General features: G+C 36.0%; 108 protein-coding genes and 16 pseudogenes. 71 read left to right on the top strand and 53 right to left on the bottom strand.

From position 1 onward, the window contains the following. From DMC01_RS00990 to DMC01_RS00985, 3 genes are all read left to right on the top strand, one after another. Positions 1-247, top strand: a 247-nt coding sequence (locus tag DMC01_RS00990) for an aldo/keto reductase (RefSeq protein WP_185908568.1), incomplete at its 5' end; no start/stop codon positions are given. 230 nt (positions 248-477) lie between these two features. Next, positions 478-645, top strand: a complete 168-nt coding sequence (locus DMC01_RS13025; RefSeq protein WP_185908564.1) for a hypothetical protein — start codon at positions 478-480, stop codon at positions 643-645. A 37-nt stretch (positions 646-682) separates the two neighbouring features. Continuing rightward, complete coding sequence (locus DMC01_RS00985; RefSeq protein ID WP_142692443.1) at positions 683-1147, top strand: cupin domain-containing protein; 465 nt, start codon at positions 683-685, stop codon at positions 1145-1147. Between the two features lie 132 nt (positions 1148-1279). Here DMC01_RS00985 and DMC01_RS15690 read toward each other — a convergent pair whose 3' ends face one another. Further along, positions 1280-1402, bottom strand: coding sequence for a hypothetical protein (locus DMC01_RS15690; RefSeq protein WP_282432212.1), 123 nt, complete (start codon positions 1400-1402; stop codon positions 1280-1282). Positions 1403-1931: 529 nt separating this feature from the next. Between DMC01_RS15690 and DMC01_RS00980 the strand changes: the two genes are divergently transcribed. Next, on the top strand, positions 1932-3137 hold the full coding sequence (locus DMC01_RS00980) for an NAD(P)/FAD-dependent oxidoreductase (RefSeq protein ID WP_246058926.1): 1206 nt from the start codon (positions 1932-1934) through the stop codon (positions 3135-3137). Further along, positions 3104-4426, top strand: a complete 1323-nt coding sequence (locus DMC01_RS00975) for an MFS transporter (RefSeq protein WP_142692438.1) — start codon at positions 3104-3106, stop codon at positions 4424-4426. The genes DMC01_RS00980 and DMC01_RS00975 overlap by 34 nt, the downstream gene beginning before the upstream one ends. A 311-nt stretch (positions 4427-4737) precedes the next feature. On the opposite strand, the gene hemJ is transcribed toward DMC01_RS00975, so the two are convergent. After that, complete coding sequence (gene hemJ, locus DMC01_RS00970; protein WP_142692437.1) at positions 4738-5184, bottom strand: protoporphyrinogen oxidase HemJ; 447 nt, start codon at positions 5182-5184, stop codon at positions 4738-4740. Between the two features lie 1867 nt (positions 5185-7051). After that, complete coding sequence (locus tag DMC01_RS00965; protein ID WP_142692436.1) at positions 7052-8134, bottom strand: CinA family protein; 1083 nt, start codon at positions 8132-8134, stop codon at positions 7052-7054. 91 nt (positions 8135-8225) lie between these two features. On the opposite strand from DMC01_RS00965, the gene ileS reads away from it, so the two are divergent. From ileS to DMC01_RS16335, 18 genes and pseudogenes are all read left to right on the top strand, one after another. Next, positions 8226-10985 carry an isoleucine--tRNA ligase gene (gene ileS / locus DMC01_RS00960; protein ID WP_142692435.1) on the top strand — a complete coding sequence of 920 codons (2760 nt, stop codon included), beginning with the start codon at positions 8226-8228 and terminating at the stop codon, positions 10983-10985. A gap of 235 nt (positions 10986-11220) precedes the next feature. Then, positions 11221-11466: a hypothetical protein gene (locus DMC01_RS00955; RefSeq protein ID WP_142692434.1), complete on the top strand. Its 246-nt coding sequence runs from the start codon at positions 11221-11223 to the stop codon at positions 11464-11466. A gap of 93 nt (positions 11467-11559) precedes the next feature. Beyond that, the gene (locus DMC01_RS00950; RefSeq protein WP_142692433.1) at positions 11560-11748 is read left to right on the top strand and encodes a hypothetical protein; all 189 of its coding nucleotides are present in this window, start codon (positions 11560-11562) and stop codon (positions 11746-11748) included. After that, positions 11741-12589 carry an HNH endonuclease gene (locus DMC01_RS00945; RefSeq protein ID WP_142692432.1) on the top strand — a complete coding sequence of 283 codons (849 nt, stop codon included), beginning with the start codon at positions 11741-11743 and terminating at the stop codon, positions 12587-12589. The genes DMC01_RS00950 and DMC01_RS00945 overlap by 8 nt, the downstream gene beginning before the upstream one ends. 97 nt (positions 12590-12686) lie before the next feature. Next, the gene (locus DMC01_RS00940; protein ID WP_142692431.1) at positions 12687-13433 is read left to right on the top strand and encodes a protein NO VEIN domain-containing protein; all 747 of its coding nucleotides are present in this window, start codon (positions 12687-12689) and stop codon (positions 13431-13433) included. Beyond that, complete coding sequence (locus tag DMC01_RS00935) at positions 13430-13747, top strand: hypothetical protein (RefSeq protein ID WP_142692430.1); 318 nt, start codon at positions 13430-13432, stop codon at positions 13745-13747. Before DMC01_RS00940 ends, DMC01_RS00935 begins: the two co-directional genes overlap by 4 nt. After that, positions 13647-13904, top strand: a complete 258-nt coding sequence (locus DMC01_RS00930) for a PDDEXK family nuclease (protein ID WP_142692429.1) — start codon at positions 13647-13649, stop codon at positions 13902-13904. Before DMC01_RS00935 ends, DMC01_RS00930 begins: the two co-directional genes overlap by 101 nt. 78 nt (positions 13905-13982) lie before the next feature. Next, positions 13983-14252, top strand: a complete 270-nt coding sequence (locus tag DMC01_RS00925) for a hypothetical protein (RefSeq protein ID WP_142692428.1) — start codon at positions 13983-13985, stop codon at positions 14250-14252. Next, positions 14249-14524: a type II toxin-antitoxin system YafQ family toxin gene (locus DMC01_RS00920; protein ID WP_142692427.1), complete on the top strand. Its 276-nt coding sequence runs from the start codon at positions 14249-14251 to the stop codon at positions 14522-14524. Before DMC01_RS00925 ends, DMC01_RS00920 begins: the two co-directional genes overlap by 4 nt. Before the next feature lie 78 nt (positions 14525-14602). Continuing rightward, positions 14603-14833: a hypothetical protein gene (locus DMC01_RS00915; protein ID WP_142692426.1), complete on the top strand. Its 231-nt coding sequence runs from the start codon at positions 14603-14605 to the stop codon at positions 14831-14833. Then, positions 14823-15083, top strand: a complete 261-nt coding sequence (locus DMC01_RS00910; protein ID WP_142692425.1) for a type II toxin-antitoxin system RelE family toxin — start codon at positions 14823-14825, stop codon at positions 15081-15083. Before DMC01_RS00915 ends, DMC01_RS00910 begins: the two co-directional genes overlap by 11 nt. A gap of 11 nt (positions 15084-15094) precedes the next feature. Further along, on the top strand, positions 15095-16750 hold the full coding sequence (gatA, locus tag DMC01_RS00905) for an Asp-tRNA(Asn)/Glu-tRNA(Gln) amidotransferase subunit GatA (RefSeq protein ID WP_246058921.1): 1656 nt from the start codon (positions 15095-15097) through the stop codon (positions 16748-16750). After that, positions 16747-18201, top strand: a complete 1455-nt coding sequence (guaB, locus tag DMC01_RS00900; protein ID WP_142692424.1) for an IMP dehydrogenase — start codon at positions 16747-16749, stop codon at positions 18199-18201. Before gatA ends, guaB begins: the two co-directional genes overlap by 4 nt. Positions 18202-18518: 317 nt before the next feature. Further along, positions 18519-18689: pseudogene (gene xseB, locus DMC01_RS14635) on the top strand (exodeoxyribonuclease VII small subunit); the annotation flags it as partial. Then, positions 18682-19470: a carbon-nitrogen hydrolase family protein gene (locus DMC01_RS00890; protein ID WP_142692422.1), complete on the top strand. Its 789-nt coding sequence runs from the start codon at positions 18682-18684 to the stop codon at positions 19468-19470. The pseudogene xseB and the gene DMC01_RS00890, both read left to right, overlap by 8 nt. A 275-nt stretch (positions 19471-19745) precedes the next feature. Continuing rightward, positions 19746-19949 (top strand): hypothetical protein, encoded by a 204-nt coding sequence (locus DMC01_RS00885; RefSeq protein ID WP_142692421.1) that lies wholly within the window; start codon positions 19746-19748, stop codon positions 19947-19949. Between the two features lie 131 nt (positions 19950-20080). Beyond that, entirely contained in the window at positions 20081-21376 is a 1296-nt protein-coding gene (gene murC, locus DMC01_RS00880; RefSeq protein WP_142692420.1) for a UDP-N-acetylmuramate--L-alanine ligase, read from the top strand. Positions 21377-21479: 103 nt separating this feature from the next. Next, positions 21480-22001, top strand: a pseudogene (locus DMC01_RS16335) (hypothetical protein); the annotation flags it as partial. Between the two features lie 363 nt (positions 22002-22364). On the opposite strand, the gene dapA reads toward DMC01_RS16335, so the two are convergent. Next, a complete protein-coding gene (gene dapA, locus DMC01_RS00875) occupies positions 22365-23261 on the bottom strand; it encodes a 4-hydroxy-tetrahydrodipicolinate synthase (RefSeq protein ID WP_142692419.1) in 897 nt (298 codons plus the stop codon). Beyond that, positions 23258-24505 carry a M16 family metallopeptidase gene (locus tag DMC01_RS00870; RefSeq protein ID WP_142692418.1) on the bottom strand — a complete coding sequence of 416 codons (1248 nt, stop codon included), beginning with the start codon at positions 24503-24505 and terminating at the stop codon, positions 23258-23260. Before DMC01_RS00870 ends, dapA begins: the two co-directional genes overlap by 4 nt. A 163-nt stretch (positions 24506-24668) precedes the next feature. On the opposite strand from DMC01_RS00870, the gene DMC01_RS00865 reads away from it, so the two are divergent. Both DMC01_RS00865 and DMC01_RS00860 read left to right on the top strand, forming a co-directional pair. After that, positions 24669-24872 carry a cation transporter gene (locus DMC01_RS00865; RefSeq protein WP_142692417.1) on the top strand — a complete coding sequence of 68 codons (204 nt, stop codon included), beginning with the start codon at positions 24669-24671 and terminating at the stop codon, positions 24870-24872. Beyond that, positions 24872-27076 (top strand): heavy metal translocating P-type ATPase, encoded by a 2205-nt coding sequence (locus DMC01_RS00860; RefSeq protein ID WP_142692416.1) that lies wholly within the window; start codon positions 24872-24874, stop codon positions 27074-27076. Before DMC01_RS00865 ends, DMC01_RS00860 begins: the two co-directional genes overlap by 1 nt. Before the next feature lie 454 nt (positions 27077-27530). On the opposite strand, the gene DMC01_RS00855 is transcribed toward DMC01_RS00860, so the two are convergent. Continuing rightward, on the bottom strand, positions 27531-28469 hold the full coding sequence (locus tag DMC01_RS00855; RefSeq protein ID WP_142692415.1) for an NAD(P)-binding domain-containing protein: 939 nt from the start codon (positions 28467-28469) through the stop codon (positions 27531-27533). A gap of 65 nt (positions 28470-28534) precedes the next feature. On the opposite strand from DMC01_RS00855, the gene DMC01_RS00850 reads away from it, so the two are divergent. The 5 genes from DMC01_RS00850 (at position 28535) to DMC01_RS13010 (ending at position 31743) form a co-directional block, all read left to right on the top strand. Next, positions 28535-29767 (top strand): glutamate-5-semialdehyde dehydrogenase, encoded by a 1233-nt coding sequence (locus DMC01_RS00850; protein ID WP_142692414.1) that lies wholly within the window; start codon positions 28535-28537, stop codon positions 29765-29767. A gap of 180 nt (positions 29768-29947) precedes the next feature. Then, a complete protein-coding gene (locus tag DMC01_RS00845) occupies positions 29948-30232 on the top strand; it encodes a hypothetical protein (protein ID WP_142692413.1) in 285 nt (94 codons plus the stop codon). Next, on the top strand, positions 30177-31214 hold the full coding sequence (locus tag DMC01_RS00840; RefSeq protein ID WP_185908563.1) for an alginate O-acetyltransferase AlgX-related protein: 1038 nt from the start codon (positions 30177-30179) through the stop codon (positions 31212-31214). The genes DMC01_RS00845 and DMC01_RS00840 overlap by 56 nt, the downstream gene beginning before the upstream one ends. Positions 31215-31323: 109 nt before the next feature. Next, on the top strand, positions 31324-31524 hold the full coding sequence (locus tag DMC01_RS00835) for a hypothetical protein (protein ID WP_142692411.1): 201 nt from the start codon (positions 31324-31326) through the stop codon (positions 31522-31524). 42 nt (positions 31525-31566) lie between these two features. Next, positions 31567-31743 carry a hypothetical protein gene (locus tag DMC01_RS13010; RefSeq protein WP_185908561.1) on the top strand — a complete coding sequence of 59 codons (177 nt, stop codon included), beginning with the start codon at positions 31567-31569 and terminating at the stop codon, positions 31741-31743. Between the two features lie 261 nt (positions 31744-32004). On the opposite strand, the gene DMC01_RS00830 is transcribed toward DMC01_RS13010, so the two are convergent. Then, entirely contained in the window at positions 32005-32799 is a 795-nt protein-coding gene (locus tag DMC01_RS00830; protein WP_142692410.1) for a 3'-5' exonuclease, read from the bottom strand. Continuing rightward, positions 32796-33443, bottom strand: a complete 648-nt coding sequence (rpe, locus tag DMC01_RS00825; RefSeq protein WP_142692409.1) for a ribulose-phosphate 3-epimerase — start codon at positions 33441-33443, stop codon at positions 32796-32798. The genes DMC01_RS00830 and rpe overlap by 4 nt, the downstream gene beginning before the upstream one ends. Before the next feature lie 30 nt (positions 33444-33473). Between rpe and DMC01_RS15685 the strand changes: the two genes are divergently transcribed. Continuing rightward, the gene (locus DMC01_RS15685) at positions 33474-33602 is read left to right on the top strand and encodes a hypothetical protein (protein WP_282432211.1); all 129 of its coding nucleotides are present in this window, start codon (positions 33474-33476) and stop codon (positions 33600-33602) included. Between the two features lie 22 nt (positions 33603-33624). On the opposite strand, the gene DMC01_RS15680 is transcribed toward DMC01_RS15685, so the two are convergent. From DMC01_RS15680 to DMC01_RS13005, 3 genes are read right to left on the bottom strand one after another with little or no spacing between them, the layout of a single operon-like run. Beyond that, a complete protein-coding gene (locus DMC01_RS15680; RefSeq protein WP_282432210.1) occupies positions 33625-33750 on the bottom strand; it encodes a hypothetical protein in 126 nt (41 codons plus the stop codon). A 1-nt stretch (position 33751) separates the two neighbouring features. Further along, positions 33752-33880 carry a hypothetical protein gene (locus DMC01_RS15675; protein WP_282432209.1) on the bottom strand — a complete coding sequence of 43 codons (129 nt, stop codon included), beginning with the start codon at positions 33878-33880 and terminating at the stop codon, positions 33752-33754. Positions 33881-33891: 11 nt separating this feature from the next. After that, on the bottom strand, positions 33892-34032 hold the full coding sequence (locus tag DMC01_RS13005; protein ID WP_185908559.1) for a hypothetical protein: 141 nt from the start codon (positions 34030-34032) through the stop codon (positions 33892-33894). A gap of 177 nt (positions 34033-34209) precedes the next feature. Here DMC01_RS13005 and rpmB point away from each other — a divergent pair, with 177 nt between their 5' ends. The 6 genes and pseudogenes from rpmB to DMC01_RS15665 all read left to right on the top strand — a co-directional run bounded on the left by rpmB (position 34210) and on the right by DMC01_RS15665 (position 36456). Next, entirely contained in the window at positions 34210-34404 is a 195-nt protein-coding gene (gene rpmB, locus DMC01_RS00820) for a 50S ribosomal protein L28 (protein ID WP_142692408.1), read from the top strand. A 100-nt stretch (positions 34405-34504) separates the two neighbouring features. After that, the gene (locus DMC01_RS00815) at positions 34505-34732 is read left to right on the top strand and encodes an HP1242/YdcH family protein (protein ID WP_142692407.1); all 228 of its coding nucleotides are present in this window, start codon (positions 34505-34507) and stop codon (positions 34730-34732) included. Positions 34733-35157: 425 nt separating this feature from the next. Then, positions 35158-35385, top strand: a pseudogene (locus DMC01_RS16330) (methyl-accepting chemotaxis protein); the annotation flags it as partial. Next, a complete protein-coding gene (locus tag DMC01_RS16325) occupies positions 35383-35904 on the top strand; it encodes a CZB domain-containing protein (protein ID WP_427846084.1) in 522 nt (173 codons plus the stop codon). The pseudogene DMC01_RS16330 and the gene DMC01_RS16325, both read left to right, overlap by 3 nt. A 67-nt stretch (positions 35905-35971) precedes the next feature. Further along, positions 35972-36106 carry a hypothetical protein gene (locus DMC01_RS15670; protein ID WP_282432208.1) on the top strand — a complete coding sequence of 45 codons (135 nt, stop codon included), beginning with the start codon at positions 35972-35974 and terminating at the stop codon, positions 36104-36106. A 218-nt stretch (positions 36107-36324) separates the two neighbouring features. Further along, positions 36325-36456, top strand: a complete 132-nt coding sequence (locus DMC01_RS15665) for a hypothetical protein (protein ID WP_282432207.1) — start codon at positions 36325-36327, stop codon at positions 36454-36456. Positions 36457-37591: 1135 nt separating this feature from the next. Here the strand turns inward: DMC01_RS15665 and DMC01_RS15660 are convergent. Both DMC01_RS15660 and DMC01_RS00805 read right to left on the bottom strand, forming a co-directional pair. Further along, positions 37592-37726 carry a hypothetical protein gene (locus DMC01_RS15660; protein WP_282432206.1) on the bottom strand — a complete coding sequence of 45 codons (135 nt, stop codon included), beginning with the start codon at positions 37724-37726 and terminating at the stop codon, positions 37592-37594. A gap of 536 nt (positions 37727-38262) precedes the next feature. After that, positions 38263-38868, bottom strand: coding sequence for an NUDIX domain-containing protein (locus DMC01_RS00805; RefSeq protein ID WP_142692405.1), 606 nt, complete (start codon positions 38866-38868; stop codon positions 38263-38265). A gap of 277 nt (positions 38869-39145) precedes the next feature. Between DMC01_RS00805 and DMC01_RS00800 the strand changes: the two genes are divergently transcribed. After that, on the top strand, positions 39146-39985 hold the full coding sequence (locus tag DMC01_RS00800; RefSeq protein WP_142692404.1) for a methyltransferase domain-containing protein: 840 nt from the start codon (positions 39146-39148) through the stop codon (positions 39983-39985). Between the two features lie 11 nt (positions 39986-39996). Further along, on the top strand, positions 39997-40569 hold the full coding sequence (locus tag DMC01_RS00795; RefSeq protein ID WP_142692403.1) for a cysteine hydrolase family protein: 573 nt from the start codon (positions 39997-39999) through the stop codon (positions 40567-40569). 110 nt (positions 40570-40679) lie between these two features. Here DMC01_RS00795 and DMC01_RS00790 read toward each other — a convergent pair. From DMC01_RS00790 to DMC01_RS16315, 3 genes and pseudogenes are all read right to left on the bottom strand, one after another. After that, positions 40680-41110 (bottom strand): annotated as a pseudogene (locus tag DMC01_RS00790) (IS1595 family transposase); the annotation flags it as partial. 339 nt (positions 41111-41449) lie between these two features. Next, on the bottom strand, positions 41450-41605 hold the full coding sequence (locus DMC01_RS16320; RefSeq protein ID WP_185908557.1) for a hypothetical protein: 156 nt from the start codon (positions 41603-41605) through the stop codon (positions 41450-41452). A 165-nt stretch (positions 41606-41770) separates the two neighbouring features. Further along, positions 41771-41854, bottom strand: a pseudogene (locus DMC01_RS16315) (IS1595 family transposase); the annotation flags it as partial. A gap of 25 nt (positions 41855-41879) precedes the next feature. Between DMC01_RS16315 and DMC01_RS15655 the strand changes: the two are divergent. Together DMC01_RS15655 and DMC01_RS12995 are read left to right on the top strand one after the other, a co-directional pair. Beyond that, a complete protein-coding gene (locus DMC01_RS15655) occupies positions 41880-42005 on the top strand; it encodes a hypothetical protein (protein WP_282432205.1) in 126 nt (41 codons plus the stop codon). 1577 nt (positions 42006-43582) lie between these two features. Further along, the gene (locus tag DMC01_RS12995) at positions 43583-43732 is read left to right on the top strand and encodes a hypothetical protein (protein WP_185908555.1); all 150 of its coding nucleotides are present in this window, start codon (positions 43583-43585) and stop codon (positions 43730-43732) included. A gap of 28 nt (positions 43733-43760) precedes the next feature. Here DMC01_RS12995 and DMC01_RS14625 read toward each other — a convergent pair. The 4 genes and pseudogenes from DMC01_RS14625 to metK all read right to left on the bottom strand — a co-directional run. Further along, positions 43761-44280 (bottom strand): annotated as a pseudogene (locus DMC01_RS14625) (hypothetical protein); the annotation flags it as partial. A 1204-nt stretch (positions 44281-45484) separates the two neighbouring features. After that, entirely contained in the window at positions 45485-46390 is a 906-nt protein-coding gene (gene argF, locus DMC01_RS00780; RefSeq protein WP_142692402.1) for an ornithine carbamoyltransferase, read from the bottom strand. Positions 46391-46766: 376 nt separating this feature from the next. Beyond that, positions 46767-47486 carry an NYN domain-containing protein gene (locus tag DMC01_RS00775; RefSeq protein ID WP_142692401.1) on the bottom strand — a complete coding sequence of 240 codons (720 nt, stop codon included), beginning with the start codon at positions 47484-47486 and terminating at the stop codon, positions 46767-46769. A 185-nt stretch (positions 47487-47671) separates the two neighbouring features. Continuing rightward, complete coding sequence (gene metK / locus DMC01_RS00770; protein WP_142692400.1) at positions 47672-48865, bottom strand: methionine adenosyltransferase; 1194 nt, start codon at positions 48863-48865, stop codon at positions 47672-47674. A gap of 104 nt (positions 48866-48969) precedes the next feature. Here metK and DMC01_RS00765 point away from each other — a divergent pair, with 104 nt between their 5' ends. Further along, entirely contained in the window at positions 48970-49677 is a 708-nt protein-coding gene (locus DMC01_RS00765) for a hypothetical protein (protein WP_142692399.1), read from the top strand. 118 nt (positions 49678-49795) lie between these two features. Here the strand turns inward: DMC01_RS00765 and DMC01_RS00760 are convergent, their stop codons facing one another. Further along, positions 49796-50080, bottom strand: a complete 285-nt coding sequence (locus tag DMC01_RS00760) for a hypothetical protein (RefSeq protein ID WP_142692398.1) — start codon at positions 50078-50080, stop codon at positions 49796-49798. Next, positions 50071-50448, bottom strand: a complete 378-nt coding sequence (locus tag DMC01_RS00755; protein ID WP_142692397.1) for a hypothetical protein — start codon at positions 50446-50448, stop codon at positions 50071-50073. The genes DMC01_RS00760 and DMC01_RS00755 overlap by 10 nt, the downstream gene beginning before the upstream one ends. 127 nt (positions 50449-50575) lie before the next feature. Here DMC01_RS00755 and DMC01_RS00750 point away from each other — a divergent pair, with 127 nt between their 5' ends. After that, positions 50576-51730 carry a MalY/PatB family protein gene (locus DMC01_RS00750; protein WP_142692396.1) on the top strand — a complete coding sequence of 385 codons (1155 nt, stop codon included), beginning with the start codon at positions 50576-50578 and terminating at the stop codon, positions 51728-51730. Between the two features lie 288 nt (positions 51731-52018). Beyond that, a pseudogene (locus DMC01_RS00745) lies at positions 52019-52440 on the top strand (hypothetical protein). 33 nt (positions 52441-52473) lie between these two features. Here the strand turns inward: DMC01_RS00745 and pstB are convergent. The 4 genes from pstB to DMC01_RS00725 form a co-directional block, all read right to left on the bottom strand. Further along, positions 52474-53214: a phosphate ABC transporter ATP-binding protein PstB gene (gene pstB / locus DMC01_RS00740; RefSeq protein ID WP_142692395.1), complete on the bottom strand. Its 741-nt coding sequence runs from the start codon at positions 53212-53214 to the stop codon at positions 52474-52476. After that, positions 53208-54350, bottom strand: coding sequence for a phosphate ABC transporter permease PstA (pstA, locus tag DMC01_RS00735; RefSeq protein WP_142692394.1), 1143 nt, complete (start codon positions 54348-54350; stop codon positions 53208-53210). The genes pstB and pstA overlap by 7 nt, the downstream gene beginning before the upstream one ends. Beyond that, on the bottom strand, positions 54347-55267 hold the full coding sequence (gene pstC, locus DMC01_RS00730) for a phosphate ABC transporter permease subunit PstC (protein ID WP_142692393.1): 921 nt from the start codon (positions 55265-55267) through the stop codon (positions 54347-54349). Before pstC ends, pstA begins: the two co-directional genes overlap by 4 nt. 371 nt (positions 55268-55638) lie before the next feature. Further along, positions 55639-56199, bottom strand: a complete 561-nt coding sequence (locus DMC01_RS00725) for a queuosine precursor transporter (protein ID WP_142692392.1) — start codon at positions 56197-56199, stop codon at positions 55639-55641. A gap of 351 nt (positions 56200-56550) precedes the next feature. Between DMC01_RS00725 and DMC01_RS00720 the strand changes: the two genes are divergently transcribed. From DMC01_RS00720 to DMC01_RS00700, 5 genes and pseudogenes are all read left to right on the top strand, one after another. Next, positions 56551-56949: an Rrf2 family transcriptional regulator gene (locus tag DMC01_RS00720; RefSeq protein WP_142692391.1), complete on the top strand. Its 399-nt coding sequence runs from the start codon at positions 56551-56553 to the stop codon at positions 56947-56949. Next, positions 56950-59115, top strand: a complete 2166-nt coding sequence (gene flhA / locus DMC01_RS00715) for a flagellar biosynthesis protein FlhA (RefSeq protein WP_142692390.1) — start codon at positions 56950-56952, stop codon at positions 59113-59115. It abuts the gene before it with no gap. Positions 59116-59653: 538 nt separating this feature from the next. After that, entirely contained in the window at positions 59654-60676 is a 1023-nt protein-coding gene (locus DMC01_RS00710) for a DHH family phosphoesterase (protein ID WP_142692389.1), read from the top strand. A gap of 1144 nt (positions 60677-61820) precedes the next feature. Next, a pseudogene (locus DMC01_RS16310) lies at positions 61821-62533 on the top strand (IS1595 family transposase). A gap of 219 nt (positions 62534-62752) precedes the next feature. Next, positions 62753-63516 (top strand): annotated as a pseudogene (locus tag DMC01_RS00700) (IS1595 family transposase). Positions 63517-63593: 77 nt separating this feature from the next. Here the strand turns inward: DMC01_RS00700 and DMC01_RS00695 are convergent. The 18 genes and pseudogenes from DMC01_RS00695 to DMC01_RS00610 form a co-directional block, all read right to left on the bottom strand. Continuing rightward, complete coding sequence (locus tag DMC01_RS00695) at positions 63594-65126, bottom strand: hypothetical protein (RefSeq protein ID WP_142692388.1); 1533 nt, start codon at positions 65124-65126, stop codon at positions 63594-63596. After that, positions 65120-65386 (bottom strand): ATP-binding protein, encoded by a 267-nt coding sequence (locus tag DMC01_RS00690; RefSeq protein WP_142692387.1) that lies wholly within the window; start codon positions 65384-65386, stop codon positions 65120-65122. Before DMC01_RS00690 ends, DMC01_RS00695 begins: the two co-directional genes overlap by 7 nt. Before the next feature lie 192 nt (positions 65387-65578). Then, positions 65579-66154 carry a DUF6037 family protein gene (locus DMC01_RS00685; RefSeq protein ID WP_246058918.1) on the bottom strand — a complete coding sequence of 192 codons (576 nt, stop codon included), beginning with the start codon at positions 66152-66154 and terminating at the stop codon, positions 65579-65581. Positions 66155-66211: 57 nt separating this feature from the next. Then, complete coding sequence (locus DMC01_RS00680) at positions 66212-66850, bottom strand: RloB family protein (RefSeq protein WP_142692386.1); 639 nt, start codon at positions 66848-66850, stop codon at positions 66212-66214. Between the two features lie 8 nt (positions 66851-66858). Further along, entirely contained in the window at positions 66859-68091 is a 1233-nt protein-coding gene (locus tag DMC01_RS00675; RefSeq protein ID WP_142692385.1) for an AAA family ATPase, read from the bottom strand. A 313-nt stretch (positions 68092-68404) separates the two neighbouring features. Beyond that, the gene (locus DMC01_RS00670) at positions 68405-69235 is read right to left on the bottom strand and encodes an FkbM family methyltransferase (RefSeq protein WP_185908549.1); all 831 of its coding nucleotides are present in this window, start codon (positions 69233-69235) and stop codon (positions 68405-68407) included. A gap of 103 nt (positions 69236-69338) precedes the next feature. Beyond that, positions 69339-70117, bottom strand: a pseudogene (locus tag DMC01_RS00665) (transposase). After that, positions 70062-70601, bottom strand: coding sequence for a hypothetical protein (locus DMC01_RS00660; RefSeq protein WP_142692383.1), 540 nt, complete (start codon positions 70599-70601; stop codon positions 70062-70064). The pseudogene DMC01_RS00665 and the gene DMC01_RS00660 overlap by 56 nt, the downstream one beginning before the upstream one ends. An 11-nt stretch (positions 70602-70612) precedes the next feature. Continuing rightward, positions 70613-70957, bottom strand: coding sequence for a hypothetical protein (locus tag DMC01_RS00655; RefSeq protein ID WP_142692382.1), 345 nt, complete (start codon positions 70955-70957; stop codon positions 70613-70615). A 56-nt stretch (positions 70958-71013) separates the two neighbouring features. Beyond that, positions 71014-71814 carry an AAA family ATPase gene (locus DMC01_RS00650; RefSeq protein ID WP_142692381.1) on the bottom strand — a complete coding sequence of 267 codons (801 nt, stop codon included), beginning with the start codon at positions 71812-71814 and terminating at the stop codon, positions 71014-71016. A gap of 55 nt (positions 71815-71869) precedes the next feature. Next, positions 71870-72174: pseudogene (locus DMC01_RS00645) on the bottom strand (hydrogenase formation protein HypD); the annotation flags it as partial. 190 nt (positions 72175-72364) lie between these two features. Next, complete coding sequence (locus DMC01_RS00640) at positions 72365-74557, bottom strand: endonuclease MutS2 (protein WP_142692380.1); 2193 nt, start codon at positions 74555-74557, stop codon at positions 72365-72367. A 115-nt stretch (positions 74558-74672) separates the two neighbouring features. Further along, positions 74673-75029, bottom strand: coding sequence for a hypothetical protein (locus DMC01_RS00635; RefSeq protein ID WP_142692379.1), 357 nt, complete (start codon positions 75027-75029; stop codon positions 74673-74675). A gap of 268 nt (positions 75030-75297) precedes the next feature. Continuing rightward, complete coding sequence (locus DMC01_RS00630; RefSeq protein ID WP_142692378.1) at positions 75298-75963, bottom strand: hypothetical protein; 666 nt, start codon at positions 75961-75963, stop codon at positions 75298-75300. Beyond that, positions 75947-76728: pseudogene (locus DMC01_RS00625) on the bottom strand (IS1595 family transposase). Before DMC01_RS00625 ends, DMC01_RS00630 begins: the two are co-directional and overlap by 17 nt. Positions 76729-77028: 300 nt before the next feature. After that, complete coding sequence (locus DMC01_RS00620) at positions 77029-77778, bottom strand: tRNA 2-thiocytidine biosynthesis TtcA family protein (RefSeq protein ID WP_142692377.1); 750 nt, start codon at positions 77776-77778, stop codon at positions 77029-77031. Further along, the gene (locus DMC01_RS00615; RefSeq protein ID WP_142692376.1) at positions 77775-78458 is read right to left on the bottom strand and encodes a 5'-methylthioadenosine/adenosylhomocysteine nucleosidase; all 684 of its coding nucleotides are present in this window, start codon (positions 78456-78458) and stop codon (positions 77775-77777) included. Before DMC01_RS00615 ends, DMC01_RS00620 begins: the two co-directional genes overlap by 4 nt. Before the next feature lie 256 nt (positions 78459-78714). Next, a complete protein-coding gene (locus tag DMC01_RS00610) occupies positions 78715-79695 on the bottom strand; it encodes a restriction endonuclease (RefSeq protein ID WP_142692375.1) in 981 nt (326 codons plus the stop codon). Positions 79696-79904: 209 nt separating this feature from the next. On the opposite strand from DMC01_RS00610, the gene DMC01_RS00605 reads away from it, so the two are divergent. Beyond that, a complete protein-coding gene (locus DMC01_RS00605; protein ID WP_142692374.1) occupies positions 79905-80258 on the top strand; it encodes a hypothetical protein in 354 nt (117 codons plus the stop codon). On the opposite strand, the gene fabD is transcribed toward DMC01_RS00605, so the two are convergent. Together fabD and argB are read right to left on the bottom strand one after the other, a co-directional pair. Next, complete coding sequence (gene fabD / locus DMC01_RS00600; RefSeq protein ID WP_142692373.1) at positions 80201-81124, bottom strand: ACP S-malonyltransferase; 924 nt, start codon at positions 81122-81124, stop codon at positions 80201-80203. The two genes, DMC01_RS00605 and fabD, sit on opposite strands and share 58 nt — an antisense overlap. A gap of 315 nt (positions 81125-81439) precedes the next feature. After that, a complete protein-coding gene (gene argB, locus DMC01_RS00595; RefSeq protein ID WP_142692372.1) occupies positions 81440-82279 on the bottom strand; it encodes an acetylglutamate kinase in 840 nt (279 codons plus the stop codon). 227 nt (positions 82280-82506) lie between these two features. On the opposite strand from argB, the gene DMC01_RS00590 reads away from it, so the two are divergent. Further along, positions 82507-83241, top strand: coding sequence for a TerC family protein (locus DMC01_RS00590; RefSeq protein WP_142692371.1), 735 nt, complete (start codon positions 82507-82509; stop codon positions 83239-83241). Positions 83242-83528: 287 nt separating this feature from the next. Here DMC01_RS00590 and DMC01_RS15650 read toward each other — a convergent pair whose 3' ends face one another. From DMC01_RS15650 to ccoG, 6 genes and pseudogenes are all read right to left on the bottom strand, one after another. Beyond that, the gene (locus tag DMC01_RS15650; RefSeq protein WP_282432204.1) at positions 83529-83660 is read right to left on the bottom strand and encodes a hypothetical protein; all 132 of its coding nucleotides are present in this window, start codon (positions 83658-83660) and stop codon (positions 83529-83531) included. A 382-nt stretch (positions 83661-84042) separates the two neighbouring features. Continuing rightward, a pseudogene (locus DMC01_RS16305) lies at positions 84043-84246 on the bottom strand (hypothetical protein); the annotation flags it as partial. Positions 84247-84468: 222 nt separating this feature from the next. Continuing rightward, the gene (locus DMC01_RS00585) at positions 84469-85002 is read right to left on the bottom strand and encodes a MotE family protein (RefSeq protein WP_142692370.1); all 534 of its coding nucleotides are present in this window, start codon (positions 85000-85002) and stop codon (positions 84469-84471) included. Next, on the bottom strand, positions 84989-85423 hold the full coding sequence (locus DMC01_RS00580) for a flagellar FliJ family protein (protein ID WP_142692369.1): 435 nt from the start codon (positions 85421-85423) through the stop codon (positions 84989-84991). The genes DMC01_RS00585 and DMC01_RS00580 overlap by 14 nt, the downstream gene beginning before the upstream one ends. Continuing rightward, on the bottom strand, positions 85420-86670 hold the full coding sequence (locus tag DMC01_RS00575; protein WP_142692368.1) for an adenylosuccinate synthase: 1251 nt from the start codon (positions 86668-86670) through the stop codon (positions 85420-85422). Before DMC01_RS00575 ends, DMC01_RS00580 begins: the two co-directional genes overlap by 4 nt. Before the next feature lie 829 nt (positions 86671-87499). Further along, a complete protein-coding gene (gene ccoG / locus DMC01_RS00570) occupies positions 87500-88876 on the bottom strand; it encodes a cytochrome c oxidase accessory protein CcoG (protein WP_142692367.1) in 1377 nt (458 codons plus the stop codon). 509 nt (positions 88877-89385) lie between these two features. Here ccoG and rpsU point away from each other — a divergent pair. The 12 genes and pseudogenes from rpsU to DMC01_RS16290 form a co-directional block, all read left to right on the top strand. Beyond that, on the top strand, positions 89386-89598 hold the full coding sequence (gene rpsU, locus DMC01_RS00565; protein WP_142692440.1) for a 30S ribosomal protein S21: 213 nt from the start codon (positions 89386-89388) through the stop codon (positions 89596-89598). 112 nt (positions 89599-89710) lie between these two features. Continuing rightward, positions 89711-90301 (top strand): UPF0323 family lipoprotein, encoded by a 591-nt coding sequence (locus DMC01_RS00560; RefSeq protein ID WP_142692366.1) that lies wholly within the window; start codon positions 89711-89713, stop codon positions 90299-90301. A 269-nt stretch (positions 90302-90570) separates the two neighbouring features. Beyond that, complete coding sequence (locus DMC01_RS00555) at positions 90571-90822, top strand: hypothetical protein (RefSeq protein WP_142692365.1); 252 nt, start codon at positions 90571-90573, stop codon at positions 90820-90822. Between the two features lie 77 nt (positions 90823-90899). Further along, a complete protein-coding gene (locus DMC01_RS00550; RefSeq protein WP_142692364.1) occupies positions 90900-91145 on the top strand; it encodes a hypothetical protein in 246 nt (81 codons plus the stop codon). 30 nt (positions 91146-91175) lie between these two features. Then, positions 91176-91890 (top strand): annotated as a pseudogene (locus DMC01_RS00545) (hypothetical protein); the annotation flags it as partial. Positions 91891-92356: 466 nt separating this feature from the next. After that, positions 92357-92971 (top strand): TetR/AcrR family transcriptional regulator, encoded by a 615-nt coding sequence (locus DMC01_RS00540; RefSeq protein WP_142692363.1) that lies wholly within the window; start codon positions 92357-92359, stop codon positions 92969-92971. 89 nt (positions 92972-93060) lie between these two features. Next, positions 93061-94167: an efflux RND transporter periplasmic adaptor subunit gene (locus DMC01_RS00535; protein WP_142692362.1), complete on the top strand. Its 1107-nt coding sequence runs from the start codon at positions 93061-93063 to the stop codon at positions 94165-94167. 13 nt (positions 94168-94180) lie between these two features. Beyond that, positions 94181-97267 (top strand): annotated as a pseudogene (locus tag DMC01_RS00530) (efflux RND transporter permease subunit); the annotation flags it as partial. Between the two features lie 127 nt (positions 97268-97394). Beyond that, a complete protein-coding gene (locus DMC01_RS00525; protein WP_142692360.1) occupies positions 97395-98879 on the top strand; it encodes a TolC family protein in 1485 nt (494 codons plus the stop codon). Positions 98880-99030: 151 nt separating this feature from the next. Then, positions 99031-99177 (top strand): hypothetical protein, encoded by a 147-nt coding sequence (locus tag DMC01_RS16300; protein ID WP_427846083.1) that lies wholly within the window; start codon positions 99031-99033, stop codon positions 99175-99177. Positions 99178-99180: 3 nt separating this feature from the next. Then, complete coding sequence (locus tag DMC01_RS16295; protein WP_427846082.1) at positions 99181-99345, top strand: hypothetical protein; 165 nt, start codon at positions 99181-99183, stop codon at positions 99343-99345. A gap of 62 nt (positions 99346-99407) precedes the next feature. Next, positions 99408-99636 (top strand): annotated as a pseudogene (locus DMC01_RS16290) (IS1595 family transposase); the annotation flags it as partial. 1736 nt (positions 99637-101372) lie between these two features. Here the strand turns inward: DMC01_RS16290 and DMC01_RS00515 are convergent. Further along, entirely contained in the window at positions 101373-102995 is a 1623-nt protein-coding gene (locus DMC01_RS00515; RefSeq protein ID WP_142692359.1) for an AAA family ATPase, read from the bottom strand. Positions 102996-103508: 513 nt separating this feature from the next. Here DMC01_RS00515 and DMC01_RS00510 point away from each other — a divergent pair. The 8 genes from DMC01_RS00510 to DMC01_RS00475 form a co-directional block, all read left to right on the top strand. Further along, a complete protein-coding gene (locus DMC01_RS00510; protein WP_142692358.1) occupies positions 103509-104285 on the top strand; it encodes a MetQ/NlpA family ABC transporter substrate-binding protein in 777 nt (258 codons plus the stop codon). Between the two features lie 41 nt (positions 104286-104326). Further along, positions 104327-105097 (top strand): MetQ/NlpA family ABC transporter substrate-binding protein, encoded by a 771-nt coding sequence (locus tag DMC01_RS00505; protein WP_142692357.1) that lies wholly within the window; start codon positions 104327-104329, stop codon positions 105095-105097. 10 nt (positions 105098-105107) lie between these two features. Next, complete coding sequence (locus DMC01_RS00500) at positions 105108-105881, top strand: MetQ/NlpA family ABC transporter substrate-binding protein (protein WP_142692356.1); 774 nt, start codon at positions 105108-105110, stop codon at positions 105879-105881. A gap of 11 nt (positions 105882-105892) precedes the next feature. Beyond that, the gene (gene flgA, locus DMC01_RS00495; protein WP_246058917.1) at positions 105893-106561 is read left to right on the top strand and encodes a flagellar basal body P-ring formation chaperone FlgA; all 669 of its coding nucleotides are present in this window, start codon (positions 105893-105895) and stop codon (positions 106559-106561) included. Further along, entirely contained in the window at positions 106558-107322 is a 765-nt protein-coding gene (locus DMC01_RS00490; RefSeq protein WP_142692355.1) for a UbiX family flavin prenyltransferase, read from the top strand. The genes flgA and DMC01_RS00490 overlap by 4 nt, the downstream gene beginning before the upstream one ends. Positions 107323-107486: 164 nt before the next feature. Next, positions 107487-107816: a hypothetical protein gene (locus DMC01_RS00485; RefSeq protein WP_142692354.1), complete on the top strand. Its 330-nt coding sequence runs from the start codon at positions 107487-107489 to the stop codon at positions 107814-107816. Then, positions 107813-108634, top strand: coding sequence for a hypothetical protein (locus tag DMC01_RS00480; RefSeq protein ID WP_142692353.1), 822 nt, complete (start codon positions 107813-107815; stop codon positions 108632-108634). Before DMC01_RS00485 ends, DMC01_RS00480 begins: the two co-directional genes overlap by 4 nt. After that, on the top strand, positions 108631-109493 hold an 863-nt coding region (locus DMC01_RS00475; RefSeq protein WP_142692352.1), incomplete at its 3' end, for a hypothetical protein. The genes DMC01_RS00480 and DMC01_RS00475, both read left to right, overlap by 4 nt.

Raw genomic sequence — 109493 nt, 5'->3', positions numbered from 1 at the left:
GCTTTTAAAAGACGAAAGACTTATGAAAATCGCCGCAAACTACGGCGTTTCAGTGCCTCAGCTTTGCATTCGCTACTGCTTAGAACTTGGAGTTTGCCCCCTGCCAAAAAGTGCAAATCCTGCCCACATAGCAAGTAACGCTCAGCTTGATTTTAGCATAAGTGAGGCGGATATGGGGGTGCTGAAAGGGCTGGCGTTTAGGGATTACGGCGAACATTCATATTTTCCTGTTTTTAGTGGAAAATAGGGGTTTAGAAATTGTAACGGCGTTGTCTCTTGGCGGCTTTTTGCCGATTTCGTTAAAATCTCGCTACGGCAGGCTATATTGCCTAGCCTTGCTCGATTTTAACTTCAAAACGACAAAAATCCACTCAAGATACAACGCCTTGTCAAATGGTGTTCAAAAAATTGCAAAATTCCGTGAATTTTACGCAAATTTGCCAAAAAATTCACGCACAAGGTGTGTTTTGAACGAGAGTGTATGAGGCGAAGTATTGCGAGGCGATTTTTGGCTTACGCACGAGCGAACGAGTGCGGATAGAACAATGTAGTTCATCCGCACGAAGTTTGCGAAGTGTCTCCCCGCAAAAGCGTCCGCAAGACAAGCCGAAAAAAGAAAGGAGCAGAAATGACTGCAAAATTTAAAATCATCGCTTTAATGGCGATTGTAGGAGGTTTAAGTATGGCAAATGCAGCTGACACAGCAAATTTAGCCAAGAGCGAGAATTCGCAAGAGTTAGTGAAATTTGGCTCGCTAACTAGCTCAAAGGGCGATAGCAAGATTTTCACAGGCGAGGTCAAAGTTACTCGAATGTTTGGTAGCACAGACTTTCGTCCCTTTGGAGGCGCACTTGTGGAGTTTAGTGCGGGGGCGAGAAGTGCTTGGCACACGCATCCTGCAGGGCAAACGCTCATCGTAACGGAAGGCGTCATCATCACAGCTACCGAAGAAGGCGTGGTGCAGCTAGCATCCAAGGGCGATACCATCCTTTGTCCGCCGAATTTAAGGCATTTTCACGGTGCAACAGACAAACAAAGTGGCTCGCACATAGCACTTACAGGCGTTAAGGACGGCAAAAATGTTGTGTGGCTTGAAAAGGTAAGCGATAAAGAGTATAAAGAAGTGCTGAAAAAGGCTTTTAAATAAGGACTTTTTGTTTAACGGCTTGTCCTCTTGGCTTTTTGTCCGTTTTGTAACGGCGAATTCTTGCGGACGCTTTTAAGGGAGTTTGTGAAAATCTCACGGCGGCAGGTTTCATTACCTAGCCTTGTTCGATTTTCACTGCACAACCCTTAAAATCGTCTCGCAATACTTCGCCTTGTCAAATTCATAGCAAAAACAAACTTCATCCATTCGCCTTATCAACTCTTGTTCGGCTTGTAATTTAACATTTCTTGCCATTCAAAACACACTTCGTCCGTTTGCCTTGTCCGCTCTCGTTCAAATCCTTGTAATTTTGCGTTTTTGCCATTCAAAATAGACTTTGTCTGTTCGCCTTATCAACTCTTGTTCGGCTTGTAATTTAACATTTCTTGCCATTCAAAACAAACTTCGTCCGTTCGCCTTGTTCGCTATTTGCTTAAATTCTTGCAATTTTGCGTTTTTCCATATTCATAGCTTTAAAATTCACGCTCTGCGTGAATTTATCCATAATCTGTACTCCGTAATCCGTGATCTGAATATACCTTGCGTGAATTTATCCGTATTCCTTAATCTGCACTGTTACACTTTGTTATAAGGCTAATAAATTCACAAGGCTTTTTGTTTTTTTTTTTTAATTTCTCGCACCGTGCTATAATAGGCACAAAAACAAAGGAGCAAAGATGAGCAAGATTAAGCATCTTCCAAATGTGGATGAAAAATAGCTTGGTTTGAGCTTTGTAGGGATAAAAATCAGATCCTAGGTAAGAGGCTTGAATCTGATTTGGAGGTGGATTTTGTCATAGTTGGAGCTGGTATTGCTGGGGTGAGTGCGGCTTATTTTTTAGCCCATAAATACAAAAATGCCAAGATAGCCCTCATAGAAGCTCTTAAAATAGGACAAGGAACAAGTAGTAGAAATGCTGGTTTTATCATAGATCTTCCGCATAATCTTGATGGAAACGAGCCAAATGTTGAGTATGATAGGAAAATTTATGAGCTAAATTGCTATGCAATTGATTATCTAAGTAAGCTTGTAGATAAGCATAATATTGACTGTTCTTGGCAAAAGGCTGGAAAATATATGTGTGCTCACGAAGACTCAAACATAGCAGGGCTTGATGCCTTTGAAGCCCATCTAAGACCTTGTGGCTTTGCCTTTGAAAGACTTGTAGGAGATGAGCTAGAAAGAAGGCTTGGGACTAGTTATTACAAGGAGGCTATTTTCACCCCTGATAATATCTTAATGAATCCCAGTGCTTTGATTCGTGGGCTTGTTAAAAACTTGCCTGAAAATGTTATGGTTTTTGAAAAAAGCCCTGTGCTTGAATTTAAGAAAAAGCTTTTAAAAACAGCAAATGCTAGTATAAAATATGAAACTTGCATTTTAACGCTTGATCCTTTCTTAGAAGTTTTTGGCCTAGCTAAAAACAAGCTTGCTCCCATTTTTACCTATGCCTCAATGACAGAGGAGTTAAGCAACGATGAATTTACAAGGCATTTTTCAAACATAAGGCCTTATGGCTTAACCTCAGCTCATCCAGCAGGAACAACTGTGCGTTTTACACCTGATCGAAGGATCTTTGTTAGAAATTTACTTGATTTTCGTCCAAATTTAACTTGTTCTGATCATGATCTAAAAAGGGCTTACAATAGCACAAGGGCTTCCTTTGAGGCTAGATTTCCAAAGCTTAAACATAAGAAATTTGATTATACCTGGGGAGGCGTTTTGTGTATGAGCTTAAATCATCAAAGCTTGTTTGGTGAGGTGGCAGAAAATGTATATGCTATTAGTGCTAGTAATGGAGTAGGAATGGCAAAGGGCGTTTATCTTGCAAGGTATTTAGTAGATCTCATAGCAAAGGAAAGCTCATCCACTCTTGATTTTATCCTAAAAACCGCAAAGCCAAGCTATATCCCACCTGATCCTCTAAGAAGCATAGGTGCGAATTTAAGGCTTTGGTGGGAGCAAAAACGAGCAGCAGGGGATCTGTGATGAGGGCTGTGAATTTTGAGGATCTGCCTCTTAATAAAACTCATTTGAGAATAGGCTTTTCTGGCATTGGAGGGCAGTTTTGTGATGGCTTTATACTAGGCATCATAGGCATTACTATGATATTGGCTCAAAGATCCTTAGATCTTGATTCTTGGTGGTTGGGAGCCATTGGGGCTGCTTCCTTGCTTGGGCTATTTTTTGGTTCTTTGATCTTTGGGTTTATAGCTGATAAGATAGGTAGAAAGCCTATTTTTGTGTGTACCATGCCTCTTTTTGCTTTGATCTCAGTGGCACAGTTTTTTGTAGGCTCAGCCTTTGAGCTTTTTATCTTGCGTTTGATCTTAGGGCTTGTTTTGGGTGCTGATTATGTAGTAGGCATATCCTTGGTAAATGAGCTTACACCTAAGAAATACCGAGGAAGGCTTCTTTCAGCCATGATGATAGGTTGGGTTGGAGGGTATGCCCTTGCTTATGTGGTGGGATATGGGATGCAAAATCTTGGAGATGAGGCTTGGAGGTATATCTTGTTAAGCTCAGCCTTGCCTAGTTTTGTCGTGGCCTTGTTTAGGTTTAACTGTCCTTCAAGTCCTTATTTTTTAATCAAACAAGGCAAGATACAAGAGGCAAAAGAGGTCTTAGAGAGGTATTTTGGTGCTAATGTCATCTTGCCTGAAAAAGAAGAAGAACAAAAAAGTAGTAGGTATTTTGATCTTTTTAGCTCAAAATGGCTTAAAAACACCCTTGTTGGCATAGTTTTTTATGGGGCACAAGTTATCCCATACTTTGCCATAAGCACCTTTATACCCATTATCTTAAAGGTTTTAAATGTTGAGGATCCTTATCTTGGTGGCATAGTTTATAATATTTTTTTATTTATAGGCTCTGTGCTTGGCTTTTATATTATCACTAAGATTTCAAGGAGGCTTTTTTTGGTGGGAAGCTTTTATGCCTTGGCTCTTATTATGATCATCTTAGCTAGCTTTACAGGCACGCTTCCTTCTTTTGCAGTTATCATTTTAATTTCCTTGTTTTCTTGCATACTAGCAGGGGCTGGGGTGCTTGAGTTTGCTTATACGCCTGAGCTTTTTCCAACGGCTTTAAGGGCTTCTGGGGTTGGGCTTGTGATAGCCTGTTCTAGGATAAGTGGTGCCTTGGGGACCTTTTTCTTGCCTGTGATAACTGAGAGTTTTTCTATAGAATTAGCACTTTGGGTTGTCTTTGCAACCGTGCTTTTTGCAGGAATTTTTTGTCAGATCTTTGCACCTGAGACACAAAGGGGATCAAATTAAGGGTTTTTTGATTTTAAATTTTCCTTACAATTAAAATATGTAAGGTTCTTTTGTTGTTGCGGGTAAGATTAAGAAACTTAAAGGCTTTGTTATTTTGAGCTTGATGAAGTACGATAAAAGCACCTTGTTTTTTGGCTAGTTAAAAAATTTAAAACAAGCTTAAATTTAAGAACTAGCCTGAATTTAAGGTCATTTAACTGTATTTAAAAGCTATTTAAAAAGCTATTTAAAAACTTTTAAAAAGCTCTTAAAGGCTAGCTACTTTGAAGAAAATTCAAGCTTGAAAAGCTTTTATGAGTTTAAATTCAATTTTAAAGCACCCCAGCAAGGGCGAAATTTATGATTATGGCTATGAATAGTAGGGTTGGGATCTCATTATAAAGCCTAAAAAATCTCCCACTTCTTTTGCAACTATCATTTTGAAGCTGTTTTAAATATCTGCTTGTATCAAAATGATAGATCAGTAAAAGCACAGCAAGGCTAAGTTTAACATGAAAATAAGGCTGGGCTAAAAGATCTTTGTTTGCTACTAGCATACAAAGCCCTGTGATTAGGCTTAAAGCCATAGCTGGTGTTTGTATGCCTTTGTAAAGCTTTCTTTCTTGTATTTTTATGATTGAGGTGAAGGCTGGGTTGTCTTTGTTTTCGCTGTGATAAACAAAGAGCCTTGGTAGGTAAAAAAGCCCAGCCATCCAGGTTACAAAGCCTATGTAGTGCACAGCCTTAAACCATATGTAATATTCATTTATAAAACTCATCCTCTCTCCTTTGAGGGTGAATTTTAAGGCATTTTGGCTAATGAAGGCTTATATTTTGTTTAGGTTGTGTTTCTTTTAAGCTAGCTTTTGTACTTAAAAAATGCCTTAATCATTACAACATATCAAGCTTTGTCATTAAATGTTGAGAGTAGCTTAAAAGCCGGCAATAAAGCCTTTTATGAGGGCTTAAAAAAAATTCACATAGGTTTAAAAATTTTAGCCAATGCGTGAATTTTTGATTAAATTCAAGCAAGGCAAAAATCCTAAAACTAGCAAAGATAAGCGATTTTTAACAAGGGGGATTTTTGACTATCAAGCGAGGTGTCCACTGAATTTTAGCATTCTTTTTTGGATTATTCGCCTTTTTAAAGGGCTTAAAATGAGGGCTTGAATTTTTTTAATTTTTTTAATTTTTTTAATTTTTTTAATTTTTTTAATTTTTTTAAAAATTACAATTAAAATTCACTGTGAATTTTTAAGGGTATAAAAAAGGGTTCAGGTATGAAAAATCGCTTTTTGGATATGGTAAAACCACTCAGCAATGGCAAGAATTTTGGGTAAAAAATTCGGTGCTTTTGGCATTTATGATGATAAATTCAAGGCTTCAACCACAAACGAAATTTCATTCTAAAATACTGATAGCAAGTCCTTTTCAAGCAAAAATTAATTTAGCAAAGCCCTTTTAAATACTGATGAATTCAGAAATGCCTTATCGAAGACGACAAGGGCGTGAATTTAGAGCCTTTGTTTAAGGCATTTATAGAGTTTTAAATCACACTTTATGTCATAGGCACACAAAGGGTAATTACACTAGCAAAATCCTACAACATAGCCTTTCACAAATGAGAAGCCCTATAAAACGATGTTTTTGCCATAGATGCACTTCACAAAATGCGAAAAATTCATAAAATTCAGCCTTAAAATCCCTGAATTTGGCTGAAAATTCAGCCTTAAATTCAAAAAATTCAAGCTTTAACAAGGCACATTTAGCTTACAAAGAAATAAAATTATAAAATTCGCTGAATTTATCAAAGTGTGGCGAAAATTTAAAAGAAAATTCACAAAATTCAGCCTTAAATTCAAAAAATTCACGCTCAAATTCACAAAATTATGACGAAGCGACTTTTATAAGATTCGCGAGAATTTAGAGCAGTTGTCATCATAGATCTAGTGTGGAGAAAAAATTAAGCTTTAATTTAACTTAAACTACATAAAATAGCTTTAAGTTAGGATTTACAAGGTGAAAAACAAGTATGTTGTTGAATTTTAAAGGCTAAGTTTGCAATAGCTTATTAAATATTTGCCTTGATACAAAGCCATTAAAATTGCAAAAAACTGTCATATTTTACAAATTTTTTATCTAAGATTTTTAAACAACTTAGAATTTTAATTACAAAAGAATGCAAAAAATCAGCACATCGAAGTTTCATTAGAAACTGAGTGATGAAAGTTTTTAAGGGCTATTTTTACAAGGCCGGGCTCGTAACTGTGTAGTAGAAGGAGCAAAGGCTCATTATAGGGTAAAATATGCTAAATTCAAGTTTGCAACGGTATGAAAGCATATCAACGGAAACTGTGAATTTTTTGCTTCGTGCTCTTGCAACTGCACAGTAGAAGAGCTTTTATCAAACATAGCTTAGCTAAATTTAAGGGAATCAAAGAAATTTTATGCTTAATTTAAAAGAGATAAAAATAAATACAAGGTCAAAATTCAAGCTCAAGCCTTACATAAATTCTTGCTAAAAATGAGAATAAATTAATCATTTAGGTTGTCTTGAGTCTTATATAAGATCTTGCCAAAAATGATAGGACAAAATTAGCTTCAATTAAAATTAGCCAAGAATTTATAAAAAAGCTATGAAAGATCTCAAAAAAAGATCTCAGGCTTTAATTTTATCATCAACATAAAGCTAGCCAAAACCGTTTGATAACGAACGAAATTTCTATCTCCCTTAAAATGCAAACTCTCTTGCAAGAATGATCCATCCCTATACATAGCCCCTATAAAAACAGTTCCTGCCTTCACTCCTCTATCATCGCTATCTCCTGCTACTCCACTAATGGCAAGGGCAAAATCGCAATCGCTTGTCTTAAAGGTGCCTTTTAGCATAAAATAAACGCATTTATCGCTGTATTCATTTTGTAAAACAAGCTCGCTAACGCCTAGCCACTCGTTTTTTAAGCGGTTTGAGTAGCTTATAAGCGAGCCCTCAAAGATGGCTGAAATGCCGTTAAATCGGGCAAGTTCGCTAGCACAAAGCCCAGCCGTGCAGCTTTCAGCAAAGGAGATTTTAAGCTTTTTTTCAATGAGCTTTGAGGCTATGAACTCAATGGGATCAGCCCCCCAAATGATCTTTTGATTAAAAAGCGTTTTTGTGGCTTGCAAAAAGCTTTCAAGATTGCTAAATTTAGCCCCCACGGCCTTGATTAAAACAAGATTTTCCAAAAGAGAAAGGCTTAAAAGCTCTATTTCGTAGGATTTTGCCAGACTATCAAGCAGTATAAGCACACTTTCTTCATCCATATCCCTTAGACAAAAAAAGTCAAAATTATGCTTCACCTCGCAAAGCAAGGGAGGCAGTTTTTCATTGATAGAGCTTTTAAGGACATTGATCTGACAAGAACCAATTTGCATCAAAAAGCTATTTTCAACCCATTTTATAGCCTTGCTAGGCACCAAAAGCTCATTTTTAAGCACCAAGGAATCCTCGCCCAAGGTAGCTACTATCTTTGCATTTGTTCCATAAAGCTCGCTGCTTGTAAAGATGGTGATAAAATCATACTCATTACTCCAAGCTTCAAGCAAAAAGGGCAGTTCTTTGGTGCTTTTATCAAAGCAAAGGCATTCATTTAGCTCCTTAAATACAGCCTTATACTGCCTAATTATGTAGTCTTTGTAGTTTTTGTTAAGTTTTAGTTTAGCCCCTATTATCAAAAGCAAATGTCTCATTTTTTCTCTTTTTTCTATGAATTATAGCCAAAATAAAGTCAAATTTAAACACAAATTAAGTAAAATTACCAAAACAAATCAAGGCAGATCAATGAACTACAAAGACACCCTACTACTTCCAAATACAAGCTTTGAGATGAGAGCAGATTTGGCAAACAAAGAAAACAAGCGGTTTGAAAAATGGTTTAAGCAAGATTATGCTTATAAAAAGATGAAGGCAAAAAATGCAAAGGCAAATTCAAGCTTTGTGCTGCACGACGGACCCCCCTACGCAAACGGACACATTCACATAGGACACGCACTAAATAAAATCTTAAAAGAAAGCATAGTAAAAACGCATTATTTTAAGGGTGAAAGAATTTCATACACGCCCGGCTGGGACTGCCACGGACTGCCTATCGAGCAACAAGTTGAGATGAAATTAAAGGACAAAAAAAATGCTAGCAAAAAAGAAATTCGCTCCCTTTGCCGCAAGCACGCACAAGAATTCATAGACATACAAAAGGCTGAATTTAAGGGGCTTGGGATTTTAGGGGATTGGGATAAGCCCTATATTACAATGAGCTATGCCTTTGAGGCAAGCATTTTCCGTACCCTGTGCGAGGTAGCAAAAAGAGGGCTTTTAATCGAAAGAAGCAAGCCTGTGTTTTGGAGCTGGGCAGCAAAATCAGCCCTTGCAGAGGCTGAGGTAGAGTATGAGGACAAAGAGGATTACTCGCTCTTTGTGGGCTTTGAGCTTGATAGCGATGCCTTAAAAAAGCTTGGCGTAAAGAAAGCAAGGGCTGTCATTTGGACTACCACGCCTTGGACCCTGCCTGCAAATCAAGCCATAGCCTTAAATCCAAATGAAAATTATGTTTTAAGCGAGGAGGGGCTAATCTTCGCAAAGCCTCTTTTTGAAAGTATGGTGCAAAAGGGCTTGTCAAAGGGCAAGGTGCAAAAAGAGTTTAAGGCAACAGAGCTAGAAAGGCTTCACGCCATAAATCCCTTGAATTCAAGGAAGTCCTTGTTTATTATGGGCGAATATGTGCTTATGGACGGAGGCAGTGGGCTAGTGCATACAGCTCCTGGACACGGCGAGGATGATTATTATGCCTGCCTTGCTTATGATATAGAGACTCTGATGCCTGTTGATGACGGGGGGTGCTTTGATGAGACTTTACGTGAAAAAAAGCTAATGCCACAAGATGTCCTTGATGAGTTCATAGGGCTTCACGTCTTTAAGGCAAATGATAAAATCATCGAGCTTTTAGGGGATAGCGTCTTGCAAAAATCTCGTTTCATTCACTCTTATCCGCATTGCTGGAGGACGCACAAGCCCGTTATTTACAGAGCCACAAAGCAGTGGTTCATAGCTATGGATGAGCCAAAATTAAACGGCAAGACTTTAAGGCAACTTGCAAGCGAGGAGCTAAAAAAAGTGCATTTTCACCCTCAAAGTGGCATAAACCGCATAGGCTCTATGATAGAAAAGCGTCCTGATTGGTGCATTTCAAGGCAAAGAGACTGGGGCACGCCCTTGGCATTTTTTAGGGATAAAAAGACAAAAGAGGTGATTTTAGATGATGAGATTTTAGAAAATGTGGCTCAAATCTTTGAAACAAAGGGTGCTGATGCTTGGTGGGAGCTTGAAATAAAAGATTTATTGCCCGTAAATTCAAGTTTTAAGGCAGAGAATTTAGAAAAGATTGAGGACATTTTGGATGTGTGGTTTGATAGCGGCAGCACTTGGAATGGGGTCTTAAAATCCAAACATTTTGAGGGAAATGACTTTCCTGCAAGTATGTATTTAGAAGGCTCAGATCAGCACAGAGGCTGGTTTCAAAGCTCGCTTTTGCTTTCTTGCATAATCAACGAAAAAGCCCCCTACAAGCACATATTAACGCACGGCTTTACCATCGATGATAAGGGGCAAAAGATGAGTAAAAGCAAGGGCAATGTCATCGACCCGCAAAAGGTCGCAAAGACTTATGGGGTAGAGGTTTTAAGGCTATGGATAATGCTAAGTGATTATTCAGCTGATTTAAAAATCTCAGAAAACATACTAAAACAAGTAGCCGAGCAATACCGAAAAATTCGCAACACCCTCCGCTTTTTACTCGCAAACACAAATGATTTAGAATTTTTAGAAACAAGGCATTTGACACTCATTGACAAGTGGATTTTAAATAGGGCAAGTAGCGTTTTTAAGGCTGTAAAAGCTGCCTTTGATGAGTATGAGTATTCCAAGGGCTACAATGCCTTGATGAATTTTTTAATAGTTGATTTAAGCGGAATTTACCTTGACATTTGCAAGGATAGGCTTTACTGCGATGAGAGGGCTTCAAAACGCAGGGTTTCAGCTCAAAGTGCAATGGCTCTCATAGCAAAGCAGCTTTTAATGCTACTTGCACCGACTTTGACCTACTCTGTGGATGAGGCTTTGGAGCATTCAAATGCCATCATTAAGGGCAAGGCAGAGGATGTTTTTGACTTGATTTGGCAAGATGGCTTTGAGTATGAATTTAAGGGCATAAATGATGAGTTATTGTTAGCTGCAAGGGAGAAGTTTTTAGAACAAATTGACATTTTAAAGAAAGATAAAATCATAAAATCAACCCTTGAACTTTGCTTACAAACAAGTGCCAACGAGCTTTTAAGCGAGGATTTAGAGGACATTGAGGACTTTTTTATGGTTAGTGAGATAAAAAGCCTTGAAAATACTGAGGCTTTGGCTTCTTTTAATGTGGGAAATGCTGAATTTAAAATACTAAAAGCCATTCATCATAAATGCCCAAGGTGCTGGAAATTTCAAGCAAAAAACGAGGAAGCCCTTTGTGCTAGATGTGCGAGGGTTATGAAAAATGCGTGAAAATTTTGTGAATTTAAAAAAATTACACAAATTCGGAGATAAAAGCTGTGAATTTTTTAACAATTTTAGGCTATTTTTAAAAACAATAGTGATTTTACCACACAAGCTTGTCATTTTGAGCTTTCGTAAGAAAGCGAAAAATCTCTTTTGTAAAACAGTTTGCTTCGTTCATAAAGAGAAATTTCGATACTTGTTTATAAAAGAGATAAAAATTAAACAAGGCTATGAATTTAAAGTGAAAAATCGCACTTTTTGGCTAAAAAATTCAAAGAATTTGCGTGAGCTTTTTGTAGCTTTTTTGACTGTGAATTTATTTAAATTTTTGCTGAATTTTTGTGAAAAAATTCAAGGATTTTGTGAATTTAAAATGAGAAATTCACAAAATTCAAGGCTTTTTTGCTTTGAATTTTTTAAACAATTTAAACAAGGCTATGAATTTAAAAGAAAAATTCACGCTTTTACAAGGATAAAAAATGTTTAGCGAGCCACTGCCTTTAAGCGTAATCTTTGCCACACTAGCCATCATAGGCATAGTTTTTTTAGTGCTTTTGGGCTTTATCAAGGGGGTTAAGAAGTGAAAAAATTCAAGGTTCGCATTTTTTATAGCTCATTTTGTAGCTATGAAGTTGAGGCTGAAAATGAGGATGAGGCGGTTTTAAAGGCTCGTAATTTAGAAATTGATCAAAATGAAATAATGTTACAATTAGAGCCTTTCAAAGAGGCTGACGAGGCAGAAATTTTAGAAAGTGCTAAAGATGATTAAAGAAAATGTAAAAATTATCCCAAGCGATATGCCACTTAATTATACAACCATTAAGCTCACTAAAAGTAGGATTGACAAGGGCTTACTTGCTATTCCTGTAAGTTTGCTTCATCTTTTTCCTAACAAAAAGTGTAAAATTTTTATCACTATGCAAAATAACGCAAGCAAAGAGGTGAATTTTACGCCCTATGAAAGTAGTAGTAGAGAGTGTAGGATAGGCGGTTTGTCTGAATTTTATAAACATTTTAACATTCAAAGCGATGACGAGCTTGTTTTGATTAAAATTGATGATAAAAAATTTAAACTTTTAAGCGAAAAATTCTTTAAAGAAAGGATTTTACAAGACTTAAAAGGATTAGAAAATTCACAAAGTGAGATAGATTTTAACAAAAATTTAAGCAAGGTAAAAAGCCTTGCTGAAATTTCAAAAGACGAGCTTATTAAAAATGAATTTGTCCGCTTATCTAAAACTCAAATACAAACAAGACGCAAGGCTAAAATTAGCACAAAGTCCAAAAACGAAACCGTGCCTACTTCTATGAGGCTCATGCTTTTGAGCTTATACAAGGGCAAATGTCAAGTGAGTAATTTTAGCTTTTTGATGAAAAACAATAAGCCTTATTTTGAACTTCATCACATTGATGCGAAATTAGGCAATCACTTCAAAAATTTACTCGTAGTAAGTGCGAACACTCACGCTCAATTTACCTACGCTCATCTTTGGCAAAAATTTGACGAAAATGGTTGGCTTAGAGAAGTAGCCTTTAATAAAGAAAAATTTAAGGTATTTCAAATCATTGATAGTTTAAACGAAAACAATGTCAAGGAATTACATTTATGAAAGATAAAGGCACAATTTATGTTGATAGCAAAAAGGGCTTATAAAATGAACGCAAAAGAAGCATTGAATTTAAGCAAAAACAACAAAAGGAAGTTGAATGCCTAAAATTCACATTAAAAACCGAGATAAGCTCATACTTTGCGGACTTTTTCTAGCCAAATTTGATACTTTGGGCTTGAAAACGCTTGGTTTTAGCGGTTTTATCGAGGCTTTTAATGTGCTAGGCTACGCCCTTGAAGCAAAGGCTATGAATATCAAAAACTACCGAGATGAGTTTGACCCGTATTTTGACAATGCAAGAAAGGGTTGGCAAGGAAGGGCTATGAGGGGGTATTGCAAGGCTGTTTTTGACGAATTTAAGGATTTAAATTTAAATGATTTTGCGGATTTAATTTCTAGTTTTTTTGTTAAAAACTACGCCTTGCAAAAGCAGATTTTAGCACTTGTTGAGGATGAGATAAAAGATGAAAAAGACAGGGGCTTTTTGCAAAGAATTTCCACAGGCAAGGCGGCGGAGGGCTATTTTAAAGAGAATTTCAAAAGACATTTTGTGAATTTTAAGCTAACAGACACAAGAGAACTTGGCTGTGGCTTTGATTTTAAACTTGAAAATGAAATAGAGTTTTTTTGCGTGGAGGTTAAGGGTTTAAGCGAAAACAAAGGCTCATTTTTACTCAGCGAAAAAGAACACAAAATAGCTACAAAATTACAAAAACAATACTGCCTTTTTGTAGTTAAAAATTTAAAAGAAAAGCCAAATGAAGTATTATTTTTTAATCCCATTAAAACTTTGAATTTAAAACTTTTGGAGCAAAAAAGTTTTTTGTATCAGGGGCAAGTATGAGTTACGGTGTAATGCTTTGGTGCAATTATGATGGTGTTTTTAAAATGCTTGAGATGAATTTGTGTAAAAATTATAATGAGGCTTTGGAGATAAAGAGAAAAAAACTAGCCACTTATCTTGTGGGATATGGCGTGAGCTGGGATTATATAAGCGAAAAGCAGCACGAAAAAGAGCTTTTGGCTTTGAGCTTAATTGAGCTTGAAAATATGGCCAATGAGGCTTACGCTAATAAAGAGCTTGATTATGGAGTGGAAATTGTGGATTTTAAACCTAAAAAACAATGGCTTAAAATGGGAAATTGTGGCTATGAATGAGGCGATAAATTTTTATGGAGGCGAAATCAGCCTTACAAAGCAAGGAAATTTAAGGCTTGGCAAGATTACCATTCAGCGAAAAGGCGGAGACGGCGGGCGAGAGAATGCGAAAATGTTGCAATTTAAACTTAATCCTTTGGAAATTTTTGCAAAATAAATGAAAGGTTAAAATAAGCTTAAAAGAAGCATTAAAATTAAACCAAAATAAGCTTTATAAAACAGCAAAGGGGATAAGATGATCTTAGAAGTAGAAATAAGCAAACAAAACATAAAGCAAATTATAAACGCCATCAAGCTCTTAAAAGGCGTTAAAAGCGTGAGCGAGCTTAGTTTAAAAGGCGAGCAAGTTATTAAGACAAAGATAAAAAAGCGTAAAAATGAACCAATTAAAGAGGGTATAAAGCCTAAAAAATGGCTACTTGAAGCAAGGGATATGGAGAAAAATCCACATAAATACAAATCTTACAGTGATATGGATGAGTTGTTTAGAGATCTTTTAAAATGAAATATCAAATAAAATACTCCAAAGAATTCAAAAAAGGACTTAAAAAATTGCAAAATGATCAAAAAAGCATTGACTTGGCAAAAAGTATCATTAAAAGATTGGCAAATGATGAAAGTTTAGAGCCAAAATACAAGGATCATAAACTAACAGGTGATTATTTAGGATTTAGAGAATGCCATCTAAGACCAAATTTGTTGCTAATCTACAAAAAACAAGAGCAAATTTTACTTTTAACTTGCATTGCACTAGGCTCACATAGTGAATTATTTTAAGAAAGGATTAAAATAAGCTTAAAAGAAGCATTAAAATTAAGCCAAAAACGAACTTTATAAAACAGCAAGGGGGATAAGATGATCTTAGAAGTAGAAATAAGTAAACAAAACACAAAGCAAATTATAAATGCTATTAAGCTTTTAAAAGGTGTTAAAAATGTGAGCAAGCAAGGCTTTGATAAAAAGCGAGTGTTTAGGGAAGTTAAGGAAAGCAAGGCTGACCGTGAAGCGTGGATAAGGGCTAGAAGAGACCTAGAAAGAGGCGAAACCGTAAGCCACGAGGAGCTTAAAAAAAAGTATGACTTATAAAATAATATATAGCAAGGATTTTGAAAAATTCTTAGATAAGCACAGAGATTTGAGGGCTAGAATTTTAAGCTCTTTTGAGCAAATTGCTAAAAATCCATATCAAAACGACCTTGATATAAGCAAGCTCAAGGGCGAGGCGAGTAAATACCGTTTAAGACTTGGTAAATACCGCTTTTTGTATGAGATTATCGAGACTCAAATCCTTATTTACGCATACAAGGCGGACTCTCGTGGAGCTGTATATAAATGAAAGGAAGAAAAATGACTTTAAAAGAAGCATTAAAATTAAGCCAAAACGAGCTTAAAGAACTTAAAAAAGAGCTAAATGAAAGAGCCAAAGCACAAAGGCATTTAGGTGCTTTTGTGGAGCAGTTTTTAAACAAGCCTTTGAGCGATTTAGATTTTGAAAGTGAGGCAAATTCAAGCCAAAATTCACAAAGTTGTCATTTGGAGCCTAGCGAAGAATCCATAAATGGCAAAGAAACTGTAAATTTAAGCGTGGATTCTTCGCTTTCTATGAAGACTCAAAATGACAAGGACAGCCAAAATTCAACAAATTCACACGCAGAGGCTAAAAATTCACAAAGCTCACAAAAGAGCCAAAATTCAAGTCAAAATGACAAATTCGGCGAAAATTCAGCACATTTAAAGGCAAATTCAAGCAACAAATGCGAAAATTCACACCACATAGGAATCCCCATCGCCATCAAGGATAATATCAGTGTCAAGGGCTGGGAGCTAACTTGTGCTAGTAAGATTTTGCAAGGCTATGTCGCCCCTTATGATGCTACTGCCATTGTGAATTTAAAAAAGGCTGGTTTTGCTCCCTTTGGACGGTGTAATATGGATGAATTTGCTATGGGAAGCACCACAGCAAGTTCTTTTTATGGCAAAACGCTTAATCCACTTGATAATTCAAAGGTCCCCGGAGGCTCAAGCGGAGGCTCTGCGGTAGCAGTTGCCGCAAAGCTAGCCCTTGCCGCACTTGGCACAGACACGGGAGGCTCTGTCCGCCAGCCTGCTGCTTTTTGTGGCTGTGTGGGCTTTAAGCCAAGTTACGGTCGCATTAGCCGTTATGGGGTAGCGGCTTATTCATCAAGCTTAGATCAAATCGGCGTTTTAACGCAAAATGTCGAAGACGCAGCCATTCTTTATGATGCCATCTCAGCTTATGATGAAAAGGACAGCACGAGTGCAAATATAATTTACGAAAAAACCGCCCCCAAGCTCAATGAAAACCGCAAATTAACCATAGCCGTGATTAAAAACTATGTAGAACAGTGTAGCGATGAGGTGAGAAACGCACTTTTAAAAAGCATTGAAATCTTAGAAAACGCAGGACATAAAATCATTTACAAGAGCTTGCAAGATAGCAAATTTGACATTGCAGCTTATTACATAATCGCAACCGCTGAGGCAAGTGCGAATTTAAGCCGTTATGATGGGGTGCGTTATGGCAGAAGGAGTGAAAATTCAGCTAACTTAAAAGATTTATATGTGAATTCAAGAAGCGAGGGCTTTGGGGATGAGGTAAAAAGACGCATAATGCTAGGCTGCTTTGTTTTAAGTAGTGGGTATTATGATGCTTACTACATTAAAGCCACGAAAGCTAGGGCTTTGATTAAGCAAAAGTATAATGAAATTTTAAGCGAGTGTGATTTAATCTTTATGCCAGTAACCCCGACAACTGCCTTTGACTTTGATGCCTTTAAAAGCCCTATGCAGATGTATTTAGAGGATGTTTTTACAATTTCGGTGAATTTAGCAGGACTTGGAGGCATAAGTGTGCCTGTGGCTAAAACGCAAAATGGCTTAAATGTCTCAGCTCAGCTAGTTTGCAAGGCTTATGATGAGCAAAGCTTGCTTGATGGGGCTTTGAGCCTAGAAAAGATTATTAAAGATGGGAGGGCAAGATGAGGATAGTTAAAAGGGCTTTGACCTTTGAGGATGTGTTGTTGTTACCTGCTTATTCGGAGGTGCTACCAAAGCAGGTGGATATTTGCACCAAGCTTACAAAAAGCATTAGCCTTAATATGCCCTTAATCTCAGCGGCTATGGACACGGTTACAGAACATAGAGCTGCCATAATGATGGCAAGGCTTGGTGGCATAGGCATCATACACAAAAATATGGACGCTGCTTTTCAAGCAAAGGAAGTAAAAAGGGTGAAAAAAAGCGAAAGCGGTGTCATCATAGACCCCATCTTTGTGGGTGCTAAAGCAAGGGTGCGTGAGGCATTAGAGCTTATGGATGAGTATCATATCTCAGGTGTTCCTGTGGTTGATAATGATAAAAAACTCATAGGCATACTTACAAATCGCGATTTGCGTTTTGAGAGTAATTTAGAAAATTTGGTAGAAAATGTGATGACAAAGCCTCCGCTAATCACCGCACACAAGGGCTGCACTTTAGATGATGCTGAAAAGATTTTTTTTAAAAATAAAATTGAAAAATTGCCTATTATCAGCGAGGATGGGCATTTAGAGGGGCTTATCACCATAAAGGACTTAAAAAAACGCAAGGAATTTCCAAATGCTAGCAAGGATGATTACGGCAGACTTCGAGTGGGTGCTGCCATAGGCGTAGGGCAGCTTGAAAGAGCAAGAGCTTTAATAGAAGCAGATGTTGATGTTTTAGTGCTTGACAGTGCCCACGGGCATTCAAAAAATGTCATTGACACCATAAAAGAGCTTAAAAAAGCATTTCCAAACACAGAACTAATCGCAGGAAATGTCGCCACAAAAGAAGCTACCGTAGCACTTTGCAAGGCAGGAGCAGATGCTATCAAGGTAGGAATGGGACCAGGTAGCATTTGCACTACTCGCATTATCTCGGGTATGGGCGTGCCGCAAATCTCAGCCATTGACGACTGTGCTGAGGCTGCGCGTGAATTTAAGGTGCCTGTTATAGCCGATGGGGGTATAAAATACTCAGGAGACATAGCCAAAGCCATAGCAGCAGGGGCAAATACCGTAATGATAGGCTCTCTTTTAGCAGGCACAGATGAGAGCCCTGGGCAGCTTTTTAGCGTGCAAGGTAGGCAGTATAAGAGTTACAGGGGTATGGGAAGCTTGGCTGCTATGCAAAGGGGAAGCTCGGATAGATATTTTCAAGAAGGCACAGCTGGCGAAAAGCTCGTGCCTGAGGGCATAGAAGGGAGGGTGCCTTATGTGGGAAGCCTTGCAAGTGTGGTACATCAACTACTTGGCGGACTTCGCTCGGCTATGGGCTATGTGGGCGCAAGAGACATAGCGCATTTTCAAGAAAAGGCTGAATTTGTTGAGATTACAAGTGCTGGTCTCAAAGAAAGCCATGTCCACGATGTAACCATAACCCAAGAAGCACCAAATTATAAGGTTAATCAATGAAAGATAAGACAGATAGCTTGAATTTCGAGGATTTAAACGAGGATTCTCAAGATTTAAATGGGAATTCACAAGAATTTGACGAAAATTCACAAGACGCAAATTCACAAGATGAGAATTCACAAAATTTAAATGAAAAAGCCCTGAATTTAAAGCAAAACTCAAAGAATTCAAACCCACAAAACACAAATTCACAAAGTAACAGCGAGGCAAGTTTAGATGCAAATTCGCATTTGCAAAATGAGAGCGAGGCAGGTTTAAATTCACAAGAATTTAATCAAAAGGCTAAAAATTCAGCTAAAAGTGGGGAAAGCTCACAAAGTTTCGAGCTAAATTTAAAAAGAGCAAATGAAGCCTTGCAAAGGCTAAATGACAAGGATTTAAGCCTTGATGAGAGCGTTAAAATTTACAAAGCAGGGCTTAAATTTATCCAAAACGCTAGAAACGAGCTTGAAAAAGCCAAGCTAGAAATAGAGCAAATCGATGAGTAAGATAGCAGCCCTACAGCTTCCAACCCTGCCATTAAGCGATGCGAGGCTTGATTATTACCTAAAAGCGTGTAAGGATAGCGGTGCTAGCCTTGTTGTGCTTGGAGAATATGTCATAAATAGCTTTTTTACCGAGCTTTGTGCTATGTCAAAACAGCTTATCAAAGAACAAAGCGAGAGTAAAAAGGCTAGTTTGACCGCACTTGCTAAAAAGTATGAGCTTACTATAATTGCTCCCTATGTAAGCGTGGAAAAATCAGGCTTTAAAAAGCTTTGTTTGAAAATTAGCCCCACTGAGATTAAAGCCTACGAACAACAAATTCTAATGCCCTATGCCCACTGGAATGAGGCTGCTTTTTTTGCAAATAAAGCCACAAAACTTAGGCTTTTTAGCTTTGCTTACGAGGGCTTAAAATGTGCTGTGCTTTTTGGCTTTGAGGCTCATTTTGACGCACTTTGGCAGCTTGTTTTGCAAAAAAAACTTGACATAATTTTAATGCCTTGTGCGAACACCTTTTTTTCCCAGCAAAGATGGCGTGAGCTTTTAAAAACCCGTGCTTTTTTAAGCTCAACTGCGATTTTGCGTGTAAATCGTATCGGCTTTGCAAAAAGCGAGGATGAGGCTTGGGAGTTTTATGGAGATAGCTTTTTTGTGGATGCCTTTGGGCAAATTAAAGAGGCTTTGAGCGAAAAAGAGGAAATGCTAATTATTGATGTGCCAAGGGCAAATGAAGCAAAGAAAACTTGGGGATTTGAGAGGATTATCAAAAACTTTGATTTATAGATTTAATTTTTGTGCGGATTGTGAATTTGGCTTGAATTTTGAGTTTTTATTGAATTGAATTTGCTTGAATTTTTATTTTGAATTTGGGAGTGTTGAGTGAAATTTAGTTTGGTTTGTGGGATTTTTAAATTCGGCTTGGTTCGTCTTTCGGTTATAAAATAATTTTTGCGAACTTGACAGACCGCTACCTTTAGTCTAGTCTGCGTTCGCAAAAATCATTTTCTAACTCGAAATACTGCACCTTGAATTTAATTTAACGGAAAATTCACACAAGTGTGAATTTTCGCTTTTATTTTAGCGTTTTTAAAATGGAATTTTTAAATTATTTACTAAAATTCACGCAAAGCGTGAATTTTTATCAAAGCCCCCTCCCTTGCGGAGGGGGTTTGGGGGTGGGTAAAATTAGGCTTTGCCTAAATTTTAACTTTTATTTAAATGTTTTTGTGAATTTTACGGCATTTCGTCATTGCGAGCCTTGACAAAGTGGGGGCGTGGCAATCCATAATTTAGGCTTTGCCTGAATTTTAACTTTAAACATTTGCTTAAAAAAATATGTAATTTTTATAAATTTTTTCGCCATAAAATTTAACTTTTCAAAAAAGGACAAAACTTGAAAAAAATTCACTTCATCGGCATAGGCGGCATAGGCATTTCAGCCCTTGCTCGCTTTTTAAAGGAAAAAGGTTACGACATTAGCGGTAGCGATTTAAGGGAAAGCAAGATTACAAAAGAGCTTGAAAATGAGGGCATAGTGGTGCAAATTCCTCATTTGGCAAAAAATGTCAAGGGCAAGGACCTAGTCATTTACTCCGCCGCCATAAAGGCTCAAAATGTCGAGTTTAAAGAGGCAAAAAGGCTTAAAATTCAAACCCTCTCACGCAAGGAAGCCCTGCCCTTAATCTTGCAAGATAAGCAAGTTTTTGCCGTAGCTGGTGCTCACGGAAAAAGCACCACTTCAAGCATTTTGGCAAGCCTTATGAATGAGGCAAGCGTGATTATAGGGGCGATTTTAAAGGAATTTGGCTCAAATATGATTTACAAGGAAAGCGACAAGCTCATCTTTGAAGCAGACGAGTCTGATAGCTCTTTTTTAAACGCAAACCCTCATCTAGCCATAGTTACAAACGCTGAGGCTGAGCATTTAGACTTTTATAAAAACGATATAAATAAACTTCACAAGGCTTATGAGAGCTTTTTAAGGCAGGCAAAAATTCGCATCATAAACGGAGAGGATGAGTTTTTAAAAGCCCTAAATATCAACGCTACAAGGCTTTTTCCAAGCAAGGACATAAAAAATTACGCTGTTAGTGTCAAGGACTACAAGCCCTATGTGAGCTTTGAGCTTAAAAACTATGGAAAATTCAGTGTTTTGGGGATGGGTTATCACCTAGCTATTGACGCATCTTTGGCTATTTTGGCTGCTTTAGAATTTAAGGGCGTTGATGAGCTTCGTGTGCGGCTTGAAAACTATCGAGGCATTAAAAAGCGTTTTGACATTTTGTTAGCGGATAAAAAGCACGCCATCATCGATGATTACGGACATCATCCAACAGAGATTGAAGCTACTTTAAGTGCGGCAAAGGACTATGCAAGGCTAGCAGGTTATACAAAAATCACAGCTATCTTTGAGCCTCACCGCTACACAAGGCTTGTAGCGAATTTAGAGCATTTCAAGGCTGCTTTTAAGGGGGTTGATAGCCTTGTAATCTTGCCCGTGTATGCAGCAGGCGAGGAAAAAATAGAAATAGACTTAGCAAAACACTTTAAAAAGGCTATCTTTGTGAAAAATATCAAACGAATAGGCGAGGTTTTGGTAGATGATGAGGGCAGGGTTTATGATGAGGGCTTAATCATAGGCTTTGGAGCAGGGGAGATTAGTGAGAAGCTAAGGGGAGTTGAGGGCTGAGATTTGCCTGTGAAGTTGAGTAAATTTTGGGCATTTGAGGATATTTTAATGAAACCGTTGGTAATTTTTACTACAATATTAAATCAAAATTCAAGGTAGATAAATGGACTACAAAAAGGCATTTTACGAGAAGTTAGAAAGCCTTTGTTTTGGGTGTTAAAATCAAGGATTTTCATCAATGCCGCAAAAAGCGGTTTAACAATCTTTTAGGCATTAAAAGCGAGTATTTTGGCGAGGTAAAAAAGAGGTTTGAAGCAAAAATCCAAGAGCTTTTTGACGAAGTTACAATGCAAAGCACAAGCTCTTATAAAAACGAGCTTTCAGCTATAATGCAAAGTGCAAATATTGATAAAAACATACCCTTAAATTCAACGCAAAGCACCGACAAAGACACATTTTCAAGCCTTGTCAAAAACATAAACGCCGAGAAAAACGAGCTTTACAACAAGCTCACACCTTTTTGACAGCAAACGACACAGGCACGCCCTTTTTTACCGACACGCCTATGTATAAAAATATCTACGCCAAGATTTATAGCAACTCAAAAGACACCGCCCTTTTTTACAAAACCCAAAATCTCTACTATGTAAAAAGCGACACACTTTATCAAAGCCTTATTTTGCAAGGTTTTTAAACGAAAATTAACGCTTTTTAATGCAAAAATTCATATACAATGCCAAAGCGAAAATTCACGCTTTTTTAGGCTAAATTCACAAATTCACCTAAAAACGCAAAGAAAATTCACGACAAAAGCCTGAATTTTCCGTGAATTTAAATTTAAGGCACAGGATTTTCGATGAAAAAGTGCTTATGCAAGGCGAAGGCTAGACTAACAGCGAATGCGGTCTGCCGAAGTTTGTTAAAAGCGATTTATAGCCCAAAGCCGAGTCAAGCCTTGTGAATTTGTGGATTGCCACGATTTGACTTCGTCAAATCTCGCAATGACGGCGTGGTGGACGTTGCCTTTAACAACAAACTTCAAAAAATTCTAAAACCCTACCACCTCATACTGCTTCAACACTTCCTCAATCTTTTTCATCGATTCTTTGCTTGGTGCAACGAGTGGCAAGCGGTATTCAAGGCTTTGAAGCAGCCCACTCATAAACATAGCAGCCTTGATGGGTATGGGGTTGCTTTCGCAAAAAAGCACCTTGTTTATGTTGTAAAGCTCGTCATTTATGGCTTTTGCCTCTTTATAATGCTCATTTAAGGCTAAATGAACGAGCTTTGCTATCATATCAGGCAGTAAATTCGCACTCACAGAGATGACGCCCTTGCCTCCGTTTGATAAAATGGGGTAGTTTATCGCATCATCGCCACTAATTACAGCCATTCTCGCTTCGTGTGCTAGTAAATCCACGCATTTATCGATGCTTCCGCTAGCTTCCTTTACTCCGTAAATGTTCTTGCAGTCCTTGAAAAGCCTTATGGCTGTGTCAGTGGCTATGTCGCAAGCTGTGCGTCCTGGGACATTGTATAAGAGCAAGGGTATATCGATACTTGCCGCTATTTCCTTGTAGTGCTGATACAAGCCCTCTTGGCTTGGCTTGTTGTAGTAGGGAGCTACTACCAAAACCCCGTTTGCTCCGCATTTTTGAGCAAACTTCGCAAGCTCTACAGCCTCGTGAGTGGCGTTAGAACCAGCCCCTGCTAGCACCTTGACATCTGTGCCTTTGCAAGTTGCAACGGCTATTTCTATACAGCGGCGGTGTTCCTCGTGAGTAAGCGTAGCACTCTCGCCTGTCGTTCCCACAGGGCTTACAGCGTCTATGCCCTGCTTGATTTGCCTTTTAATGAGCCTTTCGTAGCTTTGCTCGTCAAGTTTGCCACTCTTAAAGGGCGTAACTAGGGCTGTCATAGCACCTATGATGACGGTTTGATTCATTTTTTATCCTTTCTTAAGATAATGGTTGTTGAGTTTTTCGGCGTAAAATAGCACTTCGCACAAGCTTGAAGGTGCGATATTTCAAGGGCTTCAACCTTTTCTTCATACTCTAAAAGCGGGCTTAAATCCCCCTTTGCTATGTAGTCTCCATATATGCTAGAAACGCTACTTGCGGTGTTTAAAGAAAAGATAAAGTCGCTTTTAACGCGGTTTTTAATCTTTTGCAAGTCTTTGGTGCTGATTTTTCCAGCCTTTATACGCTCTAAAATCCTTAAAAGTTCTTTTTCAACGCTCTCAGCCTTAACTCCAACATTACAAACACAAATAAAAATAAACAAATTCTCATCAATGCTCTCATTACAAAAGGCGTAAAATTCATTGATAAGCCCTAATTTATCCACAAGAATTTCTTGCAAAAGGCTACTTTTCCCACTTCCTAAAAGCTCGCTCAATGCACTTAAAGCAGGTATGTCCTTGTGTTTAAAGCTTGGAATTTTATAAGCAAGTGCGAAAAGCTCGGTGTCTGTTTGCTTGTGTAACTCTACCCTTTTGGCACCGTCTTGTTTTGGCTCTTTTTCGTGAAGTTTTGGAATCTTTTTGCCATTTTTAATGCCCTCAAAATGCCTTCTAGCCCCCTCAAATACCTCACTTGGACTTATGTCCCCACTTACCATCAAAAAGGCATTTTTAGGCTGATAAAAAGTTGAGTGAAATTCACGCAAATCCTCTATCTTCCAGCTTTCAATGTCCTTGAAAAAGCCTATGGGTGTCCAGTGGTAGGGATGGTATAAAAAGGCATTGTTAAAAAGCCTAAAATACAAGTATCCAAGCGGATTATTGTCCGTTCGCCACCTTCTTTCTTCAAGCACCACATTTCGCTCAGGCTGAAATTCCTCATCCTTCAAACTTAAATTTTGCATCATCTCAGCAAAAAGCCACAAAGCCTTATCCAAACTCTCTTTGGAGCATTTTATGAAATAATGCGTGTAATCAAAGCCCGTGCTAGCATTATCCACGCCCCCAAAGCCCTTGACTATCTCATCAAATTCACCAGCCTTTAAATTCTTCGTGCTTTTGAAATTTAAATGCTCCAACATATGAGCTAGCCCGCTTTTGCCCATTTTTTCATTACGCGAACCAACCTTATAAAAAATATCAACGCTAATCACCCCGCTTTTTAAATTCACAGGACAAGCATAAACCTCAAATTTGTTTTTAAGAACCTCTTTTTCGTAGCTTATCATTTTTTATCCTTTTTATTTTAATTTTACCTTTTTTGTTTGAATTTTTTAAAAATAATTGAGGCTTTTGTGTGAATTTTTAGCAAAATATTACAAAAATTTGCAAACAAAATAAAAATTTTAGCTAAAATTAAAGATATATTTTATCTAAATTTAAGGACACAAAATGCGAAAATTTCAAGTGCAAAATGTCAAATGCGAAAACTGTGCGAATTTAATCAAAAACTCGCTCAAAGAGGACTTTGGTGAAATTCAGGTGGATTTAAGCGTTGAGCCTAGGGTGATTAGCCTTGACATAAATGAGGCTAAAATTAGTGAGCTTAAAGAAAGCCTAAAAGATTTAAATTTCGCCATCATAAAAGAGCTTTAATGCAAGAGCTTCGCCTTAAAATAGGCAAGATGAGCTGCGTAAATTGCTCAAATGCCGTTGAAAAGATAGCTAGAAAGATACAAGGCGTGCAAAATGCTAGCGTTTCTTATGTGAATTCTAGCGGGGTCTTTCTCGTTGATGATTTAAGCTTAAAAGGCGAGTTAGAAAAGAAAATCAAGGCTTTGGGCTATGAAATTTTACAAGATAATGAAAACATAGCTGAATTTAAGCAAAAAGAACTACTCAAACTTCGCTACAACCTCATTTTAAGCATAATCATAAGTGCTGTGGCTATGGCTTTGATGAGCTTTGCTCATAATTCCTCTCTTTTACAGCTTATTTTAGGCTGTGTGGGTGTATTTTACTGCGGACGAGACTTTTATTTAAGGGCTTTTGCTGGGCTTTTGCATAAAAGCCTTGATATGAATACCCTTGTTTCTTTGGGTAGCTTTTGTGCCATTTTTTACTCTTTTTTGGCTTTTTTTGGGGTCTTTGAGGGGCATTTGTATTTTGCCGAGGCAAGTATGATTATATCCTTCGTGCTTTTGGGTAAGTTCTTAGAAGAAGGTGCGAAATTTAAGGCAAAAAGCTATGAAAACTCGCTTTTAAGCCTTGACATTAAAATGTCTCGTGTCAAGGATGAAAGCGGAGAATTTAAAGAACTTCCCTCATCCTTTGTAAAGGCTGGTGATATAGTGCTTGTAAGAGATGGAGAAAGTCTGAGTGTCGATGGGGTGGTCGTTGAGGGTAGGGCTGAGGTGGATTTAAGCTTTTTAAATGGGGAATTTGTCCCTGTTATTAGGCAAAAAGATGATGAGATGGAAGCAGGAGCTGTGATTATCAGCGGAATGCTTGTTATAAAAGCCACTAAAAACGCTATGGATAGCAAGTTAGAAGTAATCAAAGATATGATTTTCAAGGCTAGTAATGCCAAAATGCCTATTGCAAGGCTAGTGGATAAAATTTCTGCTTATTTTGTGGGGGGTATCTTGCTTTTTGCACTCGGCGTCTTTGTGTTTTGGGTGCTAAATCAGGGGCTAAATTCAGCCTTTTTGCACGCTAGTGCGGTTTTGCTTATCTCTTGTCCTTGTGCCTTGGGGCTTGCTACGCCCATAGCCCTTGTGCTAGCCATATCAAATGCCACAAAACATTTCGTGCTTATTAAAAATCCCGCCTCTTTGGAGCTTTTGCGTAGGGGGGATTTTTTCATCTTCGATAAAACAGGCACTTTGAGCAATGAGGATTTAACCGTCTTTTCGCACAATCTCAAAGAAAGCGATTTTGAGCTTTTATGCGAGCTTGAAGCCTTAAATTCTCACCCCATAGCAAGGGCTTTAAGTGCTAAAAAGGCTATGAATTCAGCCTTAGAGGGCGAGCTAGAAAGCATAGCAGCGAGGGGACTTTGCTTTAAGAGCAAAGAGGGCGTGTATTTGGCAGGAAATGAGGCACTTTTAAGGGAAAATGATATAGTTGTAAGTAAAGAACACAAGGATTTCATCTTTAAAAATTCAGAGCAAGCACCTGTGGTGGTGTATTTTGCCAAGGATAAAGAGTGTCTAGGCGTTGTGTGCTTGGCAAATGAGCTTCGCAAAGAGGCTAAAAAGCTCGTTGATTTCTTGCATTCAAGGGGCAAAAAGACGGTTATTTTAAGTGGGGATAATGAAAAAAGCGTTAGCTTGGTAGCAAAGGCACTCAATATAGCTGAATTTAAGGCAAATTTAAGCCCACAAGATAAGCTAAACTTGCTTAAAGAGTATCAAAAAAAGGGCGTTTGCGTCTTTGTAGGTGATGGCATAAATGACGCAGCGGCTTTAAGCCTTGCAAATGTGAGCTTTGCTATGAACGCAGGCAGCACCCTAGCAAAGGGAGCTGGGGACTTTGTGCTAATGAAAGATGATTTAAATGCCATTTCTTATGCCTTTAAGCTCTCTCAAAAAAGCTTTGCCATCATCAAGCAAAATCTTTTGTGGGCTTTTTTTTATAATCTTTGCTGCATACCTGTGGCAGCTGGTTTGCCAAGCCTTTTGGCTAGTTGGGATGCCTTTACTAGCCTTTTATCAAGCCTTGTTGGCACACAAAGTGCTAGTGCGTGGGCGCTAGCTTTGTCAAATTTCGTCCTAACCCCACACCTAGCAGCCCTTGCAATGTGCTTTTCATCCATAGCCGTGGTGTTAAATTCATTAAGGCTTCGTAGAAAATTATAAACGCATTCTTTTAAAGGCTAGAATTTGATGAGTTTAGGCTAGATTTAATTTAGATTAAATTTAAGCGGCTTAGCTTTTATCATTTTTGACAAGATTTTATATAAATTTTGTTTTTTTGCTTTATTTAAAATTTGTTTCTTTTGAGTGAGTTACACATCTTGTTGCTTATTTTAACTTTGTTTGTGCTTTGCGTAAATTCTTTGCAGTTGTAAATAAAGCGAGACATAAAATAACTTTTAACAGTTTTTACTTCCCCATTTAATTTAGAATTTTTTCATATGTTTTAGCAAGAGTTTAAATTCAAGCTCTTTGACAAAGCTTAAATTTATGAATGTAGCCTAACTGTTTGTTTTAATTTTAAGGTGTATTTAAATGCACCCTTGTTTAAAAGAGCTTAAATTTAAGCTTTAAAAGAGTTTTAAATCACACAAGGGGCAATTTAAAAAAGCTAAATTTAACTTAGAGATCTTATTATCTTAACCCCATCGTTTAAGCCTACTATTATGCTTGCTCCGTTTTTTGTGGCTATGTCTCCTGCTACGAAGATGCCCTTGACATTGCTTTGCTTGTTCTCATCAAAGCTAGGAATGCCTTGTTCATCGACAGTTATGCCACATTTTTGCAAGAAATCCACAGGGGTTGAGCCTCCTATGGCATAGATAATTCTATCGTAAATATCTTGCGTGCCATCGTTAAAAAGCACCTTTGCCTTGCCACCCTCATCCAAAACCTCGTTTATATCTACTCCAAGTTTGAGTGCCACCTTGCCTGACTTTCCAGCCTCCTCAATGTCCTTTAAATTCGTGTCATTTAGCCTAGTAAAGCTAGCTTTTCTATAACAAAGCGTGATTTTGCAAGTGCTTGATAAATCCACCGCATACTCAGCGGCTGAATTTCCACCACCTACAACGAGGATCTTCTCATTTGCTTGCACGGAGTTGGCGTTGTAGTTTATGATTTTGTTTAAAGAGCTTGGTAATTTGTAGCTTGGCTTGTTTGGTTTGCCCATTCTGCCGATGGCTACGATGATATTTTTGCACTCAAAGCTTGCTTTAGCGGTGCTTACTATGAAGCTCTCGCCTTGTTTTTTGACACTTTCCACCTCGCAGCTAAGCTCAGGCGTGATACCGTGGGTATTTAGAGCCTCTTGCAAGGTTTGCAGGGTGCTTTCTTTCGTGCCATCCTCAAAGGGGATATGTCCTAGATTGTTGCTGTCGTGTCCCTTGTAAGCCTTATCAACCCTCTTGCCGTCCTTGTAAAACACCCTCAGGGTTTGGCAAATTTCAGCCCCCTTTTCAAGTAGCACGACCTCTTTACCAGCTATCTTGCCCTCCACAGCAGCACCTATGCCAGCAGGTCCAGCACCTACAACAAGCAAATCAACTTTTTTCATATTTAGCCTTTTTTTGAATTTTTTGTGTATAATTTAATAAAAAATTCGTTAATCAAGGATTAAGAATGAGGCAAAGTTTAGAAAAACTTAAAAAAAATACTAAAAAATTACTAAATTTAAGCCCCAAAGACAAAGAAGAAATTATCTTGCGTTTAGCAGAAGCCTTATTTAAGGACAAAGAGGCTATTTTAAAGGCTAATGAAAGGGATTTAGCAAGTTTTACAAAGAGCGAGGCTTTAAAAGATAGGCTCTTGCTAAATGAAAAGAGGCTTAATGCCCTTTGTGCTAGTTTAAGACAAATCGCTCTTTTGGAGGATCCTGTTGGTAGGGTTTTGGAGGGCTGGATAAATTATGCAGGACTTAAAATTGAAAAGGTTGCCGTGCCCTTGGGCGTGGTGTGCGTGATTTATGAAGCACGACCTGCAATTAGTGCTGAGCTTATAGCCTTGCTTTTGAAAAGCTCAAATGGGGGCATTTTAAAGGGAGGTAGTGAGGCTAAAAACACGAATTTTGCTATATTTGACTGCGTTAAGGCTATCTTAAAAGACTATGATTTAGATACTTGCTTTTTGATGATGAGCGAAAGAGCCGAGCTAGACGAGCTTTTAAAGATGAATGATTTAATAGACATCCTTGTGCCAAGGGGTAGCTCTGCTATGATAGCGGAGATTGAAAGCAAGAGTAAAATCCCGCTAATCAAGCACGACAAGGGTCTGTGTCATATCTTTGTAGATGAGAGTGTGAATTTAAGACAAGCTGTGGCTATCATCATAAACGCAAAATGCCAAAGAGTAAGCGTTTGCAATGCTTTAGAGAGTTTGCTAGTGCATAAAAACATAGCAAAAGAGCTTTTTTCCTTGCTTAAAGATGAGTTTGAAAAAAACAAGCTTGAACTTTACGCAGATGAGGAAAGTTCTAAGCTTTTAAAGGACACTAAACTCACACTTCACAAGGCTACGAGCGAGGATTACTCCACAGAATGGCTTGATTATAAGCTCTCCATCAAGCAAGTTTCAAGCATCAGCGAGGCTATAGAGCATATAAATGCCTATGGCTCGGCTCATTCAGATGCCATACTATCAAATGATGCCGCAAATATCGCCCTTTTTCAAAGGCAGGTAAATTCAGCTTGCGTGTTTGTCAATGCCTCAACTCGCTTTTGCGATGGAGGTGAGTTTGGCTTTGGGGCTGAGGTTGGCATTTCTACAAGTAAGCTTCACGCCCGCGGTCCTATGGGACTTAGAGAACTTTGCACCTATAAATATCTTATCAGCGGCGAGGGACAGATTAGGGGCTAAAAGGGCTAAATTTTTTCTTAAATTCAGCAAAATGTGTCAAGTTTTGCTAAATTTTTTTAAATTCAGCCTTTGCCTTGAATTTTTGTTTTAAATTCAGCCAATTTGCTGAATTTTTTGCGAATTTGCCTTTGAATTTGGCATTTTTAAATTTAGAAAGATTTATAAATTAAGGAAAAAGTAATGAAAGCAAAGGCAGAAATAATAGAACAAATTCGTCAAAAGCAGATCGAACAAATTAAGGCTGAGGTAAGAGAATTTGGAGATTTTAAAACCCAGTATGAAAGGCTACAAAAGTTTAGAAATGAGCTTAGAAAATTCTATAAATACAGCTTTTTTGATAAACTTTTTATCCCAAAGCTAAGTAGAATTTCAACAGGAGATTTGCTAGATCATCACAGTGTAGCTTATTTTGCCCCTTTTGATTTTAAAAGAGCTTCTTGGAATTTGGGGGGGGGGGGGGGGTGATTCACCCTTAAATCAGACCTCGCCTTTAAATAAAACTTCAACTTCAAATAAAATCTCATTTTTAAATAAAATTCTATCCTTAAACAAAGCTACAAAAATTCAACTTCGCTATCCTTATGAGCATATTAAAATTTTAAGCGACAAGCTCGCTGAAAGCGGATGCCGACTTATCTATGTGTCCTTGCCCTTAAAGGGTATGATCTATCCTGAATACGCTGTGGATGAGAGATTTTTTATCAAGGACGCTCCAACAGCACCGCAGTTTCGCAAAATGACCTTGAAGCTTTTAGAATCAAAGGTTGAAGTGCTTGATTTTTATCCCATTTTTATGCAAAATAAAGACAAAAATCTTTTTCGCTTTGGACACAATATATCCACAAGTGGCTGCGAGTTAGTGGCTAAAACCGTAGCTAATTACATTAAAGATACTAGTATTTTTGAGGGTAAAACTAGGGCAAATTTTACACAAAAATTAAGTTATACAAATAATAACGGTGAGACAAGAATGTGCCTAAGAAGCAAGATTTACAAGGACGATAAGCCCTATATAAGTCATAATTTAGCTGGTGTAAATAGGGTGCAAGAGCTTATCAAAGCCTATGAGCTTTTGCCATATAAAATCGCAGACACAAACAACGACATAGGCATTTTTGGAGACTGTAATCTGCAAGGTTTTCACTACAAGGCAACGGGCATAGCCTCTAATCTTGCGTATTATTTGGGGCAAGAGATTGATTATTTGGGTAGAAAACTTATCTTTGAAAATGCTGAGGATAAATTCGACCAAGAAGCTTATGCTGAGTGCAAAAAGCACAAAATAGTCATTTGCATAAGCTTTTTGACGGGTTCTTTTGTGCGAAGTTCTACGGTTGAGAGTAAAAAAGAAATATATAAAAGATGCAAACAAATAGTATTTGGGAATTGGACAAGCACTAAGATAACTGAGATCTTTTACAATGGCTGGAGCGATCTAAGGCTTTGAATTTTTTGTGCCTTGTGAAAAATTTGCATTCTCTCTCAACTAAAAGCTTGTTTTACAATAAGATTTTGACTCAATGAAACTTAAATCAAGGGGTTTTTAGTTAGAGCCTATGAAAAACAAAGTGTCGTTTGCAAACTGTCTTAAAAGAAATTTAGGAAAATTTTGTGTTATTTTTTACTTCTTGCTACGCACTCGTTCTTTTCAAGAAAGAATGCTAAAATGCAACGAATGCGTTTACACACAAATGCTAAAACAGTGCTTGGCAAAAGAGTTTCTAGTTATTGTAAAGGACTTTGCAGGGCTTGAATGAAGGTAAAATTTATAGAAAAGTTTTAAAGCTTATGAAGGCTTGGTGAATTTTTTGTTTTATCTCACTCGCAACAGTGTAGTAGAAGGAACAAAGGCACATTATAGGGTAAAACACGCCAAATTCGAGTTTGCAAACAGACGAAGCCATATAAACGAAATAGAGAACTTTTTTGCTTCGTCTTACTCGTTTTGCAACTGCGTAGTAGAAGGGGCTATGTGAATTTTAAATTTGCTAAATTTTGTAGAATTAAAAAAGAAAATTTAATCCTTCATTTAAAAGAAACGAAATTAAGACGAAAAATTCAGGACAAAATTTTTATCAAAATTTATTAAAATTGATAAGCCAAAATCCTATTTAAAGTATCTTGATCCTAAAATTTTATACCCTAAATAAGTCTTGCTAACTCATCAAGTATAATTATAAAGCCTTGAATTTTTTAGCATTTTAGAAAATTTGCAAAGATTTGCTCTTATATAATTTTCATTCACCTTCTTTCAAAACACCCTCACCTTTCTTTTTGCGTTCTTTTAAAGAGCTTTTACTGAAATTTAGCAAATCCTGCGTATTTTTTATGTAAAAGGGTAGCTTTGAGAAGCAGTGCAGCATTATCTGTGCGGCTGCTCTTGCGTCTGCTAGGGCTCTGTGGTGCGTGCTTTGTATGCCTAAAAGCTCTTTGAGTGTAGAAAGGGAGTATCTCGCACTTGGCAAGAGGCGGCGTGCAAGGTTTATGGTGCAAAGACGTTGATTTAAAAGCACTCCAAAGCCACATTTATTAAGAGATGCCGAGATAAAGCCATAGTCAAAGCCCACATTATGAGCTACAAAGATACTATCTTTTAAAAAAAGTCTAAATTCATTAAGCACCGAGGGCAGGTGTGGCGCATTTTCAAGCATAGCCGTGCTAATTCCTGTTAGCTCGCTGATGTTGTCAGGCACCTCACTTGCACGAACAAGACTTTCAAATTTGGCAATTTCCTTGCCATTTTGTATGCGAACTGCCCCTATTTCAATGATTTGCCCGTTTTTAATGCTGCCCGTGCTTTCTATATCCACGACACAAAAGCTCTCATCTTTGATCTTCGTGCTTTTACTTTTTAGACATATCTCATTTTTTGAATTCAAGCAAACATTAAGCCCCAAAAGCCTGACATTATCTAAATCAAAGTCTATAAGCTCAAATTCCTCAATCTTGCTAAATTCTTGCTCAAAACACTCATAGGGCATACTTTGCTTTGCTAACTCGCTTATTAGGCTATCGATTTGTTGCTGGCTCAAAGCTCAAACTTTAAAGATGAAATCGCTGATTTGTAGTCCTTTGAGCCAAAGATATAGCTGCCAGCTACGAGTATATCAGCCCCTGCTTCGTTTAAAGAGCTAGCATTTAAGCCATTTATGCCCCCATCGACCTCTATGAATACCTTTGCGTTTTTTTTGTCTATTAGCTGCCTTAACTCTTTAACCTTGTCTATTACTAGGGGCAAGAAGCTTTGCCCTGAAAAGCCCGGATTTACGCTCATTAAAAGCACCAAATCCACAAATTCAAGTAAATGAACAAGGCTTGAAATGGGCGTGTGAGGGTTTAAAACTATGCCAGCATTTATACCCTCTTTTCGCAAAAACTCGCAAAGCCTTATGGGATGGGCTTCGCCTTCTATATGAAAGCTTAAAAATTTAGGCTTTAAGGGCAAAAAGAGCCTTGCGATTTTGCTAGGCTCATTTACCATTAAATGCACATCCAAGGGGAGTTTGCTTATATTTTTAAGGTCCTTAATCACACAGGGTCCAAAGGTTAAATTGGGCACAAAATGCCCATCCATCACATCTATGTGAAGTAAATCCGCTCCAGCCTCGCTGATGGCGGTGATTTCTTGTTCTAAATTTAAGAAGTTGGCGGATAATAAGCTAGGGGCAACATACATTTTTTGTTCCTTTCTTTTGACGGCTTGTCTTTGAGCGAATTTCGCGGAAGTTCGCTAAAATCTCACGGCGGCAGGTTGCATCGCCTAGCCTTGTTCGATTTTAGCTTCACAACCCACGAACTTCATCTCAAATACTTCGCCTTGTCATCTTTTGTTTAAATTCTTGCAAATTCGCATTTTTTCATAGCAAAAACGCACTTCGTCCATTAAGCCCCCTCCCTTGCGGAGGGGGTTTGGGGGTGGGTTGTTTTAAAGCAACGCCCACCACATTGTCATTGCGAGAATTTGCGTAGCAAATTCGTGGCAATCTATAAAAAATTCAGGCTTTCGCTTGAATTTAAACGGACTTCGTCCATTAAGCCCTCTCCCTTGCGGAGTGGGTTTTGCTTCAGCTTGCACCTTGCAACCCGTTGGGTGGGGTGGTATTTATAAAGCAACGCCCACGCCGTCATTGCGAGATTTTACGAAGTAAAATCGTGATGTCTGTTTGCAGTTGCGAGTGAGACATTAAGAAAAAATCCATAAATTCAGACTTTGCTTGAATTTTCACGCCGTCATTGCGAGAATTTGCGTAGCAAATTCGTGGCAATCTATAAAAAATTCAGGCTTTACTTGAATTTAAAGCACACTTTGTCGAAATTTAAATTCACAAAGCCACTTCAAAAATCAAATTTTAAGCAAAAATTCATAAAAATTTCATAAAAGCTTTAAAATTTTAATTTATTTTGCTAAAATGCTTTTTTATTTTAAATTCAAAGGAAACAGTATGTCAAGAATTTGTCAAATCACAGGCAAGGCACCACTAGTAGGCAACAATGTCAGCCACGCAAACAACAAAAGAAAAAAACGTTTCTTACCAAATCTTCGCACAGTTCGCATCACTCTTGAAGATGGCACAAGCAAAAAGATAAGAATAGCAGCCTCCACTTTAAGAACGATGAGAAAAAATAATTCTCGCTAGTTTTTTGTAGCTATACAAAAATAATATTTTTTAAATTTTTGTTAATTTTTGGCATTTTTTAGCTATAATTTGTATCAATTTTAATTTTTAAGGACTGAGTATGTGGCACGAATATAGGGATTTGATGACAGAGCTTAAGGGCAAGGATGGACGCTTTGATAGCTTGTTTGAAAAGCATAATGAGCTTGATGATAAGATAAAGGATGCAGAAGAGGGTAGGCTTTATTTGGATGATCTTGAAATAACAAGGCTAAAAAAGGAAAAATTACACATTAAAGAGGAGCTTGGTGCATACTTGGCTGGATATAAAAAAGAGAAAAAAGGATAGGGCTTATGTTTGGTTTTAATAAAAACACTTCAAATGGGGCAGCAAATACAAACCAAGAAATACAAAGCCTTAGACTTCAAGTTTCCCAGCTTAAGGCAGAAAATGCCAAGCTTAAAGAACAAGCCGATGGCTTAAATCAATGCGAGGTGCAAAAAGGCTTACAAACTCAACTACTTACAACACTTTTAAACGGCGTTTTAGAAAACATAGCCATAGTTCAAGGCGATATGAATGAGAATGTAAATCAAGCAAGAACCATATCTGATTTTTCAAATTCTGCTATTGAATCTATGAACGGTCTTAGCGAGATTACAAACTCCATTAATTCATCACTTAGCGACATCATAGAATCAGCCAATAAATCAAGAGACACAGCTACAAATTTACACAAAAGCGTTGAGGATATATCAAATGTTATCGATCTAATCAAGGCAGTTTCAGATCAAATCAATCTTTTGGCATTAAACGCTGCCATTGAGGCTGCAAGGGCGGGTGAGCATGGACGAGGCTTTGCTGTGGTGGCTGATGAGGTTAGAAAGCTTGCTGAAAAAACTCAAAAGGCTACCTCTGAGGTAGAGATGAATATAAATTTACTCAAACAAAATGCAAACGAAATGACCTCTCAAAGCGAGCAAGTTGAGAAGGTTTCTATGAGTTCTAGTGAGCATATTGGCGAGTTTTTGGATCATTTTAACAAGATGAAAGAACAAGCCCACGCTAGCAATCTAAACTCCTCAGCCATAGTATCTGAAACCTTTGTTTCATTAGTAAAGCTTGATCATGTCGCCTTTAAACTAAATGGCTACAAAGAGATCTTTGCTAGATCTGGCAAACAACTAAGCGATCATTTTAGTTGCCGTCTTGGAAAATGGGTAGCTGGGGATGGAAAGAGGATCTTTGGTGGCAACCTAGCCTTTTCTCAGATAAATGATCCACATCAAAAGGTGCATGAAAATATGAACGAGGCTGTGGCTATAGCTGCTACAGCAGAAAGTGAAGCAAATAACAAAACCATACTTGATAAATGTAAGGCTACAGAGGAAGCTTCTTCTAAGCTTTTTGGTGTATTTAAGGATATGATAGCCATAGCTAGAAAGGAAAGTGGCTTAGATGAGAGCTTGGCAGCCCTTAAAAAAGAAGAAAAGCAAGAGCCCAAAGAAACTAAATCATAAGGCTGACTTAATTGCACTTAGAACAAAGGGTTTTGAATTTAAAGCCTATTAAAAAATAAAGCTTTCTTTGCAAATTTCGCTAAATATAAGTGAGGTTTTGAAGTATTGTTTGCGTTGTTATACTGGCAACTTTGCAAGAAGGCTTGATTTAGAGGCAAAAAGACGCTGGGCTTTGTCAAATTTAAGAGCAGAGTTTGTGTGAAATTTTCAAAAAAATTTACATTTTAATCGCCAAAGAGTGTGGAAAAGTCTTTGAGTGCTGATATTGAAAGTTGATGAGGGCTACTTTTTGTTTCCCTTGCGTTAGCAACTGTAAGCAGAAGTGATTTATAGAGTGTGCAGAATGCATGGGTGTGAGACTTACAAGAAAACATTTGTATTTTTGCTTCGTGCTACGCTCTAGCCCCTTTACGAGAAGCGATGTTAAAGCAAAATCGCACGATTTTATATGTAGGTTGTCAAACATTGCTTGGACAAAGAATTACTGCCTATTATAAGGGACTTTTAGAGCTTAACGAATGCGATATCTACGGCGACAGCTCGAAAGTTTAGATGGTTTGGTAGATTTTTACTTCGTATTATGTGTCTTGCAACTTTGCAAGAAGGAACAAAAGCTCATTATATGGTTAAACACAACAAAAACGATTTTGCAAAAGGGCGAAACTATATCAATGAAATTATGATTTTTTGTGTTCTTGCAAATTCAAAGCAAAAGTTTGCGAAAGTTTGTTTAACTAAATTTAAGATATAAAAATTTTGTCTTTCGCTCAAAGCAAATTAATACGAAAATGTTTAGGAACAAAGTTTCATCAAAATTTATTAAAGTTGATAAGAGAAAATCTTGATAAGTTTAGGCTCAATCTAACCTAAGCTCTAATAAAATAACTTTAAGTTATGATTTACAAGGTGACAAACAAGTATATTAATGGTTTAAGAATTTTCAGAGGCTCAATTTTAAAGGTATCTTAAGTATTTCTGCCTCGATATTAAAGCCATAAAAATTGCAAAAGTTTGTCATATTTCACATAATTTTTTATCTAAGATGTTTAAGTAACTTAGAAACTTAACTCTTAAAGAATGCAAAAAATATTTCAAAAATTCATAGAAGTTGATGAGAGTTATTTTTATAACGCTAGGCTCGTAACTGCGTAGTAGAAGGTGCAAAAAGAGTTCGTGACAAAATAGGAAGCTGACAAGAAAACACTTGTTTTTTACTTCGTGTTCTTGTCCCTTTGCAAGAAGGAATGCTAAAATAGCGTGGCGATTGATACTTTTAGCTAAAATGACCTAGGATTCTTCCTAAGCTATTTTAACAAAATTTTATACAAATTTTCACTCTTAGCTCTAAATTCAGTTTATTTCAAATGCGTAAAAAGAAAAATTCCCTTTAATGCCGTGAAACTGACTTAATCTAGCCTTTGTAAGGTCCCTAGAAATTCACAATTTCGTTTATGTGATTTCGTCCCTTTGCAAACTAGTTTTTAGAGTGTTTTACAAGGTCTTGTGCCTTTGCATACAAATCCACCAAGCCACCATAAGCCTTCCAGTTGTCGCTGTAAATTGTGGCATTTTTTACATCTGCAAAGTCCCTTATGATAGCTAGTAGCTCTTTGGCATAGCAAGTGTTTTAATGTATAAACGCTAGCCTAGCGTTTTAGCAAGCCTTTTGCTTACAGTTACAAGAGGCTTAACGAAGTAAAAACACAGGTGTTTTCTTGCCAACCCAACGCCAATTGCACACTCTGCGAACCACTTCTACTACGCAGTTGCGAGTGTAAGGAAGCAAAAAATAATTCTTATCAACTTCCATTTCACCGCTCATTTTCTAAATAAACTTCGTTTTGCTGATTTTTCACACTCTTTGGTGATTAAAATGCGAATTTGCTTGAAAATTTTACATAAGCTTTGATGACGAATCTGACAAAGATCGGTAATTTTTTCGCTTCTAAATCGAGGCTTCTTGCAAAGTGAGGGGACTGAAAGGCGAAGCAAAAATATACTTCAAAATTCCTTAAATTTCTTTTCAGAAATTCGGAAGCGAATTATATACTTGTTTTTCATTTTGCTATCCATACTTTAAAATGATATTGTATCAAATTAAAATATCTTGAGCCAAAAATGCTATCCTTCACTTAAAGCACATTAAAACTTAAATTTTAGGACAAAATTCTCATTAAAATTGATAAGTGAACATTATATTAACATATCTTGAGGCTTAAATTCAATTGAAACGCATATTTTAATGTTTTATGTAGTTCTCATTATGTAAATTTAGAATTTAAGCTTTAAAATTTTAAATCATTTAGCCTAAATCTTAAACTAAGCTTATGAAATTTAAATGCCCCAAGCTACAAGAAGCTAATCAAGAGTTTTAAAGCCGTATTTTTCAGCCTTATTTTTCATAAACCAAATGTATGCAAACTCAAAATTCACAGCGTGAATCACCCTCTTGCAAAAGCTTTCAAAGTCAGCCACTTTTACAAAAACAGTTTCAATCTCCTCATCATCTATCCCACCTCCTTCTCCTTTTTTATCATCCTCTGTGATTTCTGCGTAAAAAAGGCTTTGCTTGCTTGTGCCTGAGCCAAAGCCGCTGTAAAATTCACCGATTTTTTCTATGAAATGAGGCATATAGCCAAGCTCTTCAAGGCATTCTTCCTTGGCTATATCTTCTAAGCTTAAATCCTTATCCACAAGCCCAGAGCAAAGCTCGACAGAATATCCCAGCTCATTTTGTGGCAAAGATATATGATTTCTTATTTGATAATCCCACAAGGGCACTCTAAACTGCTTTACAAAGACAAAGCTTTGTTTTTCCTTATGATAGAGTAAAACGCTGACACTGTCTAGACTTTGTATGAAGTCCCACCAATGCTTCTTGCCATCCTTGATAAAACTAAATCTTTTTACCCTTATATAGCCTGAGCCTTTAAATTCTTCTTCTTTAAGTGTGGTGGTGTCCATTTTATCTCCTTTTGTGTTGATTATAACAAAAAAATGTAAAAACTTTTTTTAAAGGATCTTTGAGGCCCTTTAAATTCACAAGATTATTAAAGCTTAAATTTTCTTTTTATCAAAAATAGCTTTTAAGTTTAGCGGACACAGTAAAAGGTTGCGAAGTTTTAAATTTAAATAGTTACAAAGTTGTTACAAAAATAACTGTGTTTTAAATTTTTAGGCTTTTTAAGTGTCATTTTAGTAAATTCTAAGTTATAATTAAGCAAAAAATTTAGGATCCTTAATGAAAAAAAACTTCGCTTGGAATGCTAGCTTATATGAGAGATTTTTAAATGAAAGAAACCTAGCCCTTAAGGACCTCATCTTTCGCATACAGTGTGCTTTAAGGGAGTTTAACAAAGATCCAAGTAAACTTAGTAGGATCTTAGATCTTGGTTGTGGTCCTGCAAATGCTGTGCCTTTTTTAAGAGAGCTTTTTAAAGAAGCTAAGATCATAGGCATTGATAGCTCAGCTGATATGATAAAAAAGGCTAGTAGCACAGCTTACAAAGACTGTGAGTTTATCCTACACGATGTAAATGAGGGGCTTGAAAGCCTTGGTAGCTTTGATCTTATCTTTGCAAATGCTTCTATTCACTGGATAAGGGATCAAAAAAGGCTTTTTGATGATCTTTTTAGGGTGCTCAATATAAACAAAAGCAGTAAAAATAAACAAGAGGCTAATAAATTCATAGCCGTTCAAATTCCACTTGATCATAAGTCCATCTTTCACAACGAGCTTCAAGCCTTGGCAAAAGATCCTAAGTGGAAGGGCTTTTTTCCAAGTGCGAGGGCTTTTAGCTCACTTTCAATGAAAGAGTATTATGAGCTTTTATCAAGCAAGGCACTTAAACTTTGGTTTTGGGAGGTTGAATATGTGCATATCTTAGATGATACTCAAACTGTTATTGAGTGGTATAGGGGTTCAGGGCTTCGTCCTTATTTAGAAAGATTAGGCGAGGAAAAGGGCAAGGACTTTGAAAAAGATTTACTTGCTAGGCTAGATTTAAAGATTTTAAAATCACAAGATAAGAAGGTGCTTATGCAGATGCCTAGGCTATTTTTCGTGGCAGCTTTTAATTAAAAGGAGACAAAATGCCAATTTTTAACAGTAAAAAAACAGCAATTTTAGTAGTAGATATGCTAAATGACTTTGTAACAGGAGTTTTGGGTTGTGATGGTGCTAAGAGCATAATTCAAACCAACGCCACCCTTTTAAATGAGGCAAGAAAGCACAAGATCCCTGTGATCTTTTGTAACGATGCACATTATGAGGGCATAGATCTTGAATTAAAGCTTTGGGGAAATCACGCCATCAAAGGCACAAAGGGTGCAGAGGTTATCCCAGAATTAGAGGCAAAGGCTGTGCAAGATGGGGGGCTTGATTATATAGTTGATAAAAGAAGATACAGTGGCTTTTTTGCAACCGATCTTGATTTGTTGTTGCGTGAGCTAGGGGTTGAATCTGTTATCCTAACAGGGCTTCACACTCATATGTGCGTTAGACATACCTCAGCGGATGCTTATTTTAGAGGCTATGAGGTGATAATAGCAGAAGATGCCACAAGTGCCTTTACACCTGCTGATCACGAAAGTGGGATAGCTTATTTAAAGCTTTGTTATGGGGCAAAAATTCACAAGGTAGCTGAGCTAGTTAGCGATATGTAGCTTAAATCAGATCTTTGCTACAAGCTAAATTCCTTAAAAATGCCAGCTTGTAGCAAGATCTTATTAATTAAACATTACAAATCTTGTTCAATCTTTCAAATTCAAATGTCTCAATTTAACTTAAGCGGATTATTCCTTATCATTGTTGGCAAGATTTTATATAAACCTTGTCCTTGAATTTTCGTATTGTATCTAAATTTTGTTTCCTTTACATGAAGGACAAAATTTTCTTTTTTAATACTTTTAATTTTACTTAATCTATACTAATCCCTTCTTTTTACAGTTGCGAATACAACGAATCAAAAAAATTCACAATTTCGTTTATATGATTTCTGCCTAATGCAAACTCGTTTTTGCTATGTTTGACTCGGTAATGTTTTTTAGCACCAAAATCTACTAATCCATCATAAGTAGCCAAGCAATCACTAAAGAATTATGCTTCATTTATATTGATAAAATGCTGTATGATAGGCAAAAGCTTATTTGTAAAACAATTTTTTACGATTTGCGTATAAACTTGCCCATTTTGTTTTAATATACCTTCTCGCGAAGTTGTGAGTGTAAGGAAGCAAAAAAATACTTCAAAATCTCTTTAAATTTATCTTTTGCAATTCTTAAACGATTAATATACTTGTTTTTCACCTTGTAAATCATAACTTGAAGTTATTTCATGTGAGTTTAAGTTAAAGAGAACCTTATAAAACCAGCACTCTTTTAAAATTGGCGATTGATACTTTTAGCTAAAATGACCTAGAATTTTTCCTAAACCATTTCAACAAAATTTTATACAAATTTTCGTTTTTAACCTTGACATTGTATCTAAATTCAGTTTCCTTCAAATGAAGGTAGAAAAATTCCTTTGCCGTGAAACTGAGTTAATCTAGCCTTCGCAAGGTCCCCAGAAATTCTCTATGCCGTTAATGTGGCTTCGTCCGTTTGTGAACTCATTTTTGGAGTGCTTTACCCTATAATGCGCCTTTGCTCCTTCTACTACGCAGTTGCAAGACGAAACGAAGCAAAAAATCCACCAAACCATCATAGGATTTTAATTCATCGTTGTAAATTTCACCTTCTTTAAGCTCTGAAAAGTCCTTTATAACCGGCAATAATTCTTTTGCAGAGCAATGTTTGAGCGTATAAACTCGTGCGATTGCATTTTAGCATTCCTTCTCGCAAAGGGACAAGAGGCTTAACGAAGTAAAAACACAGGTGTCTTTTTACCAGCCCCACGCCCACGCTTTCCACGCACACCACCGAAGTAGCTCTCATCAACCTCGATTTCACCGCTCATTTTCTAAAGAAATTTCGTTTTGCTGATTTTTTCGCACTCTTTAAGGGTTAAAAGCTTGTTGCACTATCCTATTCACGCAAGGGCGAGAAACCTTGCACAAAACAGCGATTTTGCTTACGCAAATATCAGCACAAAAACACTCTAAAATTGATTAAATTTTCGCTTTTAAATGTAGGACAAAAATATATACTAAGATCGATTTTATCAAGCTTTGGGCTGTAATTATATTAGCTAAAAGTATCAATCGCCTTAAAATATATACCCTTAAGTATATCACATTAAAAATTTATTAAAACAGTTTTGCAAGACAGTTTTTAATAAAATAAGCCTTGATTGTTTTGGACTTAGTTAAGCAGATCTTACATTAAAGAGGAATTGTAAGTATACAAATTAGCATTTTCTAAGACAAACTTAAAAATTCAATTCTTACCCCATAAAATCAAAGCTTGGCTTTAAATTTAAAAAAATCTTGTTTGTTTTGTGTATAAATGAGAGACTGTGTAGTTTTTGTTAAAAATCAAAGTGAGGGATTTTTTGCCAAAAGATTGAATTTGTTCTTAGTGTGTAGTTTTTCAAAATCAAACTAAGCAAAAAATTTGACAAATTGCAAAGCCTTTTTTATAAATTCAAAAGCTTTATTTTATCTTGTTTTGACAAAGTTTTGACAAAGGCATTAAAACCATCAAATATGTTTTACTTGTCTTGTGGTGGGTCTTGTACGTAGGTGCAAGGCAAGAGTGGGGTAAATGTATCCTAAGCGAGTGGGGGTGCGTGTTTAAAAGATTTGGAGTATGCGTTTAAATGCGTCAAATAGTCTTTAAAAGATTTAAATATGTTTAAATATGTTTAAATATGTTTAAATATATTTAAATAGCCTTTAAAAGATATAAAAGCGCTTAAAAACGGCTTTGTGTAGGGCTTTTAGCCTTCAAAGCTTAGTCCTATAATTACAGCTCTTAGCTCATCCTTTTTTGCCAACAAGTGCGATAAACTCGTATTTTTCATTGTCGCAGATTAGCTTTAAATGCCCTTGTTTGTGTAGCTATTTTACATATAGTTCTTCATCAAGCCTTGTTAGCACTATTTACCCCACCCCCCTTTAAATTTAGTGCTAGTTTGTGCCAAAAGCCTAGCACTTGGGAGCAGATCCTGTGTCATAAAATCAGCACACCTCCCTTAAAAATGCCAAGTTAGCTTGAGAGTTTGGGATTTTAAAAGCGAACGCTTAACACTATAAAAAGCTCACACCTTCCTCGTTAAACGCACATTTCTAGAACTTGTAAAGTTCTCATCATAAACGGATATGTTGATAAATGGGGACTTGGGGATTGATGATGCTTTTTACTATTTACGACAATTTAAGCATTTTTTCAAAAAAAGATCTCAAATAAAAGGCTTTAAAATTCACAAGTTGAATTTTTTTAGTGCTCAATTAAACTTAAACCAAAGGGTTTTTAAGTTATGAGGACACCTATGAAAAACAAATACATAGTCCGTTTCCGAATTTCGCAGATATAATTTATGGAAATTTTGAAGTATTTTTACTTCGCCAGTCCCCTCGCTTTGCAAGAAGCTTTGATTTAGAGGCGAAAAAACGCTCTATTTTGTCAAACTTTAGGGCAAAGTTGTGTGTAAAGGAAATTCGCATTTTGATGGCCAAAGAATGCGAAAAAATCAGCAAAACGAAGTTTCTTTAGAAAATGAGCGGTTAAATCGAAGAGGGTGAGAGTTATTTTTTGCTTCGTTTCGTCTTGCAACTGCGAACAGAAGGTGCAAAAAGAGTTTGTGGAAAAATGGGGCGTGGGGCTGGAAAATGTCCGTGTCTTTACTTCGTGCTACGCGTCTTGCAACTGCAAACAAAAGGTTTGCTAAAACGCTAGCTGGCGATTGATACTTTTAGCTAAAATTTTAGAGGATTTTTCCTAAGCCATTTTAACACAATTTTATACAAATTTTCGTTTTTAACCTTGATATTGTGTCTAAATTCAATTTCTTTCAAATGCGTGAAAAGACAAATTCTCTTGCCATGAAACTGACTTAATCTAGCCTTTGTAAGGTCCCTAGAAATTCTCTATGCCGTTAATGTGATTTCGTCCATTTGCAAACTCATTTTTAGAGTGTTTGACCCTGTAATGTGCCTTTACTCCTTCTACTACGCAGTTGCAAGACGAAACAAAGCAAAAAATCCACCAAGACACCGTAGGCTTTGAAGCTTATCGCTGTAAATTTCACTTTATTCAAGCTCTGAAAAGTCCTTTATGATAGGCAGTAGCTCTTTCGCAGAGCAAGTGCTTGAGCGTATAAACGCTAGACTAGCGTTTTAGCATACATTCTCGCAGAGGGACGAGTGCGTAGCACGAAGTAAAAACACAGACGTTTTTAGCTCCACGCCCACGCTTACCACGCACTCTTTTTGCTCCTTCTGCTACGCAGTTGCAAGACGAAACGAAGCAAAAAATAACTCTCACCCTCTTCGATTTAACCGCTCATTTTCTAAAGAAACTTCGTTTTGCTGATTTTTTCGCACTCTTTAAGGGTCAAAAGCTTGTTACACTATCCTATTCACGCAAGGGCGAGAAACCTTGCACAAAACAGCGATTTTGCTTACGCAAAGATCAGCACAAAAGCACTCTAAAATTGATTAAATTTCCGCTTTCAAATATAGGGCAAAAATATATACTAAGATCGATTTTACCAAGCTTTTAGCTGTAATTATATCAGCTAAAAGTATCAATCGCCCGCTAGCTTAGCGTTTATATACTCAAACACTGCTTGGCTAAAGAGCTATTGTCTATTATAAAGGACTTTGCAAAGATTGAAGAAAGTGAGATTTATAGAAAAGCTTCAAAGCCTATGATGGATTAGTGAATTTTTTACTTCTCTTGTCCCTTTGCAAGAAGGAGCAAGGGCATGTTATAGGGTAAAGCATAGTAAAAAAGAATTTGCAAAGGGATGAAATCACATCAATGAAATTGTGAATTTCTGAGGCTTTGGAAAGGCTAGATTAGGGGGTTTCACGGCAAGAGAATTTTTCTTTTTACGCATTTGAAAGAAACTGAATTTAAATCTAATGTCAAAGTTGAGAATTAAAATTTGTATAAAATTTTGTTAAAATGGCTTAGGAAAAATCCTAGGTAATTTTAGCTAAAAGTATCAATCGCCTAAATTTCAACAAAATTTGATGATAATTTCGTCATAAATTTTTCGCCTCAATTTTGTTTCTTTTAAATTTAGCTAAACGAAACTTCGCAACGCTCCTTTTGTTTGCAGTTATGAATATTAGAGAAGCAAGAAAAGCTCACAATCGCATTGATATGATTTCGCCCCTTTTGCAACTTTGAATTTGGCGCATTTGTGCCTTTATACCTTTTTGCAGAGTTTTGAGTATAATGCGGAATTTGGTTTTTTATAAGAAAAATCCTTAATGCCTCTTAAAAGAATGCTAGATAATTTAAAGCAAGAAATAAAAAATCATTCACAATTTTCTTTACCTTTGGTGAAATTCGCAAACGAAACTTTGTTTTTCATAGCTTCAACCGTAAAGTAACAACCCTTTGACAAGTTAAATTAAGCCTTAAATTTGCTCAAAAAACCTTCAAGTTATAGTTTAAAATTCAACAAAACTTATGAGCTTCTGTGCTCATCTAAAAAACAAAGCACAGCCTTTACCACATAAAGCCTATTTACAGCTTCGGTGAAGATCTCCTCGCTATGTGCCTCAAAGATCTCCTCGCTTACCTCAAAGCCTCTGTAAGCTGGTAAGCAGTGCAAGAAGATAGCCCCTGAATTTGCTAAGTTCATAGCCTTTTTGTCTATGATAAACTCAGAAAAGTCCTTGATCCTTTTTTCCTTTTCATCCTCTTGTCCCATAGAGATCCAAGTATCTGTTATGATCACATCTGCGTTTTTTATAGCCTTGTTTTTATCATTGTGTAGTTCTATTTTAGCATCTGAGCTTTTTGCCATATTTGTAGCAAAGTCTAAGATCTCAGGATTTATCTTGTAATTTTCAGGCACAGCTACGCTAAGATCAAGCCCTAAGATAGCAGAGGCTATGAGCCAAGAATTGCACATATTATTTGCATCTCCTACAAAGGCTATCTTGCCTGTTTTGTTATACTCTTGTATGGTGAGTAGATCCCCAAGAACTTGGGTTGGATGATATAGATCGCTTAGCCCGTTTATCACAGAGCATTTGGAGTAGCTTGCAAATTCCTCTAAGCTCTTGTGTGAATTTACACGAAGCATCACAAAATCCACCATAGCCCCTATCACCCTTGCTGTGTCCTTCACAGGCTCTCCTCTGCTTAATTGCAAGTCATTATGACTTAAAAACAAGGCCTTGCCTCCAAGCTGAGTCATAGCAAGTTCAAAGGCCATTCTAGTGCGGGTTGAATTTTTTTCAAAGATCATAGCCAAGCTTTTGTCTATTAGCATTTTGCGTGGATTTTTTTTAATATCAGCAGCAAATTTTAAAAGATCTAAGATCTCATCCTTGCTAAAATCTCTTAGACTTAAAAAATGTCTCATCTTTCATCCTTTGAATTTTTTGAAACAAAAATTATACAGTTATTTTGAAAAAAATAAAAGTATATTTATGTAAATTCACAGCATAATGATTTTGGTTTAGCTTATGAAACAGTGAGGTGAAATTTGTTAAAAAGATGAAAAACTAGTTCTTGCTAGTTTAAATTCACAAAAGTTCGTGTTTTGATGGCTGAAATAATGCCTAAATTTAAAGACTTAAAATTCACATAAATTTGAGTTTTGATGGTTTCAAAAAAAGGCTAAGTTTACATTTAAAGACTTAAAATTCACACAAGCTTGAATTTTTACAGTTTAAAAATAGACCAAGCTTACATTTAAAAGCTTAAAATTCACGCATTTAAGAAAATTCAAGGCTTTTTTAAAATACATCAAAGCCTTTAAATTTAACAAGCCTTACTGCTAGGGTTGAGCCTACTAAGTTATACTCAAAGCTATCTTTAAATCTATCAAAAAGCTTTTTGTAGCTTTGTGCTTTAAAATCTTTGAGGCTTAAATTCCTTGTTTGTTTGAGATAAACTCCTATTTGAGCTACCTTGCAAAAGCCTTCACTGTCGCATTTTGCATCCAGTTCTTTAAGAACTTCTTTTAGGATTTTTTCAATCTCTTGATCATTTATTGAATGTTGTTTTAAGGGATTTGATCTGTTTTGTTTGTTTGAGCTTATAATTTGAGGAAGGGGGATGAAAAGATCACAACAGTTTTTTAAGCTCTCATTTGCCTTATCCTCTGCAAAGATTATGGCTTCTCGTCCGTTTGCTTTGATTTCTTGTGCTAACACTGAAAAATCACTGTCGCTTGAAACAAGCACTATGCCGTCCACAATGCCCCTTGCAAGTTCTTTCATTACGCTTATGGCTATTGCAAGATCGGCACTGTTTTTGCCACTTTTGCTAAAAACTTGCATGGGCTTAATGCCTTGCTTTTGCACTAGATCTTCACTCCAATCACTTGGCCTTGCCCAGTTTTTAAATGCCCTTGCGATAATTACTTTTTTGTTCTTGTTTGATAGTTCTTTAAAGACATACTCCACATATTTTGCAGAGACATTTTCGCAGTCAAAAAACACCGCTACTTTCATTTTCTTTCCTTATTCTAGGCTTTTTTAAGCTTAGATAAATTAAAGCCATAGTTTCACAAAATTTTAAAACCAAAATTCAAGGCTTTAAATACTTGAATTTTAAAACCCAAATTCAAGGCTTAAAAGCCTTGAATTTAGATAACCTTTAACTAGCTCTAAAAACTAGCCTTTAACTAGCTTTAAAGCTATAAAGCCTTAAATTCACTCACAGCATCAAGCCTTTCCCAAGGATAGTCCTTTTGTCCTACTTGTCCTCTGGCAGCTACATTTGCGTAAAGAAAGGTGTCCTTGCTAGGCTTGTCAAGGGCGAATTTGTTTTTTATCCAGTTTGGAGTAAGCGGATAGGTTTTCATCACAAATTCGCTAAGCTTGTCATCATCTACACTCGTGTTCGTCCCCATACAATCCACGCTCACAGAGGTAGGCTGTGCCACGCCTATGGCATAGCTTAGCTGCACCACGCATTTTTTGGCTAGCCCTGCGGCGACTATGTTTTTAGCAAGCCATCTTGTAGCGTAAAGTCCGCTTCTATCAACCTTTGTGTAGTCCTTTGAGCTTTGAGCGCCGCCACCTATTGGCGAATAGCCTCCAAAGCTATCTACTATGAGTTTCCTGCCTGTTAGCCCGCTATCGTGCAAGGAGCTGTGATTGACATATTTTCCTGTGGGGTTGATTAAGATCCTTGTTTTTTCAGGCTTAAAGAGCTTTTTTGGCAAATCAGCTTCTAAAATAAGCTGCATTACAAGCTTTCTAACCTCGTCTATGTGAAGACTTTCAACGCTTGGAGCGGACACCACTATGGTGTGAATGGCTTGAGGCTGGCAGTTTTCAAAATTGCTCTTCGTGCCATAATCCACAGTAACTTGGGTCTTTATATCAACGCCAAGCTTGTCAGGGTGCTTTAAGGCGTAATCATACACCTTATCGCAAAGCCTTCTTGCATAGCTAATGGCTGCTGGCATATACTCGTCTGCCTCGCAGCTTGCAAAGCCAAACATTATGCCCTGATCTCCTGCTCCTATTTCGCCACTTTGCTGATCAACGCCTTGATTTATGTCAGGGCTTTGCTCGTTTAAAAACACAAGCACCTCTATTTCACCGGGGTGCAAGCACTGAGACCTTGTGAAAAAGCCCTTGCCATCGTAGCCTATCTTGGCTAATGCCCCTTTGACAAGGCTTTCATAATCAGCCTTGCTAAGCCTGTGTTTTGACTTGACCTCTCCGCCGATGACAACCTTGTTGCCAGCGACAAAGACTTCACTCGCCACCCTTGAGTCTTTGTCATTACTCAAGAGTATATCCACTATAGTATCAGCGATTATGTCCGCACACTTGTCAGGGTGTCCGGGGCTTACAACTTCGGAAGTGAATAGATACATTTTTTTCCTTTCGGGTAAATTTTTGTCATAAAGACGGAAAATTCTAACATAAAAGGTTAATTTTTTTGCACTATAATTCTTAAAAATTTTTTAAGGATCAAGCGATGAGAGCCTTTTTAATAGACAGCGAAAATGTGAATTTTGACAATTTTATAAGATCTCAAAAATTTAAAAAAAAGGATAATTTTTTTATAGTTGGCAATGCTACCTTGAAATTTTCCTTAATGGCACTTGAATTTTTACACAAAAGAAGGGTTAAATTTTATAATTTTAATGAGGTGAGTAAGGACTATGCGGATAAGATCATACTTACGCTTTTGGGCTTTTTACTCGCTCAAAAAAAGCTTGAAAAGTGTTTTATAGTAAGTAATGATAATATCTTTAACAAGCTAGGCTTTACAGAAGAATTTTTTGGCAAAAAAATAAGAATCATAAAGATAAACAACGAACAAGCCCCAAGGCTTGATGTAAAGCCTGATTATCACATACAGCTTTTTGAAAAGAACGCTGAATTCATAAGGGATTTGCGCGCACAAAGCAAGAATTTAGGCGAATTTCACCGCGCCTTGCAAAAGCATTTTAAGATACACGGAACGCTGATTTACAAGTATCTCAAAGAGACACACAAGGACGAGTTTTTTAAAACTAGGCGCGAGCCAGCACAACTTACCACGCAGCACCCAAAACTGCTGACACATAAAAGCTCGGGCGTGAATTTGGGCGAAAACGCGGATAAAAACGGCAACGCTGACGAGCAGGAAAATTCAAATTTCACAGGCTTTTTCACGCGCTTTTTCAAAAAGGGCGAGTGAAAATTTAAAAATTTAAATTTGGCTTGAATTTGAGCGTAAAATTTCGCCACACGCAAAATCATCAGTATAAATTTAGCGCAAAATTTGCGAAATGAAAATCAATTTATCCCTTTAAAATTCAAGCCTTGCTTAAAACTTTTGTTGAACGCGACAAGCCTAAAATCACAAGCCACATTGCCACACCACAAGCGATTATGATGAAACCTAGCTTCGTATCATCAAGGCTTAAATCAAAAAAGCCCTCGCCCGAAAAAGCCGCAAACACGCAATCCACGAGCCACATCAGGCTTGCCCCCCAAAATACAAGGGCAAGCGTGCCTATTTTATAGGCGTTTGCTCTGTCTTTTTTATACCAAAGCACCGAGCAAAGAGCCGCTGCGATACAGGTAAGAATTAGGCACATTGTAAATTCGCCTTTTGCGCAAAAGCTTTGTCCGCAAAATGACAAGCGATGAGCCACACAAGTGGGATTAGAACGCAAATTCCACCGCCTATGGTAGCTATTTCCATAAGCATTTCGCTCGTGTTGCCGTCTTTTACGGCTGTGAGAAAGGGAAATTCAGCGATAATCTCGCCGTGGTAGATATGCTCGATAGCCAGCAAAAACACGCCACCCCAAAGCATAGTAATGAGCCACGAAAGCTTGGTAGAAAGGGGGATTTTCGCACTTTTATTTAAGCTAGCGCCTAAATTTTGCTCTTTTTGAGCGACTTTGTGTTTGATAAAGCTTACTACTGCGACTTCTGCAATCGCTGCTGTGAAACACGCCATTGTTTATCCTTTAAAGTAAATTTGGGGTAAATTTTAACACAGCAAGCTTAAAAAGACTTAAAATTTGTAACAAAAAGCGAACGAAATTTGCTATAATGCGTTTTTTATTTTTTTGCAAAGGGCTAAAATGGCGTTTGATTTTGATTTGTTGATAGACAGAAAAGGCACAAATTCAGTAAAATGGGACTTGGATAAAAATACTTTGGCTATGTGGGTGGCGGATATGGACTTTGAGCTAGCACCTTGCATAAAAGAAGCCTTGCAAAAGAGGCTTTCACACGGTATCTTTGGCTATAATATCATACCGCAGAGCTTTTATGAGAGCATTGTTTCTTGGTGGGGCGATTTTCACGGACTTAAAATAGATAAAGAAAGCATACTGTTTAGTAATGGCGTTGTCCCAGCCCTTGCTGCTATGATTAGGCTTTTTAGCAAAAAAGGAGATAAAATTCTCGTTCAAAGCCCTGTTTATCATATGTTTTTTCATATTATTAAGGATAATGACAGAGTAGTTGTAGAAAATAAACTAGCTTACAATGATGGGGTTTATACTGTGGATTTTAAGGACTTAGAGCAAAAACTAGCCACGCAAAGTCCAGCACTAATGATACTTTGCAATCCTAATAACCCCACAGGCAAACTCTTTGACAAGGGTGAGCTTACAAAGATAAGCAAGCTTTGCAAAAAGCACGGTGCAAAAATAATCAGCGATGAAATTCACTGCGACATTGTCGAGTCGCCCTTTTCATATACCAGCTTTTATGAGATAGATAGCAATGCGATCATCACGCTTTCAGCCACAAAGGCCTTTAATCTAGCAGGACTTTGCGGATCCTTTAATATCATCAAAAGCCCATCTTTAAGACATAGGGTGCAAAAAGAATTTCGCAAAAGTGGTATAACAATGCCAAATACCATGATCTTAGAGGCTACAAGTGCTGCCTTTTCGCCAAAAGGCAGAGCCTGGCTTAATGCTATGAATGCTTATGTAGCTGAAAATAAGGCTTACGCGTATAAATTCATAGAACAAAACACACCGTGTAGGGTGGTAAGAAGCAAGGCACTTTATATGATATGGATAGAATGCTTTTGCAAGGATAGTGGGGTGTTGGCTAAATTTTTGCGTGAAAAATATGGGCTTTTTTTATCAAGTGGGGCTGATTTTAGGGGAAATGGCAAGGGCTTTTTGCGTTTGAATTTGGCTTGTCCTAGATCTATTTTAAAACAGGGCTTGGAGAAATTCGAACAAGGCATCAAAGCCTTTAATAAGCTTGGCTTTTAAAGCTTTTTTTGAAAAAGTGTTGAATTTAAGCCTTTGTAAGCTAAGTGCCTTTGAAAAAAAATAGAAGTTAAGAGCTTCTAAAATTCAAGGCAAAGAGAGTTTTTTTATAAAAAAACTTCGTTCTTAAAAAAAGCTATACCTCATCCAAAAACTTATTTTCTAAAAAGATACACTTCACAAAAGAAACCTTGTGAGCTAAAAATCTTATTTTTAGCTATTTTGACAAAACAAATAAATTTAGGCTCAATTAAACTTAAATCAAATTGAAAGGTTTTTAAGTTAACGCCTATGAAAAACAAATACATAATCCGTTCCCAAATTGTCTCAAAAGAAATTTAAGGAATTTTGAAGTATTTCTGCCTTGATTTAGAGGCGAAAAAAACGCTCTACTTTGTCAAATCTCACAACAAAGTTTGTGCAAAATTTTCAAAGAAATTCGCATTTTAACCCTTAAAGAGTGTGAGAAGCTTTCTAAAATGAGTGGCGAGATAGAAGTTGATGAGAGTTATTTTTTACTTCGTTATGTCTTGCAACTGCAAACAGAAGTGGCTTTGCGAAGTGTCGTTTGGCGAAATTTAAGGGCTAAAAAAGAAAATTTTGTCCTTCATTTAAAAGAAACAAAATTTGTATATAATACGAAAAATTTAGGACAAAATCTTTATCAAAATTTATTGAAATTGATAAGAGAAAATCCAGTTAAGTTTAATTGAGCCTAAATTTAACAAAAAAAGAGCTTTAAACTCTCAGCCAAAGGCTCCGCTTAGATAAGCCCTTGTCTTGTCTTTTTTGGGATTTTCAAAGAATTCAGGGCTTTTGCCAAATTCTACAAGCTCACCCAAATGAAAAAAGGCAGCATAATCAGCCACCCTTCTTCCTTGCTGTAAATTATGAGTAACCATGATCATAGTAAGATTATGGCTTAATTCCTTGACAAGTTCCTCTATAACCCCACTTGAAATGGGATCAAGTGCAGAGGTAGGCTCGTCTAAGAGCAGTAAATCAGGGTTTATAGCCAAGGCTCTTGCTATGCAAAGCCTTTGTTGCTGCCCTCCTGAAAGGGCAAGGGCATTTTGATGCAACTTGTCCTTTACCTCCTCAAAAAGCCCCACCTTTTTAAGACAAGTTTCTACAAGCTGAGTTTCCTCGTCTTTTCCTGAGACAAGACCGTGAATTTTTGGAGCATAGGTTATGTTTTCAAATATGCTTTTTACAAAGACATTGGGTTGTTGAAATACCATTCCAACACTCTTTCTAAGTGCTACCACATCGGCATTTCGCACATCCTTGTCATTTACCTCAACAAGTCCTTCGATCTTAGCGATCTTATCATTCATCCTGTTAAAGCAACGCAAGAAGGTGGATTTGCCACAACCAGAAGCTCCAATTAGAGCTGTTATTTTGTTCTTTGCGACATGCATATTGATGTCAAAAAGAGCCTGTTTTTTTCCGTAGAATAAATTTAAATTTACTACCTTTGCTACCATTTTGTCTTTCCTTGAAAGTATTTTCTTAATATTATAGCTGTGAAGTTAAGCACCATAACCAAGCCCAAAAGCACCAAGATCCCAGCTGCTGCTCTTTCTAAAAAGGCTCGCTCTGGCATAGAAGCCCAGTTATAAATGAGAGCTGGAAGCACAGTTGTAGGCTCTGCAAGATTACTGGCAATATCAGGTATAAAGGCTATCATGCCAATTAGCATCAAGGGTGCTGTTTCGCCTATTGCCTGAGCTAGTGCTAAGATTGATCCTGTTAGTATCATAGGAGCAGCCAAGGGCAACACTATGCCACTTACCATCTGCCATTTGGTAAGTCCTAGGGCGTAGGCTGCGTTTTTCATATTCACATCCACGCTTTTTAGGGCTGCCTTTGTGGCTACTATGATGATAGGAAGGCTCATTATAGCAAGGGTTAGCCCTCCTACAAGAGCTGATGAACGAGGCATACCAAAGAAGTTGATAAACAAGGCAAGTCCTAGTAAGCCAAAGATGATGCTAGGAATTCCTGCAAGATTGTTTATACATATTTCTATGGTGTCTGTGATGATATTTTGCTTTGCAAATTCCTCTAAATAAATAGCAGCTGCTACCCCCACAGGCACAGCAACCCCCATACAAACAAGCATACAAAGCACAGTTCCTACAACAGAAGCAAAAACACCCGAGCTTTCAGGTGAGCTTTTTGAATCAGTTCCTAAGAAAAAATTCACATTAAAATGGGCATCAAACTCACCCTTGTGGGTTAAATGATCCACAAGTTCTTTCTCGCTATCTGTGAGCTTATTGAATTTAGACTTAAAATACTGATCAGCCTCAGCATTTGCTAGCATCCAACGAGGCTCATTTAAATTCTCAACCCCACCCTCTAAGCGAAGGGTTCTTTTTTCTGTGCGAGAGAGTAGATTTAAAACAGATTGATTGCTGTCTTTACTGATTAGGACATAGCTTTGTTCTAAGGCAGGAAAGCCCAAATACCCAACACTGCCTAAGAAGATACATAAAAAGAACAAATTTATATAAAGCCCGGCTTTGCAAAACTGTCTAAATCTTTTTGATCCCTTTCTTCTAGCTTTTAGCTCTATGGGATTTAAAATTCTAGCTTTGAGGTTTAATTTTTTAATCATAAGCTCTTTCCTTTGTGAAATTTGTTGATTAAATTCACGCTGATTACATTGATAATAAGCGTTACAATGAAAAGTGTAAGTCCAAGTGAGAAGGCACTTAGGGTTAAAGAGCTGTCAAAGGCCTGATCTCCTTGAAGGGCCTGGACTATATGCACTGTAACTGTTGTCATATCTTCAAGGAAGTTAAAGCTCATATTTGGACGAAGGCTAGCTGCCATAACCACTATCATCGTCTCGCCCAAAGCCCTTGAAAGCCCAAGTAAGCAAGCAGCTATGATGCCTGGCATTGCCTCAGGCAGGATCACAGCAAAGACAACCTCTCTTTTTGTAAGTCCAAGAGCATAAGCACCGTTGATTCTTTTTTCACTCACTGCTTCTATGCAGTCTTGAGATAAAGATGCCACAATGGGAACTATCATAATGCCCATTATAAAGCCAGCTCCTAAGGCACTTTGATAGCTTGCCTCCACCCCAAAAGCCCTAAAAATCCACACTATAAATGGAGCTATTATAATCACAGCAAAAAAGCCAAAAACAACGGTTGGAATGGCAGCAATGACCTCTAAGATAGGCTTTAAGAGATTTTTTGACTTTTTATTTGCATACACGCCAAGATAAACAGCACACATAATGCCAAGGGGCAAGGCAGTAGCCATAGCGATTAAGGAGATATAAAAGGTTCCAAAAAATAAGGACCCAGCTCCAAAAACCCCGTGTCCCACTGTCCCATCAGCATTCACAAAGGCTGCATCTGCTGCCCATTGTGAGCTAAACAAAAAGGAAAACACGCTTTCTTTTTGAAAGAATTTCAAGGCTTCAATTAAGATAGTAAGCATTATGGCAAAGCTTATTACAACTGCTACGAAGGCACAAATGAAGAGGCTAAGTTTGATTAGATTTTCTTTAAATTCACGCATTGATAAGTCTTTAAATTTTGTCCCTTTTTAAGTGGCGTTTTGCGCTTCTTTTGAAAAGGGTTAGCGAAATTCTAAGTAGGAATGGAAACTTTTTGGAAACATTTTGAAGTTTTTTGCTTTTAAGAATTTAAATTTGAATCTTGTGTAAATTTAATGCTTTGAGCTTTTTACTGTGTTTTGAGTATTTGTGTGAATTTTGCATTTTAACCTTGAATTTAAAGGCTTTGAAGCTTTTTAAATTCAAGGCATTTAAATTTATAAGCTTTTTAAATTTGAGCGTTTTCGCTTTGTAAATTTCTTATCAAAAAATGCTTGTTTGAATTTTTTAAGGCTTTGAATTTTAAAGCTTTTTTGATCTTACTGTTTTAAATTCAAAGCCTATTTTTTCTAAATGTAGCTATGGCAAAAAACCAAAATAAGGGCGTATTTGCAAGGGCTATGAGAGCCTTAACTGAGTAATCTGCTAGAGACATAGTTAGGGTTTCAGACATAGTGTTGATGCCCCAAAAGGCTACTGTGAAGAATATTAGCGTGTCTATAAACTGTGCTATTAGGGTTGATCCTAAATTTCTAAGTTGCCAAATTCTAGGCATTATGCTTTTTAGGCTGTAAAAAAGGATGAGATCAAGAGGCTGAGATACGCAAAAGGCTAGGATAGAAGCAAGAGCGATCTGAGGAGTGGCTGCTAGGTATGAGGGATAAAAGGCAAGTAAAAGCGCTAGCATTAGCACCTTTGAAGTGTCTTTTCTTTTATACTTCTCGCTTAAAATGTCAAGGACTAAAAAGCTAAAAGGATAGGTTAAGGCTCCAAAGGTAAGAGGGGTGTTTGGAATTTGAAACTGAACTGTGTAGTTTGAAATAACTATGATAGCACTTAAAAATAGGGCATTTATGATGATGTTCTTTGTTGGCATTTTTGTTTGCTGTGGCATATTTGTTAGCCTTTTTTGAATTTTTTAGTTTTTTAACTTTGTTGTTTTTAAAATGTTTTTTTAAAATAACTGTTAAATTTTATCTTTACTTAAATTTATGCTAAGCTTAAAGCAAATATCTTTGATAAATAGCAATTCTTTTGTTTCGTTTCAGCTTACAACACACAAAATAGCTTTTTACAAAGGCTTAAAAGGACAGCTTGCGTGGCAAATTTAAGGCTTTTTAAAAATAATGCTAAATTAATTAGCTTGAAATTATAACACAAAATGAATGTCAATTACCAAAAATAATTAAGAAAAATTTGTTATAATATTAGGGCTTGTTTTATAAAAATTTACAAAGGGGAACTTATGCTTTTTACAAGAGCTAGCGAGTATGCTTTACTTGCATTGATTTATATTTCTGATAAGGAAAAACCTCAAGATGTTGAAACTATGGCCTTGGAGCTTGAAATCTCAAAAAGCTTTTTGGCTAAGATCTTGCAAGTTTTAGCAAGAGATGGCTTGTTGAATTCATACAAGGGTGCAAAGGGGGGCTTTTCCTTGGTCAAAAGCCCAGCAGATTACACCCTAAAAGAAATAGTCGATAGTGCAGAGAAGAAAGAAATTAGCGTCTTTGAATGCACTCAGGGCGTTTGCCCTACGAACAAGGCTTCAAAATGCTATATGCTACCTGTCTTGCAAGATTTACAAGAGAAGATGGACGGTCATCTTAGATCAGTTACTCTTGCTGATGTTGTTAGAAAATAGATGGCAAAAAGAACGATCTTAAATTTGGTCGCACCGGTAGCTCCATATCTTGCACCTCTAATAGCACCCATAGTCAAGGCAAAGAGTCTTGCTGTTGTGGGCTTTTTGGTTTGCATACTTGCCATTATCATTGTGCCTTTGCCGCCTATGGTTTTGGACTTTTTCTTGGCTTTAAGCCTTGCTATTTCGGTGCTTATCATTTTAATTTCTATTTATATACCAAAGCCAACGGATCTTACCACCTTTCCCACCCTCATACTTGTCATAACACTTTTTCGCCTCGCTCTAAATGTATCTACTACTCGCATGATACTTACAAATGGTCCTCAAGAAGCCACCCAGCCAGGTGCGGTAAGCCACATCATAAGAGCCTTTGGAGACTTTGTTGTGGGTGGAAATTTAGTCATAGGTATAGTTGTTTTTTGTATCTTGGTTTTAATCAACTTTATGGTCGTTACCAAGGGTAGCACCAGAGTGAGCGAGGTGCAAGCAAGATTTACCTTGGATGCTATGCCTGGTAAGCAAATGGCAATTGATGCTGATTTAAATGCAGGACTAATTGACGAGGAGACAGCTAGAAGCAGAAGGCAAGAGATCATAGCAGAGGCAAATTTTTATGGGGCTATGGACGGATCAAGTAAATTCATAAAAGGTGATGCCATTGCTGGCATTATCATCACCATAGTTAACATAATAGGTGGAATTTTAATAGGCTATTTTCAACACGATATGAGCCTAAGCTCAGCTGCAAATACCTTTACCCTCCTTACCATAGGAGACGGACTTGTTTCTCAAATTCCAGGTCTAATCACAGCAACAGCAACAGCCATCATCATAACAAGGGCAAGTAAGGATGAGGAAAATTTCGCCGAGGGCAGTTTAACCCAGCTTTTAAGCGAATACCGCACACTTTTAATAGTAGGCTTTATTTTATTTATCTTTGCCTTGGTTCCTGGTCTTCCTACTTTGTCTTTGGGCTTTATGTCCTTTGTGTTCTTAGCCTTGGGCTTTCTTACAAAGCAGGTAAAGGATGGCAAAATAGATCTAAATACTGCCAAAAAGCTTCAAGCTCAGCAAGAAGTAAGAGCTACTGCTCCTAGAAAAAGCCCCGAAGACATAGCCAAAGAAGAAGAGCATAAGATCAATGACATCTTAAAGCTTGAAATTTTAGAGCTTGAACTTGGTTATGGTTTAATCCGTCTTGCAGAAACTGAGCTAACAGAAAGAATCCGATCTATGCGTAGAAGCATAGCTCAGGCTCTTGGATTTTTGATGCCAAAGATTCGCATTAGGGATAATTTACAGCTAAAGCCAAATGAATACAATTTCAAGCTAAAAGGCGTTGTCATAGCAAGCTCAGAGGTTTATCCTGATAAATATCTTGCAATGGATAGTGGCTTTATCACAGAGGAGGTTGAGGGCATAGCCACAAAGGAGCCAGCCTTTAACTCAGATGCCTTGTGGATAGATGCAAATTTAAAGGACGAGGCTACTTTAAATGGCTATATAGTAATAGATCCAGCAAGTGTGATCTCTACTCATATGAGTGAGCTTATCAAGTCTCACGCTAGTGAGCTTTTAACTCGTCAAGAGGTGCAAGGGCTACTTGATAAGGCTCAAAGGGATTATCCTATTATAGTTGAGGACTGCTTGAAGGTGGCCTCTGTTGGGCTGATTCAAAAGGTCTTAAAGGATCTTTTAAGGCATCAAATTCCCATTAAGGATATGTTAAGCATACTTGAAGCCTTAACCGACATAGCAGAGATCAGCAAGAATTTTGATATGATAATCGAGCATGTAAGGGCAGCCCTTGCTAGGGTGATTACTAATTTATATGTGGATGAGAAGGGAAATTTAGGCATTTATATCTTTGATTCTCAAAGCTCAGCCAAGCTTATGGAGTCCTTACAGCTTAGAGATGATGGCTATCATTTAATGATAAATGTAGCTCAAACAGGAGCCTTAGTAGATACCTTAAAGGCTGAACTTGCCAAGGTCGCAAATACTAGAATCAAGCCTTTTGTGCTTTGTGTTGAGCCTCAGCTTAGAAAATTCATAGCCGATATTTGCTCAAATTTCAATATCAACATAGTGGTTTTAAGCTTTGCTGAGATAGCTGAGAATACAAATTTTGAAACAGAGGGTGTCATTACTGTTGATTTATAGCCCTTGTTTAAATTTAAGCTTGTTGTTGTGGTATTGAATTTAAGCCTTGAATTTAAGCTTGTTGTTGTGCTGAATTTGAATTTTTAGTGAATTTTGTTGCTATTTAAATTCAAGCCTTTGGTGAATTTTGCTGATGTGTTATTTAAAGTTTGAGTTTTGTTTGAATTTTGTTACCACATCATTTAAATTCAAGCCTTGCTTGAATTTAAGCTTAAATTCAGCAGTTTAAATATTTTAAGCTTGAATTTAAGGCTGAATTTAAAATGACGGTTTTTGAATTTAAGGTACTTTGAGTTCTTATTTTTTGGCTTTATTTAAATTTTAAAAATTTGCAACTGCTTTGAATTTAATGAATGTTTTGAATTTAAACAATTTTAAACAGCCCTTCTTTTAAATTTAAAGGCTTATAAGCATCTTGAATTTAAAGATAAGTTTAAGAAAAATTAGATAATTTTGTAATTTTGGCAAAGGTTTTTGAATTTAAAAGCTCATAAATCAAACAAGTTAAAAAAATTCACAAGAAGATTAAGGAAAAATAATGAAAATCTATCATCTTTCACACACAGACTTAGATGGCTATGGGGCTCAGTTTGTGCTTGATTTTTACTTTAAAAACTGCGTTTTTTTTAACTCAAACTACGGACGAGAGATTAATGATAGCTTTAATATGATCTTAAATGAGATAAATAATAAGCTAGAAGAAAATGAAAAATTCATCATTTTCATAAGCGATTTAAATCTCACGACTTCTCAGTGTGAGGACTTAGAAAATGCCATTAAGGATAAAAATGCCAAAATTTTTCTCTTAGATCATCATCAAAGTGGGGCTGAAAGTGCGGCGAAATATCACTGGTATTTGCTTGATAGCTCTCGTTGTGCTACTAAGATGGTTTATGAGTTTTTGTCTAAAATTTATGGGACAGATGAGGAGCTAGGAAGGCTTGTAGAGCTTATAAATGCCATTGATATTTGGCTTAAAGATGATGAGAATTTTGAACTTGGCAAGGTTTTTTTGGCTATGGTAGCTGGTGCAAGGGAGATTAATAGGGTTTTATTCAAAGAAGAAAACACAAAATATATCTTTTTTTTGCTAAAAAATGCTTGTAAATTCATAGGGCAAAAAAACGCAAACATAGCCTTGGAGGATAAGGTGCATTTTTTAAAGAAGGATTTTTTCAAGGCTCAAAAAGATGACACGCTTGGCAATTTACTCTCTCACTATGTGGTAAAGCTTTTGGGCGAAAACAAGGAAAGATTAAGCATTTTTTATGAGGATTATAAGGGAATTTTAACCTATAATATAGGCAATGTCTCAGTCATTGGCAATGATTTTTTGGTGCAAAATAAGGACTTTGACTTTTTCATAGATGTAAATTCAAGGAAGAGCCTTAGTTTTAGATCAAATGACAAGATGGATGTAAGCTTGATGGCTAAGAGCTTAGTAGGAGGCGGCGGACATAAAAACGCTAGCGGAGGGCTTTTTTCTAGCTTTAAGGATAGTAGCGATTATGAGCTTATTAAGGCTCAAATGCAAGATTTGATCACAAGGGATAAGACTTAGAGGCACTAAGGGCGTGCTTTTAGGGGCTAGGCTTTTGTATGCTAAGACAAAAAGCTTGGTTGAACTTTGCTTGAATTTAGGCTGCTTGTTTGCAAATTTAAATTCAAGGCTCTTGGCTAGTTTTTAGAAACAGTTAATCTTAGAGCAAAACTTTTAACAAAGATACTGTAGCCTCTTAAAACAAAGCTTTTTTACAAATGCCTCAAAAGAAGTTTAAGGATCTGTAAGAGTTTAAAGGTATTTTTAAATGCCAAAAGATTTCATAACTTAATTTTACGGTGCCAAATTCTAAGGCAAAGGCATTAATTCAAACTCTTTTTACAAAACTATTTTGCAAAAGCACAAAGCTAGCTGATTTTCACCACTTTTTTACAAAAATGCTAGCTAGCTTATTTTTAAAATGAGCTTATTTTAATAACAAAAGAACTTTGTGCAAATTTTTGTTTTAATTTCAAGCAAGGCGCCTTGAAATAACACATTACAAGGACATTGTGCTTGATGAATTTAATAGCATTAAGTGCTACAAAAAGCTTAATGATTAAGCTTAAATTTAGCTTTTAGATAAAAGTATGGTGGGGGATATTTGATTAAAAATGATTAGTTTTAATTTTACAAAAAACTAGAAAAAATTTGCAAATTCAAAGCCTTAAATTAACTTTAACGCTTATTTAAGCTTGGCTAAAAAGCTTTAAATTAACAGCCTTTCCTTAACTTTGATACCAAGTCAAAGACAGCTACTTGTTTGAATTCAAAGCCTTTTATCGCAAAGAGTTAAAATTTTAAAGCTTGAATTTAGCTTTAAAAAGATGAGCTATGCTTGACAAAATATCATTTAAATTCAAAGTAGGGGTGCTGTAGAGCAGTCTTATTTAAAAGATTATTTTTCAAAAAGCTTTTTTGTTTTAATCATTTTGCAAGGCGAAGAAATTCATAAGAATTCACGCAAATGAGTGAATTTTATAATGTGCTTTAATTTGTGAAATTTTTGTAAGAAAATGTTTCTTTTTTAAGCTTGTCAAAGAATGATAAATATGACATTTCATCTAAGATTAATATTTTTGTGAAAAAGAGCTTTACAAAAGGCGATTGATGTTTTTAGCTTATACAATTAGATCTGAAAGCTTGGTAAAATAGCGTTAAATATATATTTTTGTGTTACATTTGTGAATGGACATTTAGGCAAATTTTGGAGTGTTTTTGTGCTGATCTTTGCCTAAGCAAAATCGCCCTCTTTGTAAGCTTTCTCGCCCTTGTGTTAATAGGATAGTGCAGCAAGCTTTTGATAGCAAAAGAGTGCGAAAAAATTTCAGTGGTGAAATCGAAGAGAGGGAAAGTTATTTTTTGCTTCCTTACACTCGCAACTGCTAATAGAAGGTGCTAAAAGAGTGCGTGGCAAGCGTGGAGTGGGGCTGAAAACGCCTGTGTTTTTACTTCGTGCTATGCACTCGTTTCTTTGCAAGAAGGTATGCTAAAATGCAATCGCACGAGTTTATACACTCAAACACTTGCTCTGCCAAAGAGTTGCAGTCCATAATAAAGGAATTTTCGGAGTTGGCAGAAAGTGAAATTTACAGCGATGGATAAAATCCTACGGTGACTTGGTGGATTTTTTACTTCGCTAGGCTCGTGCCTTTGCAAGAAGTAACAAAGGCTCATTACAGGGCAAAGCATAGCGAAAACGAGTTTGCAAACGAACGAAACCACATAAACGAAATTGTGAATTTCTGAGGACCTTACAAAGGCTAGCTTAGGGGTTTCACGGCAAGAGAATTTTCCTACCTTCATTTGAAGGAGAGTGAATGTCGATTTAATGTCAAGCTTCAGAATGAAAATTTGTATAAAATTTTATTAAAATGACTTAGGAAAATCCTAGCTCATTTTAGCTAAAAGTATCAATCGCCAAATTTTTTGAAGGCTATCTTTCAAGAAAGTATTGATTTATCATTCTGAGCCACTGGCGAAGAAGCCGTCAATTTAAGGCATTTCTTCATAAATTCGTGGCTTCTTAACACACGCTCAATGACAAATATGGTATGGCTCAAGACAACTTAAGCTCAAATAAAAAAGCTTCAAGTTATGATTACAGCGATGAAAAACAAGTATATAATTCGTTCCCGAATTTCGCAGATATAATTTAAGGAATTTTGAAGTATTTCTGCCTTGATATTAAAGCCTCTAAAATTGCAAAATTAAGTAACAATTCTTGCCAAAGTATCAATAAAATCATCAAAAATATTAGAGTATTAATTGCAATAGAATGTGAAAATATTTCAAAAAGGTGAAATAGAAATTGATGAAAGCTATTTTTTACTTCGTTTCGTCTTGCAACTGCAAGCAGAAGGTGCAAAAAGAGGCAGAGGCAAAAGAGGCAGAGGAGCTAGCAAAAAAACACCTGTGTTTTTACTTCGTGTTACGCGTCTTGCAACTTTGCAAGAAGGTATGTTAAAACGCTAGGCTAGCGTTTATACTCAAGTAATAAAGAATTGTTCTAGTAGCGAGCTTTTGCCAATTTTATCAGGCTTTGCAGAATTAGAATCTAGCATAATTTATAGTGATACTTGGAAAGCTTATGATTAACTTGTAGTTTTCGGTGATAAAGAACATTTAGAGTAAAACACTCAAAAAATGAGTTTAGCTTAGCTAAGAATCACATAAATGCAATTGTGAATTTCTGAGGTTTTACTAAACATAGCTTAGCTAAATTTAAAGAAATTAAAAAAGAGAATTTTATGCTTCATCTAAAGGAAACAGAATTTAGATATAATGCTAAAATTCAAGGTCAGGATTTGTATAAAATCTTGCTAAAAATGATAAGAAATCAAGCGCTTAAATTGTCTTGAGCCTATAAAATTTGCTTTTATATATCATTAACACGATTTTAAACCTTACTAATTAGCATTATTTTGTTCGTTTTAGCTTATTTTGGTGTAGTCATATTCAAAATTTTAAATAAGGTTTTGTTTCTAAATTTAGCTATTTGCAATAAATCTTGCGTTGATAGTAGAGTTACAAACAAATCTATACGCTCATTTTTAGGTATAAACGAAACTACGCCCTCAAAACTACATTTGGTGTATGGTATAGGTTTAAAAATACCTTTATCTTGTTTCACTTCCTCTTTTTTAATATCTTTAAGATCTGCAATGATATATCCAAAAAATTTGCATTGCTCTACTTGTATATTTACTCCACTTTTGGTCTTAGCGTTTTTATAGATTTTGGTGGCATATTTTTTAAGTTGTTCTATCATTTCGCCAGCATTGTGAGCTTTTGTAAGCTTTTTTAGTTCTACCAACACTATATGTTTAGGTTCGTCCTCATCATCAATAAAGGGATTTAGATAAAATTCGATATCTACATTGGATTCACCACTTTGTGCATTATGTGCTTCAAAGAAATATGAAAATTTATCATCTAAAAGCCATAAATTATGATTGGCAACTTCTAAATTTTTGCATTTTCTATCTGTCAATAATTGATGAAATTCATCCTCATCAAAACTAGAATCACCCATCATTCTTTCTAACAAAGCCAAAACTCTTTCTCTATGTTTAACGTAAAGATATAGTGCGGATTTTTGCAGCCTAGAATCTAGTTGAGCATCATTAGATTCCCAAAAGGCTTGCTCTAATTTACCCTTTTCTTTTATTGCATCTTGTATAAAATCTGTTTTTTGTTGAATTTGATAGCCCTTAATAGAATCAAAACTAGGCATAAAATCAGCCAAAAATGGGAGTTCATTTTTAGTGTTACTTAAATTATGGCACGATTCTTTCTGTTGTCTTTTAATAAACACTTCAAATTCTTTGTCTAAAATTTTTGTAATTTCTTGTTCCAAATCTTGCTTAATATCATCTATTTCAGCATTTAAACCATAAGGTGTGATTCTATCATCTAATAATGGCGAAGCTATATAAATTTTTTTCTTTAACCCCTTAATAATTCTATCGTATCTTACTCTTTTATCAATGAGAAGTTTATGGGCAACTAATTTTATATCCAAATTTGCATTAGAATCTACGATAAGAATTTCTAAATTGTATTGTTGGCTATTTATTTGGATAGAAAAATCTTTTTTGTTAATTTTGGATATTTCTATATTTTTTTCATTACTGTCTATGTTAATATGAATTTTTAAATCATTAAAATCATAGAGCAAAAACGCAAAATTATCCAAAATCCATTCCTCAAAATCATCAATAATCTTAAACTTTTTTACAAAAGTTTCCATATAACTTTTATCGACATTTAAATTTAAAGTTGTACCGTTTGGATTGTTTGTATCTTGTGGTTTCTCATTAATAGTTGTAAATAAATCAATTTTGGGCGGATATACAAAAGAAAATGACTGCCTATTATGTGCTGTGCCAAAAGATATATTGTTACCAAAATAAACAAACACTAACCTACCTAAACCTTTGCTTGGTAAGTTATTTTCTTGTTTTAACAATTTGATTGTGCTATATCAAAAAAGATTTTCTTATCAGATTCTGAAAAGCCTATACCATTATCTACAATCTTGACACTATTATTTTGCGAATTAATATAAATAGAAATTTCAGGCAAATATCCTTGATTTCCTTGTTTATATTCTAAAATGCAAGCGTGTATAGCGTTATAAATAGCCTCACGCAATATCAGCTCTACCGCATTTTTCTTGCTTTTATAAAAGCTAGTAGCCAATCTCATAAGACTAGCATAGGTGTCCATATTTACCCCTTAACAATCTTAAATTTTATCTCGCAATCATATACAATTTCCCTTAATGCAAGCTAATAGCTTTATAAATATAACTCTGCATTAAGTCCCATTTGTTCATACGATGCAAAAATCACCGTTTAAGATCTGCCATATAGAAAAAAATTCCGTTTATACTACCAAATATATATTTTAGCAAAATTACTAAAATATTATTTTTTCATCTTTCTTGTTATCGGTATATTTTATGTTTATATTTTTATCTTTGATTTTTGCATATACATTTGGGTATAAAATTTTAGTTTTTTCTCTATTTGCTTGTGTGTATGTTTTGCCATTTTTAATCTTATCCCAATCCATACACCCACATATAAAAACTTTATCTTTTTCTTCATAATTTTTAGCATAAGAAATAAGCTTTCTTGTTTCATAGTCTGGTTCATAATGATGAATATTAGTGGGAATCTTATCATTTAATTCTTTAAAAAACACTTTTGGACTAAATGGATTTGTTTTTCCACTTTGAATCTCTAATATTTGCAATAAAAGCTGATATTTATTACCTAAAAATGTGCTGAGGTTAAAGCCATACTCTACATCAAGCAATAAGGTTTGAGTCGAATGCTTTTTAATTAGTAATAAATAAAAAGGTGTTGTTTTGGTATCAAACAATATTACTAATTTAATTTTATTGTGTCTATAATCAAAAATTGCATAAGTTTCATTTTTGGCTTTCATATCCTTATACAAAGTTTCTAATCCTGTCATTTTTATTTTCATTTTTTCTCCCTTCTCTATAATAAATATTTACAATACAATTTAATTGCACTCACATATTTAGTTTATAAAAGACCAACATTCCTTTGCCAACCCTTGCAATCTCTCCACAAGTTCTACCACTTGTGTATATGTACTTTGTTTTGTAGATAAATTTGCCTTATTGACTGCTTTTGAGTTTTTAATCGCGGTTAGTAAATGACTAGTGATAATGTCCCTAAAATCATAATCCTTGCTATAATGTGGCAAATTTTTCTTAAAATCCTTGTGCTTTTGCACTTGAAGGCAAGGGCTATTACCGCCAAAGTGCTGTGTTGTTGCGGTAAAATGACACAATATCCAAAATTCAAAGCAAGGGTCTGAGACTATGGCTTTAAGAATAGTATTTTTTAATTTTATGCTTTGCACCTTACTCAATGCTTTGTCAAAATCTTTGTGTGTGTCTCTATCAATCACACAATAAATCTCATCATATTCGCTCACTTTTTTTGCCTTTTGCCCTACGTAGTTTATGACTTGCATAGGCGTTGGGTGTGAGCTTGGGAGTATCTCAATGCTAACACTTGTCAATTTTAGAAAATTTTTCAGCCGATTGAAGTAATTTTTCTCCGTTTTTTCACCCTCGCAGACAATTAAAATAACTTTTTTAGGCGTTAAATTTCTTTGAAATCTTTTAATGTGTGTTTTATTTTTTCTCATTACTTGCCTTATATTTCTTGTAAATTTGGCAAAGCCCCAAAACGTCCCAAAAGATAGGATTTTTCATAGTCTATATTTTCACGCAAACCTTTAAAATCGCTCAAAGAGTAGATTTTGGTGGCTTTGTTTCGTTTCTCGCAAAAATAAATTTGGTCCTTTCTAAAAATGTCTTTATTTAAAACCGAAGTTTCGTGCGTGGTAAAGATGAGCTGGGCGTTTTTGGTGTTGATTTTTTCATTGTGAAAAAGGCTGATGATAAATCTTGTCATCGCTGGGTGTAGGTGGTTGTGAAGCTCATCCACAACTAAAACGCGTCCATTTTGTAAAGTATCCAAAATGGGTCCTAAAAATTTAAAAAATTTCTGCGTGCCATCTGATTCTAAAATCATATTTAAAACAGTGGGCCTACCTTGTTGGTTCAAATGAATCGTTTTTATATCACTCTCTAACATTGTTGTATCAGTAGTATTTCCTAACTTATTTAAAAGCTTATTTGAATTATCTATTTCTACTTTATTTTCATTGATTTCCAAAAATTCAATATCCAAATCCGCACGCTTTAAATAATCCAAAATTTGCTGCGGATTATTTTTGAAAGCCTCAACGCTAATTTCTAGCGAATTACTAAACCAATCAGTCAAGCTAATCCCAATATAAAAAAACCAATCAAAAACAGGTTTTAACTGCTCACTATTTAACTGAATGGCAGTGGATAAAAAAAGTGCATTATCTCTTGTGGTGTTTTTCCACAATTCCTTTTCACCTAAAAAATTTTTACCAAATTTATACACCTCTTTTTTATTTTTTTTATCATAAGAACGCAAAAACCACTCTTGTTCCCTACCATTTGGATAAGCATAAAGCCACTCCTCAACAATTCTCTCTCGCGTAACACTAAAACCATATCTATATCTAATGTTTTGAGTAATAAAAGATACTTCAAATTCGGTGGGTTCATTTTCATTTTTACCAAGAAAAAAGGGAATTATAAGAAGCTTATCGCCCCTTTGCCAACTAGCACTTTGAGTTACAAAATGTTTTATTCTTATAAAAGCCTTGATAAAATTAGACTTACCGGCTGCGTTTGCACCATAAATAGCCACACTTTTTAGGAGTGAAAATTTTTCATTTTCTGGCTCAAAAGTGTTGCTTTTATGCTCTTTTTGCGACCCAGCAACAAGACTTAAAACCTGTTCATCTTGTATAGACAAGAAATTTTTTACCCTAAATTCAATTAGCATTGCTTTTCCTTATAAAGACATAAAATCTTAAAAGCGTGATTATAACACATTTTAGATTAACTTTTTTACAAATTTTTGAAAATTTTGCAATTAAAATATCTTTATACATAAATTTAGGACTTAGTTATCAAAACTAACTCAAAATACCCCAAGTGACTTAAAATTACAAAAGCTCACTCATTTGCCACCGTGAGCTAGTTGAATTTCTTTCATTTTCTCGCCTTTTATATAAAATCAAATGCCACAAATTTGCACTTCGCAAATGCAAATTCACGGCACGGTCTTATCACAAAAAGGCTAACGCTCGTGCAAACTATATTTTCAGCTCATATGGTCTTTGCCAGCCTATGCGATCATTTGGCACAAAGATGAAGTCCCAGCTATCATACATAAGCAGGCGATAGCCCTTGGAATTCAGCAGTTGCTTGATGTCGTTGATTGCGGAATTCACATAGTTGTGTTCTATCGCCATCACGCCAAAGCTAAATCGTGAAAAATCAATGCCTTTAAGCACTTCAAGCTCGCCACCCTCGATGTCAAGGCTGAGAAAATCAATGTGCGTAACGCCTTCATAATGTGCCATCAGCTCGCCAAAAGTGGCTGTTTGCACCTCAATAAACTCGATTTTCTCATCACGTCCACCCTCGTGTCGCATCCTGTTGGCGTGTTTTTCGGTAATGTTTAACTCAAGGCTATCAAGTCCATTTTTACTAGTCGTGCCAAGCCTTGTGGTGCCGATATTTTGCGAATATACAGCAAGATTGTAGCAATCGCATTTGCGATTTTTGCGTAGTTTTTCAAAGGTTTTTGGGTTCGCCTCCACGCAAAAGCCTCTCCAGCCAAGCTCCTCAAAGAGCAAGGAATTTGAAATTTCAACGCCGTCATACGCCCCTATATCTACGAAAAAGCCGTCCTTTTTGCCGCTGTTTAGGGCGTAGGCGATTAAGTCTTGTCCGAGTTGCGAGCGTTTGGGGAGATGGGCGATTTTGCTTAAAAAAGCAATCTCAGTCTTTGCGTCAATCCTGCTAATTTTCGCATCAAGTGCGTCTATTTTAGTTTCAAGCGTGTTAAGCTTAGCTTCTAGAGAAGTTTTCTTGAGATTCCCCCCCCCCCCGTTTATGATACGAGAGTATCTTTTTGTCAAAAAGATAAAAAATTCGGCGATTTCCTACCTTTTCTTTGCGAAAAATTTTCATTTTAGCTCCTTTGTTTTTTAAAAATTTTAAAATATGTCTAATTACTTTGGCTCAAGACAACTTAAGCGGATTTTGGCTTATCAATTTTAATAAATTTTGATAAATATTTTGTCTCAAAATTTTCGTATTAATTCTGTTTCCTTTAAATGAAGTATAAAATTTTCCTTTTTAATTCCTTTAAATTTGCTTAATCTATGCAAAGCCTCAGAAATTCTCAATGCCATTTATGTGATTTGTGCCCTTTGCAAACTCATTTTCCCTGTGTCTTACTCTATAACTTTGCTCCTTCTTGCAAAGGGACGAGTGCGTAGCACGAAGTAAAAAATCAACTAAACCATCATAAGCAAGCCAGCAATCACTATAAAATTCTGTCTTGCTCATATCACTCAAATTCCTTATTATAGGTAATAGCTCTCTAGCCAAGCAAGCTTTTACAATCTGAGTATAAACTTGCCCATTTCGTTTTAGCATATCTTCTCGCATAGGGACGAGTGTGTAGCACGAAGTAAAAAACTGGTGTTTTCTTACCAGCCCCACGTCCACGCTTGCCACGAACACGCTTTGCACCGAAATAACTCTCAGCTATTTCGATCTCGCCTTTTTGAAATTTTTTCACATTCTTTAAGGGTTAAAATTCTAATATTTTTGATTATTTTATTGATGCTTTGGCAAGAATTGTTGCTTAATTTTGCAATTTTAGAGGCTTTAATATCAAGGCTTCCCCAAAAGTTACGAGTGTAACGAAGTAAAAAAATACTTTACAATTCTTTAAATTTAGCCTCTGAAATTTTGAAACGATTGATATACTTGTTTTTCACCTTGTAAATCATAACTTGAAGCTTTTTTATTAGAGCTTAAGTTGTCTTGAGCCTTGTTTTTTACAATTTCATTTGTGTTTGAATCATATCTTGTTTTAAATATGTCCTTATGTTTGAGTAAATTGTTCTTAAATTTTTCTTTAAGCTCTTTTTTAGCTACTTGTATAGAAGTGTTTTCACTTGGATAATGTGAAAAAACAATGACTGGATAATGTTTGATACTTGGATTTTTCATAGCATATTTGTCGTAGGTAGTAATAAGTTGATTCATAGCCTTTTTAATATCACTTCCTTTCAACTCTATAAAAATTTCTATATCTTCTACTTCATTTTTAATAACCATATAATCACATTTTTCAGGTGCTATGCCATTAGGTTCTACTCCACCGTCTATTTTTATCTTAACAAAACTAGCACCCATAGTATTCAAACAAAAAACCTTGCCATTTTCTTCGCATATTAACTTACAATCTGTGTAAAGCTCGGAGTGCGGCATAAATATAGCATTCATTTATATTTTAGTTCCAACAAATCATCATAAATTGCACTAATTTCCTCTGATACTCCATCTATCTTATCGGCTAAAATTAGATTTGTTTCTTTGTCAATTATGCTATTTACCTTGCCATTTTCTACCACAAAGGCATTAAATTTATCTATATCAAGCCAAAATTTGCTTGAAACTATGCTTTGTACTTTAGCTTTCATATCTGCATCTGTCGACCCAACCTGATGGGCGAGCAAAAGGCAATGTAGTGAGCTAAGCATATATGGACTATGAGTTGAAAAAGCTATTTGAATATTTTTTTGAGCGTTAAAACGAAAACATAAATTGACAAGATACTCTATCATTTTTTTTGTGCATTAGGAAACAAACTAAGCTCAGGCTCTTCTATAAAAAGGCTATATCATTGCTTATTTAATTTGACATTTCTTAAATTTTGTAAAAAAGAATTTATATCTTGATGTTTAGATTTTGTAAAAAGATTTACTATAAACTCAGTATATTTATTTTGCATATATTCGTTATCGGTAGTAAAATAAGTAGATATAAGTTCTATAATAGAAACAGATTTCATACCTGATGAAACATTGTGTAGTTGCGTTTTAGAATCCTTTAAATTTATGAAAAAGCGATTTTCTATGCTATATTTTTCTAGCGACAATTCTATGTCAAATATTTTTGTTTTCACACTTTTATTTGTTTGCAGATGCCTAAAAGATTCCAAAAAATCCTCAAATGTTTTTTCCAAATGATATGGGATTGCTCCTCCACGAATTTGATTATTTACAAGCATAGGAATAGCAAATCTATCATCTGCAATAAAAGAAATTTTTTCAAGGGTTATTTTATTGGCAATTTGAGTTGAAATTTTTAAAGATGGCCTACCGTTGCAAGTAATGGACACATAAGAATCGCCTATGTGATAATGTGCTTGGCTACCCTTAATGCAAAAATCATCTAAACTAGATTCTCTAAGCATTCTATCTATACGAAATCTATAAAGCTCTGCTTTGACATTTGCATTTTTTGCTATATCTCTTAAAGCTATTTTTTTATAAATCCAGCGAAAAAGCGACAAAAGCTTTAAAATCACACTCTTGCCACTACCACTCTCGCCGATAAATACCATAAAAGGCTTTATTTCTATCCTAGCATCAACAATAGGACCGAAATTTTTAATGATAAGTGTTTCTTTGCTTTTCATAGTTTGCCATTTTACACAAAATTTCTATAAATTTTCCAAACAAAAAACAAATTTTTCAATTCACCCTCGCATACCTATAATACGCCGCACAAGCACCCTCGCCTGATACCATACAGCTAGCTACCTAGCTTTTGGGCGTATAACCAAAAACTTTGCATTCATAAGGCTTTGCAAGCCCCTTTAAAATCTGATCGCAAATGCAAGCCTTGCTCTCGCCCTTGCTCTTTACACTGCAATCAAAGCGTTTTTCAGCATTTAGCTCATCAATTCAGCCCGCAGTTTCAGCCCGCCATTTTTGATGACACCAAGTCCGCGAAATTCAAAGTCGCAAGGCTCAAAATACCTTTTTACCATAGTTTGCACACTTAAATTTCTATCACACAAATGGCACACGCATACTCAAATAATAATGTATAACACAAAGATGTGCCAAATTTAAAGATTTGCAAAAAATGCTAAAAATTCAACATAAAGCTTTATATCAAAGTTTGCTGTCAAAATTCATCAAAACTCGCAATTGAAAAGCTTATCAAAAGACCTTAATTTTAATCTAAAACCTCACCACCTTAGCCCCAAAGCCTCCTTGATTTATGGGTGCGTCTTCAAAGCTTTTCACGCTTTTATGCGTGCTTAAAAAGTCCTTCACAAGTGCGGCTAGTTTTCCCGTGCCTATGCCGTGAAAGATGATGACCTCCTCAAAGCCAGCCATTAGAGCATCTGAGATAAAGGCTTCAAGCTCGCTTAAAGCCTCATCTACTCTAAGTCCGTGCAAATCAAGGCTCATATTTGCATTTTGCTTTTTTTCAATGCTAACAGTTGCCTTGAAATTTGGCTTGGTTTGAGAAAGGCTTTTTTTAAGCAAGGAAAGCCCCACGCGAAGCCTCAAACCCTCGCTTTCGACTATGGCTTCATCCTTTTTGATGCTTAAAATCTCCCCCCTCATAGCATTATAGCTTACAAGATCGCCTACCTTTAAATCCTCAGTTTGTAAAAATTCAGGCTTTTGAATTTGTTTTTTTAGCTCATTTGCCTTATTTATAGCCCTTTGCTTGTCTTTTGTGTCTTTTAAATTCAAGCTTTTTTTAGCTGCCTCAATAGCCTCATAATAAGCATTTTCAAGCCTTGAAAGTGTATTTTTTAAACTTTTGTCATTTTCTTCTTTTTGATTTTTTAAAGAGTTTAAAAGTGCTTCTGCCTTGCTTTCTTTATGATTTGCTAGTTTTAATTTCTGCCTTAATTCTAGTTCTAAATTTATGTTTTTGCCGACAAGCTCCTCTAAATTTTGCTTGTTTTCTCCGTTTATCTTTCTTGCTAATTCCACTAAATTCGTAGCTATGCCGTAACGCAAAGCCGTCTCAAAGGCGTAGGATTTTCCAACTGTTCCTTGTAAAAACTCAAATCTAGGAAGTGCCATTTTTTCATCAAAAAGTGCAGCTAATAATTCAACTTGCTCAGCTCTTGCAAGTAGCATAGCAAGGCGTTTATGATGGGTTGTGATGATGATTTTAAAGCCCTTTGAAATAAGGCTTTGGATTAAAACTGTGTAAAGACTAGCAGCTTCCTCAAAATCCGTGCCAAGTTCTATCTCATCGACACCCAAAAGCAGATTTTTTTCTTGCAAGAGCCTTGAAAATTCAAGCATCCTGCCAGCGAAGGTAGAAATGTCGTTTTTGACATTTTGCGGGTCATCAATGATGGCTTTTATGCCGCTAAATTTGCCTATTTTGCTGTGTGCGGCGTTGATTTTCATAGGCAACAAGTGCTTTGCAAGAAAGGCAGCACTTAAAATGCCCTTTAAAAGCATAGATTTACCCCCTGCATTTACGCCAGTAACCAGCAAGACCTGTTTTGTAAAGCTCACGCTAACGCTTTTAGCATTTTTTAAGGCAGGATGTGCAAAATCCTTTAAAATTATATCCTTGCTCTTATCGCAAAGAATTATTTCATAATCTTTTTTACGGACTAACAAAACCCTTGCAGAATACGCATCAAAGGTATCGTAAGCCTTGTCTATAAATTTCAAAAAAGCAAGTTCTTTTTGAAAAATTTGCGAGATTTTCACTGCGTATTCGTAGTGAATTTTTTCTCTTTCAACATAGATTTTTTCCTTTTCAATTTGCAATTTTTCAATGTCCTCAGGCAGGATATAAAAGCCTCCATTGGCACTTCTAGCAATGATTTTAGCCTTTATTTTATGCCCTGCTTTGACAAGCAAACACTCGCTTTGATGGATAAAATGCACCTGCGTGTCTATGAGATAGCCTTGCAAAGCCTTGCTTGAAAGAAGTTCTTTAAAATGAGATTGAATTTGCTCACTTTTAATCTTATCTGCCTCATTTAAACACACAAGCCTTTCATCAAGCTCTTCTTTAAGCTCTCCCTTTTCATCAAAATACTCGCAAATTGACATTAAATTCAAGGGAATAATGATTTTATCAAGCCAAGTTTTAAGAGCAAGCTCGAATTTCAAGCCCTTTAAATAGCCAAAATAGCGAAAAATCTTTACAAACTCAAAGCATTCAGTTAAATGTAAAATGCCTTGCTTGCTTAAATGCACTAGCCTTTGAGTGAGATTTTCACAAGGCGTGGGCGGGGTAAAATCAAGCTCAAAAAGCTCCTTAATGCGTTCAAAATGAAGGCGGCTATCTCCTTCTAAAAAAAGAGGCTTTTTCCTTGCACAAAGTGCGTTAAACTCCTCTAAATAGCCACTTAAATCAAGTTTTTCAATTAAATTTTCACCCACCCTATACCTGCCTTTAAATTTAAAAACTTATCTTTAATAATTTTTATAATTTCGCTGTCCTTTTTTGTGAATTTTAATCATTTTAGTCTTTAAAAACTCTTGCAAGCTTTAAAGTTCACTCATTAAATTTACATTCTTTTATGCTAAAAATTTGTGCCTTAACGCCCTTTTCTTTGCTAATAAAGCTCTTTGTGCCATAATCATAATTAAAATTTTCAACGCTAACATTAAGCTCATTCTTACTAGCGTCCTTGCAAAGCAAGGCTTTGCCGTTTGAAAATGCCAAAAGCAAGGCTTCGTTTTCTTTGCTTTTGTGATAAACGCCAAATTCATAGCCAAAAATCACAATGAAAAGGGCTACACAAAGTCCCACAAAAAGCCACAAAGCCCCCTTTTTAAGCCTTTCTTTAAGCGAATAAGAAATTAGCGCAAATAAAATTAAAACAAGCACATAGATTAAGATCTTTGCCATTTTTGTCCTTATTATTTTTATGTAAAAATCATCTTTAAATCAGAGTACACATAATCTTTAAAACCCTCGTAAGATGAGCCTTGTTTATTGTAATATATCAAATTAACAGTTATTTTAATGTCTTTGAAATTTAAATTTTTTCCCTTAAAAAGAGTTTCAAAACCCTTTATCTCTTGGATTTTGTTCACGCTAAGCTCTTTGGATCAACAAAAATAATGCTAAATTCGCCCTTTTTAGCCCATCTTTGTGCTTAATCCAAAAGATAAAATCAGAATAAATTTACGCATTTCTTGCAAACTTTCATCAAAGTAAAAAAAATCTCATCTACATTTTCTACCAAAAGACAAAAGCACCACTCACAATTTTTTAATGCCTTATTTTCACTTGCTTCAGCCAAATCACGCAAAAACTCCACCTCGCTAGGATTTTTTATAGCATAAATTATGCTTCCTTTGCTGCTATCTCTGTCCTTTTCATCGATGATTAGTGGATTATAATAATGCCTTGAAAGGCTAGAATCTAGCTTGTATCCATAAACTTCATCTATGGCTTTGCTCGTGCTTGATTTTATCATTTGTGTGTATTCTTCTATGCTTAGCTTGCCACTTTTTACCTCATCCATTAGCTCAGCCTCGCTTTTTTGCCCCTTTGTGCCACTTACTAGCTCTTTGATTTTTTTATTTATTTCATTTATCACCATCTCATCAAGCGTGCTTGTAAATTTCTCAAAATGACAAATTTCATTATCCAAATCCTTAAATTCTTTAAGTTCCTTTCTTTTGCTATGAAAAAAGCTATCTACAATCACAAAGGCATTTTGCATCCTTAATCTCTCTACATTGCCTTGAATTTCAAAGCCTTTATTTTTCAGCACATTAGGCTCTAAATCCTCTAAGTTTTTATCAAATTTTAAAGGCTCAAGATACTTTAACAAAATTTTCTCTTATCAATTTTAATAAATGTTGATGAGAATTTTGTCCTAAAATTTTTGTATTGTATCTAATTCTATTTCCTTTAAATGAAGCACAAAATTTTCTTTTTTTAGCTATTAAATTTAACTAAACGAAACTTTGCAAAGTCATAGAAATTCACAATTTCGTTTATGTAGTTGTGTCCCTTTGCAAACTCATTTTTAGAGTGTTTTACCCTATAATGTACCTTTGCACAAAAATCCACCAAGCCATCATAAGTTTTCCAACTGTCGCTGTAATTTTTACTTTCTTTAAGCTTTGCAAAGTCCCTTATGATAGGCAGCAATTCTTTGGCAGAGCAGTGTTTTACCATCTGTGTATAAACACAGCCGTTACATTTTAGCATTCCTTCTGCTAGCAGTTACGAGTGCGTAGCACGAAGTAAAAACACAGACGTTTTCTTGCCAGCCCCACGCCCACGCTTGCCACGTACTCTGCGAGCTTCTTCTACTATGCAATTGCGAGTGTAACGAAGTAAAAAATAACTCTCATCAACTTCAACCACTCATCTTGCTGATTTTTTCGCACTCTTTTGCAATTAAAATGCGAATTTCACGCAAAATTCTATTCACACAAGCACGAGTTATTTTGCAAATTTCTGCGATTTTTTTCGCCTCTAAATCAATTCTTGCAAAGTTACGAGCCGTAAGGGGAAGTAAAAAATAACGCAAAATTCCTTAAATTTCTTTTGAGACAATTAGGGAATGTATCATATACTTGTTTTTCATCTAACTCTTTATATTTTAAAATGATATTGTGTCAAATTAAAGTATCTTGAGCCTTTAAAAATAGCGCTTTTAACTTTTTTACGGATATAAATCAAATAATTTGTTGTAATTTTGAGTTTTTGTATTGCAATTTTGGCTGTTTTTTATAGGATTAACAACAAAATGCGTAATGATTATACAAAAATACAAGATTTTGTATAGTGTAAGCTTGTTTAAGCAGTGATAAGATCATATGCGAAGATAGATTAAAATTCACAACAAACAAACTCACACTAAATTCAAAACAAACAAGCTAAATACTCAAGCGCTCCAAAAACTTTGCGTGTGTATATTCTCAAAGGCTTTTTTAAGGCTTGTGAAAAGCTTTGGATTTTCCCTTTCAAGTCCTGCTAAAAAGCCCTTTGCTTCCTCTCTTGCGTGGGGAAATTTGACATTTTTTTCGCTTAGTTTCATACCAGGGCAAAACTCATTGCCAATCACTTGTAAATTATTTGCACTAGCGTTTTCTCTTAGCTGTCTTTCACGCACAAAGATAAGCGGACGAATGACAGTAACCCCTCTTTTGCTTGTGTAAATGGGTGCAAGCGTCCTTAAAGCCCCATTATGAATGAAATTCATCATAAAGCTTTCAGCCGCATCATCTAAATGATGGGCTATGGCTAGCTTGTTAAAGCCTTTTTCAAGGGCATAACTATACAAAGCCCCACGTCTCATACGAGAAAAATAGCTACAAAAGCTTGAATTTTCGCGTATGGTATCCTCTGAAATCTCATAAATTTTAGAGTTTATCACCTCGTGTTCTATGCCGTGGGATTCGCAGTGAGAGTGAAGCTGAGAGTAGTCCTCGCCCATTCCGTAGCTTAAAGTAACGGCTTTGAGCGTGAATTTAAAGGGTGCGTGAGCTTGCATTCTTTTTAGTAAATGTGCAAGTGCTAGGGAGTCCTTGCCTCCGCTTAATCCTAGCAAGACTTTGTCGCCCTCATTTATGAGAGAAAACCTTGCATTTGCCTGTGCGACTTGGCGTATGAGCCTTTTGCTTAAACTTATCATAGCTTTTCACACATTTTAAGCACAAATTCAGCTGAAATTTTAGCTGATTTTGTTAGAAATTCATCAAAGTCAAACTCAGCCTTTGTGCCTGCCTCATCGCTCATCGCACGAAGCACAAAGCAAGGCGTTTTCAAGGCTTGACACACCAAAGCCACGCTAGCACCTTCCATCTCGCAAGCCTCGGCGTTAAAAGTTTGTGCGATTTTACTCTTTTTAGCCTCATCGCAAACAAACTCATCTCCTGTGGCTATGATGCCAAAATGAAGCTCTTTGTTTAGCTCACTAGCCACCCTTTTTGCCAGCTCGTTTAAGCTAGCATCTGTTTCATAAAATATCTCATTTCCCGGCACAAAGCCCAAGGGATGCCCAAAGGCTGTGATGTCTAAGTCCCACTGACAAAGCTTGGTAGCAACGAGCAAATCGCCTATTTTAAGCCCCTTTAAAGCCCCTGCTACCCCTGTGAAAAGTAACACCTCAGCCTTGAATTTTTCTATCATCACCGCTGCTGAAAGCGTGGAATTTACCTTGCCTATCTTTGAGTAGGCTAGCACAAGCTCGTGTTTGCCGCGCTTTGCAAGATAATAGCTATTGTTGGCGTAGTTTAACTCCTCATACTGCCCCAGCATTTCAAGCAAGGGAGTGATTTCTTCTTGCATAGCACCTAAAATTCCTATCTTCATTTCTTTCCTTTTTGTGAATTTTAATGTTTTTTAATAAATGTTTGCGTTTTTAGTGCGTTTTGTGCGTTTTAAATTTTTTGAATTTTCTTTAAAACTTGTAAATTTTTACATTTTTTGCTTTAAATTCAGTGAATTTGCGTGAATTTTCTTTAAAAAATTCACAATTTTTCGTTTTTAATCATTGACATTAAACAAATTTTTACCTTATAATCTCGCCACTTTCTAGGGGGTCCTTTGTCCCCCACAAATTCACACCCTACTCAAAACCCTCATCAAAATAATCGCTATCAAGCTTTTTAAGCTCATATTTATACTCTAATTTCACGCCCAAGTCGTGTTCTATCATAAGCTCAGCAAGCCTTGTGCCGTCAATTAAAATGATTTTCTTGCCTGATGATTGTATGTCTTCGCTGTATTTTCTAGCCCCACTCGTAAAATCAGAAGTAGTGATGAAAACGCCTTTTTTCGCACCCTTGCCGTCTAATGCACCTGCAAAGGCTTGAATTTCGTTGCGTTGAACGCTCCCGCTTTTGTAGCATTTAGCTTGTATGTAGATGACATCAAGTCCTAGCTTGTCCTCTTTGATAATGCCATCAATCCCGCCATCTCCGCTTTTGCCCGTAACTTCCGCTACGCCCTTGCTTAAAGCCTCGCTAATGTCCTTTTGCGAGCCGCCATAGCCCATTTTTACGAGCAGTTCGACCACGAGTTTTTCAAAGAATTTGGACTTGCTTTCAAGGGTGTTTATCTTGTCTAAAATGTCTCTTGCGAGCGTTAATTGTATCTTTTCGTAGGCTTTTCCCATTTGCTCTTCGGGGGTTTGCGTGCTTTCGCCATTTTCGCTACTTTCATTTAAAAGGGCTTGATTTTTGGCGTTTTCATTTTCGTCCTTGCCTCTTTGTTGAAAGGCGTTAAATTCATCAAATTGCCTTAAAAATTTTATGTCTATTTCGGATGGCTTTGTGGATAAAACTTCCTTGCCACGATTTGTGATTTTAAAAATCCCCCTATTGCAAGCGACAAGAAGTCCAGCTGCTTTCATATATTGAGTAGCCCATTGAGTGCGGTCGTCAAACAATGTTTTTCTACCACTTGGTATTCTTTGTTCGAGTGCTGTTTCATCGAATTTAAACTGCCTTATTAACTCTACTCGAACTTCTTTTAGTGTGTGTTCCTTGCCATCCGCAAATGCTTGCAAAATCGGCAACATAAAGGTTTGAAAGCCGGGGATTTGCATAGTTTTTCCTTTTTAAATTTTTTTAGCATTTTATAACATTTTTATAAGACAAGCAAAAATTCACAACTTTGCGTGAATTTTTGGAAAATTTCACAAAAAATTTACACTTTTTGATTTTTTAAACCCTTTCAAACTCTATCAAATATAGAACTTCCCACGATTTTTAGCTCGTGGCTTGCTTTCACAAGGGGGACAAAGGGGCTTTACTTATGATCCCCTTATCCTCCTTGCAACCCCCAGCCCGCTCCCACTGCCCTGCGGAGCTGTTCGTGTGCGGACAGCGTTTTTACTCCACAAATTTCGCTTTTTTTGATTTTGGCTGCACGAAAACCAAAAAAATCTCACATTACACAAAAACGCCCGCACGGATTGTCTGCAAGACGGCTTTTACTGTGAATTTTTTATGTCGTTTTTTGAAACCTATGAATTTTCACGCCAAAATTCAGCGAAAATTCACAAAAAAAATTCACACACTTTCAAAAACTTCACGCAAAATTTCTCAAATTTATGTTTTCAAAGCCTTTAAAAACTCCCTTGCCTCGTTTAAATTGCTAACTGCATAGCTTGGCTTGGGGGTAATTTTTTTGTTAAGCCCTGTTAAAACGTTGCTACCAAGCTCTACAAAGCATTCCACGCTATCTTGCACTGCTAAAATGCTTTGTTTGTAAAGCACGGGCTTAATTAGTTGCTCTTTAAGCAAATTCAAAGCCTCGCTTTTTTGGGTGTAGGACCTGGCATTTACATTTGAGATAACAGGTGCAAAGCTAGGATTTAAGGCACTTTCAAGTAGCTCGCCAAGCCTTGTGCTTGCATTTTTTAAAAGGGGGCAATGACTTGCCACGCTCATATTTAAAAGCATAGCCCGCTTTGCACCAGCACTTTTGAATTTGCCCTCAAACTCTGCTAAATCAGGCTTTAAGCCGGCTACTACTATTTGCCCCTCGCAGTTGTAATTTGCAGCATAGATTTGCTTTTCATTTTTTTGAGCCTCCTCGCAAAGTCCCTCAACTACGCTATCTTTAAGCCCTAAAACTACCATCATTCCTGCTTCTACCTTTTGGCAATCCTCTTGCATAAACTTGCCCCTTAAATTCACAAGTTCAAGCACCTTTACAAATTCAAAGCCTCCTTGCACAGCAAGCGCACTAAATTCACCCAAGGAATGCCCCAAGGCAAATTCGCCCTTAATGTCAGCTTCTTGCCTTAAAAACAAATAAGTCATTAGGGAGTTTAAAACTATGGCAGGCTGGGTGAATTCGCTCCTTGCCAAGTCCTCATTTTCGCTAAAAAGTAGCCTTTTAAAATCTATCTTACAAGCCTCGCTAGCACTGTCGAGCAAGGCTTTTGCCTCCTTTGAGCTTTCATAGAATTCAAGCCCCATACCCACCCTTTGTGAGCCTTGTCCGCCAAAGATTAGTCCTATCTTCATTTTCATCCTTTTTTTGAATTTAACCCTTTTATCAAAGGGTGTTTAGTTATATTTATCTTATCATTAGCCAAAGATCTTAAAAAATTTGCTTTGGCTAAGCTTGTCTTTTTAGGCTTTTTCTTACAAAAGCTAAGCACAATAAATTTATGTCAAAATCAACACCTTTTTATAACAAGCCTTGAATTTTAAAAATTTTAGCACCTTTAAAAAGCACAGCATTAAGACAAAGCTTTTGCACCTTGCTTAGCTCATTTTTAAATTTAAAATATCTAGCAAATTTTTTACAAAAATACATTATTTAAGCATTAAAACTTACTAGCCTATAAGCGTTCCTATGCCTTGATCTGTAAAGATCTCAAGCAATAAGCTATGTTCAACTCTGCCGTCTAAGATATGCACCTTTTTAACCCCGTTTTGACAAGCTTCTACGCAAGAATTTAGCTTAACTAGCATACCTCCTTGGGTCTTTTTGGCAAGTTCTTTTGCCTCCTCTATGCTTAGCTTTGAAATAAGCGAGCCTTTGTCTGTATAATCTTTATAAACCCCCTCAACATCGCTTAAAAATACAAGCTTTTCAGCCCTTAAAGACCTAGCAATAGCACAAGCTACATCATCTGCGTTGATATTATAGCTATTATAGTCCTCATCCATTCCTATGGGTGCAATGATGGGCAAAAAATCCTTCTCCAAAAGATCCCTTAAAACCTCGCCCTTGACAGCTACAATCTGCCCCACAAAGCCTAGATCCTCATCCCTTTGCTCACATTCAATTAGCCCTGCGTCCTTGCCACAAAGCCCTATGGCTCTTACGCCTTGACATTGTAAATTTTGAACTAGATTTTTGTTTATCTTATAAAGTGCCATTTCAGCAACATTTACAGCTTCTTTTGAGCTAACTCGAAGTCCATTTTTAAACTCGCTTTTCACACCCAAGCTCTCACAAAGTGCGGTGATTTCTTTGCCTCCTCCATGAATAATCACAGGCTTTAAGCCAACTAGCTTCAAAAGGGCTATATCTTGCATCACAGAGATCATCAGCCTTTCATTTTCCATAGCTGAGCCTCCGTATTTAATCACCACTATCTTTGCATTAAATTTTCTTATGTAGGGCAAGGCTTCGATTAGGGTGCTTGCCTTGTCTAAATATTTTTGCATAATTTTGCCTTTTTTAAGAGCTATTATACTATAAATTCTTTTAAAGCAAATTTTGCTTACTTGAAGCTGTGAATTTTAGATTTAATTTTTGTTTAAATTCAGCTTAAAAGCTAGTTTTTAAAAATATGCAAAGGGTTTCAAGGCTAAAACTAGTTTGAAAATTCATTCTAAGGCTTTTAAGTTAAGAAATATCGCTATAATGTTTGAAATTTTTTAAGGATAATTTAATGTTTGAGTGGATACTAAGTATAGATGCCTGGCTTGTTTTGCTTACCTTGACGGCTTTAGAGATTATTTTAGGCATTGATAATATCATAATGCTAGCCATTTTGGTAAATAAACTACCAGCCAACAAAAGAGACAAGGCTCGCTATTTAGGGCTTGGCTTGGCTATGTTTGCTCGTATAGCCTTGCTTTTTTCGCTTTTTTTGATTATGAAGCTTACTGCTCCTCTTTTTACTGTGCCCTTGCCTGAATTTGTGCCGCAAAACTCTGGGGTGATTTCAGGAAGGGATATGGTTTTGTTTTTTGGAGGACTTTTTCTTATCATAAAGCCTATTTTAGAGATAAAAGAAGAGCTTAAAGGAAGCGAAAATGAGGCAAATCCTAGCTTTTCTAGCAGCTCCTTTGCTCTAATAATCGCTCAAATCATCTTCTTAGACATAGTATTCTCTCTTGATAGCGTAATAACAGCAGTTGGCATAGCACAAAATTTAAGCATAATGGTTCTAGCCATTGTTATAGCGGTGCTTGTGATGCTTTTTGCAAGTAAGCCTATAGCGGATTTTGTTGAAAAATATCCAAGCATAAAGATCCTAGCCCTTGCCTTTTTGGTGCTTGTGGGTATCATCTTAGTCCTTGAAAGCTTTGATGTGCATATTTCCAAGTCTTATATCTATGTGGCTATGGGCTTTTCTTTGGTGGTTGAGATCTTAAACATACTTATAAGCAAGAAACACTAGGCTTTATGTGAGCTTAAAGCCTTTGCATTTTTAGAATTTAACAAGACTTTTAAGAACTTATTTAAAAATTGAAAGTTTTGTGAATTTTCTGTGCTTATTGACACTTACACCTAAATTTACAAAATACGATTTGCTTATCTTATTTTTATCTTTTTGAAAAATCTATAAGCTTGTCGTATCAAACGAGCTATCTTGCACTTTAAAAAATAGATCTTTTTGATTGTGTCAAATTGATAAGCATCTTGTTGACTCAAAAGAAAAAGAGATTTTTCGCTTTCTATGAAAGCTCAAAATGACAAGCAAAGAGCTTTTTTTGCTTGGGCTACGCTTAAAAGCCCTGCAAAGTCGTTACGGTCAAAATGACAAGTTTTGTCATTCAAAGCGAAGTAAAAATCAACTAAACCCTCATAAATAGCCAAGCACTAAAATTCCATCTTGCTAATATCGCTTAAATCTCATAGGCAAGAGATTCTTATCAAAGTAAGCTTTTACAAAATAAGTATAAACTTGCCAATTTCGTTTTAGCAAACCTTTTGTTACACAGTTACAAGAAGCTTAATAAAGTAAAAACACAGATGTTTTCAGCCCCACATCCACGCTTAGCTCACACTCTTTTTGCACCTTCGACTACGCAGTTACAAGCAAAGTCTTGCAAAAAATAACTCTCATTTATTTCAATCTTGCATTTTTGAAATTTTTTCACATTCTTTGGAGATTAAAATTCTAATATTTAAATGGCTCAAGATACTTTAACAGGATTTTCTATTATCAACTTTAATAAATTTTGATGAGAATATTGCCTTAAATTTTTCGTCTTAATTTTGTTTCTTTTAAATGAAGAACAAAATTTTCTTTTTGAGACGTTAAATTTAGCAAGTCTAAATTTTGCAAAGCCACTTTTGCTTACAGTTGCGATTATGTAACACGAAACAAAAAATTCTCTATTCCGTTGATATGCTTTCGTCCCTTTGCAAACTCGAATTTGGCGTGTTTTACTCTATAATGTGCCTTTGCACAAATTCGCTTAAGTTGTCTTGGGCTTTAAATTTACTTATAAGAATTTACACAGTTTAAAATTATATTTTTTAAGAAGTTTTAAACTTAGCATCATAAGCTAAATCAGCTAAGAACTCATCTTGCAAAGGCATTCAGCAAAGAATTAAAAAGTCCATTAAAAGACAGTTTTAATGCAAATTTTTAGTTAAGTTCATTTAAATTCAACAGTGGCTAGTTTGTTTGGGTTGAATTTGTATCATTTTCTTCTATTTCGTTTTGATTTTTAATTAGCAAGGTGATCTCAGAAGCCTTGGTTGGTTCCATCTTTGAAAGCACACTTGAAACCTTGCGAGGCTCCAAAGATAATATAATCTTACTTGCTTCTGAAGCTTCCATTTGAGAAAGCACATCGGCTACGGCATTATCCTTCATTTGACCGTAAATTTCTTTGACTAGCCCCATACTCTTTTGATCCACAGCTTGAAGGCTTTCTTGGGTTTTTTGCAAGATAACCTCATTTGCCTTTTTTTCTTTTTCTATCTTGGCTAGGGTTGCATTTATGTCAGCTTCCTTTTGTATCAAGGCGTCCATTTTTTGCTTTTGCAAGGCTTCAAATGAGGACTTGTAAGCTTCTAATGCCTGTCTTGCTTCGTTTAATTCTCTTGCTTGAATTTCAAACTGCTGTCTTTTTGTTTCTAAATACTGCTCCTCTCCTGCACCGTTTAACAAGCACAGCAAAAACACACACAAACTAAGCCTTTTCATTCCTCTTCCTTTCCCTAAAATACTTACTAGTAGCTATCTCATCAAGGGCTTTTTCCTCTTCTTTTTTAAGCTTTTTTTCAAGCTCTTTAAGCTCTTCTACTTCTAAGTATTTAAGCTTTTCGTAGTTTAAATGAGCCTTTTTGTAGAGGTGTTGATAGTGGTTTATTTCTTGATGAGAAAGCCTTAGTTTTTCTTGTGCTAAATCCTTCATTTGCTTGGCAACTGCTTTGTAATTTAAGCTTTGTCTTAAAAGCATAGCATTTCCTTCTTTTGGCATAACTAGGCTAAGATACTCAGCCTCGGCAAGCATTAAGGTTTCCTCATTTTGCCTTTGCCTTGCTCTTGCCTTACTAAGCTCTAGCTCAGCCTTATCAAGTTCTTGTTTTTTAACCTTTACAACAGAGGAAAATTTGCTCTTCATAGTACTATGGTATCTTCTCTTTCTGGGCTTGTTGAGATGTATTTTATCTTAACGCCTATTAAATCTTGCAAATAGCTTATATAAAGTTTAGCATTTTGAGGTAATAAATCAAAGCTCTTAATACCAGCAAGCCTATCCCAGCCCTCAAGCTCCTCATAAATAGGCCTTGCACCTTGCAGATCATAAGGCATATGCGTAATTTCCTTGCCCTCATACTCATAAGCACGGCAAATTTTTATCTTTTTAAAGCCATCCAAAACATCAAGCTTCATCAAGGCAAGATAATCAAGCCCATTAAGCCTTGCTGTGTATCTAAGAGCCACAGCATCAAACCACCCACATCTTCTTTTCCTACCTGTGCTTGTGCCAAATTCAGCCCCAGCCCTTGCTATTTTTTCTCCATCCTCTCCTAAATCCTCGCTTGGAAAGGCTCCGTTTCCAACCCTAGTAGCATAAGCCTTCACCACTCCTATGATGCACCCAGCATCCTTTGGGCTTAGTCCAAGCCCTGTGAGAGCGCCTGAGGAGACTGTGTTTGAGCTTGTTACAAAGGGATAGGTCCCATGATCTATATCAAGCATAGAGCCTTGTGCTCCTTCTATAAGCACCTTTTTATTATCCTCTAAGCCCTGCCATAGAAGCCTTGTGGTATCTGTGATGTAGGGGCTAAGAACCTGGCTATACTCTTTTAAATCCTTTAAAAGACTTTCCTCGCTTGGAAGTTCTATCTCTAAGGCTTTAAAATAGCCCTCATTTTCCTTAAAATCCCTCATCAAAGCAGCACAAAGCCTTTTTGGATCTAAGAGCTCTCCTACACGGTGTCCTGTGCGAGAGATCTTGTCTGCATAGCTAGGACCTATGCCTCTAAGTGTGGTGCCTATGGCTTTTGAGCCCTTTAATCTTTCTTTTGAGGCGTCTATGAGTGCGTGGTGGGGGAAGTTTAAATGAGCCTTGTTGCTTAGATAAAATCTGCCTTCTATATCCTTAAACTGAGCTAGTTCATTTATTAGATCCTTTGGGGATACTACAACCCCGTTGCCTATTAAATTCACGCAGTTAGTATGCAAGATGCCAGAGGGAATTAAATGCAAGGCATAGCGAGTGCCATTTGTCCAAATGGTATGTCCTGCGTTGTGTCCACCTCCGCTTCTGCATACAAAATCATAGTCTTTTGATAAATGATCAACTATCTTACCCTTGCCCTCATCTCCCCATTGAATGCCTACTACTATGTCTGCTTTTTTCATTTTAACTTCCCTTTATATTAAAAAAGCTAATTTTAACAAAAATTTATCCTCTTTGCAAAAAGTTTTTTAAAATCTTAAATTCAAACAGTTTTAAATTAGCATTCTTGTGTTTATAATTAATATTGTGAATTTTAAGCCTTAAATTTCTCAATTTAACTTAGAAAAATTCAAGCTTAAAAATTCAAAATCTGTTTGAATTCAAAGGATTTAAAACTTACACTTGTTAAAACAAGTGTCTTAAATTCAAGCTTCTTTTGAAGTTTTGAAATTCACAAAATTCAAGGCTTTTTTAGTTTTAATATTTACCGTGCAAGATAAGTTTCTTAAATTCAAATCTTTTAAATTCAAGCTTTTTTTAAATTCAAGTATTTTAAAATGGGCAATTTTTCTTAACTTTAAAAAGTTTGCTTTAAATAAAAAGCCTAAAAAAACTTATTTAAATTCAAAGATCTTTGAATTTAAGCCTTAAATCTTTGTTTTACAAGTTTAACTAAGTTTTGTCTTGGCTAGAAACTTCTTGCCAACAAGGCTTTCCTAATTTAAAATCTTGGCTAGAAATGTCTTATAAGAAAGACTTTGCAAATTCTAGCTAGGAGCACCTTGCAAACAAAGGCTTTGCTATTTAAATCCTTGCTAGAATTTCATCACAAACATAGGCTTTGTCTTTTAAATCCCAGCTAGGATCTTCTTACAAAAGAGGCTTTGTTTTTTAAATTTTTGCAAGTAGCCTTTGCAAAAAAAAGAGCCTTTGTAAGCCACTTTTGCAAAAAATTTGCAAGAAACAAAAGCCTTTGTAAAAAAAGCGCTTTTGCAAAAAATTTGTGAATTTTTATTTAAAATCCCTCTTTGGATGCACAAAAATGCTATCTCTAAACACCTCTATCTTTTCATCATCCACAGCAAAGGCTCTAATTTGCATTGGCAAAATGGTATCTTCTATCTCGCTTTTTGCTAAATTCTCACTTGCTTGTAAGACAACTATCTTTTTTACATTGCCCCCAGCCTTTAACTCAAAAGGCTCACTTGGACGAAGTATCTTTATGCCACCTTCTTTGTCCTTTAATCTTGCTTCAAAGTAGTAGGTATGAGCCTTGTTGTCGCTGTTGTGAAATAAAAACACATAGGCATTATTTACCACAGCCTCTCCATTAACAAGCTTTATGTCGTAAAGCTGGCTTGATCTGTTGATATTTAAAAGCATATATTCTTTTTGAGAACCAACCACGCCCAAAACCACAAGCATTATACACAAGACTATGCCATAAGCTACTGTTCTAAAACGAAGATATTTTGTTTTAACCCTCTTTTGAGTAGCCTCAAAGCTAGTCCAGCCTATGAGGCTTGGTCTGTTGAATTTGCCCTGAACTACAGAACAAGCATCAGCACACTCTAAACAGTTTATGCACTCAAGCTGCATACCCTTGCGAATGTCTATGTGAGTAGGACAAATGCTAACACAGGCCTCACAGCCTATGCACTCTCCTTGAGGTGGCTTTTTATGTAGCTTGGTGGCTCCTTCAAAGATCTTGCCCCCTCTTTTTTCATCATAAATTACTTGCAAGGTGTTTGTATCAAACATTACAGATTGAATTCTAGCATAGGGACAAACATAAATACAAAAATTCTCTTGCAAAAAGCAAATATCAAGGGTAAAAAGTAGGCTTGAAATAATCAAAATGCCCATCAACAAACTATGTTCGCTTGGATCTTGCAAATAAACAAAAAAATCCTCAGGTGGCACAAAATACCAAAGCAAATTACTAACTGCTATTAAAGATATGAGCTGAAACAAACAAAGGGCTATGAATTTTTGAATTTTGTGCTTGTTGTCTTGTTTTTGCTTGTTTTTGATTGATTTGTGAATTTTAAGCATCTTTGTTTGGATCAGATCCCTATAAATTACCCTAAATATAGTCTGAGGACAGCTCCAAGCACACCAAATCCTACCTGCTAAGGTGGTTACAAAAAACACAGTTAAAAAAAGCCCAATGAGCAAAAAGGGCATAAGATAAAGCTCTTGAGTATCAAATCTAACAAAAAATAAATCAAGCTTTTTATGCTCAAAACTTAGCAAAAAGAAGTGATTTCCATCTATTCTAATAAAGGGCAAAGCAAGGACAACAAGGGCTATTAAGGCATAAACTATATATCTTTGCTTGGTGTAATTAGTAATTTGCTTTGCATAAGAAGGGTTTACAGCTTGCATTAGGGCATCCTTGTAATGAATTTTTTATTATAATCTTAGGCTCAATTAAAGGATTTTTTCTTATAAACTTTAACAGATTTTTATGAGAATTTTGTCCTAAAATCTTTGTATTATATCTAAATTCTATATTCTTTTAGGCGAATGATGAAATTTTCTTTATTGATCCATTAAATTTGGCAGGTCTAAATGTTACAAAACCCTATAAATTCACAATTTCATTGATGCGTTTTCGTCCCTTTGCAAACTCGCTTTTAGTAGTGTTTTACTAGGTATGTGCCTTTGCTCCTTATTACAAAGCCACAAGAGGCTTAACGAAGTAAAAAAATACTTCGAAATTTCAATAAAGTGCATTTGACGAAATTAACAAACGAAGCTTTGTTTTTCATAGGTGCTAACTCAAAAAATCCTTTGTTTTAAGTTTAATTGAGCCTAATTTTTTAAAATAAAATTAAAATTTGCAAATTTTATGCTATACTTTGGCTTTACATACAAGAAAGGTGGTGATAAACTTGCCAGGAATTAGAGTACATCAAAATGAAAGCTTTGAGGAAGCTTATAGGAAGTTTAAAAAACAAGTTGATAGAAATCTCGTAGTTACAGAGGTTCGAGCAAGAAGGTTCTTTGAGCCTATGACTGAAATTCGTAAAAAGCAAAAGATCTCAGCTCGTAAAAAGATGCTAAAAAGATTATATATGCTTAAAAGATACGAAGCAAGATTATAAAAAAGACACGGTTTAGCCGTGTCAAACTTTTCTTAAAAACTTACACAAATTCTTTGTTTAAATTTATCAATTTTAGTTAAAATTTCTCTCATCTTAAATTTAGGACAACGCAATGAAACATATCAAAAAGATCTTAGAACTTAGTATGCTAGGAGGGCTTAGTGCTATTGTGGCTGGCTCACTTAGTGCTTGTTCTGAGGATCCCTTCCAAGAACAACAGTCTCAAGCAACAGGAGCCTTTGTCATCATAGAAGAGGTAGCAAAAGGAGAATACAAGATCAAGGATCAGTATCCAAGCTCTGAAACTCGTGTGATCTTACAGCAACTTGATGGAACAGAGAGAATTTTAAGCAAAGAAGAAATGGACGCTCTTTTAAAGGCTGAAAATGAAAAGATAGACAATGGCACCTCAAAACTAACCCAAGAAAACGCCCAAGTTAGTGGGGGCGGGCTTTCTTTGGGTGAGGCCTTACTTGCTAGTGCAGCAGGTGCTATCATAGGTAGCTGGATAGGATCAAAGCTCTTTAATAATCAAAATTTTAACAACAACCAAAGAGGAGCCTTTTCAAATCAAAGTGCCTATCAAAGAAGTGCCAATAGCTTTAATCAACAAGGTGCAAGAGCGGGCAGTGGGGCAGCAAAATCTGGCTTTTTTGGAGGTGGCTCAAAGGCAGCTGCAAGTGGTGGTAGCTTTGGGGCTTGACAGATTACAGAACACGGATTACGGAAAGTGGATTGCAAAAAGCAGTTTGTAGATAAGACGGAAGGCGGTTTGCGTAAAATTCACGCAAGATTGTAAGATTGTGTGAATTTTTTGTATGAAAATTAGTGTCAGCGTGAATTTTTTAGAAAATTTATAAGAATTTTAAAAAAAATTCACGCAAGATTGCAAAACTGTGTGAATTTTTGTAAATTTTGTGTCAAAGAATTCACGCAATTTTAAAGTAAGCATAAAACAAAAATGGCTACAAAATGGTAGCAATAGCCTTACTGGCAAGATTAAAAGGCAAGGTAATAGTTGTGATAATGGCACAATGTGCAAACAGTTCTAATCAAACACAAACTTTGCACAATTTTCAAAATAAAAATTCACAGCTAAATTCACAAAATCTGCAAAACACAAAAAATCATCAACAGCAAAAAATCAGTAATTTTCCTAAAACACAAAAAATACTTCACAAAACAATGCACAGCAAAAACACACAAAAATTCACGGCAAAATAACAATTCTTTAAATAAACAAAACTTAAACTCACACAAGACAAAAATCCTAAATAAATTCAAGCCAAGTCCTTTTGCCTTTGCAAAAGATTACAAGCATAAAAGATGAGCCTTTGAATTTAAGCAAAGCCTCAAAAAAAATGATCTTGTTTTTAGTGAAAAAAATGAGTTTATCATACTCGTTAAAGAACTATACAAAGGCGGTGAGGGCGTTATTTATGAGACAAATGGATTTTGTGGCTAAAATTTATTTTAAGGAAAACAACACAGCACACAAATTTCAAAAGATAAAACTAATGACAAGTAAAAATATAAGGCTCAATTAAGCTTAAACCAAATTGAAAGGTTTTTAAGTTATGATTACGCCTATGAAAAACAAATACATAGTCCGTTCCCGAATTTCTGAAAAGAAATGTAGGGAATTTTTGAAGTATTTTGCCCTTGATTTAGAGGTAAAAAATTGCTGAATTTTGTCAAATTCGTCATCAAAGTTTGTGCAAAATTTTCAAAGAAATTCGCATTTTGATAGCCAAAGAGTGTGAAAAAATCAGCAAAACGAAGTTTCTTTAGAAAATGAGTGGTTGAAGTTGATGAGAGTTATTTTTTACTTCGCCTTACGGCTCGTAACTGCATAGTAGAAGGAGCAAAAAGAGTGCGTAGTAAATGTGGGCGTGGGGCTGGTCGCAAAAGTTTTTACTTCGTGCTACGCGTCTTGTCCCTTTGCAAGAAGGTATGCTAAAATGCAATCGCACGAGTTTATACGCTCAAGCACTTGCTCTGCCAAAGAATTGCAGTCCATAATAAAGGAATTTTCAGAGCTTGAAGAAAGTGAAATTTACAGCGTTGGTCTCAAAGCCTACGGTGCCTTGGTGGATTTTTTACTTCGTTTCGTCTTGCAACTGCGTAGTAGAAGGAGCAAAGGCACATTATATGGTAAAACATAGCAAAAACGAGTTTGCAAAGGGACGAAACCACATAAACGCCATTGTGAACTTTTTTGTTTCGTGTTACATACTCACAACTGTAAGCAGAATAGGCTTTGCAAAATTTAAACTTGCTAAATTTCATGGCTAAAAAGAAAAGTTTGTTCTGCATTTAAAAGAAACAAAATTAAGACGAAAAATTTAAGGCAATATTCTCATCAAAATTTGCTTAAATTGATAAGAGAAAATCCTAGTAAATTTAATTGAGTCTAAATTTTTTGCCAAATTAATTTATCATTTTTATCATTCCTTACATTTTGCGCCAAAGAAGCTTAAAAATTTCACGCTTTTGCGTGAATTTTAATACCTTGCTTTTAGCTTGTAGAGCTTGCTTATGCAAATGCTTAAAATCTTTTTTGTTTCTAAAATAACAAATTTTGTATAAAATCAATACCTTCTAAAAAAAGTCTTTTAACTTTAATGCTTGAATTTAAGGCATTTGATCTTTATCAAAACTTCACACCTGCTCAAAATATGTAACAAAAAACTTACTTTTTTATAAAAGTTTTTTTCTTAATTTGATAAAATTGTATATATTTGTATTTGGAGTTATTATGAAAGAGCTAAAAGAACAAAAACTTAAAAAATCCACCCTAAGACAAGAAAAAATCAAAGTCGTAGCCTTGGAGCTTTTCTTACAAAAAGGCTACGAGGAGACAAGTTTAAAAGACATTATCAAGGTATCTGGTGGTTCATTTTCTGACATTTATAACAATTTTGAAAACAAGCAAGGGCTCTTTTTTAGCGTAATTAGCGATATAATCTCACAAAAGTATGAAGAGGATCTAAAACATTTAAAAAAGGATCTGTCCTTGCAAGATTTTTTATATGTCTTTGCTAGAAATTTCATAGATCTTTTGGGTAAAGAAAAGGACTTAGCCATCTTTAAGCTTATCTTATCCCAGCTTTATAGTAGCTCAAACAAAGCCTTGGTGGATTTTTTCAAGGAAAATCAAGACAGGGGTCCAGAGCAAATCCTAATCACTTATTTTAAAGGCTGCAAGGGAGAATTAAGCAAGGAGCCAAAGCAATACGCCATGCTCTTTTTACACATACTAAGAGGCTATGTGATTGAAAGGATTATCTTAAACTCACCCCTAATGAGCAAGAAAGAAAGAGATGAGCTAACAAGCTTCATTGTGAATTTTTTCCTAAAAGCACTTCGTTGAAATTATTTATTAACCAAATTCAAGCTATAATTTTAACTCGTAGTTTCAAATCTTGTAATTTTTATTACATTATTTTTTGAGGAAAGAAAATGAACTTGTTGAAATTTAGCCTAATTCCCCTTAGCTTTTTTATATTTGCTTGCTCAAAAGAAGAGCCCATACAGCCAACTCCCCCACAGCCTGTAACAACCCTACTTGCCAAGGCCGATAATGTGAATTTAAGCTTTTCATATCCTGCAAGGCTTGTTAGTGAGGAGGATGTGATCATAAAGCCAAAGGTTAGTGGGGCTGTGGTGAAAAAATTCTTTAAAGCAGGTGATAAAATTCAAAAAGATGAGCTTTTATTTTTAATAGAACCTGAAAAGTATCAAGCAAATGTAGAAATGGCCAAGGCAGCAAAGCTAGTAGCCGAGGCAAATTACGAAAATGCTAGCAAGGATCACGAAAGAAATGAAATTCTAATTAGCAAACAAGCCATCTCTCAAAAAGAATACGACACAAGCCTAGCTAGTTTTAATAGCGCAAGAGCAAATTTAGAAAGTGCTAATGCTCAGTTAGAAAGTGCTATCTTAGATCTTAATTACACCAGTGTTCGTGCTCCATTTAACGGCATAGTAGGAGATGCCCTTGTAAATGTGGGTGAGTATGTAAATGCTAGTTCAAGCCAACTTGTAAGGCTTACTAATTTAAATCCCATATATGCGGATTTTTACATATCTGATCTAGAAAAGCTAAATATAGAAAAAAACCTAGCAGATGGATCCTGGCAAATTCAAAATGTAGATGCTAGCATAAAAATTGACGGCAAGGATCTTAGGGGGAAATTATACTTTGTGGATTCTGTTATTGATGAAAATAGCGGCAGTGTAAAGGCTAAGGCTGTTTTTGATAATAACGACTCAAGGCTCTTGCCAGGAACCTTCACCACCCTAACCTCAGGAGGCTTTGTGCAAAAAAATGCCTTTAAGATCCCTCAAATTGCTATCTTACAAGATGCAAGAAATACCTATGTTTATACCCTAAGTGCAGATAGCAAGGTGCAAAAAACTGTGGTAAAGCTTAGCTATCAAACAAATGATTTTGTGGTTGTAAGCGAGGGACTAAAAGAAGGCGATAAGATCATAATAGATAATTTCAAAAAAATTCACCCAGGTGCAACAGTGCAAGAAGTTGCCACCCAAACCCCACAAGGTTAAACGGGGGTAAAAAATGTTTTCTAAATTCTTTATAGATAGACCCGTTCTTGCCTCTGTTGTTGCCATCATCATTTGTCTAGCAGGAGCAATTTGCATTAAGATCTTACCTATGGAGCAGTATCCTGCCCTAACCCCTCCAACAGTAAGCATCACAGCAACCTACACAGGAGCTGATGCAAGAAGTATAGCAGAAGAGGTTGCTGTGCCTCTTGAAGATGCGGTAAATGGGGTTGAAAATATGATATATATCGACACCACAAGCTCAGGCGCAGGATATATGAGATCAACTGTGTATTTTGAAATAGGCACAGATCCAGATCAAGCAACCATAAATGTAAATAACAGAATTTCACAAGCTACAGCCAAACTACCAGAAAGCGTAAGAAGGCTTGGAGTAACTGTGAGAAAGGCAAGTCCTTCTATGCTTGCTGTAATTTCTGTATATTCAAAAGACGGCTCAATGGATCCTACTGAAATTTACAATTATATCTTGCTTAATATCTTAGATGATCTCAAAAGGGTTCCAGGGGTTGGTGATGCAAGTGCCATAGGCAACAAAAACTATTCTATGCGTGTGTGGCTTAAACCTGATTTGCTGAGTAAATACGGCGTTACAGCCAGTGAGGTCATAGCTGCCATTAACGAGCAAAACGCCCAATATGCAGCAGGTAAGATAGGAGAAGAGCCCCTTGAAAACAAGGCTCCCTATGTGTATGCCATCACTATAAATTCAAAGCTTAAAACCCCAGCTGAATTTGAGGATATTATTTTAAGGGTAAATGCCAACGGCTCTTTTTTAAGGCTTAAAGATGTAGCAGATCTTGAAATAGGCTCACAGCAGTATAACTCACAAGGAAGATTAAACGGAAACGCTGCCGTTCCCATAATGATAAATTTACAGTCTGGTGCAAATGCTATCGAAGTGGCTGATCTTGTAAAGGCTAAGATGCAAGAACTTGCAGCAAATTTCCCAGCAGGACTTACCTACAACATACCCTATGATACCACAACCTTTATCCTAGCCTCCATTAAAGAGGTGATTAAAACCTTTGTAGAAGCCTTTGTGCTTGTGGTTTTGGTTATGTATTTGTTTTTAAAGAATTTTCGCTCCACAGTTATTCCTATGATAGCAATGCCTGTTTCCTTGCTTGGCACTTTTATAGGACTTTATTTGTTAGGATTTAGCATAAATTTGCTGACTTTGTTTGCTCTTATTCTTGCCATAGGCATAGTGGTTGATGATGCCATTATCGTGGTTGAAAATGTCGATAGAATCATACATGAAAATAAAAATATATCAGTAAAAGAAGCAACCATAGAGTCAATGAAAGAGATTACAACGCCTGTCATTTCAATCGTGCTTGTTTTAAGTGCTGTTTTCATACCTGTTAGCTTTATGGAGGGCTTTGTGGGGCAAATTCAAAAGCAATTTGCCCTAACCCTAGTTGTGGCTGTTGCTATCTCAGGCTTTATCGCCCTTACTTTAACCCCTGCCTTGTGTGCAATCTTTTTAAAGAGAAATATGGGCGAGCCTTATAAATTTGTAGTTAAATTTAATCACTTTTTTGATCTAAGTAGGGATTTTTTTGCAAAGGGAGTGGGCTTTGTTTTAAAAAGGATAAAGACCTTTGTGCTTGTTTTTGTGGGGATATTTTTTGTAATTTATGGCTTGTATAAGATGGTGCCAAATTCTCTTGTGCCAAATGAGGATCAATCAGTGGTAATAGCCATCACAAATTTACCCCCAGCCTCAGCCCTTTATAGAACCACAGAGTATATAGACACTATCTCAAAAGAAATAGATCAAAACTCAACAGTAAGATTTAATATGTCTATGATAGGCTTTGATCTCTTCACTAACTCCTTAAAAGAAAATGCTGCAGTTTCTTTTATTGATATGCACGATTGGGATCAAAGAAAGGAAAGCTCCTTTGAATTTGCACAGTTTCTAAACGCAAAATACTTTATGAATCCAAACGCTCAAACCTTCTTCGTAAATCCACCACCAATTCAAGGACTAAGCCTAACAGGGGGCTTTGATATGTATGTGCAAAACCGCTCAGGCAAGAGCTATGAGCAAATTCAAGAAGATATAAATGTGCTTTTAAATGTAGCCAGGCAAAGGCCTGATCTTATGAATGTTAGAACAACCCTTGATACCACCTTTCCTCAATTTAAGGCAGAAATAGATAGAGATAAGATTAAATTCTACGGACTTTCTATGAGTGAGGTATTTACCACGCTTGCTTCTACTGTTGGAAGTTACTATGTCAATGACTTTCCTATGCTGGGTAAGAATTTTCAAGTCAATGTGAGAGCCTTGGGGGATTTTAGAAATACTCAAGAATCCCTAAAAAATATCTATGTTCGCTCTTCTAATGGGGAAATGATACCTCTAAGCTCGGTAATTACCCTTGTAAGAACAACGGGTGCTGATGATGTTAAGCGCTTTAACCTCTTTCCCTCAGCTCTTGTGCAAGGAGAACCTGCTGCTGGTTTTACCTCAGGTGAGGCTATAGCCGCCATAAGTCAAGTAGCAAAGGAAACTTTGGGCGATGATTATACCATAGCTTGGTCTGGTTCGGCTTATCAGGAAATAACAAGTTCTGGAGCTGGACAAACTTCAATGATGCTCGGTCTTATCTTTGTTTTTTTAATCCTAGCAGCCCAGTATGAAAGATGGCTTGTGCCATTGGCTGTGGTTACGGCGGTGCCTTTTGCTGTATTTGGTTCTTTGCTCTTTACTTGGATGAGAGGCTTAAACAACGACATATATTTTCAAACAGGACTCTTGCTTTTAATAGGACTTGCCGCTAAAAACGCCATACTCATAGTAGAATTTGCAATGGAAGCTCATCTTAAACAAGGCAAAAATCTCTTTTATGCTGCTGTCAAGGCGGCAAGATTGAGATTTCGCCCCATTTGTATGACCTCACTAGCCTTTTGTCTTGGAATTTTTCCCCTTGTAATAGCCACAGGAGCAGGAGCAGAAAGTCGCCACGCACTAGGCACAGGGCTTATTGGAGGGATGGTAGCTGCTTCGACCTTAGCACTTTTCTTTGTGCCACTGTTTTTTTACATCTTAGAAAGCTTTAATGAAAATTCAAGAAGCTATTTGTCAAAATTTGCAAGCTTTTTTAAATTCAAAGCACTTTTAACTTTTTTTGCTAGCTTAGTGTCTAAATTTAAGGTTTTTGTAAATAAATTCACAACAAAAAGGAGTAAGGATGCTTAGAACTTTTACTGTTTTAATCCTAGCTTTTTTCTTTGTTTCTTGCTCCTTTAAGCCCTTTTACAAGGAGCCAAAGCCAAGCTTTAATGCCAATCTTAGCCTTAGTGAGTGCATTAATTCAAAGGGAGCTGTTTGTAATAACACAGGCGGACTTAGCGAGGTTAAATTTGAAAAGGAATGGTGGAGAATTTTTAATGATCAAAACCTAAACTCCCTAGTTGTCAAGGCTCTTAAAAATAATACAGATCTAAAACTTTCTTTCTTGCGTTTTGAGCAAGCTGCTCAAAATTTAGGCATAGAAAGAAGTGCTCTTTTTCCAAAGCTAAATGCAAGTGGAAATGCCTTAAGAACGCATAGCAATAAAAATGCCTCAGCACTTGGTGTATCAAGTACTACAAATAATTTTAATCTAGGCTTTAATCTTAGCTATGAATTTGATCTTTGGGGCAAGTATAAAGACAGCTACCTAGCAGCAAGTAGGGCTTTAAAGGCTTCTGTATATGATTTTGAAGCAGCTAGACTTTCTTTGATCTCAACTGTGATTAAGCTTTATTTTAACTCCGTTCATTTGAATAATCAAGTACAAATTTTAGAACAAACTGTTGAGGATTACACAGCCTCTTATGAGCTAAAAAACGAGCAATTTAAAGTAGGTGCTATTAGCGAATATGAACTTTACAGCTACAAGGCTCAGTTAGAAAGTGCAAAAACCCAGCTTGTAAGCCTAAGAACAAGCAAGGATGCAAACGATAAATCCTTGATGATCCTTGTTTCTTCTGATTTAAATGAGATCTTATATGCTTCTACTGATCAAATGGAAATAGAAAGCTTTAAGGTAGAGCTTCCTCAAGGAATTAGCTCAGAGATTTTACTTCAAAGACCAGACATTAGGGCTGCTTTGGAAAGATTAGAACAAAGAAATTATTTAGTAGGGGTAGCAAGAACTGCTTATTTGCCTAATATTTCACTCACAGGGCTACTTGGTTTTCAAAGCCTTGAGTTAAATAATTTAGGATCAAGTCCTACCTGGAATGCTGGGGCAAGTTCTTTGATGCCTATTTTTAGGTGGGGTGAGATTACTTATAATGTGAATTTAGCCAAGCTTTCAAAGGATGAGGCTTATTTAAACTATGAAAATGTCCTAAAAACAGTCTTTGCAGAGGTCAGAACTGCTTTGATAGAAAGAGAAAGTGCCTTTGAAAACGAAAAAAATTATGCTGATTTGCTAAGCTCGCAAGAAAAAATTTACAAGCTCGCACAAATTCGCTACGACAATGGCTCAAGCTCTCTAACAGATCTACTTGATGCAAGGAGAAATTATCTAAATGCAAAATTAAGCTATGAAAGCTCGGTGTATACACTTTTAAGCTCGGTGGTTGATGTGATCAAAGCCTTTGGTGGAGGCTTTAATGTCAAAGATGAAAAAAGCCTTAATATCAAAGAACAAGCAAGGGATTTGGATCTAAGTTTTAGGGAGTAAGGAGCTAAATTTAAAGCTTTTTTGTGTCCATATTAAACTTAGGCTCAAGATACTTTAATTTGATACAATATCATTTTAAAGTATGGAGAGTAAAATGAAAAATAAATATATGATTCATTCCCGAATTGTCTCAAAAGAAATTTAAGGAATTTTGAAGTATTTGCGCCTTGATTTAGAGGCGAAAAAAATCGCAGAAATTTGCAAAATTTCTCGTGTTTGCGTGAATAGAATTTTGCGTGAAATTCGCATTTTAATAGCCAAAGAATGCGAAAAAATCAGCAAAACGAAGTTTCTTTAGAAAATGAGTGGTGAGTTAGAAGTCGATGAGAGTTATTTCGGTGGTGTGCGTGGAAAAAATGGGGCGTGGAGCTGGAAAAAAGACACCTGTGTTTTTACTTCGTGCTACGCACTCGTAACTGCTAGCAGAAGGTATGCTAAAACGCAATCGCACGAGTTTATACACTAAAACACTGCTCTGCCAAAGAGCTATTGCCTATCATAAAGGACTTTGCGGAGCTTAACGAATGCGAGATTTACAGAGACAGCTGGAAGGCTTATGATGGCTTGGTGGATTTGTGTGCAAAGGCACATTACAGGGTCAAACACGCCAAATTCGAGTTTGCAAACGGACGAAACCACATTAACGAAATTGTGAATTTCTGGAGCTATGCGAAGTTTCGTTTAGCGAAATTTAAGGGCTAAAAAAGAAAATTTTGTGTTTCACTTAAAAGAAACAGAATTAAGACGAAAAATTTAGGACAAAATTTTTATCAAAGTTTATTAAACTTGATAAGAGAAAATCCTATTAGAGTATCTTGAGCCTAAACTTAAAAAGGATTTTTAGCTTAACGCCTATGAAAAACAAGGCCTTGCTTTTGAATTTCATAGATTAATTTAAGGGAGTTTGAGGTATTTGTTGCTCTCATCATTTTTAAACTAGCTTATCAATTCTTGCTTTTAAATAAACACATCTTAACGAAGTTCAAATCTTGCGAAATCCCTTTTGAGATCTTTTTGCTGGGGCTACATCTTAGAATCTAGCAAGGCTTGATAAAATTTAATGCTTTTTAAAAAAGTTGCATTAACACTCACAAGCTTAAAAAATCTTTAAAGATAAATGTCCTTAAATTTTAAGGCTTCATTAAATTTAATGCAATTTTGGCTTATCAATTTTAATGGCTCAAGATATTTTAATAGGATTTTTTCTCATCAAGTTTAATAAACTTTGATGAGAATTTTATCCTTAAATTTTTCGCCTTATATTTAAATCTATGTCCTTAAAATGAAGGGCAAAATTTTCTTTCTTAGACCTTGAATTTAACTAAATCAAATTTCGCAAAATTTATATTTATAACTCAAATCCTCATTTCAATGAGTGCAAACGCTAATGCGATCTTCTAAGATTTTAATAAAGCAAGGCTCAATGAATTTTAAATTAAAGCATTTTTAAGTTACATCCTATGAAAAACAAAGCTTATTTTGCAAATTTCGCAGATATAATGCAGAGAAATTGTGAGGTATTTTGCTTCCTTGCATTAGCAACTGTGTAGTATAAGGGGCTAGGATAGTGGAGTGGGGCTAGTGCTGAAAAAACATCTGTGTTTTCATTTCGTGCTACTGTATTGTAACTTTGCGAGAAGATATATTAAAACGAAATTACACGAGTTTATACATAGATAGTGAAGCATTGCTTTGTAAAAGAATTACTGCCTATCATAAGGGATAAGGCTTGATGAGTGCGAGATTTATAGCGATGGCTTCAAGGTTTATGATGGATTAGTGGATTTTTATTTGGCTCTTGTCTTCGCAAGAAGGCACAAAAGCATACTATAAAGTAAAACACAATAAAAACGAATTTACAAGCAAACAAAAGCAAATCAATGAAACTGTGAATTTTTTACTTCACGCTCTTGCAACTGAGTAGTAGAAGTTTGCTAAGTTGAATTTAACCAAATTTAAAGGCTAAAAGAGAAAATTTTGTTTTTAACTTAAAACAAAATTAAGACAAAAAATTTAGGACAAAATACTCATTAAAATTTGTTAAAGTCGATAAGAGAAAATCTTATTAAAGCACCTTGAGCCTTTTGAGCCAAAATTTTATCAAAACTGATAAGAAAATATCCGCTTAATATGGGTTGAGCCATAAAATTTAATCCCTTAGCCAAAATAAAGAAAATTAAGATAAATGCTAAAAATTTTAAGATCAAATTTTCATCAAAATTTATTAAAATTCATAAGTCAAAATCCCATTTTAAGTATATTTAGCCAAATTTATTAAACTTGATAATCCAAAATTACCTTAAATGCAATTGAGACCTTTAAATTCAACCCACCTTAAATTCAAGCTAGAATTCAAATCCACAAAGGGTTTCAAACAAACACCACATTTCAAAGCCTAGAAATTCAAGCTCTAAGTCATTTTAAATTCATACTAAAATCCAAATTTGCCATACTTTAAAATCAAGCCTAGAACAAGTAAAATTCACACAATCTTCAAGCCTTGCTTATTAGATCCTCATTTATCAGCCTTGCCACATCGGCACTTTCAAGCTTTTCTTGCTCTAAAAGTGTCTCTGCAAGGGCTTTTATCTTGTCCTTCATAGCACCAAGATAGTTTTGAATCTCTCGTTTTTGCTCATCAAGCAGTTTTTCATCAGCCATATCAAAGCTTAACATATAGCTTATAAGCTCCTTTGCCTTCATCAAATCGCTTTGAGAGTTGGTGTAGCTTTCATTGTAAATCAGTTTCATCGCACAAGAGCCTGCTAGATAGACCTTTATCTTGTTTAAAAGCTCTGATTTAGACCTTATATGATGCTCATATTCATTAAATCTATCCTCAATGAGAGTGATTTTTTCAAAGCCTATGTCAAAATAATAAGCACTCAAAGCCTTTGCCGCTTGATAAGTGGCTTGAATTTTCTTCTCATCATCGCTAAAAGATAAAATCTTTTTCTTTCCCAAAAGCACCTTGTTTAGCACCTCGTAAAAGTCATTTTCCTCCACCTGCAAGGCATCTCGTCTTAAAGCATTTATGGCTGCTTCATTAACAAGGGTTTCAAGTGCAGCCCCGCTAAAACCGACACTTGCTTTGGCAATGTGGCTTAAATTCACATTGTTTTTTTTATCCTTCATATAAATTTCAAGGATTTTAAGCCTGTCTTTGTAATCAGGAAGGGAGATGAAAATTCGCCTATCAAAGCGACCCGAGCGAAGCAAGGCAGGATCCATTAGCTCTATTTTATTTGTCGCTGCTATGACTATGACGCCGCTATTGTCCTCAAAGCCGTCCATTTGAGTTAAAAGCTGATTTAGGGTGCTATCTCGCTCGACATTGCTAACCTCGCCCCTTGCTTTTCCCACAGCGTCTATTTCATCGATGAAAATAATGCTTGGCGACATAGCCTTTGCCCTTGAAAAAAGCTCCCTCACGCGTTTTGCGCCCATTCCTACATAAATTTCCACAAAGGACGAGCCGCTTTGATAAAAAAACGGCACACTAGCCTCGCCAGCTACGGCTTTGGCAATGAGCGTCTTACCAACGCCAGGAGGTCCTACCATAAGCACGCCTTTTGGCATTTTAACCCCAAATTCCTTGTATTTTTTAGGATTTTTGAGAAAATCAACTATCTCGCTTAACTCAACCTTGACATCATCAACGCCCGCGACATCCTCAAAGCTCACGCTTGAAATGACAGGCTTTATGCTATTTAGGCTGTCTATTGAATTTATGGGAGCTTGGGCTGGCTTTTTGATGGGAAATTTATCCACTTGCTTTTTACGCACCCAAAAGGCAGCACTTGCAAACATAGCAAGCAAGGCACAGCAAATAAAGATAAAAAAGCTAGTATCAAACTCCCTAGCGGGGCGGACTGGCACACGGCTTAAAAGCTCGTTCATATCAATGCCTTCTTTGATGATGGCGTATTTGCGCCCTGCTGCACTTATCACGATTTCATTGCTTTGTAAGGTGGCTTCTTTGATGGCATTTTGCTCCAAAAGGCTTTGATAAAATGCCTTGTCTATGAATTCAGGCTCGTTTTTGAGGTAAATGATGCCTAAAAGTAGGCATAAAACAACTAAGGATGCTAGGATGATTTTTTTGTTTTTATTCAAGCTTTTGCTCCCTTGAAGGCTCTTTATCCTTTAAGGATAAATTACGAAATTGTAGCCTTGTTGTGAATTTTTGTCGTATTTTACCCTAAAATTGCTTAAATTTAGAGAATGTGTAAATGTTTTGCCTAAAATACCTTTTAGTTATTTTTTAAACTGTGTTAATTTTAAACAAACTAATTCTTTTTAAGTGTCTTTGGCTAAAAAATTAAGCCTTTAATCATATGAAATTATATTTCTAACAAAGCCTCTTAGTTCTTTTGTTTAGAAAAAGCTTCCTTAAACTAGTTCTTGTCAGCTATTTTAAAATGTAAATTCAAGCTTTATTCTTGCTTAAAGCTTTTAAAATTTTGAAGATTAAAATTCAAGTATAAAGGTATCAACTGTCAAAATTTTTTACCCTAACTTTCTTTTGAATTTAAATGCCCATTTGAATTTAAATGCCAACAAAGTCCCTTCATTTACCATTTTTCAACTAAATTCAGTATAATTTAAAGAAAAATTAAGGAGTTCAAAATGAGAGTAAAAACCCTAGTTTTAGCGGCTTTCTTAGGTATTACTGCCGCCTTTGGTGCGCAAAAAGTGCTTGTGGGTGCAACCCCTGTGCCTCATGCTGAAATTTTAGCCTTGATAAAGGATGATTTGAAAAAAGAAGGTTTCGAGCTTGTCATTAAGGAGTTTAACGACTATGTCCAGCCCAATGTAGCTACTTGGAGTGGGGAACTTGATGCGAATTTCTTTCAGCACAGCCCCTATTTAAACGAGTTTAACAAAAACAACAAAACAAAGCTAGTAGCCGTAGCTGGCATTCACTTAGAGCCTATGGCTGTGTATTCTACAAAGCACAAAAGCTTTGATACGAAGAATCTAAAAAGCGGCACCAAGATAGCCATTCCAAATGATACCACAAACGAAAGCAGAGCCCTTGATGTCATAGCTAGCACAGGGGTGGCCAGCTTTAAAGAAGGTGCTCTGAAAACTGTAAGGGATCTTACAAGCAATCCAAGACAAATTAACTTCATAGAACTAAAAGCAGCCCAGCTTCCAAGAGCCTTGCAAGATGCCGACTATGCTGTGATTAATGCTAATTACGCCCTTTCTGCAAATTTAAGCCCAACAAAGGACGGACTTGTGCTTGAGGGTAGTTCAAGCCCCTATGTAAATATGCTTGTGGTAAAGGCTGGAAACGAAAACAGTGCCAAAACAAAGGCTTTGATCAAGGCCTTGCAAAGCCAAAAGGTTAAAAAATTCATCACCGACAAATACAAAGGTGCGGTGATACCAGCCTTTTGAGCTAAAATGATAGATTAAAATAATGGCTTTGGAGTTAAAAGTTGAATACTAAAATAATCTTAGCCCTTTTGTTTGCTATCTTGGCATCCTTTGCAAAAGAAAGGCTAGTCATAGGGGCTACTCCTGTTCCTTATGCTGAGATCCTTGAATTTTCAAAGCCCTTGTTTGCTAAAAAGGGTTACGAGCTTGAAATCATTGAATTTACAGACTATGCTGTGCCAAACAAGGCTTTAAACGAGGGCAAGTTAGACGCGAATTTGTTTCAGCATAAGCCTTATTTAGATGAGTTTAACAAAAGCAATGGCACGGATTTAGTGCCTACGCAAAGTGTGGTGCTAGTGCCTATGGGCGTGTATTCTAAAATCATTAAAGACATTAAAGACTTGCCAAATGGTGCTTTGGTAAGCATTCCAAACGACCCAACAAATGAAGATAGAGCCTTTGAGCTACTTGTTAAAACTAGGCTTGTTGAATTTAAAGAAAAAGATGGGTTTAAAACCCCACAAGATCTAGCCAACAACCCCAAAAAGCTTAAATTCAAAGAGCTAAAAGCCGCCCAGTTACCTCGTTCGCTTGATGATGTAAGCCTAGCCATCATCCCAACAAATTATGCTTTAGATTATGGGCTAAGTCCTGTTAGGGATGCACTGTTTATAGAGGATAAGGATAGCAACTATGCCATTATCATCGCTGTGCGAAAGGCAGATAAAGAAAGTGCGAAAACAAAGGCTATAAACGAGGTTTTACACTCAAAAGAGCTGCGTGAGTTTATACTCAAAAAGTATGGCGGCAATGTAATTCCCACATTTTAAAAAGGATGCAATGATGAAAATAAAGGCTTTACTCTTGGCTTTTTTGCTTGGCGTTTCAAGCCTTGCTAAAGAAACTATTGTCGTGGGTGTAACCCCTGCTCCCTTTGATGCGATCATGGAATTTGCTCGTCCTTTCATAGAAAAAAGAGGCTATGAGCTTAAAATCGTTGAATTTACAGACTATGCGGTGCCAAATGTTGCCTTAAACGAGGGCAAACTTGATGCGAATTTATTCCAGCATAAGCCTTATTTAGACGAGTTTAATCACAGCAAAAATACAAACTTAATCGCAACTACAAGTGTGGCCATCTTTCCAATGGGGGTGTATTCAAAAAGGATTAAAACACTTAGTGAGTTAAAGGATAATTCCTTGGTAACAGTGCCAAATGATCCCACAAATGAAAACAGAGCCTTAGAAATCCTAGAACAAGCAGGACTAATTGAGCTTAGTAAATCTAAGGGCTTTAAAAGCCCAAAGGACATAATCAACAACCCCAAAAAGCTTAAATTCAAAGAGCTAAAAGCCGCCCAGCTTCCTCGCTCGCTTGATGATGCTGATCTAGCTGTGATTAACACAAACTATGCTCTTGATTATGGTTTAAATCCTATGAAAGATGCCATCTTTTTAGAGAAAAAAGATAGCCCCTATGCGAATTTTGTAGTCGTAAGGCAGCAAGATAAAGAAAGTGCTAAAACGAAACTACTTCACGAGGCATTAAGAACAAAGGAGTTAAGAGAGTTTATACTTAAAAAATACGAGGGTAGCGTCATTCCTACCTGGTGAGGATTAGTCCTTTGAAAAAGATCTTCTTGTGCTTAATATGCTTTTGCTTAGCCCTTCTTGCAAATGAGCTACATTTTGAGCAAATTAAATTTGCTTTGGCACAAGAATTTAAGTTTAAATTCCAAGGACTTATAATCAACGACATACAACTAAGCAATGCAAACTTACCCAAAAATTTTGACAAATATTACTTCTTAAAACTAGCCCAAGGAAGATTTGACAGGGCTAGCGGCTATGTGAGGGCTGAGTTTAAAACCCCTGAAAATATCAAAAAAAATGTTTTTTTTAGATATTTTATAAAGGCAAAGCTTGAGGTTTTAAGATCAAATAAAGAACTTCAAAGAGGAGATGTTCTCACAGGGGCTGATTATACACTCAGCCTTGTGGATTTTGACAAGGTGCCACCTGCTATTATTTATAAGGATGATGATCTAAATTTACTAGCAAGAACAAATATAAAAAAGAACAGCATTTTAAGACGAAATATGTTTAAGGCAAATTATCTTGTCAAAAAGGATGCCATTTTAAGAGGCATACTTGAAGAAAATGAGATAAAAATGATCATAGAGCTTGTAGCCTTAGAATCGGGAAATGAAGGGGATCTCATCAAGGTAAGAAACAAGGATGGAAAAATTATGCAAGCCTTGATCATAAATCGTAATCAGGTGAATTTACAGTGAAGATCCTAGTAGCCTTAAGTGGAGCAAGTAGCGTTGAGCTAGGCTTTTATCTGCTTAATGCGCTTGAAAAATACACAAGATCAAACGATGAGCTTTTTGCCATACTTAGCAAAAACGCAAGATTAAGCCTTTGTGCTGAGAATTTGATCTTACAAGGAGCTTTGCGTGAATTTAAAGGCGAAAATTCAAGCTTGCATAATGACAAATTAGCCAAAAGCAAGGTGAAGCAATTTACACAAAGCAAATCCAAGGGGGACACAAGGTGCGAAACGACCATAGACTTGCAAGGCAAAAAAAACAAGCTGAAAGCTCAAAATTTAAGCCAAAATGATGAGTTTATTAGCATTTGCAAACAAAATTTTGCCCTACACAAAACGCATTTTTTTGATGATGAGAATTTAGCTGCAAGCGTAGCAAGTGGGTCCTTTGGCATAAATGCTACCATCATAGCACCTTGTTCTTTAAACACCTTGGCAAAGATAAGACAAGGCATATCAGACACCTTGATAAGCAGAAGTGCAGCGGTGGCTCTTAAAGAGCGTAAAAAGCTCATTTTGGCTGTGCGTGAAATGCCCTTTTCTACGCTCGTGCTCAAACAAATGACAAAGCTTTCTAAAATGGGTGTTATCATCGCCCCACCTGTGTTTGCAAGTTACTCAAATGCCACAAGTTTAAATGATTTACGAAAATTCATCATAGGTAAATGGCTAGATCTACTTGAAATAAAGCACGACTTATATCAAAAATGGCAAAACCCCTAAATGCAAACTCGTGCAATTTTTGCTAAAAATGGACACATAAATATAAGGCTCAATTAAACCTAACAAAATTTATTAAAATTGCTAAGAGAAAATCCCATTAAAGTATCTTGATTCAAAAAATTATATAGATTTTGCTAAAATAGATATATTAAGGAATGCAAATAGTGCCACGAGATAAAACCATATACAAAGGATTAGAGTGTCATTGCAATCAATTTCAGCAAATTCCTATATCTAGTAGGGATTTTGGGATAATTAAAAACATATCTACTTATGGGGTTGCAATAAGCAAATCTTATGCTGTCACAAAAGTAGATAAGCTTTTTGATAATAAAGCATATAACAAGCATTTTAAGTATATTCCAATAGCAAAGATCAAAATGAATGCAGGTATAGTAAGCTTTCTACAAGCAAAAATAGAGGGCAAATCTAATGAAAGAGCATTGATAGAAATAGGTGCTTGCGAACATATCAAGGAGGACACTAGCATATGAAAAACAAAAACACAAAAGCAGCTTTTGATCCGCTTTTATTTGATGGGCTAGGCAGTGATAGAGATAGAAAGTTAAATAACATACTTTATACAGTATTTGCCAATATGAATGCTATAATGTTTATACTAGGCATAGTGATTATAGCTAAGATACAAGAGCATAGCGAAAAAACTTGGTTTGCTATTTTAAAAGTATTTAGTGAAGTAATATTGCTATTATATTGCTTAGTGTTGCTTTACTGCTACTATTTAATATGGCGACACACAAAAGCAAATAAGTACATAAATAAAAATAATCCTATTTTGATCTGTGAGTATCAAGGCAATTTTAGATCTTATTGTGCGTGGATTTTTGGGGGATTATTTATGTTTATTTTTTATGTATTTTTCTTTATGCTCTCTTTTATTGCTCCACCTTTTATGGCTATTGTGTTATATCATTTTTATTTCTTTAAACCATTTTTGCTAAAACGAATTTTATTATTTGAAAATTATGTAATATTAGAATATAAAATATTTGGCAATATTAAGTTAGATAGAGAAGGCTTAGTGTTAATGAAAACTACGCCAAGCACAAAAACGATAAACCTATCCTTTGTGCGACCTATGATTTTTGATACCAACAAACATACTTTTTTCACCAAATATCTAGTGGCTTATTTTTGTTTGCAGTTTAGTAAATTTGGTATGAATAATATTGATAAGATCTATGTAGAATTAAATGACAAAATGCAATTTAACTCAGATGAAATCATTGCAAGATGGCATAGAATGTGGATATATGCTTTTAGGTATCCTCTAAAAGAAGGTGAAATGTGAAATTATATGACAAAAAAACAATAAGAACTTATGGCATAGCTTTAAACTACACTACAAATGATAAACCTATGATAAAAGACAGTAAAATAGAATTTTTTGAATGTATGAGCGAAGATGAGATGATTAGAATCAAAGAAGAAAAAGATGAGGATTTACTAAAAACTTATCTTTTCAATATGTTAAGTATGATGGATTCTACTATTAGTGCAATTGCAACTAAAACAGCTTCTATACACATAAAGATTATTTTTGTTGTCAAAGATGGAATAAAAGGTTCTACTTTAAATATAGGCAATGAGGATGTGAGTGTAATAGAAACAATCGTTTTGGGTGGAATTACGATTGTGGTTGGGATATTAACTGCTTTGACTTCATCTGGTGCGGTAGCTTTTATCGCAGGTATAATAATTTCTTACATTCTTACTTGGCTATTAAACAAGATTTATATTGACCTACGAGATAATGCTTTACAACTTTGGCAAAATACAAAAAACACAGTAAATGAAGCGTGGCAATATATAATGTCTCTTATTGAATCAGATCCAAACAGCTTAAATTTAAAAAAACAAGCACTCACTCAAAAAGCAGCTAAGGCGATTTTACACTCCATTAAACAGGATCAAATAAAGCAAAAAGACTATGAAAAATGCATAATGTTTTTATGCGAACATAATCAAAATATAACAAATAATTCATCAAGTAATCAAAAACCCCCTCTTAAATCTTGCTCTCCCACCCCCAACCAAGCTATCACTCAAGCTTTCAAGCCTTTAAACCCTCACTCAAGCGACACATTTTCTTTTAAACTCATCATCAAAGATTATGATTCCTCAAAGCCATTAAAGAACAAAGAAATTAA

The organism is Campylobacter troglodytis, assembly GCF_006864425.1.
Lineage (GTDB): Bacteria > Campylobacterota > Campylobacteria > Campylobacterales > Campylobacteraceae > Campylobacter_D > Campylobacter_D troglodytis.
Note: the sequence above shows the minus strand (reverse complement) of the source record. Positions and strands in the feature narration are given on the sequence as shown.

What these genes read in the sequence shown, in the direction of transcription:
- ccoG (WP_142692367.1), bottom strand. Translation starts at nt 88,876, where the DNA reads ATGCAAGCTGTAAACCCTTCTTATGCAAAGCAAATTACTAATTACACC.
- DMC01_RS15660 (WP_282432206.1), bottom strand. Translation starts at nt 37,726, where the DNA reads ATGAGCGGTGAAATGGAAGTTGATAAGAATTATTTTTTGCTTCCTTAC.
- metK (WP_142692400.1), bottom strand. Translation starts at nt 48,865, where the DNA reads ATGTATCTATTCACTTCCGAAGTTGTAAGCCCCGGACACCCTGACAAG.
- DMC01_RS00575 (WP_142692368.1), bottom strand. Translation starts at nt 86,670, where the DNA reads ATGAAAAAAGCAGACATAGTAGTAGGCATTCAATGGGGAGATGAGGGC.
- DMC01_RS00690 (WP_142692387.1), bottom strand. Translation starts at nt 65,386, where the DNA reads ATGGACACCTATGCTAGTCTTATGAGATTGGCTACTAGCTTTTATAAA.
- DMC01_RS00935 (WP_142692430.1), top strand. Translation starts at nt 13,430, where the DNA reads ATGAGTTACGGTGTAATGCTTTGGTGCAATTATGATGGTGTTTTTAAA.
- DMC01_RS00685 (WP_246058918.1), bottom strand. Translation starts at nt 66,154, where the DNA reads ATGAAAATAAAAATGACAGGATTAGAAACTTTGTATAAGGATATGAAA.
- DMC01_RS00765 (WP_142692399.1), top strand. Translation starts at nt 48,970, where the DNA reads ATGAGAGCCTTTTTAATAGACAGCGAAAATGTGAATTTTGACAATTTT.
- DMC01_RS00650 (WP_142692381.1), bottom strand. Translation starts at nt 71,814, where the DNA reads ATGAAAAGCAAAGAAACACTTATCATTAAAAATTTCGGTCCTATTGTT.
- DMC01_RS00910 (WP_142692425.1), top strand. Translation starts at nt 14,823, where the DNA reads ATGACTTATAAAATAATATATAGCAAGGATTTTGAAAAATTCTTAGAT.
- DMC01_RS15690 (WP_282432212.1), bottom strand. Translation starts at nt 1,402, where the DNA reads ATGGCAAGAAATGTTAAATTACAAGCCGAACAAGAGTTGATAAGGCGA.
- DMC01_RS00590 (WP_142692371.1), top strand. Translation starts at nt 82,507, where the DNA reads ATGTTTGAGTGGATACTAAGTATAGATGCCTGGCTTGTTTTGCTTACC.
- pstB (WP_142692395.1), bottom strand. Translation starts at nt 53,214, where the DNA reads ATGGTAGCAAAGGTAGTAAATTTAAATTTATTCTACGGAAAAAAACAG.
- DMC01_RS00510 (WP_142692358.1), top strand. Translation starts at nt 103,509, where the DNA reads ATGAGAGTAAAAACCCTAGTTTTAGCGGCTTTCTTAGGTATTACTGCC.
- DMC01_RS00555 (WP_142692365.1), top strand. Translation starts at nt 90,571, where the DNA reads ATGGTAGCAATAGCCTTACTGGCAAGATTAAAAGGCAAGGTAATAGTT.
- DMC01_RS00845 (WP_142692413.1), top strand. Translation starts at nt 29,948, where the DNA reads ATGAAAGCAAAGGCAGAAATAATAGAACAAATTCGTCAAAAGCAGATC.
- DMC01_RS00920 (WP_142692427.1), top strand. Translation starts at nt 14,249, where the DNA reads ATGAAATATCAAATAAAATACTCCAAAGAATTCAAAAAAGGACTTAAA.
- DMC01_RS00865 (WP_142692417.1), top strand. Translation starts at nt 24,669, where the DNA reads ATGCGAAAATTTCAAGTGCAAAATGTCAAATGCGAAAACTGTGCGAAT.
- DMC01_RS00610 (WP_142692375.1), bottom strand. Translation starts at nt 79,695, where the DNA reads ATGCAAATCCCCGGCTTTCAAACCTTTATGTTGCCGATTTTGCAAGCA.
- pstC (WP_142692393.1), bottom strand. Translation starts at nt 55,267, where the DNA reads ATGCGTGAATTTAAAGAAAATCTAATCAAACTTAGCCTCTTCATTTGT.
- DMC01_RS00760 (WP_142692398.1), bottom strand. Translation starts at nt 50,080, where the DNA reads ATGTGCCTAATTCTTACCTGTATCGCAGCGGCTCTTTGCTCGGTGCTT.
- DMC01_RS00655 (WP_142692382.1), bottom strand. Translation starts at nt 70,957, where the DNA reads ATGATAGAGTATCTTGTCAATTTATGTTTTCGTTTTAACGCTCAAAAA.
- DMC01_RS16295 (WP_427846082.1), top strand. Translation starts at nt 99,181, where the DNA reads ATGAGTGGTGAGTTAGAAGTCGATGAGAGTTATTTCGGTGGTGTGCGT.
- DMC01_RS00850 (WP_142692414.1), top strand. Translation starts at nt 28,535, where the DNA reads ATGAGGCAAAGTTTAGAAAAACTTAAAAAAAATACTAAAAAATTACTA.
- DMC01_RS00480 (WP_142692353.1), top strand. Translation starts at nt 107,813, where the DNA reads ATGAAAAACAAAAACACAAAAGCAGCTTTTGATCCGCTTTTATTTGAT.
- DMC01_RS00535 (WP_142692362.1), top strand. Translation starts at nt 93,061, where the DNA reads ATGAACTTGTTGAAATTTAGCCTAATTCCCCTTAGCTTTTTTATATTT.
- DMC01_RS00930 (WP_142692429.1), top strand. Translation starts at nt 13,647, where the DNA reads ATGAGGCTTACGCTAATAAAGAGCTTGATTATGGAGTGGAAATTGTGG.
- DMC01_RS00725 (WP_142692392.1), bottom strand. Translation starts at nt 56,199, where the DNA reads ATGCCACAGCAAACAAAAATGCCAACAAAGAACATCATCATAAATGCC.
- DMC01_RS16320 (WP_185908557.1), bottom strand. Translation starts at nt 41,605, where the DNA reads ATGGTTTGGTGGATTTTTTGCTTCGTTTCGTCTTGCAACTGCGTAGTA.
- argF (WP_142692402.1), bottom strand. Translation starts at nt 46,390, where the DNA reads ATGAGACATTTTTTAAGTCTAAGAGATTTTAGCAAGGATGAGATCTTA.
- fabD (WP_142692373.1), bottom strand. Translation starts at nt 81,124, where the DNA reads ATGAAGATAGGACTAATCTTTGGCGGACAAGGCTCACAAAGGGTGGGT.
- rpmB (WP_142692408.1), top strand. Translation starts at nt 34,210, where the DNA reads ATGTCAAGAATTTGTCAAATCACAGGCAAGGCACCACTAGTAGGCAAC.
- DMC01_RS00720 (WP_142692391.1), top strand. Translation starts at nt 56,551, where the DNA reads ATGCTTTTTACAAGAGCTAGCGAGTATGCTTTACTTGCATTGATTTAT.
- DMC01_RS00755 (WP_142692397.1), bottom strand. Translation starts at nt 50,448, where the DNA reads ATGGCGTGTTTCACAGCAGCGATTGCAGAAGTCGCAGTAGTAAGCTTT.
- flhA (WP_142692390.1), top strand. Translation starts at nt 56,950, where the DNA reads ATGGCAAAAAGAACGATCTTAAATTTGGTCGCACCGGTAGCTCCATAT.
- DMC01_RS00775 (WP_142692401.1), bottom strand. Translation starts at nt 47,486, where the DNA reads ATGAAAGTAGCGGTGTTTTTTGACTGCGAAAATGTCTCTGCAAAATAT.
- argB (WP_142692372.1), bottom strand. Translation starts at nt 82,279, where the DNA reads ATGCAAAAATATTTAGACAAGGCAAGCACCCTAATCGAAGCCTTGCCC.
- DMC01_RS00800 (WP_142692404.1), top strand. Translation starts at nt 39,146, where the DNA reads ATGAAAAAAAACTTCGCTTGGAATGCTAGCTTATATGAGAGATTTTTA.
- DMC01_RS00925 (WP_142692428.1), top strand. Translation starts at nt 13,983, where the DNA reads ATGATCTTAGAAGTAGAAATAAGCAAACAAAACATAAAGCAAATTATA.
- DMC01_RS00585 (WP_142692370.1), bottom strand. Translation starts at nt 85,002, where the DNA reads ATGAAAAGGCTTAGTTTGTGTGTGTTTTTGCTGTGCTTGTTAAACGGT.
- DMC01_RS00500 (WP_142692356.1), top strand. Translation starts at nt 105,108, where the DNA reads ATGATGAAAATAAAGGCTTTACTCTTGGCTTTTTTGCTTGGCGTTTCA.
- DMC01_RS00580 (WP_142692369.1), bottom strand. Translation starts at nt 85,423, where the DNA reads ATGAAGAGCAAATTTTCCTCTGTTGTAAAGGTTAAAAAACAAGAACTT.
- DMC01_RS00660 (WP_142692383.1), bottom strand. Translation starts at nt 70,601, where the DNA reads ATGCCGCACTCCGAGCTTTACACAGATTGTAAGTTAATATGCGAAGAA.
- DMC01_RS00710 (WP_142692389.1), top strand. Translation starts at nt 59,654, where the DNA reads ATGAAAATCTATCATCTTTCACACACAGACTTAGATGGCTATGGGGCT.
- DMC01_RS00620 (WP_142692377.1), bottom strand. Translation starts at nt 77,778, where the DNA reads ATGATAAGTTTAAGCAAAAGGCTCATACGCCAAGTCGCACAGGCAAAT.
- DMC01_RS00915 (WP_142692426.1), top strand. Translation starts at nt 14,603, where the DNA reads ATGATCTTAGAAGTAGAAATAAGTAAACAAAACACAAAGCAAATTATA.
- DMC01_RS00805 (WP_142692405.1), bottom strand. Translation starts at nt 38,868, where the DNA reads ATGGACACCACCACACTTAAAGAAGAAGAATTTAAAGGCTCAGGCTAT.
- DMC01_RS00525 (WP_142692360.1), top strand. Translation starts at nt 97,395, where the DNA reads ATGCTTAGAACTTTTACTGTTTTAATCCTAGCTTTTTTCTTTGTTTCT.
- DMC01_RS00860 (WP_142692416.1), top strand. Translation starts at nt 24,872, where the DNA reads ATGCAAGAGCTTCGCCTTAAAATAGGCAAGATGAGCTGCGTAAATTGC.
- rpe (WP_142692409.1), bottom strand. Translation starts at nt 33,443, where the DNA reads ATGTATGTTGCCCCTAGCTTATTATCCGCCAACTTCTTAAATTTAGAA.
- DMC01_RS00540 (WP_142692363.1), top strand. Translation starts at nt 92,357, where the DNA reads ATGAAAGAGCTAAAAGAACAAAAACTTAAAAAATCCACCCTAAGACAA.
- DMC01_RS00635 (WP_142692379.1), bottom strand. Translation starts at nt 75,029, where the DNA reads ATGGCAAAGATCTTAATCTATGTGCTTGTTTTAATTTTATTTGCGCTA.
- DMC01_RS00890 (WP_142692422.1), top strand. Translation starts at nt 18,682, where the DNA reads ATGAGTAAGATAGCAGCCCTACAGCTTCCAACCCTGCCATTAAGCGAT.
- DMC01_RS00855 (WP_142692415.1), bottom strand. Translation starts at nt 28,469, where the DNA reads ATGAAAAAAGTTGATTTGCTTGTTGTAGGTGCTGGACCTGCTGGCATA.
- DMC01_RS00675 (WP_142692385.1), bottom strand. Translation starts at nt 68,091, where the DNA reads ATGCTAATTGAATTTAGGGTAAAAAATTTCTTGTCTATACAAGATGAA.
- guaB (WP_142692424.1), top strand. Translation starts at nt 16,747, where the DNA reads ATGAGGATAGTTAAAAGGGCTTTGACCTTTGAGGATGTGTTGTTGTTA.
- DMC01_RS00680 (WP_142692386.1), bottom strand. Translation starts at nt 66,850, where the DNA reads ATGAGAAAAAATAAAACACACATTAAAAGATTTCAAAGAAATTTAACG.
- pstA (WP_142692394.1), bottom strand. Translation starts at nt 54,350, where the DNA reads ATGATTAAAAAATTAAACCTCAAAGCTAGAATTTTAAATCCCATAGAG.
- DMC01_RS00965 (WP_142692436.1), bottom strand. Translation starts at nt 8,134, where the DNA reads ATGAGACATTTGCTTTTGATAATAGGGGCTAAACTAAAACTTAACAAA.
- DMC01_RS00560 (WP_142692366.1), top strand. Translation starts at nt 89,711, where the DNA reads ATGAAACATATCAAAAAGATCTTAGAACTTAGTATGCTAGGAGGGCTT.
- dapA (WP_142692419.1), bottom strand. Translation starts at nt 23,261, where the DNA reads ATGAATCAAACCGTCATCATAGGTGCTATGACAGCCCTAGTTACGCCC.
- DMC01_RS00835 (WP_142692411.1), top strand. Translation starts at nt 31,324, where the DNA reads ATGAAAAACAAAGTGTCGTTTGCAAACTGTCTTAAAAGAAATTTAGGA.
- ileS (WP_142692435.1), top strand. Translation starts at nt 8,226, where the DNA reads ATGAACTACAAAGACACCCTACTACTTCCAAATACAAGCTTTGAGATG.
- DMC01_RS00870 (WP_142692418.1), bottom strand. Translation starts at nt 24,505, where the DNA reads ATGATAAGCTACGAAAAAGAGGTTCTTAAAAACAAATTTGAGGTTTAT.
- DMC01_RS00795 (WP_142692403.1), top strand. Translation starts at nt 39,997, where the DNA reads ATGCCAATTTTTAACAGTAAAAAAACAGCAATTTTAGTAGTAGATATG.
- gatA (WP_246058921.1), top strand. Translation starts at nt 15,095, where the DNA reads ATGACTTTAAAAGAAGCATTAAAATTAAGCCAAAACGAGCTTAAAGAA.
- DMC01_RS00615 (WP_142692376.1), bottom strand. Translation starts at nt 78,458, where the DNA reads ATGAAGATAGGAATTTTAGGTGCTATGCAAGAAGAAATCACTCCCTTG.
- DMC01_RS00815 (WP_142692407.1), top strand. Translation starts at nt 34,505, where the DNA reads ATGTGGCACGAATATAGGGATTTGATGACAGAGCTTAAGGGCAAGGAT.
- DMC01_RS00605 (WP_142692374.1), top strand. Translation starts at nt 79,905, where the DNA reads ATGATCCCCTTATCCTCCTTGCAACCCCCAGCCCGCTCCCACTGCCCT.
- DMC01_RS00940 (WP_142692431.1), top strand. Translation starts at nt 12,687, where the DNA reads ATGCCTAAAATTCACATTAAAAACCGAGATAAGCTCATACTTTGCGGA.
- DMC01_RS00985 (WP_142692443.1), top strand. Translation starts at nt 683, where the DNA reads ATGGCAAATGCAGCTGACACAGCAAATTTAGCCAAGAGCGAGAATTCG.
- DMC01_RS16325 (WP_427846084.1), top strand. Translation starts at nt 35,383, where the DNA reads ATGAGTTCTAGTGAGCATATTGGCGAGTTTTTGGATCATTTTAACAAG.
- DMC01_RS00750 (WP_142692396.1), top strand. Translation starts at nt 50,576, where the DNA reads ATGGCGTTTGATTTTGATTTGTTGATAGACAGAAAAGGCACAAATTCA.
- DMC01_RS15665 (WP_282432207.1), top strand. Translation starts at nt 36,325, where the DNA reads ATGTTAAAGCAAAATCGCACGATTTTATATGTAGGTTGTCAAACATTG.
- DMC01_RS00945 (WP_142692432.1), top strand. Translation starts at nt 11,741, where the DNA reads ATGATTAAAGAAAATGTAAAAATTATCCCAAGCGATATGCCACTTAAT.
- hemJ (WP_142692437.1), bottom strand. Translation starts at nt 5,184, where the DNA reads ATGAGTTTTATAAATGAATATTACATATGGTTTAAGGCTGTGCACTAC.